Annotated in this window: 129 protein-coding genes (1 of these 129 running past the window's edge); 70 read left to right on the forward strand and 59 right to left on the reverse strand. The window is 61.9% G+C overall.

Annotated elements, in window-relative coordinates:
- Window positions 1-287 precede the first annotated feature (287 nt).
- From rplB to rplP, 5 genes are read left to right on the forward strand one after another with little or no spacing between them, the layout of a single operon-like run.
- Window positions 288-1,130, forward strand: a complete 843-nt coding sequence (rplB, locus tag M3P21_RS13130) for a 50S ribosomal protein L2 (RefSeq protein WP_249710518.1) — start codon at window positions 288-290, stop codon at window positions 1,128-1,130.
- Between the two features lie 3 nt (window positions 1,131-1,133).
- Entirely contained in the window at window positions 1,134-1,412 is a 279-nt protein-coding gene (rpsS, locus tag M3P21_RS13135; RefSeq protein WP_008207545.1) for a 30S ribosomal protein S19, read from the forward strand.
- Between the two features lie 3 nt (window positions 1,413-1,415).
- Window positions 1,416-1,796 carry a 50S ribosomal protein L22 gene (gene rplV / locus M3P21_RS13140; protein ID WP_249710520.1) on the forward strand — a complete coding sequence of 127 codons (381 nt, stop codon included), beginning with the start codon at window positions 1,416-1,418 and terminating at the stop codon, window positions 1,794-1,796.
- Window positions 1,796-2,506, forward strand: coding sequence for a 30S ribosomal protein S3 (gene rpsC / locus M3P21_RS13145; RefSeq protein WP_249710522.1), 711 nt, complete (start codon window positions 1,796-1,798; stop codon window positions 2,504-2,506). Before rplV ends, rpsC begins: the two co-directional genes overlap by 1 nt.
- A 12-nt stretch (window positions 2,507-2,518) precedes the next feature.
- Window positions 2,519-2,932, forward strand: coding sequence for a 50S ribosomal protein L16 (rplP, locus tag M3P21_RS13150; protein WP_249710524.1), 414 nt, complete (start codon window positions 2,519-2,521; stop codon window positions 2,930-2,932).
- A gap of 142 nt (window positions 2,933-3,074) precedes the next feature.
- Here rplP and M3P21_RS13155 read toward each other — a convergent pair whose 3' ends face one another.
- Window positions 3,075-4,766, reverse strand: a complete 1,692-nt coding sequence (locus M3P21_RS13155; protein WP_249710526.1) for an acyl-CoA dehydrogenase family protein — start codon at window positions 4,764-4,766, stop codon at window positions 3,075-3,077.
- A 143-nt stretch (window positions 4,767-4,909) separates the two neighbouring features.
- Between M3P21_RS13155 and M3P21_RS13160 the strand changes: the two genes are divergently transcribed.
- Window positions 4,910-5,677, forward strand: coding sequence for a sulfite exporter TauE/SafE family protein (locus M3P21_RS13160; RefSeq protein ID WP_249710527.1), 768 nt, complete (start codon window positions 4,910-4,912; stop codon window positions 5,675-5,677).
- 4 nt (window positions 5,678-5,681) lie between these two features.
- On the opposite strand, the gene M3P21_RS13165 is transcribed toward M3P21_RS13160, so the two are convergent.
- From M3P21_RS13165 to M3P21_RS13175, 3 genes are all read right to left on the reverse strand, one after another.
- Window positions 5,682-6,236 (reverse strand): hypothetical protein, encoded by a 555-nt coding sequence (locus tag M3P21_RS13165; protein ID WP_249710528.1) that lies wholly within the window; start codon window positions 6,234-6,236, stop codon window positions 5,682-5,684.
- Window positions 6,237-6,260: 24 nt separating this feature from the next.
- Window positions 6,261-6,641: a hypothetical protein gene (locus M3P21_RS13170; RefSeq protein ID WP_249710529.1), complete on the reverse strand. Its 381-nt coding sequence runs from the start codon at window positions 6,639-6,641 to the stop codon at window positions 6,261-6,263.
- A gap of 539 nt (window positions 6,642-7,180) precedes the next feature.
- Window positions 7,181-8,779, reverse strand: coding sequence for a phosphoenolpyruvate carboxykinase (locus M3P21_RS13175; protein ID WP_249710530.1), 1,599 nt, complete (start codon window positions 8,777-8,779; stop codon window positions 7,181-7,183).
- Window positions 8,780-9,117: 338 nt separating this feature from the next.
- On the opposite strand from M3P21_RS13175, the gene M3P21_RS13180 reads away from it, so the two are divergent.
- From M3P21_RS13180 to M3P21_RS13210, 7 genes are read left to right on the forward strand one after another with little or no spacing between them, the layout of a single operon-like run.
- Window positions 9,118-9,822 carry a response regulator transcription factor gene (locus M3P21_RS13180; protein ID WP_249710531.1) on the forward strand — a complete coding sequence of 235 codons (705 nt, stop codon included), beginning with the start codon at window positions 9,118-9,120 and terminating at the stop codon, window positions 9,820-9,822.
- Window positions 9,819-11,564, forward strand: coding sequence for a sensor histidine kinase (locus tag M3P21_RS13185; protein WP_249710532.1), 1,746 nt, complete (start codon window positions 9,819-9,821; stop codon window positions 11,562-11,564). The genes M3P21_RS13180 and M3P21_RS13185 overlap by 4 nt, the downstream gene beginning before the upstream one ends.
- A gap of 4 nt (window positions 11,565-11,568) precedes the next feature.
- Window positions 11,569-12,051 (forward strand): HPr kinase/phosphorylase, encoded by a 483-nt coding sequence (locus tag M3P21_RS13190; RefSeq protein ID WP_249710533.1) that lies wholly within the window; start codon window positions 11,569-11,571, stop codon window positions 12,049-12,051.
- Window positions 12,036-12,932, forward strand: a complete 897-nt coding sequence (gene rapZ / locus M3P21_RS13195) for an RNase adapter RapZ (RefSeq protein ID WP_249710534.1) — start codon at window positions 12,036-12,038, stop codon at window positions 12,930-12,932. Before M3P21_RS13190 ends, rapZ begins: the two co-directional genes overlap by 16 nt.
- Window positions 12,929-13,321 (forward strand): PTS sugar transporter subunit IIA, encoded by a 393-nt coding sequence (locus M3P21_RS13200; protein ID WP_249710536.1) that lies wholly within the window; start codon window positions 12,929-12,931, stop codon window positions 13,319-13,321. The genes rapZ and M3P21_RS13200 overlap by 4 nt, the downstream gene beginning before the upstream one ends.
- A 16-nt stretch (window positions 13,322-13,337) precedes the next feature.
- The gene (locus M3P21_RS13205) at window positions 13,338-13,607 is read left to right on the forward strand and encodes an HPr family phosphocarrier protein (protein ID WP_249710539.1); all 270 of its coding nucleotides are present in this window, start codon (window positions 13,338-13,340) and stop codon (window positions 13,605-13,607) included.
- Between the two features lie 39 nt (window positions 13,608-13,646).
- Complete coding sequence (locus M3P21_RS13210; RefSeq protein WP_249710541.1) at window positions 13,647-14,540, forward strand: lysophospholipid acyltransferase family protein; 894 nt, start codon at window positions 13,647-13,649, stop codon at window positions 14,538-14,540.
- Window positions 14,541-14,673: 133 nt separating this feature from the next.
- On the opposite strand, the gene M3P21_RS13215 is transcribed toward M3P21_RS13210, so the two are convergent.
- Window positions 14,674-15,549: a 3-hydroxybutyryl-CoA dehydrogenase gene (locus M3P21_RS13215; protein WP_249710542.1), complete on the reverse strand. Its 876-nt coding sequence runs from the start codon at window positions 15,547-15,549 to the stop codon at window positions 14,674-14,676.
- Window positions 15,550-15,717: 168 nt separating this feature from the next.
- Here M3P21_RS13215 and M3P21_RS13220 point away from each other — a divergent pair, with 168 nt between their 5' ends.
- Window positions 15,718-16,524, forward strand: a complete 807-nt coding sequence (locus M3P21_RS13220) for a DUF6473 family protein (RefSeq protein ID WP_249710543.1) — start codon at window positions 15,718-15,720, stop codon at window positions 16,522-16,524.
- A gap of 18 nt (window positions 16,525-16,542) precedes the next feature.
- Here M3P21_RS13220 and M3P21_RS13225 read toward each other — a convergent pair whose 3' ends face one another.
- The 7 genes from M3P21_RS13225 to M3P21_RS13255 all read right to left on the reverse strand — a co-directional run bounded on the left by M3P21_RS13225 (window position 16,543) and on the right by M3P21_RS13255 (window position 25,294).
- The gene (locus tag M3P21_RS13225) at window positions 16,543-16,947 is read right to left on the reverse strand and encodes a hypothetical protein (protein ID WP_249710544.1); all 405 of its coding nucleotides are present in this window, start codon (window positions 16,945-16,947) and stop codon (window positions 16,543-16,545) included.
- 10 nt (window positions 16,948-16,957) lie between these two features.
- Window positions 16,958-17,668, reverse strand: a complete 711-nt coding sequence (locus tag M3P21_RS13230; RefSeq protein WP_249710545.1) for a hypothetical protein — start codon at window positions 17,666-17,668, stop codon at window positions 16,958-16,960.
- Complete coding sequence (locus M3P21_RS13235) at window positions 17,638-19,161, reverse strand: caspase family protein (RefSeq protein WP_249710546.1); 1,524 nt, start codon at window positions 19,159-19,161, stop codon at window positions 17,638-17,640. Before M3P21_RS13235 ends, M3P21_RS13230 begins: the two co-directional genes overlap by 31 nt.
- A 146-nt stretch (window positions 19,162-19,307) precedes the next feature.
- Window positions 19,308-20,825, reverse strand: coding sequence for an ABC transporter permease (locus tag M3P21_RS13240; RefSeq protein WP_249710547.1), 1,518 nt, complete (start codon window positions 20,823-20,825; stop codon window positions 19,308-19,310).
- A 12-nt stretch (window positions 20,826-20,837) separates the two neighbouring features.
- The gene (locus tag M3P21_RS13245; RefSeq protein ID WP_249710548.1) at window positions 20,838-21,887 is read right to left on the reverse strand and encodes a quaternary amine ABC transporter ATP-binding protein; all 1,050 of its coding nucleotides are present in this window, start codon (window positions 21,885-21,887) and stop codon (window positions 20,838-20,840) included.
- 73 nt (window positions 21,888-21,960) lie between these two features.
- On the reverse strand, window positions 21,961-22,932 hold the full coding sequence (locus M3P21_RS13250; protein ID WP_249710550.1) for an ABC transporter substrate-binding protein: 972 nt from the start codon (window positions 22,930-22,932) through the stop codon (window positions 21,961-21,963).
- A 34-nt stretch (window positions 22,933-22,966) separates the two neighbouring features.
- Window positions 22,967-25,294 (reverse strand): DUF1989 domain-containing protein, encoded by a 2,328-nt coding sequence (locus M3P21_RS13255; RefSeq protein ID WP_249710552.1) that lies wholly within the window; start codon window positions 25,292-25,294, stop codon window positions 22,967-22,969.
- Window positions 25,295-25,402: 108 nt separating this feature from the next.
- Here M3P21_RS13255 and M3P21_RS13260 point away from each other — a divergent pair, with 108 nt between their 5' ends.
- The 3 genes from M3P21_RS13260 (at window position 25,403) to rplT (ending at window position 27,149) form a co-directional block, all read left to right on the forward strand.
- On the forward strand, window positions 25,403-26,419 hold the full coding sequence (locus tag M3P21_RS13260; RefSeq protein WP_283780965.1) for a LacI family DNA-binding transcriptional regulator: 1,017 nt from the start codon (window positions 25,403-25,405) through the stop codon (window positions 26,417-26,419).
- Between the two features lie 149 nt (window positions 26,420-26,568).
- The gene (rpmI, locus tag M3P21_RS13265) at window positions 26,569-26,769 is read left to right on the forward strand and encodes a 50S ribosomal protein L35 (protein WP_132830341.1); all 201 of its coding nucleotides are present in this window, start codon (window positions 26,569-26,571) and stop codon (window positions 26,767-26,769) included.
- A gap of 14 nt (window positions 26,770-26,783) precedes the next feature.
- Entirely contained in the window at window positions 26,784-27,149 is a 366-nt protein-coding gene (rplT, locus tag M3P21_RS13270) for a 50S ribosomal protein L20 (RefSeq protein WP_249710557.1), read from the forward strand.
- A gap of 87 nt (window positions 27,150-27,236) precedes the next feature.
- Here rplT and M3P21_RS13275 read toward each other — a convergent pair whose 3' ends face one another.
- Complete coding sequence (locus M3P21_RS13275; protein WP_249710559.1) at window positions 27,237-27,782, reverse strand: winged helix-turn-helix transcriptional regulator; 546 nt, start codon at window positions 27,780-27,782, stop codon at window positions 27,237-27,239.
- 39 nt (window positions 27,783-27,821) lie between these two features.
- Between M3P21_RS13275 and M3P21_RS13280 the strand changes: the two genes are divergently transcribed.
- Window positions 27,822-28,199 carry a VOC family protein gene (locus tag M3P21_RS13280; RefSeq protein WP_249710561.1) on the forward strand — a complete coding sequence of 126 codons (378 nt, stop codon included), beginning with the start codon at window positions 27,822-27,824 and terminating at the stop codon, window positions 28,197-28,199.
- 7 nt (window positions 28,200-28,206) lie between these two features.
- On the opposite strand, the gene M3P21_RS13285 is transcribed toward M3P21_RS13280, so the two are convergent.
- Window positions 28,207-29,388 carry a YbfB/YjiJ family MFS transporter gene (locus tag M3P21_RS13285; RefSeq protein ID WP_249710563.1) on the reverse strand — a complete coding sequence of 394 codons (1,182 nt, stop codon included), beginning with the start codon at window positions 29,386-29,388 and terminating at the stop codon, window positions 28,207-28,209.
- Window positions 29,389-29,508: 120 nt separating this feature from the next.
- On the opposite strand from M3P21_RS13285, the gene pheS reads away from it, so the two are divergent.
- From pheS to pheT, 5 genes are all read left to right on the forward strand, one after another.
- Complete coding sequence (gene pheS, locus M3P21_RS13290) at window positions 29,509-30,582, forward strand: phenylalanine--tRNA ligase subunit alpha (protein ID WP_249710564.1); 1,074 nt, start codon at window positions 29,509-29,511, stop codon at window positions 30,580-30,582.
- Complete coding sequence (locus tag M3P21_RS13295) at window positions 30,579-30,974, forward strand: hypothetical protein (protein ID WP_249710565.1); 396 nt, start codon at window positions 30,579-30,581, stop codon at window positions 30,972-30,974. The genes pheS and M3P21_RS13295 overlap by 4 nt, the downstream gene beginning before the upstream one ends.
- A gap of 291 nt (window positions 30,975-31,265) precedes the next feature.
- On the forward strand, window positions 31,266-32,057 hold the full coding sequence (locus M3P21_RS13300) for a CE1 family esterase (RefSeq protein WP_249710566.1): 792 nt from the start codon (window positions 31,266-31,268) through the stop codon (window positions 32,055-32,057).
- A gap of 60 nt (window positions 32,058-32,117) precedes the next feature.
- A complete protein-coding gene (locus tag M3P21_RS13305) occupies window positions 32,118-32,528 on the forward strand; it encodes a cupin domain-containing protein (protein WP_249710567.1) in 411 nt (136 codons plus the stop codon).
- Between the two features lie 81 nt (window positions 32,529-32,609).
- Window positions 32,610-35,006 carry a phenylalanine--tRNA ligase subunit beta gene (gene pheT / locus M3P21_RS13310; RefSeq protein WP_249710568.1) on the forward strand — a complete coding sequence of 799 codons (2,397 nt, stop codon included), beginning with the start codon at window positions 32,610-32,612 and terminating at the stop codon, window positions 35,004-35,006.
- Window positions 35,007-35,059: 53 nt separating this feature from the next.
- Here the strand turns inward: pheT and speB are convergent, their stop codons facing one another.
- The 7 genes from speB to hmgA all read right to left on the reverse strand — a co-directional run bounded on the left by speB (window position 35,060) and on the right by hmgA (window position 42,243).
- Entirely contained in the window at window positions 35,060-36,019 is a 960-nt protein-coding gene (gene speB / locus M3P21_RS13315; RefSeq protein WP_249710569.1) for an agmatinase, read from the reverse strand.
- Between the two features lie 68 nt (window positions 36,020-36,087).
- Window positions 36,088-36,738, reverse strand: coding sequence for a maleylacetoacetate isomerase (gene maiA, locus M3P21_RS13320; RefSeq protein ID WP_249710570.1), 651 nt, complete (start codon window positions 36,736-36,738; stop codon window positions 36,088-36,090).
- Window positions 36,735-36,932: a DUF2783 domain-containing protein gene (locus M3P21_RS13325; protein ID WP_249710571.1), complete on the reverse strand. Its 198-nt coding sequence runs from the start codon at window positions 36,930-36,932 to the stop codon at window positions 36,735-36,737. Before M3P21_RS13325 ends, maiA begins: the two co-directional genes overlap by 4 nt.
- A gap of 4 nt (window positions 36,933-36,936) precedes the next feature.
- Window positions 36,937-38,547 (reverse strand): FAD-dependent oxidoreductase, encoded by a 1,611-nt coding sequence (locus M3P21_RS13330; protein ID WP_249710572.1) that lies wholly within the window; start codon window positions 38,545-38,547, stop codon window positions 36,937-36,939.
- Between the two features lie 90 nt (window positions 38,548-38,637).
- Entirely contained in the window at window positions 38,638-39,588 is a 951-nt protein-coding gene (locus M3P21_RS13335) for an MBL fold metallo-hydrolase (protein ID WP_249710573.1), read from the reverse strand.
- A 10-nt stretch (window positions 39,589-39,598) separates the two neighbouring features.
- Window positions 39,599-40,855 carry a fumarylacetoacetase gene (gene fahA, locus M3P21_RS13340; RefSeq protein WP_249710574.1) on the reverse strand — a complete coding sequence of 419 codons (1,257 nt, stop codon included), beginning with the start codon at window positions 40,853-40,855 and terminating at the stop codon, window positions 39,599-39,601.
- 26 nt (window positions 40,856-40,881) lie between these two features.
- Complete coding sequence (hmgA, locus tag M3P21_RS13345; protein WP_249710575.1) at window positions 40,882-42,243, reverse strand: homogentisate 1,2-dioxygenase; 1,362 nt, start codon at window positions 42,241-42,243, stop codon at window positions 40,882-40,884.
- 71 nt (window positions 42,244-42,314) lie between these two features.
- Here hmgA and M3P21_RS13350 point away from each other — a divergent pair, with 71 nt between their 5' ends.
- Together M3P21_RS13350 and M3P21_RS13355 are read left to right on the forward strand one after the other, a co-directional pair.
- Window positions 42,315-42,755 (forward strand): MarR family winged helix-turn-helix transcriptional regulator, encoded by a 441-nt coding sequence (locus M3P21_RS13350; RefSeq protein WP_249710576.1) that lies wholly within the window; start codon window positions 42,315-42,317, stop codon window positions 42,753-42,755.
- Window positions 42,756-42,821: 66 nt separating this feature from the next.
- On the forward strand, window positions 42,822-44,069 hold the full coding sequence (locus M3P21_RS13355) for an adenylate/guanylate cyclase domain-containing protein (protein WP_308445958.1): 1,248 nt from the start codon (window positions 42,822-42,824) through the stop codon (window positions 44,067-44,069).
- Between the two features lie 6 nt (window positions 44,070-44,075).
- Here the strand turns inward: M3P21_RS13355 and M3P21_RS13360 are convergent, their stop codons facing one another.
- Window positions 44,076-44,885: a division plane positioning ATPase MipZ gene (locus M3P21_RS13360; RefSeq protein WP_249710577.1), complete on the reverse strand. Its 810-nt coding sequence runs from the start codon at window positions 44,883-44,885 to the stop codon at window positions 44,076-44,078.
- Window positions 44,886-45,227: 342 nt separating this feature from the next.
- Between M3P21_RS13360 and M3P21_RS13365 the strand changes: the two genes are divergently transcribed.
- Entirely contained in the window at window positions 45,228-46,667 is a 1,440-nt protein-coding gene (locus tag M3P21_RS13365) for an alanine/glycine:cation symporter family protein (protein ID WP_249710578.1), read from the forward strand.
- 64 nt (window positions 46,668-46,731) lie between these two features.
- Here M3P21_RS13365 and rpmE read toward each other — a convergent pair whose 3' ends face one another.
- The 5 genes from rpmE to trmD all read right to left on the reverse strand — a co-directional run bounded on the left by rpmE (window position 46,732) and on the right by trmD (window position 49,447).
- Window positions 46,732-46,953, reverse strand: coding sequence for a 50S ribosomal protein L31 (rpmE, locus tag M3P21_RS13370; protein WP_249710580.1), 222 nt, complete (start codon window positions 46,951-46,953; stop codon window positions 46,732-46,734).
- 11 nt (window positions 46,954-46,964) lie between these two features.
- The gene (gene rplS, locus M3P21_RS13375) at window positions 46,965-47,348 is read right to left on the reverse strand and encodes a 50S ribosomal protein L19 (protein ID WP_249710583.1); all 384 of its coding nucleotides are present in this window, start codon (window positions 47,346-47,348) and stop codon (window positions 46,965-46,967) included.
- Window positions 47,349-47,620: 272 nt separating this feature from the next.
- The gene (locus M3P21_RS22670) at window positions 47,621-47,953 is read right to left on the reverse strand and encodes a YegP family protein (RefSeq protein ID WP_249710584.1); all 333 of its coding nucleotides are present in this window, start codon (window positions 47,951-47,953) and stop codon (window positions 47,621-47,623) included.
- 131 nt (window positions 47,954-48,084) lie between these two features.
- Window positions 48,085-48,501 (reverse strand): hypothetical protein, encoded by a 417-nt coding sequence (locus M3P21_RS13385; protein WP_249710586.1) that lies wholly within the window; start codon window positions 48,499-48,501, stop codon window positions 48,085-48,087.
- 151 nt (window positions 48,502-48,652) lie between these two features.
- The gene (gene trmD / locus M3P21_RS13390; protein ID WP_249710588.1) at window positions 48,653-49,447 is read right to left on the reverse strand and encodes a tRNA (guanosine(37)-N1)-methyltransferase TrmD; all 795 of its coding nucleotides are present in this window, start codon (window positions 49,445-49,447) and stop codon (window positions 48,653-48,655) included.
- Between the two features lie 56 nt (window positions 49,448-49,503).
- Here trmD and M3P21_RS13395 point away from each other — a divergent pair, with 56 nt between their 5' ends.
- On the forward strand, window positions 49,504-50,532 hold the full coding sequence (locus M3P21_RS13395; RefSeq protein ID WP_249710590.1) for a phosphotransferase family protein: 1,029 nt from the start codon (window positions 49,504-49,506) through the stop codon (window positions 50,530-50,532).
- On the opposite strand, the gene rimM is transcribed toward M3P21_RS13395, so the two are convergent.
- The 9 genes from rimM to ffh form a co-directional block, all read right to left on the reverse strand.
- Window positions 50,524-51,027 (reverse strand): ribosome maturation factor RimM, encoded by a 504-nt coding sequence (gene rimM / locus M3P21_RS13400; protein ID WP_249710591.1) that lies wholly within the window; start codon window positions 51,025-51,027, stop codon window positions 50,524-50,526. The two genes, M3P21_RS13395 and rimM, sit on opposite strands and share 9 nt — an antisense overlap.
- Window positions 51,020-51,169, reverse strand: coding sequence for a hypothetical protein (locus M3P21_RS13405; protein WP_249710592.1), 150 nt, complete (start codon window positions 51,167-51,169; stop codon window positions 51,020-51,022). Before M3P21_RS13405 ends, rimM begins: the two co-directional genes overlap by 8 nt.
- A 6-nt stretch (window positions 51,170-51,175) precedes the next feature.
- Complete coding sequence (bluB, locus tag M3P21_RS13410) at window positions 51,176-51,811, reverse strand: 5,6-dimethylbenzimidazole synthase (protein ID WP_308445960.1); 636 nt, start codon at window positions 51,809-51,811, stop codon at window positions 51,176-51,178.
- Between the two features lie 11 nt (window positions 51,812-51,822).
- Entirely contained in the window at window positions 51,823-52,212 is a 390-nt protein-coding gene (rpsP, locus tag M3P21_RS13415) for a 30S ribosomal protein S16 (RefSeq protein WP_249710593.1), read from the reverse strand.
- Window positions 52,213-52,291: 79 nt separating this feature from the next.
- A complete protein-coding gene (locus tag M3P21_RS13420) occupies window positions 52,292-52,588 on the reverse strand; it encodes a chorismate mutase (protein ID WP_249710594.1) in 297 nt (98 codons plus the stop codon).
- A gap of 40 nt (window positions 52,589-52,628) precedes the next feature.
- A complete protein-coding gene (locus M3P21_RS13425) occupies window positions 52,629-53,207 on the reverse strand; it encodes a GNAT family N-acetyltransferase (RefSeq protein WP_249710595.1) in 579 nt (192 codons plus the stop codon).
- Between the two features lie 103 nt (window positions 53,208-53,310).
- Window positions 53,311-53,838 carry a GNAT family N-acetyltransferase gene (locus M3P21_RS13430; protein WP_249710596.1) on the reverse strand — a complete coding sequence of 176 codons (528 nt, stop codon included), beginning with the start codon at window positions 53,836-53,838 and terminating at the stop codon, window positions 53,311-53,313.
- Window positions 53,835-54,389, reverse strand: a complete 555-nt coding sequence (locus M3P21_RS13435) for a GNAT family N-acetyltransferase (protein ID WP_249710597.1) — start codon at window positions 54,387-54,389, stop codon at window positions 53,835-53,837. Before M3P21_RS13435 ends, M3P21_RS13430 begins: the two co-directional genes overlap by 4 nt.
- Window position 54,390: 1 nt before the next feature.
- Window positions 54,391-55,899 (reverse strand): signal recognition particle protein, encoded by a 1,509-nt coding sequence (gene ffh, locus M3P21_RS13440; RefSeq protein ID WP_249710598.1) that lies wholly within the window; start codon window positions 55,897-55,899, stop codon window positions 54,391-54,393.
- Between the two features lie 264 nt (window positions 55,900-56,163).
- On the opposite strand from ffh, the gene M3P21_RS13445 reads away from it, so the two are divergent.
- The gene (locus M3P21_RS13445) at window positions 56,164-56,694 is read left to right on the forward strand and encodes a prolyl-tRNA synthetase associated domain-containing protein (protein WP_249710600.1); all 531 of its coding nucleotides are present in this window, start codon (window positions 56,164-56,166) and stop codon (window positions 56,692-56,694) included.
- On the opposite strand, the gene M3P21_RS13450 is transcribed toward M3P21_RS13445, so the two are convergent.
- Together M3P21_RS13450 and M3P21_RS13455 are read right to left on the reverse strand one after the other, a co-directional pair.
- Complete coding sequence (locus tag M3P21_RS13450; protein WP_249710602.1) at window positions 56,691-57,446, reverse strand: aspartate/glutamate racemase family protein; 756 nt, start codon at window positions 57,444-57,446, stop codon at window positions 56,691-56,693. The genes M3P21_RS13445 and M3P21_RS13450 overlap by 4 nt on opposite strands.
- Before the next feature lie 101 nt (window positions 57,447-57,547).
- Complete coding sequence (locus M3P21_RS13455) at window positions 57,548-58,129, reverse strand: FMN-dependent NADH-azoreductase (RefSeq protein ID WP_249710604.1); 582 nt, start codon at window positions 58,127-58,129, stop codon at window positions 57,548-57,550.
- 113 nt (window positions 58,130-58,242) lie between these two features.
- On the opposite strand from M3P21_RS13455, the gene M3P21_RS13460 reads away from it, so the two are divergent.
- The 3 genes from M3P21_RS13460 (at window position 58,243) to M3P21_RS13470 (ending at window position 60,404) form a co-directional block, all read left to right on the forward strand.
- A complete protein-coding gene (locus M3P21_RS13460) occupies window positions 58,243-59,121 on the forward strand; it encodes a LysR family transcriptional regulator (RefSeq protein ID WP_249710606.1) in 879 nt (292 codons plus the stop codon).
- Window positions 59,118-60,032: a DMT family transporter gene (locus M3P21_RS13465; protein WP_283780975.1), complete on the forward strand. Its 915-nt coding sequence runs from the start codon at window positions 59,118-59,120 to the stop codon at window positions 60,030-60,032. Before M3P21_RS13460 ends, M3P21_RS13465 begins: the two co-directional genes overlap by 4 nt.
- 63 nt (window positions 60,033-60,095) lie before the next feature.
- Window positions 60,096-60,404 (forward strand): hypothetical protein, encoded by a 309-nt coding sequence (locus M3P21_RS13470; RefSeq protein WP_249710607.1) that lies wholly within the window; start codon window positions 60,096-60,098, stop codon window positions 60,402-60,404.
- On the opposite strand, the gene M3P21_RS13475 is transcribed toward M3P21_RS13470, so the two are convergent.
- Entirely contained in the window at window positions 60,392-60,751 is a 360-nt protein-coding gene (locus M3P21_RS13475; protein ID WP_249710608.1) for an ArsR/SmtB family transcription factor, read from the reverse strand. The genes M3P21_RS13470 and M3P21_RS13475 overlap by 13 nt on opposite strands.
- An 80-nt stretch (window positions 60,752-60,831) precedes the next feature.
- Here M3P21_RS13475 and M3P21_RS13480 point away from each other — a divergent pair, with 80 nt between their 5' ends.
- From M3P21_RS13480 to M3P21_RS13520, 9 genes are all read left to right on the forward strand, one after another.
- A complete protein-coding gene (locus M3P21_RS13480) occupies window positions 60,832-61,725 on the forward strand; it encodes a DMT family transporter (protein WP_249710609.1) in 894 nt (297 codons plus the stop codon).
- A gap of 201 nt (window positions 61,726-61,926) precedes the next feature.
- Entirely contained in the window at window positions 61,927-62,268 is a 342-nt protein-coding gene (locus M3P21_RS13485) for an AtpZ/AtpI family protein (protein ID WP_249710610.1), read from the forward strand.
- A gap of 53 nt (window positions 62,269-62,321) precedes the next feature.
- Complete coding sequence (locus M3P21_RS13490) at window positions 62,322-63,029, forward strand: F0F1 ATP synthase subunit A (RefSeq protein WP_283780976.1); 708 nt, start codon at window positions 62,322-62,324, stop codon at window positions 63,027-63,029.
- A gap of 47 nt (window positions 63,030-63,076) precedes the next feature.
- Complete coding sequence (locus tag M3P21_RS13495; protein ID WP_249710612.1) at window positions 63,077-63,301, forward strand: F0F1 ATP synthase subunit C; 225 nt, start codon at window positions 63,077-63,079, stop codon at window positions 63,299-63,301.
- 90 nt (window positions 63,302-63,391) lie between these two features.
- A complete protein-coding gene (locus M3P21_RS13500; protein WP_249710613.1) occupies window positions 63,392-63,949 on the forward strand; it encodes a F0F1 ATP synthase subunit B' in 558 nt (185 codons plus the stop codon).
- Between the two features lie 5 nt (window positions 63,950-63,954).
- Complete coding sequence (locus tag M3P21_RS13505) at window positions 63,955-64,515, forward strand: F0F1 ATP synthase subunit B (RefSeq protein WP_249710614.1); 561 nt, start codon at window positions 63,955-63,957, stop codon at window positions 64,513-64,515.
- Between the two features lie 128 nt (window positions 64,516-64,643).
- Window positions 64,644-65,579 carry a glycosyltransferase family protein gene (locus M3P21_RS13510; protein WP_249710616.1) on the forward strand — a complete coding sequence of 312 codons (936 nt, stop codon included), beginning with the start codon at window positions 64,644-64,646 and terminating at the stop codon, window positions 65,577-65,579.
- Window positions 65,580-65,704: 125 nt separating this feature from the next.
- On the forward strand, window positions 65,705-66,826 hold the full coding sequence (locus M3P21_RS13515) for a glycosyltransferase (protein ID WP_373320012.1): 1,122 nt from the start codon (window positions 65,705-65,707) through the stop codon (window positions 66,824-66,826).
- Between the two features lie 138 nt (window positions 66,827-66,964).
- The gene (locus M3P21_RS13520; protein WP_249710617.1) at window positions 66,965-67,828 is read left to right on the forward strand and encodes a glycosyltransferase family 2 protein; all 864 of its coding nucleotides are present in this window, start codon (window positions 66,965-66,967) and stop codon (window positions 67,826-67,828) included.
- Window positions 67,829-67,973: 145 nt separating this feature from the next.
- Here M3P21_RS13520 and M3P21_RS13525 read toward each other — a convergent pair whose 3' ends face one another.
- Entirely contained in the window at window positions 67,974-68,744 is a 771-nt protein-coding gene (locus M3P21_RS13525) for an FCD domain-containing protein (RefSeq protein ID WP_249710618.1), read from the reverse strand.
- A gap of 158 nt (window positions 68,745-68,902) precedes the next feature.
- Between M3P21_RS13525 and M3P21_RS13530 the strand changes: the two genes are divergently transcribed.
- The 5 genes from M3P21_RS13530 (at window position 68,903) to M3P21_RS13550 (ending at window position 74,923) form a co-directional block, all read left to right on the forward strand.
- Window positions 68,903-70,111 (forward strand): aminotransferase-like domain-containing protein, encoded by a 1,209-nt coding sequence (locus tag M3P21_RS13530; protein ID WP_249710619.1) that lies wholly within the window; start codon window positions 68,903-68,905, stop codon window positions 70,109-70,111.
- Window positions 70,112-70,158: 47 nt separating this feature from the next.
- Window positions 70,159-70,506, forward strand: coding sequence for a hypothetical protein (locus tag M3P21_RS13535; protein WP_249710620.1), 348 nt, complete (start codon window positions 70,159-70,161; stop codon window positions 70,504-70,506).
- Window positions 70,507-70,628: 122 nt separating this feature from the next.
- On the forward strand, window positions 70,629-74,084 hold the full coding sequence (locus M3P21_RS13540; protein ID WP_249710621.1) for a chromosome segregation SMC family protein: 3,456 nt from the start codon (window positions 70,629-70,631) through the stop codon (window positions 74,082-74,084).
- A gap of 220 nt (window positions 74,085-74,304) precedes the next feature.
- Window positions 74,305-74,508: a hypothetical protein gene (locus tag M3P21_RS13545; protein ID WP_249710622.1), complete on the forward strand. Its 204-nt coding sequence runs from the start codon at window positions 74,305-74,307 to the stop codon at window positions 74,506-74,508.
- A gap of 55 nt (window positions 74,509-74,563) precedes the next feature.
- Entirely contained in the window at window positions 74,564-74,923 is a 360-nt protein-coding gene (locus M3P21_RS13550; RefSeq protein ID WP_249710623.1) for a hypothetical protein, read from the forward strand.
- Here M3P21_RS13550 and M3P21_RS13555 read toward each other — a convergent pair.
- From M3P21_RS13555 to M3P21_RS13565, 3 genes are read right to left on the reverse strand one after another with little or no spacing between them, the layout of a single operon-like run.
- Entirely contained in the window at window positions 74,918-76,087 is a 1,170-nt protein-coding gene (locus M3P21_RS13555; protein WP_249710624.1) for a lytic murein transglycosylase, read from the reverse strand. The two genes, M3P21_RS13550 and M3P21_RS13555, sit on opposite strands and share 6 nt — an antisense overlap.
- 12 nt (window positions 76,088-76,099) lie before the next feature.
- The gene (gene cbiB, locus M3P21_RS13560; protein ID WP_249710626.1) at window positions 76,100-77,020 is read right to left on the reverse strand and encodes an adenosylcobinamide-phosphate synthase CbiB; all 921 of its coding nucleotides are present in this window, start codon (window positions 77,018-77,020) and stop codon (window positions 76,100-76,102) included.
- Entirely contained in the window at window positions 77,017-77,979 is a 963-nt protein-coding gene (locus tag M3P21_RS13565; RefSeq protein WP_373320013.1) for a threonine-phosphate decarboxylase, read from the reverse strand. Before M3P21_RS13565 ends, cbiB begins: the two co-directional genes overlap by 4 nt.
- A 194-nt stretch (window positions 77,980-78,173) precedes the next feature.
- Between M3P21_RS13565 and M3P21_RS13570 the strand changes: the two genes are divergently transcribed.
- The gene (locus tag M3P21_RS13570; RefSeq protein WP_249710629.1) at window positions 78,174-78,536 is read left to right on the forward strand and encodes a response regulator transcription factor; all 363 of its coding nucleotides are present in this window, start codon (window positions 78,174-78,176) and stop codon (window positions 78,534-78,536) included.
- Here the strand turns inward: M3P21_RS13570 and M3P21_RS13575 are convergent.
- On the reverse strand, window positions 78,518-79,507 hold the full coding sequence (locus M3P21_RS13575; RefSeq protein WP_249710630.1) for a glutathione S-transferase family protein: 990 nt from the start codon (window positions 79,505-79,507) through the stop codon (window positions 78,518-78,520). The two genes, M3P21_RS13570 and M3P21_RS13575, sit on opposite strands and share 19 nt — an antisense overlap.
- Before the next feature lie 208 nt (window positions 79,508-79,715).
- On the opposite strand from M3P21_RS13575, the gene M3P21_RS13580 reads away from it, so the two are divergent.
- Complete coding sequence (locus tag M3P21_RS13580) at window positions 79,716-80,066, forward strand: hypothetical protein (protein ID WP_249710631.1); 351 nt, start codon at window positions 79,716-79,718, stop codon at window positions 80,064-80,066.
- Here the strand turns inward: M3P21_RS13580 and M3P21_RS13585 are convergent.
- Together M3P21_RS13585 and M3P21_RS13590 are read right to left on the reverse strand one after the other, a co-directional pair.
- A complete protein-coding gene (locus M3P21_RS13585; RefSeq protein ID WP_249710632.1) occupies window positions 80,063-80,596 on the reverse strand; it encodes a L,D-transpeptidase family protein in 534 nt (177 codons plus the stop codon). The genes M3P21_RS13580 and M3P21_RS13585 overlap by 4 nt on opposite strands.
- Entirely contained in the window at window positions 80,597-81,769 is a 1,173-nt protein-coding gene (locus M3P21_RS13590) for a MalY/PatB family protein (protein WP_249710633.1), read from the reverse strand.
- 95 nt (window positions 81,770-81,864) lie between these two features.
- Between M3P21_RS13590 and def (M3P21_RS13595) the strand changes: the two genes are divergently transcribed.
- The 5 genes from def (M3P21_RS13595) to M3P21_RS13615 are packed head-to-tail and all read left to right on the forward strand — an operon-like array spanning window position 81,865 to window position 84,276.
- A complete protein-coding gene (gene def / locus M3P21_RS13595) occupies window positions 81,865-82,383 on the forward strand; it encodes a peptide deformylase (protein ID WP_249710635.1) in 519 nt (172 codons plus the stop codon).
- Window positions 82,380-82,880, forward strand: coding sequence for a peptide deformylase (def, locus tag M3P21_RS13600; protein WP_249710636.1), 501 nt, complete (start codon window positions 82,380-82,382; stop codon window positions 82,878-82,880). Before def (M3P21_RS13595) ends, def (M3P21_RS13600) begins: the two co-directional genes overlap by 4 nt.
- Complete coding sequence (fmt, locus tag M3P21_RS13605) at window positions 82,880-83,785, forward strand: methionyl-tRNA formyltransferase (protein WP_249710637.1); 906 nt, start codon at window positions 82,880-82,882, stop codon at window positions 83,783-83,785. Before def (M3P21_RS13600) ends, fmt begins: the two co-directional genes overlap by 1 nt.
- 13 nt (window positions 83,786-83,798) lie before the next feature.
- Window positions 83,799-84,035: a hypothetical protein gene (locus M3P21_RS13610; protein ID WP_249710638.1), complete on the forward strand. Its 237-nt coding sequence runs from the start codon at window positions 83,799-83,801 to the stop codon at window positions 84,033-84,035.
- A 1-nt stretch (window position 84,036) separates the two neighbouring features.
- Entirely contained in the window at window positions 84,037-84,276 is a 240-nt protein-coding gene (locus tag M3P21_RS13615) for a GlsB/YeaQ/YmgE family stress response membrane protein (RefSeq protein WP_249710639.1), read from the forward strand.
- Window positions 84,277-84,279: 3 nt separating this feature from the next.
- Here the strand turns inward: M3P21_RS13615 and M3P21_RS13620 are convergent, their stop codons facing one another.
- The 6 genes from M3P21_RS13620 to M3P21_RS13645 form a co-directional block, all read right to left on the reverse strand.
- Window positions 84,280-84,903, reverse strand: a complete 624-nt coding sequence (locus tag M3P21_RS13620) for a trimeric intracellular cation channel family protein (RefSeq protein ID WP_249710640.1) — start codon at window positions 84,901-84,903, stop codon at window positions 84,280-84,282.
- On the reverse strand, window positions 84,900-85,367 hold the full coding sequence (gene rnhA, locus M3P21_RS13625) for a ribonuclease HI (protein WP_249710641.1): 468 nt from the start codon (window positions 85,365-85,367) through the stop codon (window positions 84,900-84,902). The genes M3P21_RS13620 and rnhA overlap by 4 nt, the downstream gene beginning before the upstream one ends.
- Window positions 85,360-85,944, reverse strand: a complete 585-nt coding sequence (locus M3P21_RS13630; RefSeq protein ID WP_249710642.1) for a class I SAM-dependent DNA methyltransferase — start codon at window positions 85,942-85,944, stop codon at window positions 85,360-85,362. The genes rnhA and M3P21_RS13630 overlap by 8 nt, the downstream gene beginning before the upstream one ends.
- On the reverse strand, window positions 85,941-86,393 hold the full coding sequence (locus M3P21_RS13635; RefSeq protein WP_249710644.1) for a DUF3429 domain-containing protein: 453 nt from the start codon (window positions 86,391-86,393) through the stop codon (window positions 85,941-85,943). Before M3P21_RS13635 ends, M3P21_RS13630 begins: the two co-directional genes overlap by 4 nt.
- Window positions 86,390-87,340, reverse strand: a complete 951-nt coding sequence (gene ispH, locus M3P21_RS13640) for a 4-hydroxy-3-methylbut-2-enyl diphosphate reductase (RefSeq protein WP_249710645.1) — start codon at window positions 87,338-87,340, stop codon at window positions 86,390-86,392. Before ispH ends, M3P21_RS13635 begins: the two co-directional genes overlap by 4 nt.
- Window positions 87,341-87,540: 200 nt before the next feature.
- Entirely contained in the window at window positions 87,541-88,113 is a 573-nt protein-coding gene (locus tag M3P21_RS13645; RefSeq protein ID WP_249710646.1) for a LabA-like NYN domain-containing protein, read from the reverse strand.
- A gap of 133 nt (window positions 88,114-88,246) precedes the next feature.
- Here M3P21_RS13645 and folK point away from each other — a divergent pair, with 133 nt between their 5' ends.
- The 15 genes from folK (at window position 88,247) to recO (ending at window position 99,706) form a co-directional block, all read left to right on the forward strand.
- Window positions 88,247-88,816, forward strand: coding sequence for a 2-amino-4-hydroxy-6-hydroxymethyldihydropteridine diphosphokinase (folK, locus tag M3P21_RS13650; RefSeq protein ID WP_249710647.1), 570 nt, complete (start codon window positions 88,247-88,249; stop codon window positions 88,814-88,816).
- A 91-nt stretch (window positions 88,817-88,907) separates the two neighbouring features.
- Window positions 88,908-89,261: a DNA-directed RNA polymerase subunit omega gene (gene rpoZ / locus M3P21_RS13655; protein ID WP_249710648.1), complete on the forward strand. Its 354-nt coding sequence runs from the start codon at window positions 88,908-88,910 to the stop codon at window positions 89,259-89,261.
- Window positions 89,262-89,289: 28 nt separating this feature from the next.
- Window positions 89,290-91,422, forward strand: coding sequence for a RelA/SpoT family protein (locus M3P21_RS13660; protein ID WP_249710649.1), 2,133 nt, complete (start codon window positions 89,290-89,292; stop codon window positions 91,420-91,422).
- Window positions 91,423-91,455: 33 nt separating this feature from the next.
- Window positions 91,456-92,145 carry a DUF2062 domain-containing protein gene (locus M3P21_RS13665; protein WP_249710650.1) on the forward strand — a complete coding sequence of 230 codons (690 nt, stop codon included), beginning with the start codon at window positions 91,456-91,458 and terminating at the stop codon, window positions 92,143-92,145.
- A 1-nt stretch (window position 92,146) separates the two neighbouring features.
- Entirely contained in the window at window positions 92,147-92,893 is a 747-nt protein-coding gene (locus tag M3P21_RS13670; protein WP_249710651.1) for a pyridoxine 5'-phosphate synthase, read from the forward strand.
- Window positions 92,890-93,510, forward strand: coding sequence for a LysE family translocator (locus tag M3P21_RS13675; RefSeq protein ID WP_249710652.1), 621 nt, complete (start codon window positions 92,890-92,892; stop codon window positions 93,508-93,510). The genes M3P21_RS13670 and M3P21_RS13675 overlap by 4 nt, the downstream gene beginning before the upstream one ends.
- A 43-nt stretch (window positions 93,511-93,553) precedes the next feature.
- The gene (locus M3P21_RS13680; protein WP_249710653.1) at window positions 93,554-94,177 is read left to right on the forward strand and encodes a LysE family translocator; all 624 of its coding nucleotides are present in this window, start codon (window positions 93,554-93,556) and stop codon (window positions 94,175-94,177) included.
- Between the two features lie 43 nt (window positions 94,178-94,220).
- The gene (locus tag M3P21_RS13685; protein WP_249710655.1) at window positions 94,221-95,198 is read left to right on the forward strand and encodes an NADPH:quinone reductase; all 978 of its coding nucleotides are present in this window, start codon (window positions 94,221-94,223) and stop codon (window positions 95,196-95,198) included.
- Window position 95,199: 1 nt separating this feature from the next.
- Complete coding sequence (acpS, locus tag M3P21_RS13690) at window positions 95,200-95,643, forward strand: holo-ACP synthase (RefSeq protein ID WP_249710657.1); 444 nt, start codon at window positions 95,200-95,202, stop codon at window positions 95,641-95,643.
- Window positions 95,644-95,673: 30 nt separating this feature from the next.
- Complete coding sequence (gene lepB, locus M3P21_RS13695; RefSeq protein WP_249710659.1) at window positions 95,674-96,510, forward strand: signal peptidase I; 837 nt, start codon at window positions 95,674-95,676, stop codon at window positions 96,508-96,510.
- Entirely contained in the window at window positions 96,507-97,193 is a 687-nt protein-coding gene (gene rnc, locus M3P21_RS13700; RefSeq protein WP_249710661.1) for a ribonuclease III, read from the forward strand. Before lepB ends, rnc begins: the two co-directional genes overlap by 4 nt.
- Entirely contained in the window at window positions 97,190-98,098 is a 909-nt protein-coding gene (gene era, locus M3P21_RS13705) for a GTPase Era (protein ID WP_249710664.1), read from the forward strand. The genes rnc and era overlap by 4 nt, the downstream gene beginning before the upstream one ends.
- Entirely contained in the window at window positions 98,095-98,424 is a 330-nt protein-coding gene (locus M3P21_RS13710; protein WP_249710666.1) for a DUF1491 family protein, read from the forward strand. The genes era and M3P21_RS13710 overlap by 4 nt, the downstream gene beginning before the upstream one ends.
- A 145-nt stretch (window positions 98,425-98,569) precedes the next feature.
- On the forward strand, window positions 98,570-98,893 hold the full coding sequence (locus M3P21_RS13715; protein WP_249710668.1) for a SemiSWEET transporter: 324 nt from the start codon (window positions 98,570-98,572) through the stop codon (window positions 98,891-98,893).
- An 87-nt stretch (window positions 98,894-98,980) separates the two neighbouring features.
- Window positions 98,981-99,706: a DNA repair protein RecO gene (gene recO, locus M3P21_RS13720; RefSeq protein WP_249710669.1), complete on the forward strand. Its 726-nt coding sequence runs from the start codon at window positions 98,981-98,983 to the stop codon at window positions 99,704-99,706.
- On the opposite strand, the gene M3P21_RS13725 is transcribed toward recO, so the two are convergent.
- The 3 genes from M3P21_RS13725 to M3P21_RS13735 all read right to left on the reverse strand — a co-directional run bounded on the left by M3P21_RS13725 (window position 99,690) and on the right by M3P21_RS13735 (window position 101,901).
- Entirely contained in the window at window positions 99,690-100,082 is a 393-nt protein-coding gene (locus tag M3P21_RS13725) for an META domain-containing protein (protein ID WP_249710670.1), read from the reverse strand. The genes recO and M3P21_RS13725 overlap by 17 nt on opposite strands.
- A 131-nt stretch (window positions 100,083-100,213) precedes the next feature.
- Window positions 100,214-101,143 (reverse strand): electron transfer flavoprotein subunit alpha/FixB family protein, encoded by a 930-nt coding sequence (locus M3P21_RS13730; RefSeq protein ID WP_249710671.1) that lies wholly within the window; start codon window positions 101,141-101,143, stop codon window positions 100,214-100,216.
- Window positions 101,143-101,901 carry an electron transfer flavoprotein subunit beta/FixA family protein gene (locus M3P21_RS13735; RefSeq protein WP_249710672.1) on the reverse strand — a complete coding sequence of 253 codons (759 nt, stop codon included), beginning with the start codon at window positions 101,899-101,901 and terminating at the stop codon, window positions 101,143-101,145. Before M3P21_RS13735 ends, M3P21_RS13730 begins: the two co-directional genes overlap by 1 nt.
- 419 nt (window positions 101,902-102,320) lie before the next feature.
- Here M3P21_RS13735 and M3P21_RS13740 point away from each other — a divergent pair, with 419 nt between their 5' ends.
- On the forward strand, window positions 102,321-103,052 hold the full coding sequence (locus M3P21_RS13740) for an ABC transporter permease subunit (RefSeq protein WP_249710673.1): 732 nt from the start codon (window positions 102,321-102,323) through the stop codon (window positions 103,050-103,052).
- 73 nt (window positions 103,053-103,125) lie between these two features.
- Window positions 103,126-103,494, forward strand: coding sequence for a VOC family protein (locus tag M3P21_RS13745; RefSeq protein WP_249710674.1), 369 nt, complete (start codon window positions 103,126-103,128; stop codon window positions 103,492-103,494).
- 83 nt (window positions 103,495-103,577) lie between these two features.
- Here M3P21_RS13745 and M3P21_RS13750 read toward each other — a convergent pair whose 3' ends face one another.
- From M3P21_RS13750 to M3P21_RS13765, 4 genes are all read right to left on the reverse strand, one after another.
- The gene (locus tag M3P21_RS13750) at window positions 103,578-104,150 is read right to left on the reverse strand and encodes a cob(I)yrinic acid a,c-diamide adenosyltransferase (RefSeq protein ID WP_249710675.1); all 573 of its coding nucleotides are present in this window, start codon (window positions 104,148-104,150) and stop codon (window positions 103,578-103,580) included.
- Window positions 104,151-104,154: 4 nt separating this feature from the next.
- Complete coding sequence (locus M3P21_RS13755) at window positions 104,155-104,358, reverse strand: twin transmembrane helix small protein (protein ID WP_249710676.1); 204 nt, start codon at window positions 104,356-104,358, stop codon at window positions 104,155-104,157.
- A gap of 73 nt (window positions 104,359-104,431) precedes the next feature.
- A complete protein-coding gene (locus M3P21_RS13760) occupies window positions 104,432-105,259 on the reverse strand; it encodes an SDR family NAD(P)-dependent oxidoreductase (protein WP_249710677.1) in 828 nt (275 codons plus the stop codon).
- A gap of 68 nt (window positions 105,260-105,327) precedes the next feature.
- Window positions 105,328-105,957 (reverse strand): SH3 domain-containing protein, encoded by a 630-nt coding sequence (locus M3P21_RS13765; protein ID WP_249710678.1) that lies wholly within the window; start codon window positions 105,955-105,957, stop codon window positions 105,328-105,330.
- Window positions 105,958-106,160: 203 nt separating this feature from the next.
- On the opposite strand from M3P21_RS13765, the gene parC reads away from it, so the two are divergent.
- On the forward strand, window positions 106,161-107,951 hold the 5' portion of the coding sequence (parC, locus tag M3P21_RS13770; protein ID WP_249710680.1) for a DNA topoisomerase IV subunit A. It continues 558 nt past the right edge of the window; only the first 1,791 of its 2,349 coding nucleotides appear in the window; the start codon lies at window positions 106,161-106,163; the stop codon falls past the right edge of the window.

The following is a 107,951-nucleotide window of genomic DNA, read 5'->3' on the forward strand; positions in this document are numbered from 1 at the left end:
TAACGGGTCCAGAGCCTAGTCAAGAAGGTATCGATGTGATTGTGTCGCACTTAATTGGGGTGTTCCTATAGACACCCACCCCCAACCCTGCTACGTCCGCGCAATATTGTGGCCTCGGATTCGTTCCGGGGCCTCTGATATTTGTCAAACGGGGACCTTCGGGGCCCTATATCTCAGGCAACCCTAGTAGTGCGTTTCCTTCGGAAACAAGCGGGCGGGGGGCTTTAACATAGCGGGTCCAAAGACAAAAACCTAAGGGCCTGCACGCTAAACGGAAGACAGAAAGCATGGCACTCAAGTCGTATAAGCCGACGACGCCGGGCCAGCGCGGGCTGGTGCTGATCGACCGTTCGGAGCTGTACAAAGGACGTCCCGTCAAATCCCTCACGGAGGGTCTGACGAAATCGGGCGGCCGGAACAACACCGGACGTATCACATCACGTCGTCGCGGCGGTGGCGCAAAACGCCTCTACCGGATCGTTGACTTCAAACGGAACAAATTCGATGTTGCGGCAACCGTAGAACGGATCGAATACGACCCGAACCGGACAGCCTTCATCGCATTGGTCAAATATGACGATGGCGAGCAGGCCTATATCCTCGCTCCTCAGCGTCTGGCCGTTGGTGACAAGGTTGTCGCCAGCCAGAAAGCCGACATCAAGCCGGGCAACGCAATGCCGTTCTCGGGCATGCCGATCGGTACCATCATCCACAACATCGAGATGAAGCCCGGCAAGGGTGGTCAGATCGCGCGTGCCGCAGGCACCTATGCCCAGTTCGTGGGCCGCGACGGTGGCTACGCCCAGATCCGCCTCAGCTCGGGTGAACTGCGCATGGTGCGTCAGGAATGCATGGCCACCGTTGGTGCCGTGTCGAACCCCGACAACTCGAACCAGAACTACGGTAAAGCCGGTCGTATGCGCCACAAGGGCGTGCGCCCGTCGGTCCGTGGTGTTGTCATGAACCCGATCGACCACCCGCATGGTGGTGGTGAAGGCCGGACCTCGGGTGGTCGTCACCCGGTGACCCCATGGGGCAAGCCGACCAAGGGCAAGCGCACTCGCAACAAGAACAAAGCGTCGCAAAAGCTGATCATCCGCTCGCGCCACGCCAAGAAGAAGGGGCGTTAACAGATGTCTCGCTCTGTATGGAAAGGTCCTTTCGTCGACAGCTATGTGCTTAAGAAAGCCGAAGCTGCGCGCGAGTCGGGCCGCAATGAAGTGATCAAGATCTGGTCGCGCCGTTCCACCATTCTGCCCCAGTTCGTGGGTCTGACCTTTGGTGTCTATAACGGTCACAAGCATATCCCCGTCAACGTCTCGGAAGACATGATCGGTCAGAAGTTCGGTGAGTATTCGCCGACCCGGACCTATTATGGCCATGCCGCCGACAAAAAAGCGAAGCGGAAGTAAGTCATGGGCAAGGATAAGAACCCCCGCCGCGTGGCAGACAACGAAGCAATGGCGAAAACCCGCATGCTTCGTACCAGCCCGCAGAAACTGAACCTGGTGGCACAGATGATCCGTGGCAAGAAGGTGGAAAAGGCCCTGACGGACCTGACCTTCTCGAACAAGCGGGTCGCGCAGGATGTGAAGAAATGCCTTCAGTCCGCCATCGCCAACGCCGAAAACAACCACAACCTGGACGTGGACGAATTGATCGTCGCCGAAGCATGGGTTGGCAAGAACCTGGTCCTGAAACGCGGTCGTCCGCGGGCACGTGGCCGGTTCGGCAAGATCATGAAGCCGTTTTCGGAGATCACCATCAAGGTGCGTCAAGTTGAGGAGCAAGCCTAATGGGTCATAAAGTAAATCCGATCGGCATGCGCCTTCAGGTCAACCGTACCTGGGACAGCCGCTGGTACGCCGACACCAAGGACTACGGTGATCTTCTGCTGGAAGATCTGAAAATCCGCGAGTTCATCAAGGATGAGTGCAAGCAGGCGGGCATCGCCCGTGTGATCATCGAACGTCCGCACAAAAAGTGCCGCGTGACGATCCACACCGCGCGTCCGGGTGTCATCATTGGCAAGAAAGGCGCCGATATCGAGGTTCTCCGCAAGAAGATCTCGTCGATGACCGACAGCGAGTTGCACCTGAACATCGTCGAAGTGCGCAAGCCCGAGCTTGACGCGCAGCTGGTTGCCGAGTCCATCGCTCAGCAGCTCGAGCGTCGGGTGTCGTTCCGCCGCGCGATGAAACGGTCGGTTCAGAACGCCATGCGCATGGGCGCCCTGGGTATCCGGGTGAACGTCGCTGGTCGTCTGGGCGGCGCTGAAATCGCACGGACCGAGTGGTATCGCGAAGGCCGCGTGCCTCTGCACACCCTGCGTGCCGACATCGATTACGCACATGCCGAAGCGATGACCCCCTACGGGATCATCGGGATCAAGGTCTGGATCTTCAAAGGTGAGATCATGGAGCACGATCCCCAGGCACGTGACCGTAAAGCACAGGAACTCCAGGACGGCCCTGCACCTCGTGGTGCTGGTGGCGGTCGTCGCTAAGGAGACAATGAGATGCTTCAACCAAAGCGTACTAAATTCCGCAAGATGCACAAAGGCCGGATCAAGGGCGAAGCCAAGGGCGGCTCTGATCTGAACTTTGGGGCCTATGGTCTGAAAGCGCTGCAGCCCGAGCGTGTGACCGCACGTCAGATCGAAGCTGCACGTCGTGCGATGACCCGTCACATGAAACGCCAGGGCCGCGTCTGGATCCGGATCTTCCCGGATACCCCCGTGACCTCGAAACCGACCGAAGTCCGGATGGGTAAAGGTAAAGGTTCCGTGGATTTCTGGGCGGCAAAGGTCAAGCCCGGCCGCGTGATGTTCGAGATCGACGGCGTCGATGACGACATCGCCCGCGAGGCCCTGCGCCTTGCAGCGATGAAACTGCCGATCAAGACCCGCGTCGTGGTTCGCGAAGACTGGTAACGTGTTGGGTGCGCGGCACCCATACTTGACAATCAAACCCCCGCCGGGACACTGGCGGGGGTTTTTTCTTGTTTGCAGGTCGGGACGAAAAAAGGGCCGCATCGTCGATGCAGCCCATATAGCAGAATTGAATTTGAGAAGGTCAGCCCAACAGACGGCGGGCGATGACCTGCGCCTGAATCTCAGCCGCCCCTTCAAAGATGTTCAGGATGCGGGCGTCGCACAACACGCGGCTGATCTTGTATTCCAGCGCAAAGCCGTTGCCGCCGTGGATTTGCAAACCGTTATCCGCCGCCGCCCAGGCCACGCGGGCGCCCAGCAGTTTGGCCATGCCGGCCTCAAGATCGCAGCGGTGGCCGTGGTCTTTTTCCCAGGCCGAGAAATAGGTCAGCTGCCGCGCGATCATGATCTCGACCGCCATCATGGCCAGCTTGGACGATACGCGGGGGAAGTCGATCAGCGACTTGCCGAACTGCTTGCGGTCCTGAGCATATTGCATGGCGATGTCCAGCGCGCATTGCGCCACGCCGATGGCACGGGCGGCAGTCTGAATGCGGGCGGATTCAAACGTCTCCATCAACTGTTTGAAACCTTTGCCCTCTTCGCCGCCCAGCAGGTTCTCGCCCTTGACCTCGAACCCGTCGAAGCCCAACTCGTATTCTTTCATGCCGCGATAGCCCAGAACCTCGATCTCGCCGCCGGTCATGCCGGGGGTGGGGAAGGGCTCGTCGACGCTGCCCGGTGTCTTTTCGGCCAGGAACATGGACAACCCGCGATGGTCCTTGGTGGCCGGATCGGTGCGCGCCAGCAGCGTCATCACATGGGTGCGCGCGGCATGGGTGATCCAGGTCTTGTTGCCGGTGATCTGGTAGTTGCCGTTTTCGTCCTTGACCGCGCGGGTGCGCAGGGAACCCAGGTCGGAACCGGTATTGGGTTCGGTGAAGACAGCGGTCGGCAGGATCTCGGCGCTGGCAATCTTGGGCAGCCAGTTGGCCTTTTGCTCGTCGGTGCCTCCTGCGATGATCAACTCGGCGGCAATTTCGGAACGGGTGCCCAGAGAGCCGACGCCAATATAGCCGCGCGACAGCTCTTCCGAGACCACGCACATCGAGGCTTTGGACAGACCGAAGCCGCCGAACTCTTCGGGGATGGTCAGACCAAAGACGCCCATCTCGGCCAGTTCCTCGATCACTTCGATCGGGATCAGCTCGTCCTTGAGGTGCCACTCATGGGCAAAGGGTTCGACCTTTTCGGCGGCATAGCGGCGGAACTGGTCGCGGATCATCTCAAGTTCTTCGTCCAGCCCGGAGGTGCCGAACATGGCCGAGGCGGTCTGGTCCTGCATCAGCTCAACCAGCCGGGTGCGGGCAGCCTGGGTGTTGCCGGTCTGGGTCAGGGTCATGACCGCATCCGTCATCATGGCGCGCATGTCGTCCTGGCTGAGGCCCAGATCCTGCAGACGCACAACCTCGCCCTGGTTCATCTGGATGCCGCCATAAATCTGCCAGAGGTATTCCCCGAACGCGATCTGGTGGATCAGGTGCTCCAATTCACCGAACTTGCCGTCGCCGTCCAGCTTCTCGGCCCAGCGCTGCATCTGGGTCAGTGACTGGTGATAGGTCGCCAGCCACGCCAGCCCGTGGGCGGCGGTCTGATTGGCTTCGATCAGGCCGGAGGAAACCCGGCCATCGGCGCTGACAGTGGCGCGGACGCGGTCACGTGCCAGTTCGAAAACGGTGTCGACGGGCGCGAGCGCTGCGCGGGTGACCGAAAGGAGGTCGGGGATCAGAACGGTGTTTTGCATCGCGGAAATATCCTGTCCATCATGGGGCATATGTGATTCCTCCTAGCTTCGCACGGTGATATCACTTTGCACGTGCAGCGCAATAAAAATACGCAGAAACCTCAAGAATCGTGCGATAGTTGCGCGACGTTATTTGCAGTGCAGCAAACGGCGGACGTGATATGAGGGGCGGCATGGAGCCGTTTTTTTCGATCTTGTCGCCTTATGAATTCGTGTTGGTTCTGGCTATCGCCATGCTGGCCGGGATGGTCAAGGGCATGGTGGGTTTTGCGATGCCGATGATCTTTGTTTCGGGGCTCAGCACCTTTTTACCGCCCGATTGGGCGCTGGCGGGTCTGATCCTGCCGACGCTTGTGACAAACGGGATGCAAGCGCTGCGGCAGGGGTCCGAGGCCGCGGTCAGGTCGATCCGGCGGTTTCGGGTGTTCCTGCTGGTCGGGCTGGTCTGCCTGCTTGTTACCTCGCAACTGGTAACGCGGATACCTGCATCGATCTTTCTGCTGCTGATCGCGGTTCCGGTTGTTGTTTTTGCCGCGATGCAGCTTTTGGGGGTCCGGTTCAGGTTGAATCGTGCCTCATCGCGCACCGAAGCAGCGGTGGGGGCATTCGCGGGCAGTGTCGGGGGCATGTCGGGTGTCTGGGGGCCGCCGACCGTGGCGTATCTGACCGCGCTTAATACGCCCAAGCGTGACCAGATGCGGATTCAGGGCGTGATCTATGGGTTGGGCGCGGTGGCGCTGGCGCTGGCGCATCTGGGTTCGGGCGTGCTGCGGGCCGAGACCCTGCCGCTGTCGCTGATGCTGATTTTGCCCGCTGTGGCCGGCATGTGGCTGGGTGGGCGGTGGCAGGACCGGATCGATCAGAACATGTTCCGCAAGCTGACCCTGATCGTGCTGCTTGTGGCTGGGCTGAACCTGCTGCGACGCGCGCTGATGGGTTAGGTTGTCAGGCCTTGGGGCTGCGATTGCCGAAGAACCGGAAAAAATATAGAAGTCCCAGCATCAGAAAGAACAGCCCGGCGACATCACCGATCAGAAAGGCAATGTATTCGGCGGTGGCGCTGCCGAACACCATGTTGGTAAGGCCTGAGATCAGCAGTGAGGTCACCACGCCCACCCCCATGATACAGGTCCAGCAGGGGTCTTTGTCGGCGCGCGGGAACAGATCCCAACCGGCGGCCTTCAGGGCGTAAAAAACAACCGGGACCACCGTGACCGCGATGGCGATCGCAGCAAGGCGGCTGGGCATGAACACGTTCAAGCCACCGGCATGAAGAAAGACCAGAAACACGCCGGGCAGAAGGGCGGGGATCGCCCGCCATCCCAACAGCCACGCACTCAGAACGCGGACGCCGTGCGGCAGGAACAGCAGGCTGGCCTGACTGGGATAGGCGGGAAAAAACGCGTTCTGAAGCGGCATCAATATCTGAAACGTCACCAGATAAGCCACAAAATACGCCGTTGAAGCCACCAGTGCTTCGCTCAATCTGGCACGCAACATGAAATGTCCGAGGTTTCCGGGTGATCAGGTCCTGGGTTGGTGGACCAAGTACCGGCCCCGGTTCGAGGCCCGTCCCTGCGACAGGTACCCCTTGTTCACCAGTGATTTGAGCGCCCGGAAGAATGTCGGGCGCGACACCGTTTGCAACAGACTGTGTTCGATCAGCAGGACCGTCCGCACCTCTTCGTCGGATTTCGAGATCTCGCTTGCCGCGTAATAGACATCGCGCTCGACCGGTGAGAGCTCCTGCAGGCCCAGTGATCGCTCCATGCTTTGCAGAAGTTTCCTCAGTTCAGCCAGTTTTGAAATTTCCATCATTGCCTGCGTCGCTACCTGTTCCGAATGAATACTGGTCCGGGCCTGTCGGAATTCCAGCCCGGCGGATTGAAAATCCTCAGGTGTCATATTGACACCACGTGATATTTTCTTAGTGTTTGCATACTTGGGGCTGCCCGTGAGTGAGTGGCGGCAGCCAAAAGCCCTTTTTACTGTGTCGCCCGGTGCAAAGCTGCGCCGGGCTTTTCCGATCATAGCGACAATATGTCCAAAAAGGTCATTGCAGCAATTAAAATGTTACATAACTCGCGCGCATTTCAGGTCCAGTAACACTTGCCGTTGCGTCAACCTGCATCGCGTGGACCTAGGGGCACGTTTTATTCGCTTTCTTCGAATGCAGATTTAATCAAAGCTGAATCCAGATGGGCCGTCAAATTGCGAATCTGCCTGTCGGCATCGAAATGCATCACCCAGCAATTTTGATTGTACTGTCTGCGGCCATTCAGGGCCTTGCCGCTGTACTGCCCGGCCAGCGTGTGTGTCCCCATCGCCGTCCAGGCGACATCCTCGCGCCCTGTCGCAAAAAGGCGTCCGGGTTACCGGACGCCCGTTCCTGAAACAAACCTCGCATATAGGCGAGATCTATCATTGTCGTACCGCCGAACGGGTCAGCTGATCGAGACGGCTTTGACGTCATCGTCGATGAAGGGCAGGTATTGTTCGAAATTGTCGGCAAACATCTGCACCAGTTTGGCGGCCTGCTTGTCGAACGCGGCCTGATCGTCCCAGGTTCGGCGCGGGTCCAGCAGGACCTCGGCCACGCCAGGCGCGGAAACCGGCACGTCAAAGCCAAAATTCGAGTCCTTGCGGAATTCCACCTCGGTCAGCGAGCCGTCGAGCGCTGCGGTCAGCAGGGCACGGGTGGCTCGGATCGGCATGCGTGAACCCACACCATAGGCACCACCGGTCCAGCCGGTGTTGACCAGCCAGCAGGTGGCGCCATGCTGGGCGATCTTTTCGCGCAGCAGGTTGCCATAGACCTCGGGGCGGCGGGGCATGAAGGGGGCGCCGAAACAGGTCGAGAAAGTCGGCTGCGGTTCGGTCACACCCCGCTCGGTTCCGGCCACTTTCGAGGTGAAGCCTGACAGGAAGTGATACATCGCCTGCGCCGGGGTCAGCCGGGCGATCGGCGGCAGCACACCGAAGGCGTCGCAGGTCAGCATGATAATGTTCTTGGGATGTCCGCCCAGGGCGCTGCTGGACGCGTTCGAGATATACTCCAGCGGGTAGGCGCAACGCATGTTTGCGGTCAGCGAGTCGTCGTCGAAATCCAGTTCCTTGGTCTCGGGATCGAACACCATGTTCTCGATCACGGTGCCGAATTTCGAGGTAGTTGCGTAGATCTCGGGCTCGGCCTCGGGGCTCAGGTTAATGGTCTTGGCATAGCAGCCGCCTTCGAAGTTGAAGGTGCCGCGGTCGGACCAGCCATGTTCGTCATCACCGATCAGCGTGCGCCCGGGGTCGGCCGACAGGGTCGTCTTGCCGGTGCCACTCAGGCCGAAGAAGACGGCGGTGTCGACAGGGTTGCCATTGGCGTGGTTGGCCGAGCAGTGCATCGGCATGATGCCTTTTTCCGGCAACATGTAGTTCAGCAGCGTGAAGACCGATTTCTTGTTCTCGCCCGCATATTCTGTGCCGCCGATCAGAATGGTCTTCTTGTCGAAATTCATCGCGATGACGGTTTCCGAGCGGCAATTGTGACGCTCTGGATCGGCCTGGAAGCTGGGGCAGTTGATGACCGTGAAATCAGCCACGAACTCGTTCAGGTCCTCGCGGTCGGGACGGCGCAGCAGGTGGCGGATGAACAGGTTGTGCCAGGCCATCTCGGTGATCATGCGCACATTGATCGAGTGGGCCGGATCAGCGCCGCCGACCAGATCCTGAACGAAATAGTCGCGGCCCTTCATGTGTTCCAGCATGTCGGCATGCAGCGCGTCGAAGCCTTCGGGGGTCATGGCGGCGTTGTTGTCCCACCAGATACCCTCGGCAACGCTGTCGGTCTTGACCACATGCTTGTCCTTGGGCGAGCGGCCGGTGAACTTGCCAGTGGTGACCAGAAAGGCCCCGCCATTGCCCAGCGTGCCTTCGCCGCGCTTGAGCGCTTCTTCGATCAGCGCGGGCTCCATGAAGTTGTAATAGACATTGCCCAGACCCTCGATGCCCTGATCTTCGAGGCGGAATTGCGGGTTAACCCGTCCAGATGTCATTCGTTCAGTCTCCTGTGGTGGCCCGGGGGGCCATGCGAGCGCCTGCGCGCTAAGTGGGCGAATTCACCGGTAGTTTGTCCGGCATGGGCGGTCTTAACACGGGGCTTTGGGGCATGAACAGGTGGCCAGCCCCTAGTTAGCGCAACCAAGTTTGAGTTTAGCGCAACCATCCGGGGCGTGACTTTACGGCACTGCAACATGCGGCTTACGGGACCGCTTTTTTGCAACCCGTCACGTGAAAGGCCTGAGTGATTCGCACTTATTGATTGATTCGGGCCGTCAAAACGGCCATGAAGGTAAGAAAAAAAGGCAATGCAGAGCAGAGTAGGGACAATACCATGTCGAAAATTGCGCTTGTAGATGACGACCGGAACATCCTGACCTCGGTGTCCATGACCCTTGAGGCCGAAGGGTTCGAGGTCGAGACCTACAATGATGGTCAAGCCGCGCTTGATGCGTTCAACAAGAAACTGCCGGATATGGCGGTGCTGGACATCAAGATGCCACGGATGGATGGCATGGACCTGTTGCAGAGGCTACGTCAGAAGTCGCAGATGCCGGTGATCTTTCTGACCTCGAAGGATGATGAGATCGACGAGGTTCTGGGCCTGCGTATGGGCGCGGATGACTATGTGAAAAAACCGTTTTCGCAGCGTCTGCTGGTCGAACGAATCCGCGCGCTGCTGCGCCGTCAGGATGCGATCGCGGGAGACGAGGCGGGCGACGCGCCGGTCGAGGCCAAGGTGATGGAACGCGGTCAGCTGCGGATGGACCCGCTGCGCCACGCGGTCACCTGGAAGGGCAAGGATGTCTCACTGACGGTGACCGAGTTCCTGCTGCTGCAGGCACTGGCACAACGGCCCGGCTTCGTGAAGAGCCGCGATCAGTTGATGGACGTCGCCTATGATGATCAGGTCTATGTGGATGACCGGACCATCGACAGCCATATCAAGCGGCTGCGCAAGAAGATGCGGACGGCGGATAACGATTTCACCGCGATTGAGACGCTTTACGGCATCGGGTACAGATATAACGAAGAATGACCTTCTTGACGACGGTCCGGGTCCCAAGATTGGGGGGCATCGTGGGCGATTCAGGGGCGCCTGAGCCGAAACTCCGTGGCGACATTGTGCTTGGGGATGACTGGGTCACCCCCAATGATGATGTGTCGCAGGAACTGCGCGTCAAACGGTCAAGACGCAGCCTGTTTGCGCTGCGCAGCTCGCCGTTGACGCGCAAGATCATCACCTTCAACCTGCTGGCGCTGATCATTCTGGTCGCCGGTATCCTGTATCTCAACGACTCGCGGAACGGGCTTGTCCAGCAGCGCGCCAGCGCGCTGGTTGGCGAAGCGCAGCTGGTCGCCGACGTGTTCGAGGTCCAACTGCCTGACGGTTTCGCGGTGAATCTGGCCAGCCGGGGCGGGGTCGATGTCGAGGATACCCTGGCCGGGCTCAGCCTGCGTCCGGGGGTTGAGGTGCTGGTGTATGACGCCACTGAGCGGCTGGTGGGTCGCGCCAAGGCTGTTGAACTGTCCCCCGAAGCGCAGGCAAAACAGCAGGGTCAGACAGTGATCAGCGATACGCTGGCGGCGGTCTGGGGATTGGTTTCGTCGGTATTTGCACAGGCGCCCAAAGTGGTCGCCCCCGATGTCGAACTGCAATTGCGCAGGCTGCTGCCTGCGGCGCTGTCACAGGGCACCCGCGTCGACACGTTGATTGATGCGCAGGGCGGGACGGTTGTTGCCGCAGCAACACCGGTTCTGCAGGGCACGACACCGGTGGGTCTGGTGGTAATGCTCAGCCCTGCAGGCGAGATCGACGCGCTGGCACGCCAGGAACGCGAACGCGTGCTGCAGATGTTCTTGGTGGCCTTGCTGGTCTCGATCGGGCTCAGCCTTGTGTTGGCCTCGACCATCGCAAACCCGCTTGCCGATCTGGCCGCAGCGGCGGAATTGGGCCGTGACCGGGATACCCGCAAGATCAACCCCGGGCGCATCCGCATTCCCGATCTGACCGCGCGCCCGGACGAGATCGGGCGGCTCAGCGGCGCGTTGCGCGGCATGGTCGGCGCGCTCTACAGCCGGATTGACAGCAACGAGCAGTTCGCGGCGGATGTGGCGCATGAGATCAAGAACCCGCTGGCCAGCCTGCAATCGGCGGTGGGCACCATGCGCATGATCAAGCGCGAGGATCAGCGTGCCAAACTCCTTGATGTGATTGAACATGACGTTCGGCGATTGGACCGCCTTGTCAGCGACATCTCCAACGCCTCGCGGTTGGATGCCGAACTGGTCAAGGAAGAAGAGCAGGCCTTCGACCTGATGACCATGCTGGGCAATCTGAACCAGTATCTGGGCGAGGATGCCCGCGCCAAGGGCGTCGATTATTTCGTCGACATGCCGTCAGAGCCGATCTTTGTACTGGGGCTTGAGGCGCGGCTGGCGCAGGTTTTCGTGAACCTGATCACCAACGCCATTTCCTTCTGCGACGAAGGTGACGCGATCCGGGTCTGGGCCCGGCATAGATCGAACCGCGTGCTGATCGTGGTCGAGGATACCGGGCCGGGTATTCCCGACGAGGCGCTGAGCAAGATCTTCAAACGATTCTACTCGCAACGCCCCGAAGAGCATTTCGGCAACAATTCCGGTCTCGGGCTGGCGATCTCGAAGCAGATCGTCGAGGCGCATGGCGGTGTGATCTGGGCCGAGAACATCCGCCCGACCGAGGCCGATATCACCTCCGAGCCTCTGGGCGCGCGGTTCGTCGTGGGCCTGCCGGTCTGATCCGGTGTCTGATCCAACCGGTCCAAACGCCCTCGCCCCGTTTGCCGAGGCCTCCCGGGCCAATATCCACGGCAGTTGCGTGGCGATAGGGCGCGCGGCGCTGCTGATCGTCGGGCGGTCGGGCAGCGGCAAATCGGCGCTGGCGCTTGAGATGATTGCGCTTGGCGCGGAACTGGTAGCTGATGACCGTGTCGAGCTGGCACGTGACCGGGCGCGTGTTCTGGCCTCGGCCCCCGAACCGATCGCTGGGGTGATCGAGGCGCGCGGGATCGGTCTGTTGCGCGCCGCTCCGTTTGGCCCTGCGCCGCTCAGCTACATCCTCGATCTTGACCGACCCGAGGCCGCCCGGTTGCCCGCGCAGGTCGAAATGGTCCTGCTGGGATGCCGATTGCCCTTGCTTGGCGCGCCAAATGCACCAAATCTTGCGGCAGCATTAGTACAACTTCTCAAAGCGGGGCGGGTGCCGCCGGAATGGCCGAACAGATGAACGGAAAGCAGCGGATCGTGCTGGTCACCGGCCCGTCGGGTGCCGGGCGCGGTAGCGCCATCAAGGTGCTTGAGGATCTGGGTTATGAGGCGATCGACAACCTGCCGATGCGGTTTCTGAACCGGCTTCTCGACAGCCCGGCAAGCGACCAGCCCATGGCGCTTGGCCTTGACCCGCGCAACCGCGATTTCTCGACTCATGGCTTTCTGGATATGGTCGCGAAACTGTCCCGGACCGAGGGGCTGGATCTTACCACGCTCTATCTCGACTGCAGCGAAGAGGTGCTGCTGCGCCGGTTCTCCGAAACCCGGCGTCGGCATCCGATGTCGGGCGGGGCCAGCCCGCTGGCCGGTGTGCGCCGCGAAACCGAGTTGCTGCGACCGATCCGCGACATCGCCGATACCCTGATCGACACCACCGCGCTCAACGTTCACCAGATGCGTGATGAGGTTGAGAGATGGTTCGCCAAGGGCGAGGGACGGGAGTTGGCGGTTTCGATCGAATCATTCTCCTACAAACGCGGATTGCCGCGCGGGGTGGACATGGTGTTCGATTGCCGCTTCCTGGCCAATCCGCACTGGAACCCGGATTTGCGCAGCCTGGACGGGCGTGACCAGCCGGTTGCCGACTATGTGGCGCAGGACCCGCGCCACGGTCCGTTCTTCGAGCGGGTGCGTGATCTGCTGCTGTTTCTGCTGCCCGCCTATCGCGATGAGGGAAAAACACACCTCTCGGTTGCATTCGGATGTACCGGAGGGCAACACCGCTCGGTCACCTTGGCCGAAGCCATGGCAAAGGTCCTTGCAGAGCACGGCCAGCAGGTGTCAATTAGGCATCGCGAACTGGAACGCCGCAATGCGGGTGAGAGGCAGCAGGATTGATCGGGATCGTGATCGTGGCGCATGGGGGGCTTGCCGGGGAATACCTGGCCGCGACCCAGCATGTGGTCGGCAAACAGCCGGGGCTGGTCGCCGTGGCGATCGAGGCCGATCACGACCGCGACGAAAAGCAGAACGAGATTTGCGCCGCCGCCGATTCCGTGGATACCGGGGATGGCGTTGCTGTGGTGACCGATCTTTTTGGCGGATCGCCCTCCAACTTGAGCCTGCGCGCCTGCACCCCCGCCAACAGGCGCATTCTGTATGGCGCGAATCTCCCCATGCTGATCAAACTGGCAAAGAGCCGCCATTTGCCGATCGCCGACGCGGTGCGGGGCGCGCTTGAGGCCGGGCGCAAGTATATTAACGCGCAGAACGTGACGCTGGATTGAAGACAAATGGAACCGAATGATTCAACGCAACCTTAAGATCGTGAATGAAAAAGGCCTTCACGCGCGGGCTTCTGCCAAGCTCGTGGAGGTGGTAGAAGGGTTTGATGCCACCGCAGAGGTCTCGCGCGACGGGCTTTCCGCCGCCGGTGACAGCATCATGGGTCTTTTGATGTTGGCAGCGTCGCGCGGAACCACTATTGACGTTGAAACGTCCGGCCCCGATGCTGAGGCGTTGGCAGATGCGCTCGAGGCCCTTGTGGCCGACAAGTTCGGAGAAGGGTTCTGAGCGCCGCCGCGATGGCGCAAAGGACAGGAAGACCAGAACGTGGCCGACACCGCGCATAACGACAAGACGGGACTGGTGACGGAGCCCGACACCTCCCAGGGCGAGGTCTATGACCGCCGCACGCTGACCTATGCCAATTCCTTCGACGATCGCTGGACTTCGACTGCGATCCGGGCCATCGAGTGGGTGACCGGCAAGATCACGATCCTGCGCATGGTCAACAAGTTTGAAAAACAGAACGAATATTACCGGGGTCAGAAATTCTGGCGCGGCGCGCTGAATATCATGGGGATCGAGTTGCAGACCCCGTCAGAGCAGATCGCGCGCATTCCCACCGAAGGGCCGGTTGTGGTGGTGGCCAATCATCCGCATGGCATGGTCGACGGCATGATCTTTGCCGACCTGATCGGGCGCGTGCGCCTGGACTATCGCATTCTGACCCGCTCGGTTCTGACCGGCCTGGACGAGGCGGCGACCTCTTTCATGATTCCGGTGCCTTTCCCGCACGACCCCGAAGCGCAGACCAAGATGATGGAAATGCGCGGCAAGGCGATGGCGCATCTGAAAGAAGGCGGCGCGGTGGCGCTGTTCCCTTCCGGCGTTGTGATGTCCTCGGATACGTGGTTCGGCCCTCCGGTTGAACGCGAATGGAGCGTCTTTACCGCCAAGATGATCCGCCGCTCTGGCGCGCGCGTCGTGCCGATCTATTTCCCCGGCTCAAATTCTCGCTGGTATCAGATCGCCAACCGCCTCTCGCCGATCCTGCGGCAGGGCCTGCTGCTGAGCGAGATCGTGCGTTCGTGCAACAAACCGCAGGCGCCGGTGATCGGTGAGCCGCTGAGTGACGAACAGATGCAGCTTCTGGAAGAGAACCCGCGCCAGTTCATGTCCTGGCTGCGCGATCATACGCTGGCCCTGGGCAAGCGCAACTGATCCGCCTTTCATTTGACTGAAAATACCTCGGGGGTGAGCGGCCGCCCGGAAATAGTCCGTGGGACGAATTCAGTCCCGATCGGGTAAAGCTCCGGCAATGAGACGCACGCCAATAAGGGGCCGGCGCCTGGCTCTAGCGTGTCGGCACCGGAGTTTCCCCGCGATAGTCGTAGAATCCGCGCTGCGTTTTGCGCCCCAGCCATCCGGCCTCGACATATTTGGTCAGTAGAGGGCAGGGGCGGTATTTGGTATCGGCCAATCCGTCATGCAACACGTTCATGATCGCCAGGCAGGTATCAAGGCCGATGAAATCCGCCAGTTCCAGCGGCCCCATCGGATGATTGGCGCCCAGCTTCATCGACTGGTCGATCGACTGCACCGAGCCGACGCCCTCATACAGCGTATAGACCGCCTCGTTGATCATCGGCATCAGGATGCGGTTGACGATGAAAGCGGGAAAATCCTCGGCGCTGGCGGCGGTTTTTCCCAGCCGGTCGACCACTTCCTTGCAGGCCTTGAATGTTGGTTCATCGGTGGCAATGCCGCGGATCAGTTCAACCAGTTGCATGATCGGAACAGGGTTCATGAAGTGGAACCCCATGAACCGCTCGGGCCGGTCTGTACCGCTGGCCAGCCGCGTGATCGAGATCGACGAGGTGTTCGAAGTCAGGATCGTGTGCGGCAGCAGATGCGGCTGCAAATCCTCGAAAATCGCCTGTTTGATCGTCTCGCGCTCGGTCGCGGCCTCGATCACCAGATCGGTCGTGCCGATCTCGGGCAGGCTCAGTGTGGTGTGGATACGTCCTAGCGCCGCCTGCATGTCACCTTCGGTGATCTTGCCGCGCGAAGCCTGCCGCGCCATGTTCGCCTCAATCTGCGTGCGCGCGTTGTCCAGCGCGTCCTGGCTGACATCGGACAGGATGACCTCGTACTCGGCCAATGACAGCACATGGGCGATCCCGTTGCCCATCTGACCCGCGCCGATCACTCCAACCTTGCTGATGCTCATGCCGTCTGCCTTTCGCCCGACTCTCGCCCGGACCATATCGGCAATGCCGCCCGGGCGGAAGAGGGCGGGACCATGAGGATTTGCCGCAAATTGGCGCATTAGCCGAATCGCAACTTGTGTGGCTGCACACTACCTACCGGGTGAAGACGAAACACTTTGGTGGGTGATATGAGCTATCAGGTTCCGGGCGCGACGTCGCCCGATGAGATGACGTGTTATTACGGAAATTCCAGGCTGCCCGTACGCGGGCCCAGGCGCGATTTGGATGCGCGCTATGTGGCCTGTCTTGGCGGGACAGAGACTTTTGGCCGGTTTGTAACGGCCCCCTACAGCGAGCTTCTTGAGCGGAAACTCAAGCGCAAGTCGGTCAACCTGGGCGGCGTGAATTGCGGGCTCGACGCCTGGCTTGGCGATCCCGATCTGATCGACATCGCCAAAGGCGCCGAGCTTTGCGTGCTGCAACTGCCCGCCCTGCAGCAGCTTTCGAACCGTTTCTATCGTGTGCATCCGCGCCGCAACGACCGGTTTTTGCGGGCCTCGGACGGGCTGCAGGCGTTGTATCCCGATGTGGATTTTACCGAGTTCCATTTCACCGGGCACCTGATGCGCCACCTGCAGGCGGCGGATGCCGAGCGGTTCGAAACCATAAAGACCGAGTTGGAGCGCGCCTGGCTGAACCGCATGCAGCACCTGATCTCGGTTCTGGACACCAACGTGGTTCTGTTGCGCCTGCAGATAGAGACCGAAGACATGATTGGCGATCCTGCCCCTGTCAGTGCCGGAATGCTGGCCCGGATCGCTCCACAGGCGCAGGCGGTGCTCGACATTCCCGTGCGTCCGGCCGGGCAATCGATGGAACTGGGTGACATGATTTTCGGTACGCTGCAACAACCGGCGGCCGAGCACATGTTGGGGCCTGCCACGCATCAGGTCATCGCTGACAGGCTGACCCGCACCATCCGAGATCTGGACTGAGTGGCGCAGCCCCGCGGCTTAGCCCGAAAGCCGCGCCAGATCTGCGCTCAGCGCCTTGGCGTCGGCAATGCTGCGCTGCAGGGCGGCCAGTTTCTCGGCATCGGTGGACCCGGTCGGGTTGGAATTCAGAACCCGGTCGATGCGCTGTGCCGTGTCCGGGTCTGTCCCGCCCAGCCCGTCGCGTTGTTGTAGGATCTTCAGTTTCAGTTGCGCAAGCTCCGATTCCCGCCCCCGGATCTGTGCCGCAAGCGCATCGTTGCGCGCCTGTGCGCTGGCCACATCCGCCTCGGCAGCGTCAATGCGGTCGTCATAGGCGCCGGTCGCAATGCCCGAGACGCCGTTGAAAAACCCCCCTTCGGCCGGATCGGTGGTGGTCTGGCACCCCGCCAATGCGAGCAGAGGCAGTGAAAGCAATACCCTCATGGTTCCCTCCTCAGATCGCCGTGGCCAGATCATTGGCGATCGCGCGCATCTGCCCGATCTGATTCTGCAGGGCGGCCAGATCGCCGTCGATGGGTGACGCGCTTTGCCCGCGTTTGACGGTCAGACTGCGCGCCTCGGCAAACTCGCCCTGTCGCCTGGTTGCCCCGTCAATGGCAATCTGCATCTGCGCCAGGTTGCCATTGGCTTCGGTGATTTCCTGCTGCATCTGCGTGCCTGAGATCTGCCCGGCCGCCGATTGCGCCTTGAGCGCATCCAACTCGGCCTTTTGCGCTGCCAGCACCTGGTTCATCACGTTGATCGTGGTCTGCATTTCAGCGGCGTTGGCATCCAGGTCCTTCTTGACCTGCCGCAGCCGCGATTCACGCCCGATGTATTTTCGCTGCACGAAGGCCACATAACTCCCGGCGGCGGCACCCGCGCCCAGCCCGATCGAAATCCCGGAACCGATATCATCGCTGCCGCCCAGGCCAAATCCGATGAGCCCCCCGGTCGCGCCCCCTGCCGCAGCCCCCTGTAGCACCGTTTTCTGCAGGGCTGCGGCTTGTTTGGCCAGTTGCTCTTCGGCCTGGCTGTCGCCGGTCTGCACCGCCGCCAGTGTGGTGGATTGCGTGTCGTTCCCGCCATCGCCACAGGCCGACAGGGCCAGCGCCGATGCCAGTACTGTCGCGATCACTCTTGGGGTAACAGGTCTGCCAGCCATTGATAGCTTCCTTTCTTGCTGTCATCAGCCTGAGCGACGTGGGCCAGAAACAGCGCCGCGTCCTCGGTCATGGGGTGTTCGGCCGGTTGCAGGTCCCGGAACCGATCGTCGCCACCCACCCAAGCAATGGTGGCGTCGGGAGGAAAGAACAGGACCGCGCGGTTCAGGACCTCGTCATAATAGCTGCGGCTTTCGTCCAACCGCCGCAGGATGATGCCGCGCGAGCGGTGAATATCATAGACGTCGTTATGGGCTTGCCGCAGCACCGGCAGGGCGTCGGCATTGGTTTCTGCGATCTCGGCGATCTGCGCCAGCGCGTCCTCGGCGATGGCGAGCGTGCGCTCGACACTGCGCAGCGCCACCAGATCGGTGCGCAGCCGTTGCAGGGTCGTGGCCGCCAGAAACATCGAGACCTGCGCCGCATCGCGATAGAGCGCCTCGGCGCTTATGTCGTCGTCGGAGATGTGCCTGCGATACCCGTCCAGCGCCGGGGCCAGATCGCGTTGCACTGCGCGGGCACGCCCGGCATCAATCAGCCCCAGTGCCGCCAGGGCTGCTGCCATCCGCTGCGGGTCTGCCGAAGCGAGAAGCGTTCCCGCCGGGGCTGGACGCACCGTGGGTGCGTTGACCGACAATCTTTCCAGCCGATCATGTGCGATGCTGGCGAACAACCCATTGGGATAGTCGCGCAGATAGGCGTTGAAATCGCCCGGATCGACCGATGAGGCGATGCTGCGCCAGCGGGCCAGCTCGCTGGCGGTGGCGTCATCGGGCGCGTCATCGGGCAGGGCGGGGGCAAAAGCATGTTCGCTCAGCACCGCCTCTTCGACCCAGGGTATCTGCCGCCCGCCGGTCTGCATCACCACCTGCTGGCGCACCCGCCCCAGCATCAGCCGCGTATCGAGGCCGGGCGTTGCGATATGATCGAGCAGCCCGCTTGTGAAAACGCTGTTCTCGCCTGTGCCGTCATAGGCCACATTGCCGGGATCGGTGGCATAGGCGATCAGCAGGCCCGCGCCACCCTTGGCCCGGACCAGCCCCTGTTCCACCAAGCCGCGTTCGGCAAACGGGTTGTTGCGGCAGGCATCCAGCAGCACAATCCCGATCTCCGGCCCCGCGCGCGAGATCGTGTCGCGCACCCGCGCCATGGTGATCGAGCTTTGCCGGAGGGCGGCGACATCGCTGCCAGAGAACTCGGTGCCGATCAGATGGTTCTCACCGCCGATCTGCACCCCGTGCCCGGCATAGAAGAACACTGCCATCTCAGCACCCTCTGCCGCCGCGCCAAAGGCTTTCAGGGCGGTTTCCATGCCTGCGGCATCCTGATCGGTCGTTTTTGCCACGACAAATCCAAGGTCGCGCAGCGCGTGGCCCAGCGCGTCGACATCGTTCGCTGGGTTGCGCAGGCTCATCTCGGGCGTGGCATAGGCAGAGTTGCCGATCAGCAGCGCCACCCGCTTTGCGGCGTGTGCGATGTTGGCTGTGGTCAGCAAAACAAGGCTCAGACAGAGCCATAAGAGTGGGAATTGACGAGATCTCGACCTCATGCGGTGACGTTACCGCACTGGTGAGCGAAGTACAGGTGAATTGATCAAAACGGGTTCACCCGGCGCAACAGAAGCGCGCGCCGGGCAAGACGCTATTTCTTGCCCGCCACGATGCGGTCGAGGATGAGCGCACAGAACAGGATCGCAAGGCCTGCCAGAATGCCCTGCCCGGCGGCAGCGTATTGCAGCGCCTCAAGCACGTCCTCGCCCAGACCCTTGGCCCCGATCAGCGAGGCGACGACAACCATCGCCAGCGACATCAGGATGGTCTGGTTCACGCCCGCCATGATGGTCTTGTGCGCCAGCGGCAAGTCCACGCGCCAGAGCAGATAGCGGGGCGTTGCACCAAAGGCCAACGCTGCTTCGCGCACCGTCTCGGGAACCTGTTGCAGGCCCAGAACAGTGAAGCGGATCACCGGCGGGCTGCCAAAGATCATCGTGGCCACAACTCCCGCTGGCTTGCCGGACCCGATAAAGGCCACCACCGGGATCAGATAGACAAAAGAGGGCATCGACTGCATGAAATCCAGAATGGGTCGCACGATAGCGAAGGCACGCGGGCGGCGAGCACAATAGATGCCCAGCGGAATGCCCAATGTGATCGATATCAGCGCCGCCGCACCCAGCAGCGCGATTGTGGTCATCGCCTTTTCCCAGAAATCCAGCAGACCCAGATAGGCCAATGCCGCGCCGGTGAAGATCGCCACGCGCGCGCCTGCCGACAGGTAGGCCAGCATCACGATTACCAGTGCCACCACCGGCCAGGGGGTGTCGACCAGCACCACTTCGATCCAGTCGAGCAGGGTGCGCATGCCATAGGTCAATCCGTCGAAGAACCCACGCCCGGCGATCTTGGTCCATTCGAACACCGCCTGTACTCCGTCGCCCACGTTCAGCCGCCAGTCGCGATTGGTCGGAAAGGTCTTGAGCACGGCAACCGCATCCGGCTGGGCGAATTTGATCGTGGTCAATACCACCACCGCCGCTGTCAGAGCAGACGAAACGATCAGCCGCGTCTGCGACCAGCCATGCGCGACCGAGTGATCGGAGCGCCAGCGCGCGAACTGCCCTTCGAGCGTCCAATTGGCAAGCGAGGCCGCCAGAAACTTCACCGCCAGCAAAAGCACGACGCCAATGACCAGATAGGTGAGCCCGGTGGAATCCGCACTTTGGGCAGCATCCCGCGCCCCGGCCAACGCGCCCTCGAGTGACTCCGCCGCCCGTTTCAGCGAGTCGAGCGACGCAGCCCCGGATTGTTCCGCTGCCGCAATCTGCTGGCGCCGCAGTTCAAGCGTCTGTTCGATCTGTGCGGCGCGCTCGCGGAAATCGCGGCCCAGATCACCGAACAGGCCCAGCCCGATCTGGATATAGGCCAGCGTTTCCAGCAGCAGGAAACCCAGAAACCACGACCACAAGCCGCGGGCACCGAACCAGATCGGGCCCAGCAAGGCCGCCGCCTTGTTCAGCGTGAAGCGATAGCCCGGGGCCTGCATCATGTAAGAGAAGGTCTGCTGGTAATAGTCCTTGCCGCTGCCCACGAATGTGCTGACCAGCCCGTTCAGGCGGTCGGCGGTTTCCGGTTGGATCTGGGTCTCGTCCACATGTTTCATATCCCGACCTCCTTATGCCTGACTGTCCTGAATGGCGCGGATCAGTCCCGCGCGGTTGATCACGCCGACCGTGTTGCCATTCTGGGTCACCGCCACGACTCCATGCCCATCAACACAGAGGTTCATCAGGTCGGACAGGTCCATTTCCGGATGTGCCTCTTTGGCATCTGCGGGCACATCGCCGTGATGGGCAATAAACTCATCAACGGGTTTCATCACCGAATGGGCAAAGATCATGTTCAGTTTCGAAATCCCTGCCACGAAGTCGGCGACATAGTCGTCGGCGGGGTTGAGAATGATCTCTTCCGGCGTGCCGATCTGCACGATGCGCCCATCCTTCATGATCGCAATGCGGTGGCCGATGCGGATTGCTTCGTCCAGATCATGGGTGATGAACATGGTCGTCTTGTTGAGCTTGTGGCTGAGATCCATGAACTGATCCTGCAACTGTTTGCGGATCAGCGGGTCGAGCGCCGAAAAGGGCTCGTCCATCAGCAGAACCTCGGGGTTCGACGCGATGGCGCGGGCGAGGCCGACGCGTTGCTGCATCCCCCCGGACAGCTCATGGGCGTATTTGTCCTCCCAGCCGCTCAGTTCCACCAGATCCAGTACCCGGTCGGCCTCTTCCCAGCGGCGCGCCTTGCCGGTGCCGCGAATCTCAAGCGGCATCGCTACGTTGTCGCGGACGGTGCGATGCGGCATCAGGCCGAAATTCTGGAACACCATGGCCACACGGCGATTGCGCAGGTCGCGCAGGCCTTCGGCGTTGAGCCCCATCACATCGTCGCCATCCAGATAGATATGGCCAGCGGTCGGTTCCAGCAGGCGATTGACATGGCGCACCAGCGTGGATTTGCCCGAGCCTGACAGGCCCATCACGCAAAAAAGCTCGCCCCGCTCAATCTTGAAACTCGCATCCGCAACGCCCACAACACAGTTGTAGCGATCAAGCACTTCAGCCTTGCTCAGCCCTTCTGCGTGGATGGCCTTCAACGCCTCGGGTGCCCGGTCGCCGAACACTTTCCATACGCCACGCGCATCAATTGCGATATCCGCCGTCATACTGGCCCCGCTGTGGTTTGTGTCTGTTGGTCTTGGATCCCGGCAGCGCACCGCCGGGGTCCGGGCGCTGCGTTCAGTTGGTGGTCAGGCCCAGCCAGCCATCCACGGTGTCGCCATTGTTGCTGATCCACTCGGCCACCACCTCGTCGATCTCGCGGCCTTTGACCACAACCTCGTAGGTCAGTCCGCTGAGCTGGTCCGCATCCATGTCGATACCCGCCAGGAAGGAGGCTGCTGCCGGGTTGCGTTCCTCCAACGATTTGGAATGGGCCACGGTGACGGTCTTGACCGGCTCGCCGGTGCTGACGGTGGACTTGTTGTACCAATCCGCGTCCTGATCGGGCTGCACCATCTTATAAGTGGCCGCGTCATGCTCGGGCTCTTCCAGAATGGTCACGTCATAGAGTGCGTGCACGTAATGCGGGGCATAGCAGTAGAAGGCCGCGCCCTTTTCCTGATCCACCAGATCCTTGAGCCGCGAATAGAATACGGTTTCGTCCTCGGTGGTGGGCGTCAGAAAGGTCTCGATGCCATAGTCGCGCACCCGCACCTTGAACGTGTTGGTCGAGGCCCAGCCCGAGGCGCCAACCCAGACCTCGCCCATGCCATCGCCATTGGAATCGAACAGCTCTTGCGCTGCGGGGGTTGCCAGATCGTAGATCGACTTGATGTTGTGATCCTCGACCATGTAGTTCGGCACGCAGATGCCCGCGCGACCCTCGTAGCTGCCCTCAGACAGCGCTACGGTGGCTTTCTGGTCGACATATTCATCGGTGAAGGAGGATTGGTTGGGTAGCCAGACATCGGGGTGCACATCAATGTCACCGCGCCCGCCATCCATGGCGGCAAAGATCACCGCGTTGGCACCCGGCGCATAGCCCACTTCGCCACCCAGCCTGCTTTCGATCACCTGACCTATGACGCGGCTCATGATCTTGGCGCCGGGCCAGCTTGGCTCACCCACCATGACCTTGTCCTGCGCCAGCGCGCCGGTGGCCCCGGTGGCCAGAACCAGCGTTGCGGCAATTGTCTTGAGGTGTCTCATATCGTCTCTCCTGTTGAGGTTTCTTTCAGCGCCCTCAGGCGCGGGCCCGCTTGCGTTGCGGGTCTATGAAGGGGATGTCCGTGACCGTGCCGGACAGGCGTTTCATCCGACCGTCGAGTTGGCCGATGTCCAGTTCGGTTCCTGAATCCGCGTGCTCTACCGACAGGCGGACCATCGCGATGGCGCATTCCAGCATCGGCGAACGTGTGGCTGAGGTGACGATGCCCACCTGCCTCTCGCCGGCAAAAACCGGCGCGCCATGGGCGGGTATGTCATCGCATCGCAGCTTCAGTCCTTTCAGGACCCGGCGCGGGTCGCGTGCATTGCGCTCCAGCGCCGGTTTGCCCATGAAATCGGCCTTGGTCAGGTCGACGGCAAAGCCCAGCCCGGCCTCGAATGCGTCCACGCCGGGTGCGAATTCGGCGTTGGCGGCGGCAAGCCCGGCCTCGATGCGGATGATGTCCAGCGCTGCCGAACCCATGGGCACGATGCCGAATTCGGCCCCAGCCTGAAACACCGCGTCCCAGATCGCCAGCGCATCACTCTTGGCGCAAAAAATCTCGTATCCCAGCTCTCCGGTATAGCCGGACCGCGACAGCATGAACGGTGCGCCATCGCGGTCGTTCAGCCGCGCCACCGTGACGCCGAACCATTTCAGGTGATCCAGCGATGGTACATGCGGTTGGGTGAAGGCGATCTTGCGCAGCAATTCGCGCGATTTTGGTCCCTGCAATGCCAGATTGGGCAGCGCATTGCGCATCTCATGAATGCGCACCTGTAGCCCTCGCGCGGTGGCGAGTGCATTCAGCGCGCGCCCGCTTTCCTCGCTGCCACAGCACCAGCGAAACAGGTCTGGTCCAAGACGGAACAGGGTGCCATCATCAATGATCGCGCCGCTCTCGTCGCATATCAGCGTGTAAGAGCCGCGCCAGACCGGCAGTTTCGCCACATTGCGCGTGGTTGCCAGTTGCAGCAGTTTCCCGGCATCCGGTCCGATGATGTCGTATTTCCTGAGTCCGCTCATGTCCTGCAGCGTCACCGCCTCGCGGCAGGCCCAGTATTCGCCCAGCGTGCCGTGGCCGGGATAGCTGACCGGTGCCCAGAGGTCGCGCGCAGGGGCAAAATGCTCGGTCAGCGGGGCGAGTCGGTCGTGAAACGCGGATTCCTGACTGATCGACATGGGAGCGTCTTCCTTCTCGCGATAGGCGACCGCGCGCCGGATCGGGGTATCGGGGCGATAGATGCGCACATGCACATCGGTCGGGTTCCAGCCATTGATCGGGTCGATATCGTCGGGGCAGGCGGTCGAAACGCAGACCAGATCCTCAAGCGCGCGCATCGCCACATAATCTCCTGGCCGGGAATGGGATTCGGCGGTCATCAGATGATGGGTCGCCGGGTCGATCCAGGTGTTCCAGAAAAAGTTGATCGCGGGCCAGGCCGACCGTCGCGCCACACCATAAGGAGCAAGCGCATTGGATATGTTGTCCGAGCAGTTCACATGACCGGGAAATCCGCGCTCTTCATACCCGCGCGCAGTGCAGGCCAGCCCAAACGTGTCATGGCGTCCACAAGTGTCCTGAACCACGTTCAGCAGCGGTCGCATTTCGCGGTCAAAGAACTTGTCCATCAGGCCGGGACCCGGAAAAGCTCGGCGCACCATCGACCGTGTAGCGGTGGAATCGATCATCCATTCTTCGCCCCGATCCAGACCATCGGCGCGGAACGCCATGAAATCGGAACATTGCTGTCCTTCCACATCAATTATCTGAAGACCTTCGCCCGCGTTGACCTCATAGGCAAAACCGGTGCCGCGCGGCACGGTAAACTCGTCGCGAACATCCCCCAGAGGGTCTGGCAAAAGCAGGTCGCCGGTTTGCGCAGGCTGATGTGTCACTTTGATGCTGCCGCCGCCATCCCCTTGGATAAGTGCCGATGCATCAGATTGCCGGATAAGCCAGACACTGATCGGCTGGCTGGTCTTGAGAATGAGGGGAGAGGTTTCACCCGTCAGGCAATGGCAGGGCACAGGGCTGTCCCGGTATCCACCATTGGCCGCCAGCCAGCCGAAAAACCGCGCGCTGTCAAACGCGTCGGTGGTCAACCCCTCGCTCGCTGTCAGCGAAAGCGCACCCAGCGCCGAGGAACCCTGCGCGTCGAAAGCCGCCAGATGCAGCGGGGTTTCCGGCGAGAGCCCGTCGATGGATATCAGGTCTCCGGGCCGCGCCTGAATCATGATTGCTTCGCGCGCGGCCAGCATATGTACCTTGGATCGCGCTTGGGTCGGAAAGCCGGGAAATCGGCGTCCGGGTCCGGAAAATCCCACGTTTGAGAAGTCGTGCAGGACGAAGGGGTATGGCATGAAACCCGACATTTGCTGATTTGTAACTAGTTACATAGGTTGATGTAACCAGTTACATGTGTCAAGTTTTTCCGAACCTGAGCCTGAAATGCGAGAAAAATCACCATTATGTCGGACGCTCAGAACAAAAAGCGCGCAAATCTTCGGGACGTTGCAAGATCGGCGGGTGTTTCGGTGGCCACCGTGTCACGCGTTCTGAACGCCCCCGATGCGGTCAGCCCGAAGACGCGCGAAAAGGTCGAAGCTGCCATCCGCACCCTGCGCTTTGTTCCAAGCGCCGCCGCGCGGGCGATCAATTCGGGGCGCACGCGGTTTGTCGGCGCGCTGGTTCCGACGCTCGATAATGCGATCTTTGCCCGATTTCTTGCGGCGCTTGAGCACAAGCTGGCGGAACGCCGACTATCGCTTGTGGTGGCGACCACCCACAATGACCCCGCCATCGAGGCCGAGAAAGCAAAGACGTTGGTCGATATCGGGGCCGAGGGGCTGATCGTATCAGGCATAACTCATGACCCGGCGCTGGACGATCTTATTGAGCGCTGCCAGTTGCCGGCGATCGCAACATCTTACCATGACCCAGACTATCATTTGCCGACAGTGGGTTATGACAACGCAGCGGCAACGGCACTGGCGCTGGATTACCTGGCGGGGCAAGGTCATCGCGACATTGCCGTCGTGCACGGCCCGCTGGCCAACAACGACCGCACCCGCGCGCGTCTGGCCGGGCTGGATCAGGTCGATCGCGCAGTTGCGTTGCAGTTCTTCGAAACCGAGATCGCGATCCCCGGCGGCTGCCGGGCCGCGTCTGCTGTTCTTGCCGCGCACAGGCGGGTCAGCGCGATCCTGTGCTTCTCTGACGTGCTGGCGCTGGGCGTTCTGTTCGAGATGCAGCGCAACGCGGTGCGGGTGCCCGATGATCTGTCGCTTATGGGGATTGACGATCTTGCGGCATCGGCGCATTCCGAACCGGGGCTGACGACGGTGCATCTGCCGGTTTCGCGCATGGGCGAGGCATCTGCAACGGCCATTGCCGGCTGGATTGAAACGAAGGAACGGCCCGCGCCGGTGTTGCTTGCACCTGACCGGATCATTCGTGGCTCGACCGGTGCGGTCGCGTCGGGCTGACCCGACACAGGGGATTTTCGCCGGAAATCCCGAAAAACCCCCTTGCCACTCAGGCCCGAGTTGCGTACATGGCGGCTCTTATCGCGTGGCCGGCCGGAAGTGGCATGCCGAGTCGCGTGCGAACCGAACCCGAAGAACAGGAGACGGAAATGCCCAAGATGAAGACCAAATCGAGCGCCAAGAAGCGCTTCAAGGTAACCGCGACCGGCAAGGTCCTCGGAGGTCAGGCCGGCAAGCGCCATGGCATGATCAAGCGGACCAAGAAGTTCATCCGTGACGCCCGCGGCAATACAACCCTTTCTGCCCCCGACGCCAAGATCGTCAAGGGCTTCATGCCCTACGACCGTTAAGAGGAGATACCAGTATGTCCCGCGTTAAAGGTGGAACCACAACCCACGCCCGCCACAAGAAGATCATCAAGGCCGCCAAAGGTTACTATGGCCGCCGCAAGAGCACCTTCAAGGTGGCAACTCAGGCCGTCGACAAGGCCAACCAATATGCGACCCGCGACCGCAAGAACCGCAAGCGCAATTTCCGCGCGCTGTGGATTCAGCGGATCAACGCCGCCGTTCGCAGCCATGACGAAGCGCTGACCTACAGCCGCTTCATCAACGGTCTGAACCTGGCCGGTATCGAAGTGGACCGCAAGGTTCTGGCCGACTTGGCCGTGCACGAGCCCGACGCATTTGGTGCGATCGTCGCCCAGGCACAGGCTGCTCTGGCCGCCTGATCCGGCACCACGCTACGCAGTTTGCAAAGGCCGCTCCATTCGGGGCGGCCTTTTGCGTTGCATGTACCCTCTGCCGGGACTGAACAGTTAGGGCGCGGCGAGGGTGAGGCCAATGATCTGACTGATCGCAGCCCCTGCATTCACCGTTTGATAAAGCGGGCGCGGGGGGTGTCGGCTGATGTCGATCTCTCTGTCCATCCACTGATGCGACCGGAGATGCTGCAGCGACTGGGCCAAGGCGCGATCTGTGATCGGCATCAGCGCGCCCTTCATTTCACTGAAATACCGGGGACGGTGACCCACTGCCAGAATCGGAACAGACCATGCGCGCCGGAGCAGCGCGCGCTCCTCCTGACCGGGAACCATCGCCCTGATCCGAGAGGCCGTTTCGGCGATTGCGATGCCCTCCTGCGTTAGTCGGAATTCGGGTCTGAGCGGATGCCCGTGGCCCGGATTGCGCTCCAGCAGGCCAAGCGCCTTCAGATGCGCGAGGCTTTGGGCAAAGGCAGTGCGCCCCGCGCCGGTCTGGGTCAGTAACGGGGCCTGTCGGCCGGGCACACCGTCATGCAAGAGGGCAAGTATGCTGAGCGACCAGGCGCGCGAGGTGATCTTGACAAGCAGGTTTATGTCCATAAAGTATATCTACTATATTTTATGGACATAGGAAAGATCATGCCCGTTGCATCGCTTGAACAGACTATAACCCTCGCCATGTCCGTCCGGGACCGTCATGCCAGCGCGGACTGGTATCGCGAGATGCTTGGATTTGACCTGTTGTACCACGCCGATGACGCGGGCTGGAGCGAGCTTGCCACTCTAACCAAAGGTGTGACGCTTGGGCTGGGCGAACAGGCGGAACCGGCACCCGGCAATTCTGTTCCGGTTTTCGGGATCGCGGATATTGACGCCGCGCGCCGGGATCTGGAGGCGGCGGGCGTCAGGTTCGATGGCGACACCGAGGTGATCGAGGGTATGGTCAGCACCGCGACATTCTACGACCCGGACGGCAACGCACTGATGCTGGCCCAGGATCTGACGGGCGGCAACTGAAGGCCCGCTAACGTGCGCCCAGCGGGCGTTGCATCACAGCACAGGCCGCCCCCGCCAACAGCATGGCAGAGGCCACCAGCAACCCATCCCCGATCTGGCCGGTATGATCTCCGATCCAGCCTGCCCCGATGGGGCCCAGAATTTGCGACATGGCAAAAACCACCGTGCAGGCGCTGATCGCCGCGCCCCAATCCGGTTGTGGCAGGTTCTGCCGCACGAAGCTGGTGATCGCGCTGGGCGGCATGAAGAAGGACAATCCGAAAACCAGCGCGGACAAAAGCAAGCCCACCGTGTTGGGCAGCAATACCGGCAGGGCCGAGCCCGCTGCGACAGCCACAAGGATCACCGCCATCGGCAGCCCGGAGGTGAAGCGTGCCAACACTCCGCGCCACAGAAACGGCGAGGCCATCACGCTCACCCCCAGCGCCACCCAGGTTGCTGCGATCAGCGCCGTGCTGATCTGGTGCGACACCATCCAGGCCGACAGGAAGGTCGGGTAGACGATATAGCCCAGCCCGAAAAACCCGTAGCTGATCATCTGCCCCAACATCCGGCGCATTGGTGGCCTGCTGCGCGGCGCATCTTCGGTCGCGGGTGGTCTGATCTGGCCCGCCGCCCAGATCGTCATCGGCACGAAGGCCAGTGCCGCAAACCCCACCAGAAACCACGCCGTATCCCAGGATTGCGGTCCCATCACATCCAGCATCACCGGCAGGACCGCCCCGCATAGCGCCAGGCCCAGACCTCCGCCGCCCCCGAAATACAGCGCGATCGCCAGCGCGTTCCGGCGCGGGCTGTCGGTGAACATCGAGGCCGCCAGCGTGCCTCCGCAAATGAAGGACAGCGCCCCGAACACACCCGCCCCCACGCGGCAGAGCGATTGCGCCGCCAGACTCTCATCCACCCCAGTCAGCGCCAGGCTGACCGCTGTGCCCAGCGTCCCGATGACAAAAAGCCGCCCCGGCGCGACTCGTCGGATCAGCGCCATGGTCGCCACCGCACCCGCCAGATATCCGATCGCGTTGGCGGTGTTCAGCCAGCCGGCCTGCGTATAGCTCCAATGCAGGCTTTCGCGCATCGCCGGCAGGATCAACCCGTAGGAAAACCGCCCGAACCCGTTCGAGATCGCGACGCTCAGCGCAAGTCCAAACAGCACAAGCCAGGGTCTGCTCAGATGAAAGGCGCGCATGTTGGGGTCCCCGGTTCGGTCAGCACACCCTGCAACGCCGAACAGAGCAGCGCAATCCCGCCCCCTTGCTTTCGCGCGCTGCTGTGGTAGCAGGACGCAAGCAGAATTCAGGGGACCGTCATGGACGATCTTAAGGCAAAATATCTCGGTCAGATCGCGGATGCGGGGGATGAGGACGCGCTGGAAGCGATCCGCCTTGCCGCCGTCGGCAAAAAGGGCGAAGTGGCGCTGAAAATGCGCGAACTGGGCAAGATGACCCCTGAGGAACGTCAGGTCGCAGGCCCCGCGCTGAATGCCCTGAAGGACGAGATCAACTCGGCGCTGACCGCCAAGAAAACCGCGCTGGGCGATGCCGCCCTCGATGAGCGTCTGCGCAGCGAATGGCTGGACGTGACCCTGCCAGCGCGCGACCGCCGTCAGGGCTCGATCCACCCGGTCAGCCAGGCCAGCGAGGAACTGACCGCGATTTTCGCCGAGCTTGGCTTCTCGGTGGCCGAAGGCCCCCGGATCGAGACCGACTGGCATAATTTCGACGCGCTCAACATCCCCAGCCACCACCCGGCGCGGGCCGAGATGGATACGTTCTACTTGCATCGGGTCGCGGGCGACAACCGCCCGCCCAACGTGCTGCGCACCCATACCTCGCCGGTGCAGATCCGCTCGATGGAACTGCAGGGCGCACCGATCCGCATCATCTGTCCCGGCGGTGTCTACCGCGCCGATTACGACCAGACCCACACGCCGATGTTCCATCAGGTCGAGGGGTTGGCCATCGACAAGGACATCTCGATGGCGAACCTGAAATGGGTGCTGGAAGAATTCGTGAAAGCCTATTTCGAGGTGGACGGGGTCGAACTGCGCTTCCGCGCCTCGCATTTCCCCTTCACCGAACCCTCGGCCGAAGTCGATATCCGCTGCTCCTGGGAAGGTGGCCAGTTGAAGATCGGCGAGGGTGACGACTGGATGGAGATCCTCGGTTCCGGCATGGTCCACCCCAAGGTGATCGCCGCTGGCGGCATCGACCCCGAGGTCTATCAGGGCTTTGCCTTTGGCATCGGCATCGACCGTCTGGCGATGCTGAAATACGGTATTCCCGATTTGCGGGCCTTCTTCGATTCCGACCTGCGCTGGCTGCGCCACTACGGGTTCGCGGCGCTGGATATGCCGAACCTGCATGGCGGTTTGTCGCGGTGACAGAGTGGGTCATCCCATTTGCCTCTGGGGTGATTGCCGGTCTCGTTAGTGCTTGGGGCGCATACTTCCTTGCACTTCGTCGTGACAAAGAAGAGCGCAGGCGTGAGCGCATTATCTCGCATTTGATAGAAGCCTACAAAAATCTTGAGGATGCCACTGGAAGAAAACCGCTGCCAGAAGAAAAGAAATGGCGGGTCGAATCTTCATTGGGCGCAATTTTCCTTTTCGGCTCCAAGGAAGCGGCGGACGAAGCTAAGCGATTGACAATTGAAGTTGCGGTTGGCTCGGGAGACATGCTTTCGCTGCTGATCATACTTCGACGCGATCTGCGGAACGAGCTTGGTTTGGAGGCCCACGAAGTCGAACCAAATTTCTTGCGATTTGATCCGTGATATAGAACGGAGTGCAAGTTGTGGCGCGGAATCAAGGCCGATAGGCCGCCGCGCCATCGGTCGTTCATTGTGGCGCCATTGGTTCAAGCCCAATGGGCGACACCGCCCGGACGGGCTGGCGATTTGGCTGCCACCAGCGGTTCTTGTAGAAGTTGTACGGGCTTGGCAGGCATAAAGTGCGTTCTTCAACCCGGAGATCGCCATCCTGCGGTCTGGCGATGGCGCGGCTTGGTGCCTTTGCCCACAGGTTTGTGACGTGACATGGTGCGCAGGGCGGATAGGCTCCGCCTCATGATCCGGTTTTTGCTCTGCCTGCTTCTGCTCATCCCGCTCCACGCCGCTGCCAATGGCTGTCAGGGCGAGATCGCCTGTCCTTTGGGCGACCGCTCGTATCATGTGTTGGCGCCTGAGGGGTGGGACGGCCAAACGCCTCTGCCGGTGTTGCTGCACTTCCACGGCTGGGCGCGGCAGGGGGATATCGTGGTGGGCCACCCTCGTATCGCGGGCGCGACCAAAACGCGCGGCGTGCTGCTGGTCGCCCCCAATGGCCACCGCAAGACATGGGATTTCTGGACCTCTGAGACCGAGGATGTGGGCTTTGCCAATGACGTCCTCGCGGATGTGGCCAAGCACTATCCAATCGACCCTGACCGCATTTATGTCTCAGGCTATTCCTACGGCTCGGCGATGGCGTGGCGCTACGTGTGCGAATCCGGCGATGGTGTCGCTGCCCTGCTGGCCGTCGCAGGCTCCATCCGCCAGACCGAGGACTGCACACAGGCCCCGCACGAAGTACGCCATGCGCATGGGCTGAAAGATCGGGTGATGGATTTCCCCATGGGCCCGGACGGGGATACCACCTATCCGGTGGCGCTCTGGCGGGCGAAGCTGGGGTGCCATGAGGCCAGCCCGCAAGGCGATTGGAGCGTTGTGCCCTTCCTGACCCTGTCCCGCACCACTTGGGCTGATTGCGACGCCGGGACAGTGACGCTGGACTTGCATCCGGGCGGGCATTTCATTCCCCATGGCTGGATCGGCTGGCAGTTGGATGAGTTGGCCGGGCGGGTCCCGACCTATCCCTGAGTTTGACTTCTGCCACGACCCAGGGCCAACTGCGCTCGCATCCCAAAAGGGCAGGGGTCTATGAAACGCATCCTTATCGCTGGCGCTCTGGCGCTGACCGCTGGGCAGGCGGTCGCCAAGGACAGCTATCCTCCGCTGGAGCTGCTGTTGCAAACCGACAAGACGGTGGTTGGTGAACCGCTGGCCTATCCGCCGGGACAGGCCGAGATCACCATGGCGATCATCACGATGATGCCGGGTCAGAAGACACCCGCGCATCGGCATGGCGCGCCGTTGGCGGGCTACATCCTGGAAGGTGAGATCACCGTGGATTATGGCGCGGCGGGCATTCGCACCTATCTCACTGGCGACGCGCTGGTCGAAGCAATGGGCACAGATCATGTCGGCACCAATACCGGCGACGGGATTGTGCGCATTCTTACCGTCTTTGCGGGCGCGCAAGGCACCGCAAACACCATCCTTGACGAGTAGCCCCGCGCAGCCCTTCCACCGGCGGGATTTATCCGTTACACGGCGCTGCGACAGGACCAATCAACCGGCGGATCACGACCAATGAAATTCACGCTTTCCTGGCTCAAGGACCATCTGGAGACCGACGCTTCGGTCGAGGAAATTACTGAAGCTCTGACCGATCTCGGGCTCGAGGTCGAAGATTTGGTCAACCCCGCCGACCGGCTCAAGGATTTCAAGCTTGGCTATGTGACCCATGCCGAGAAACACCCCGACGCCGACAAGCTGCGGGTGTGCAAGGTCGACACGGACGAGGGTGAGTTGCAGATCATCTGCGGTGCGCCCAATGCGCGCGAAGGCATCACCGTCGTGGTCTGCAAGCCGGGTATGTATATTCCCGGCCTCGATCTGACGATCTCTGTGGGCAAGATTCGCGGTGTCGAGAGCTTTGGCATGATGGCCTCAGAGCGCGAGTTGGAACTGAGCGACGAGCATGACGGCATCATCGAACTGCCCTCGGGCGCGGTGGGTGACAGGTTCGTGGATTGGCTGGCCGAGAATGACCCCGCCAAGGTTGATCCGATTATTGAGATTGCGATCACGCCGAACCGGCAGGACGCGCTGGGCGTGGTCGGCATCGCCCGCGATCTGGCGGCGCGTGGACTTGGCACGCTCAAACCCCGCGATATCGCACCGGTGCCGGGGGATTTCGAAAGCCCGATCAAGGTCACCATCGACGACGATACGCAGGATGGCTGCCCGCTGTTCACCGGTCGTGTGATCCGGGGGGTAAAAAACGGCCCCAGCCCGCAATGGCTGCAGGATCAGCTGAAGGCCATCGGTTTGCGCCCGATTTCGGCGCTGGTCGATATCACCAACTACATGACCTTCGATCACAACCGCCCGCTGCACGTCTTTGACGCTGACAAGGTGTCCGGCAATCTGCGGGTCCACCGCGCCAAGGGTGGCGAGACGCTGCGGGCGCTGGACGAGAAAGACTATACGCTTGCGCCCGGCATGATGGTGATCTCGGACGACAATGGCCCCGAAAGCATCGCCGGTATCATGGGCGGTGAGGGGACCGGCTGCACCGAAGAGACAGTGAATGTCTTTCTCGAAAGCGCCTATTGGAACCATGTGCAGATCGCGCTGGCGGGTCGGGCGCTCAAGATCAACTCGGATGCGCGCTATCGGTTCGAACGCGGCGTCGATCCCGAATTCACCCTGCCGGGTCTGGAACAGGCCACGCAGATGATCCTGGATATTTGCGGCGGCGAGGCCTCGGAGGTGGTGATCGCGGGCGACGTGCCCGATCATTCCCGCGCCTACAAGCTGGATACCGAACGGGTGCAGTCGCTGGTGGGCATGGAAATCCCCGAGGCCGAGCAGCGCCAGACCCTGACAGCGCTGGGCTTCCGGCTGGAGGGCGACATGGCCCATGTGCCCAGTTGGCGCCCCGATGTGCTGGGCGAGGCCGATCTAGTCGAGGAGGTGGCCCGTATCGCCTCGCTCACCAAATTGCAGGGCAAACCGCTGCCACGTGTGACCGAGGGTCTGCCGAAACCGGTGATGACCCCGAAACAACGCCGCGAGGCGATGGCGCGGCGCACCTGCGCGGCGCTGGGCTACAATGAATGCGTGACTTACACCTTCATTGATCAGGCCTCGGCGGCGCTGTTTGGTGGTGGCGATGAGGTGACGATGCTGGAAAACCCGATCTCGTCAGAGATGAGCCATATGCGCCCCTCGCTGCTGCCCGGCCTGCTGCAGGCCGCCGCGCGCAATCAGGCGCGCGGCTTTAGCGATCTGGCCCTGTTCGAGGTTGGCCCGACCTTCCATGACGGCGAGCCGGGCGCGCAAAGCACGCTGATCACCGGCCTGCTGGTCGGCCGTACCGGCCCCAAGGACGTGCAGGGTTCTGCGCGCGACGTCGACGTGTTCGACATCAAGGGTGACGCCGAGGCGGTTCTGGCCGCCATCGGTGCCCCCGCAAAGGTGCAGATCCTGCGCGGCGCGGACACATGGTGGCATCCGGGTCGCCACGGCAAGATCTGCCTTGGCCCCAAAAAGGTGCTCGGCGTCTTTGGCGAGCTGCATCCGCGCATTCTGCGGGCGATGGATGTGAAAGGCCCGGCGATGGGTTTCACCATCTGGCCCGATCAGGTGCCGATGCCGCGCAAATCGGGCGCGACCCGCTCGGCGCTGGAACTGCGCGATCTGCAAGCGGTCGAACGCGATTTTGCCTTTGTGGTCGATGCCGAGGTCGAGGCGCTGACTCTGGTCAACGCCGCTGCGGGTGCCGACAAGACGCTAATTGAGGGCGTGCGGGTCTTCGACGAATTCATCGGAGGCAGCCTGGGTGAGGGCAAGAAGTCCCTCGCCATCACCGTGCGCCTGCAGCCGACCGAAAAGACGCTGAAAGAGAACGACATCGAGGCGGTTAGCGCCAAGATTGTCGAGAAGGTGACCAAAGCAACGGGTGGCGTGCTGCGCGGCTAACGGCGCGTTCACGTGGTTCCTGCCAGGCGGTCTGATCCCGCCTGGCGGCGCATTCAGGCATTGCGCCGATGCAGCACCCGCCCGATTGTGTTCATCAGCAGTTGCGCGGCCAGCGTCGAAGTGCTGCCGGAATGGTCATAATCCGGCGCAACCTCGACCAGGTCGATGCCAACGACCTCACCACGCCTCGTCAACCCGTCTATGAGTTCCAGCACTTCGTAGTACAGGAAACCGCCATGGCTTGGGGTGCCGGTGCCGGGGGCAATTGAGGGGTCGAACGCGTCGATGTCAACGCTCAGGTAATACCGCGCGCCTTGCGGAATCCGGTCCAGCATGGCTTCGGTTCCCATGCGGCGGACATGGCGGACGGATTGAATGTCCGATCCCATGGCGCGGGCGGCCTCATAGCCATCTTTTGCGGTTGAGGAAACGTTTCGAATGCCGATCTGGCTCAGGCCGGAAACATAGGGTTTCTCCGCGGCCCGGCGCATCGGGTTGCCGTGGCCGAAGCGAACCCCGTGCCTTTCATCGACGAAATCGAGATGGGCGTCGATCTGTACCACATGGATCGGGTCCTGTTCGGCAAACGCATTGATGCAGGGAATGTTGACCGAGTGATCGCCACCCAGCACGACTGGCAAGGCGCCTGCCTCGAGGATCTTGCGCACGCCGTATTCGATATTGGCGTGGCTTTGCATCGTATCGGTATGCACGATATCGGCATCGCCGATATCGACGATCGAAACCTTGGCCGGATCGAGATAGGTAATGTCGTCCTCGAAATCATATGCGCCAGCATGACCGAAGGAAAACAGCGTGGATGCCTCGCGGATGGCGCGTGGCCCCATGCGCGCACCGGACCGCCACTGGCATCCGAAATCAAACGGTGCACCGAGGATGGCCGCATCGGCCTCGATCGACTCCCAGTCTGCGACATAAGGATATTTTCCAAAGGTGCAGATGCCCACAAAAGGCAGGTTGAGTCGCCCGCCTTCATACCCATGTTTCGCCATGTCGCACCTCCGGTTCCGTCCATTCCGTTCAGTAAGATTGGACGGGTTCCATCTGTCTAGCGCAAAGTTCAGGTCGGTCGGTCCGCTGGTGCAGGTGCGTTCGGGTAGGCGGCGGCAAAGGCCGGGTGGGCGCTGCAGGTCTTTTCGACTGACAGGACTCGCGGCAGATCGGAGGTTTCGACCTTCCACCGGTGTGCATTGTACAGTTGCGGCATCAGGCAGATATCGGCAAGGCCGGGGGTCGCGCCGCAGCAAAAGGGGGTCTGGTCAAACCCGGCCAGAAGCGCCTCGAACGCCAGCAGGCCGGGACGGATGAAATGTTGCATCCACGCATCCGGCATATTCTCGGCTTCACCTGAAAGCGCCTTGGCCTGTGCGGCCACCGAGAGATTGCAGACCGGGTGGATATCAACCGCGATTGCATAAGCGAGCGCTTGTACCTGCGCCCGTTTGGCGGCGTCTTCGGGTAACAGGCCAAGATGCCGGGTTCGGTCGAGGTAGTCGAGAATGGCCAGCGATTGGGTCAGTTTCAGATCGTCGATTTCCAGCACCGGTACAAAGCCCTGCGGATTGCGCGCCAGATGCGCCGCGCCGCGCTGCTCGCCCTTGACCAGATCGACAGGCACCGCACGATAGGTGATCCCGGCCAGGTTCAGGGCGATGCGCACCCGGTAGCTGGCCGATGATCGCCAGTAATCGTAAAGGATCGCCTCGCTCATATGGACCCGAACGCAGCCGCCTGCAGTGCCTGCTGCAGCACCTTCTGGTCACCGATGTGATTGGCCAGGACCAGAACCAGCCGCGCGTTCAGCGCGTCGCTGGCGGCTTTGTCGAGGCCCTCGTGGGTCTCCAGCAGGTCGGCGTAGAAATCATCGGCCTTGTCGAAATTCGGTGTCAGGATCAGATCGGACATGGTCTTACTCCTTGCCTGTGGCGCGACGGATCGCGCTGCGGAACAGGGCGTCGTCATAGCTGGGGCGGCGTGCGGCCACATATTGATCGGGCCGGATCAGGTAGACCGCGCTGTCATTGCTGCCCAGAAGCCGTGCTTTCAGCTGCATGCTGGGGTCATCCTTGAAGGACAGCGCCAGCCGGGTCACGGTGATACCGTCCTCTTCGATGACATCCGGCGCCTCCGCGTCGATGGTCAGCAGAGTGAACCCGTCGCCCAGTTTCGACAGCAAGAATTCATCGCCCAGCGGCGCGTCGGGGCAGGGCGCGCCGGGGCGTGCCCGCTCGGGGCCGTCCAGCGCATCCGCCGAATTGAGCGGCGAGCCCTCATAGATCGTCGGCGTCGACAGGCGACCGGAATTCACCAGCGGTCGGGCAAAATCGTAATGCTCGCTCAGATCCAGCACTGCGTCGCGGAACAGTCGCGAGGTTTCGGATTTGGGCGTGATGAAATCGGTCGACCTTGTGGAGTTCAGGATGTTTTCATCCGCGCCCTGCATCCGTTCGGTGTCATAGCTGTCCAGCAGGCTGTCGGGCGCTGTGCCGTCGATCACCAGCTTCAGCTTCCAACTCAGGTTGTCGGTATCCTGAATGCCCGAGTTTGCACCGCGCGCGCCAAAGGGCGACACCTGATGCGCGCTGTCACCGGCAAAGATCACCCGGCCGTGGCGGAACTGCTCCATCCGGCGACACTGGAAGGTATAGATGCTGACCCATTCCAGTTCGAAATTCACATCCTCGCCCAACATCGCCTTGAGCCTCGGAATGACGTTCTCGGGGCGTTGCTCGCGTTCCTTGTCGATGTCCCAGCCCAGTTGCAGGTCGATGCGCCAGACATTGTCCGGCTGCTGGTGCAGCAGCGCCGATTGCCCCTTGTTGAACGGGGGATCGAACCAGAACCAGCGCTCGGTCGGGAAATCCGCCTCCATCACCACGTCGGCGATCAGGAAGTTGTCCTCGAACACCCGGCCTACGAAATCCATGCCCAGCATGGCGCGGGTCGAGGACCCCGCCCCGTCGCATGCGATCAGCCAGTCGGCCTCGATATTGTAGGAGCCTTCGGGCGTGTCGATCTCAAGCGTCACATGCTCGGGATGGGTACCGATGGCCGAGACCTTGTTGCGGCCCCTGATCTCGATCTTTGCGCCTTCGCCCTGCAGCGCGCGAATGCGGTCTACCAGATATTCCTCAATGTAATATTGCTGCAGGTTGATGAAGGCGGGGTGTTCGTGGCCCTCTTCGTCTTGCAGGTCGAATTCGTAAACCTTCCGGTCATCGAAAAAAACCTTGCCCCGGTTCCACAACACGCCCTTGTCAACCATCGGCCTGCCGCAGCCCAGCCGGTCGGCGATCTCAAGCGTGCGTTTGGAAAAACAGATGGCGCGCGAGCCGAAGCTGACCTTGTCATTGTCGTCCAGCACGACAACCTCGATCCCCTGCTGCGCCAGATCGATCGCGGCGGCAAGGCCAACGGGGCCCGCGCCGATCACCACCACCTGATGCCGAACCGGAGCGGGCGTGCCCTGATCGGGGCTGTGCTCGTAGGCATAGAGCGGCGTTTCAAAGATCTTGTTCATGGGTCTCCTCCCCATTGACGCGGTTTCGCAGCAGCTTGGCACCGATTTTCGTCCGCCAAAACGATCTGGATCAAGGTCGCGCCGGATTTCCTATCCCTGCAGCGCCTCCCACATGTCCAGGTCTCGCTGGGCAGTCCAAATGCGCGGCGTGTCGATGCCGCGCGCCTCGTCATAGGCGCGGGCGACGTTGAAGGGCAGGCAGTGTTCGTAGATCGCGTAATCGGCGAATTTCGGATCGCATTCGGCGCGCACCGCGTCCCAGGCCTCTTTCAGCGTGCCGTTTCGCGCCGCCACACGCGCGGCGGGGCGGTAAGTGCTGGCGACAAAATCGCGGGTGTTCTCGATGGCGGCGTTCACCATCTCCTTGCCGACCAGCGCGTTGCCGCGTCCCGGTGCGATAGCGCCCACGTCAAACCATTTGATCGCGTCCAGCGTATCGCCCCAGTCGCCGAAATGCCCGTCGCCGCAATAGCAGGCCGAGTGATATTCGACGATATCGCCGGTGAACATCACGTTCTGATCCGGCACATGGATGACGATATCGCCCGCCGTGTGGGCGCGGCCCAGATGCATCAGGTCGATCCGGCGGTTGCCCAGATAGACGGTCATCGTGTCGCTGAAGGTGGTGGTGGGCCAGGTCAGGCCCGGAATGCTCTCATGCCCTTCGAACAGGCGCGGGAAGCGTTGGAATTCGCTGTCCCAATCCTCCTGCCCGCGTTCCACGACCATGGCGCGGGCCATGTCCGACATCAGGATCTGTTGCGCCCCGAATGCGCTGGCGCCCAGCACGCGGACGGCGTGGTAATGGGTCAGCGCCACATGGGTGATCGGTTTGTCGGTGACGGAACGCACGCAGTCGATCACCTTATGTGCAAGGCGCGGGGTCGCCTGCGCCTCGACGATCATCACGCTGTCATCGCCGACGATCACGCCGGAATTCGGATCGCCCTCGGCGGTGAAGGCATAAAGACCCTCGCCCACTTCGGTGAAGGAAATCTCTTTCTCGCTCATGTCTCCCTGGGACGCGAATGCCTTGGCCATGATGTTATCCTTACCGTTCGTAGGGGGTTTCAAGTGCAGGCAGAACCGTTCCGACACAATCGCCGAACCCGATCACATAGCCATCGCCCTGTGCCGCGCCTTTCAGCGTCAGCGTATCGCCATCCTCGATGAAACTGCGTGTCTCGCCACTTTCAAGCGTCAAGGGCTCTTTGCCACCCCAACTCAGTTCCAGCAATGAGCCGCGCTCGGGTTTGGTCGGGCCCGAGATAGTGCCCGACCCCAGCAGGTCACCGGCATGCATCGGGCAGCCCGACGTGGTGTGATGGGCCAGTTGCTGGGCAGCGGAATAATACATCTCGGTATAGTTGGTGCTGGCGATGGTGCTGGCGGGCTGGCCCTCGGGGGCCATCGTGACCTCAAGCTCGATATCATAGAGCATCGGGCCGCAATCTTTCAGGTGATCCAGCAACGCGACCTCGCGTGCTGGGGTGTCGCGGCGAAACGGCTCCAGCGCGGCTTTGGTCACGATCCAGGGCGAGATCGAGGTGGCGGTCGCCTTGGCCTGGAACGGCCCGAGCGGTTGGTATTCCCAGGCCTGAATGTCGCGCGCCGACCAGTCGTTCAGCAGGACATAGCCAAAGATGTGATCATCGGCCTCCTGCACCGTGATGGGCCCGTCCGAGGGTGTGCCGACGATGGCCCCCATCTCAAGCTCAAGGTCAAAACGCGCGCAGGGCGCAAACCGGGGCTGGGTGTCGTTGGGCCCTTTGAGTTGCCCCCAGGGGCGACGGATCTCTGTGCCGGAGACCACAACCGAGGAGGCGCGACCGTTATAGCCGATCGGGATATGCAGCCAGTTGGGCGGCAAGGCATTTTCCACGCCGCGAAACATCGTGCCCACATTGGTTGCGTGGTGACGGCCGGCATAGAAATCGGTGTATTCGCTGACCGCAAAGGGCATATGCAGTTGCGCGGCTGCCATCGGGGCCAGATATGGCTCGACCGTGTCGCGTTCCGCCGCGCCCTCTGCCAACAGGGCGACCAGCCGCGCGCGCAGGGCGGCCCAGACGGCGGGGCCTTCCTCCATCAGCGGGTTCCAGAACGGCATGTCAAAGAGCGCATAATCGGCCAGTGCGATCAGGCCGCTTTCCTCGGCTGCCGTCACATCAAGGATCATGTCACCAATGGCAACGCCACAGCGGGGTGTTTCAGCCCCGATGGAAAATACCCCATAGGGCAGGTTGTTCAGGGGAAACGGGTTGCCAGCGGTGTTGGCCGAAGCAACCCAGGATGTCATCAGGGGCATTCTGTCTCCAAGCGTTGGGTTTGCGCTTATTTCTTACCGGGTGTCCCGTCGAATTTCTTTTCGATATCACCCCAGCAGTCAATGTAGTCATCCTGCAGCGGCGCCTCATTGGCGGCAAAAGCCGTCAGGTGCTGCGGGAAACGGGTTTCGAACATGAAGGACATGGTGTTGTCGAGCTTGTCCGGACCCAGATTGGCGTTTGAGGCTTTCTCGAACGCTTCCCGGTCCGGCCCGTGCGGCAACATCATGTTGTGCAGGCTGGTGCCGCCTGGGACGAAGCCCTGCGGTTTGGCGTCGTACTGGCCGTATATGTTGCCCATCAACTCCGACATGATGTTCTTGTGATACCAGGGCGGGCGGAATGTGTCCTCCATCACCATCCAGCGTTCGCGGAACAGCACGAAATCGATATTGGCGGTGCCCGGCACACCCGACGGCGCGGTCAGCACGGTAAAGATCGACGGATCCGGGTGGTCGAACAGGATGGCACCGATCGGGCAATAGTTGCGCAGGTCGTATTTCACTGGCGCATAGTTGCCGTGCCAGGCGACCACATCCAGCGGGCTTTGGTCGATCTTGGTCTCATGGAACTGGCCGCACCATTTGATGGTGACCGTCGAGGAGGTCTCGCGATCCTCGAAGGCCGCAACAGGTGTCTTGAAATCACGCCGGTTGGCCATGCAATTGGCCCCGATCGGGCCGCGCCCAGGCAGTTCGAATTTCTGGCCGTAGTTTTCGCAGACAAAGCCGCGCGCTGGGCCTTCCAGCACCTCGACCCGGTAGAGCAAACCGCGCGGGATGATGGCAATTTCCTTGGGTTCCAGATCGATGATCCCAAGCTCGGTGCACAGGCGAAGGCGGCCTTCCTGCGGGACGATCAGCAATTCGCTGTCGGCGGAGAAGAAATAGCTGTCCACCATCGACTCGGTGACCAGATAGATATGACACGCCATCCCCACCTGCGTGTTCACGTCACCGGCAGTGGTCATGGTGCGCATGCCGGTCAGCCAGGTCAGGCCCTCATCGGTATGGGGCACCGGGTCCCAGCGGTACTGGCCCAGCGAGATCACATCATCCAGCACGTGCGGCGCTGATTTCCAATAGGGCAGGTCGATCTTTTCATAGCGATGCGAATGCTTCACCGACGGGCGGATGCGATAGCACCATGTGCGCTCGTTCTGATGGCTGGGTGCGGTGAAGGCGGTGCCGCTGAGCTGTTCGCCATAGAGCCCATAGTTACATTTTTGCGGGCTGTTCATGCCCTGCGGCAGCGCGCCGGGCAGAGCCTCGGTTTCAAAGTCATTGCCGAAGCCGGGCATATAACCCTCGGTGGTGCCTGTCGGGCTGTCGGCTTGGGTAAAGCGATGTGGCGCGATTGGACGATTCATGGCTTCTCCTCCGGTTGCTGCTTGTGGAATATTAGTTGTTTTTGTAACTAACAAGGCAAGGAGACGCGAAAATGGCAAAAAATGATGCGTTCGATTTGCAGAATTTCCTGCCCTACCTGCTCAATCAGGCGGCCGAGCAGAGCTCGTTGGAGTTTCAGCGCATCTACAAGGACCGCTATGGTCTGCTGCGCACCGAATGGCGGGTGATGTTTCACCTGGGCATGTATGGCGAGATGACCGCCAAGCAGATCGGCGAGCGGGCCATGACGCACAAGACCAAGATCAGCCGCGCGGTGTCCCGGTTGGCGCAGCGGCGCTATCTCAGCCGGACACGCAGTGAAAACGACCGCCGTGCCGAGGTTCTGGCGCTGACACCGTCCGGGCAGAATGTGTATCAGGAATTGCGAGGGATCGCCGAGGCGTATGACGCCCGGCTCGACCGCCGGTTTTCGCGCGGCGAGGGGGCGTTGCTGCGGATGATGTTGCGGCGTCTTGCCGGACTCGATGATTGATCTGGCAATATGCGCCTTGCGTGCTCATGTGACATACTGCACGCACTGCTTTACCGGAGACCTCAATTGACCCTGACAACGCCCACCGCACAAAGCGCGGACACCCGACAGGCCAGTTTGACCGCGTGGCTGTTGCAGCGGGGGCAGGTCGGAGAAGAGCAGCAACAACTGCTGGAAGGTTATTGCCGCCTCTTGCTGGACCTGGGCGTTCCGTTGTTGCGGCTGCACGTGGCGCAAAGTGCCTTTCACCCTAAATATGGCGGTATCGGCTTTGACTGGCTGCGCAACGAGGGCATGTCGCGCCAGACTTACGAACACAACCCGACACCCCGCGATGACTGGTTGAAGAGTCCGCTCTATTACCTTTTGTCTTCGGGCGAAGGCGAAATACGCGAACGGGTGCCGCAGGATGACGCCCCGGCGCGATTCCCGATATTGAACGACCTGAAGGCGCTTGGGGCGACCGATTATTTCGCTGCCGCTGTGCAATTGGAGGAACATGATCCCGGTCAGCCTGTTGACCCCAACAATGCACCCGAAGGCGTTCTGATCTCATGGGTGAGCGATGCGCGGACCGGGTTTTCGGACGCGGATATCGACTTGATCCGGGCAGGGTTGCCCGCGCTTGTGCTGGCGCTGAAATCCGCCGCGAACCGGCGGATCGCCGAGGATCTGATGCAGGTCTATCTGGGGCGGGACGCAGGCAGGCGCGTTCTGTCCGGCGAAATCCAGCGCGGCTCGTTGCAGACGATAGACGCGGTTTTGCTCTATTTCGATCTGCAAGGGTTCACGAAACTGTCCGAACAAATCCCCGGGGATGATCTGATTGCCATGCTGAACGCCTATTTTGGGGTTGCCGTGCAGGGCGTTCACGCCTTTGACGGCTCGATCCTGAAATTCATGGGCGACGGCATGATGGCGATGTTCAATCTGAACACGGCGGCCAGTTCTGCGGCGGCGGGTCTGGACGCGGTGGCGCAATTGCGGCGTGCTCTGGTTGAGCTGCAGTCAGAGCGGGCTGCTGTGGGGCTCACCAACACGGGCGTCACATTCGCGCTGCATGCTGGCGAAATTCTCTATGGCAATATCGGCGCTGAAAACCGGCTGGATTTCACCGTGATTGGGCCTGCCGTCAATTTGACGGCGCGGCTTTCAGGCATGCATCGTGCGGTGGGTCAGGATGTAATTGTATCCGATGCGGTCCGGCGGGCTGCGGGCCAGACCGAACATGATCTGATCAGCCTCGGGCGCTACATGCTGCGCGGCGTGTCCGAGCCGCAGGAGCTGTTCACCATCTATGGCGGGGAAGGTTGAGAGGGATCAGAAGTCGATCTCGACGCCCGGCAGGCTGAGGGCTTTCATCATGTCGCGCAACTCCTGCCGGGCTGCGACGTTCGAGATGTTGAGCTGCTTGACCCCGATATCCTTGAGGTCCAGCAGGGTCAGGCCGCGCGGGAACAACTCGCGGAAGATAACCCGCTCGGAAAAGCCCGGCGCGATGCGAAAGCCGATCCGGTCGGACAGCATCTTGAGCGCGCGTTCCATCTTTTCCTTGTTGACCATGCGCTGGGTGCCGACGCGGTTGCGCAACACGACCCAGTCGATCGGTTTCAGCCCGGCTTGCGCGCGCAACTGGCGGGCATTCCAGACCATCTCGGAATAGACCGAAGGACCGACGATGGCCTCGCCGGATGAATCCGTGCGGGCCAGCAGATCGAAATCAATGAAGCTGTCATTGAGCGGCGTGACCAGCGTGTCGGCCAGCGAATGCGCAACCTGACTGAGCCGTGTGTGCGAGCCGGGGCAATCGATCAGGATATAATCGCTGTCGGTTTCCAGTGAGCCGACGGCAGCGGACAGGCGGTGGTCATAGATGTTCTCGCCCGGCTTAAGCGTCTGCGGATCGATCTCGGGCAGGTCGTGGTTGACCGGGCCGGGCAGGTCGATCTCGGCATCGCGCAGGAAACTGCGACGGTTCTCGAAATAGCGCCCCAGGCTGCGCTGGCGCAGGTCAAGATCCAGCGTGTTGACCTTGTATCCCATCCGCGCAAGGGCCGTGGCCACATGCATCGAAACCGTGGATTTCCCCGCGCCGCCCTTTTCGTTCCCGACGACAATGATATGTGCCATGCCTGTCTGTCCCACATTCCGCGCGATTGTCTCCGCGCTGTTGGGGCCCACTATATGTTGTGTGCCTTGCAAAGGGAAGCGGTGTTGCACCTGTTTGCATTGCCAAAGTTGCCTGACGAACAGCCAAGACTCTCGGCCTGCAAATGGGGGAGCCGCGCGGCAGTGATCCGCTCCACAGCCAGAGCGATACAAAAGTTTTTACAATTCTCGCAAAGCTGGTAACCTCCTGACCTTACAAGACATTGAACTTCAGTGCCGGGCGGTTTGGATCTGGACCGACGTGTTCCCCGCATCGCCCCATCAGCGCGCAATGCGTGCGTTCCGCCCGAGAGGAGACGCTTCGTGTCGATTTTTCATTCAATCTTCGGACTGATCGGTGATCTGACCTGGGGCTTTGCTCTGATCCCGATGCTTGTGGTGTTTGGTGTGTTCATCACCCTGATGACCCGTTTCGTGCAGCTAGAGTATTTCACCCGCATGTTCCGCGTGTTGTCGGGCAAGAACAAACCCGGCGATCCCAATGCGATTTCGGCGCGCGAGGCGCTGCTGTTGTCGGTTGGGGGTCGCGTCGGCGGTGGCAATATCGCGGGCGTCGCTGTGGCGATCAGCCTTGGCGGGCCGGGTGCGGTGTTCTGGATGTGGGCGATTGCGCTGTTGGGCATGGCCACCAGTCTGGTGGAATGCTCGCTGGCGCAGCTTTACAAGCAGAGGCAGCCGGACGGGATGTTCCGGGGTGGCCCGGCGCGCAGCATAATCCACGGGCTGGGTGGCGAGTACCGCTGGCTGGCGCTGGTTTATTCGGTCTGCCTGATCGCGTCCTTTGCGTTTGGCTTCAACGCGTTTCAGGGCAATACCGTGGCCGGAGCGGTGCAGGACAGCATGGGGATCGACCGGCTCTGGACCGGGCTGCTGTTGGCGGGGGTTTCGGGATTTATCGTCTTTGGCGGTATTCACCGGATCACCAAGGTTGCCGATGTGGTGGTTCCGATCATGGCGGTGGCTTATATCGCGATGGCGCTGGTGGTGATCCTGCTCAATATCGGCGAGGTTCCAGGCGTGATCGTCTCGATTGTGGCCAATGCGTTCGGCATCGAAGAGGCGGTCAGCGGTGGCATGGGCGCGGCGCTGGCGCAGGGCTTGCAGCGCGGACTGTTTTCCAACGAGGCGGGGCTGGGCTCGGCCCCGAACGTGGCGGCGACGGCGGATGTGCGGCATCCGATCAGCCAGGGCATCACCCAGTCGTTTTCGGTATTCATCGACACGATCTTCATCTGTAGCTGCACCGCTTTTGTGGTGTTGCTGGGCGATGTCTATGTCCCGGGCGCCGAAGGGGTGGACGGCATTGCGCTGACCCAGCAATCGCTGGTGTCGCATCTGGGGACATGGTCGCAATACCTGTTGTCCTTCATGCTGCTGCTCTTTGCCTTCAGTTCGATCATCTACAACTATTATCTTGGCGAGAATGCGCTGAGCTTCATCACCAAGGCGCGCAACGCGCTTCCCATTCTGCGGGTCGGCGTTGTCCTGGTGGTGCTGTTGGGGGCGATTGCACCCGGTGCCACGGCGGTCTTTTTCTTTTCGGACCCGCTGATGGGGCTGTTGGCGGTGGTCAATCTGGTTGCGTTGATGATGCTGATGCCCATCGCGCTGCGGCTGCTCGGAGATTTCCGCAAGCAATTGAATGCCGGGGTGGACCGGCCCGTCTTCGACCCTGAGGCATTTGCCGATCTCGATATCGACCGCACCGCATGGTCCAATGCACAGGGCGCGGACGGGGATTGACCTGAGCAAAACAAAAAGGGCCGCCCCGAAGGGCGACCCTGATACCAGAAAAGGCAATGAGCGTTTAGAAGCCCAGGCCTTCGTATTTCTTCTTGAACTTCGACACGCGGCCGCCGGCATCCATCAGGCGGGTGTTGCCACCGGTCCAGGCCGGGTGCACCGAGGGGTCGATATCCAGCGCCATCTGGTCGCCTTCCTTGCCCCAGGTCGAGCGCATCTGCACAACCGTGCCGTCGGTCATTTTGACGTCGATCACGTGATAATCGGGATGGGTGTCTTTTTTCATGGGTCCGCTCCTTACGCCTGGGCGCCAGCCTTGGGCTTGTAGTGGGTGTCTTCTGCGATACGGGCGGATTTACCGCGGCGCGCGCGCAGATAGTACAGTTTGGCGCGACGGACGCGGCCACGGCGAACAACAGTGATGCTGTCGATATTGGTCGAGAACAGCGGGAACACACGTTCCACGCCTTCGCCAAAGGAAATCTTGCGAACGGTGAACGAACCGGCAATGCCATTGCCGTTCTTGCGGCTGATGCAGACGCCTTCGTAGTTCTGCACACGGCTCCGCGTACCTTCGGTCACCTTGTAGCCGACGCGAATGGTGTCGCCGGGTTTGAAATCGGGAATGTCCTTCCCAAGAGCGGAGATCTGCTCCGCTTCAAGCTGTGCGATCAGGTCCATCTGATCTACTCCTATCTGCTCGTGGTTGATCCACGAAGGTGGTGTCGCCTCAGAGCTCTTGGTCTTCACCGGGTCCGCCAAAGCGCCCGCCAGAGATCAGGTCGTCATTTCTTCGGTTTTCGGATCTGCGGCCTTTGACCTGTCGAAGAAACAGGCAACCCAATAAATCCAAGCCGGGCGACTCATCTCTGAGCCCCGGCCAGCGGTGTATAAGAGCAGATGCGCCACAGATCAAGGGGCCAAGATCATGGCGAGGCCCCTTGAGAGGCGGTTCAGGTCTGGTCGTCGGTCGCGGCGTCAGGCGCGTTCTTCTTGACCGACTCGATGCCATTGTCGCGACCCGAGGCGCTGGCATAGCTCTGCGAGGTGCCGATCACCTGACCGTTGCTGGCCTTGAGATTGAACATATGCTTGCCAGCGGCGGTTTCCTTGCGCTCATACCGCGCATCATCACCGGCGTTATCCTTGACCGACTTGATGCCGTTTTCAGCGCTGGCCTTCTGTTTGTAGCCTTCGCTGGCCAGAATGTTCTCGCCATTGCCCGCTTTCAGTCGAAAGCGGAATTCACCGGATTTGTCAGTGTAGAGTTCAAATTTTGCAGCCACGGCTTCCCTGTCCCTCGGTTATTTGTGTGGGCTGAGCTTACACAGCGGTGGCGATCTGCGGCAACAGGTGATTTCGGCTTGGCCGAGCGCGCGCATCTGGCGCGAGTCCGGCCTTACCAATGGCGTGGTTCTCAGAACGAATTTGCCGCCGTCTGCTGCAATCCGCTGCCGACCAGCTGATCCAGAATGACACGCCGCTGCTCGGGCGAGCCGACGTTGAGTTGCTGCAACTCGGTTGCGGTAAGTTCGCGCCGTTCGAAGCCGCGCCGCGACAGGCAGCGGTCGATGCCGTTATATTCGCCGCGGGTTCGGATGTCCTGTTCATTTGCGGCAACGGCGACGACACCGATAAGTCCGGCCAGAACAAACCCACCGGCGTAACTTCCCACGACGGTGTTCTGTCCCGATTTTGGCGCGGTCGGTGCGCAAGCCTGAAAGGCGGCGCGCGCGCTATCGAGGTTTTGACCCGGCTGATAGGGCACAGAAGGTCCCGGCAACTGGCTACAAGCCGACAGCAGCGTGACCGCAGCCAAAGCTATCCGTTTCATGGAAGAGTCCCCAAAAATCTATTTCCGTACAAGCAGCAGACGACTCATCTTTAACGGGTAAAATCGTTCAAAAAGATGGCACGAGGATTAATCGCCAGAATTTTTTGGATGCGAGGCGTCAAGTTGGGCAAAACGAGGTCTTGGGGCTGCGTCAGCCGTCGTCATCGGACAGTTTGCGCCACAGATCCGGGCGACGGCTCCGGGTGATTTCCGCGCTCATCTCCCGCCGCCATTGGGCCACCTTTCCGTGATGGCCGGACATCAGCACATCGGGGATCGTGCGGCCCTTCCATTCGGCGGGGCGGGTGTATTGCGGATGTTCCAGCAGGCCCGAGGAAAAGCTCTCTTCCTCGGTCGAGGCCTGGTTGCCCAGCACGCCGGGGATCAGCCGGACGGTGGCGTCGATCAGCGCTTGCGCCGCGATCTCGCCGCCGGTCATCACGAAATCGCCCAGCGACACCTCCTGGATGCCGTAATGCTCCAGCACCCGTTCATCGACACCTTCGAAGCGGCCACAAAGCAGGGTGACCCCGTCGGCGCGGGCCAGCGACTGCATCATCTGCTGATCCATCGGTCGCCCACGCGGACTGAGGTAGATCATCGGCCAGTTGCCCCTGACGCCCGCCATCGTGTGTTCGATCGCCTCACCCAGCACATCCGGGCGTAGCACCATTCCCGCGCCGCCACCCGCAGGGGTATCATCAACATTGCGGTGCTTGCCGACGCCAAACTGGCGCAGATCGACGGTTTCCAACTGCCACAGCCCCTCTTGCAGGGCCTTGCCGGTCAGGCTTTCGCCCAGCACACCGGGAAAGGCGCTGGGAAAGAGTGTGATGATCTTGGCTTTCCACACGCCATGCAGGTCTGGCGTGGCGGACATGAGTTCTTGGGGCCGCACTGTCGGGCGAATCGCCTTGCGGCCATGAGATTTGCTTGGCGCTGTCATGGGGTGCTTGTAAAACATACCCAAGCCTAAGCAACCATAAGCATATTGAGGCGGCAGTGACACAGATTGAAATCAACCGGCCCCGCGTGGCCGGCCCTTCCCTGTTGGAGGACGAGGCGGTCGCGTTGTGGCGCGATGTGGCGGCGGAAATAGGCTGGCCCGTGCAGCCGGTTTCAATGCGGTCGCTCAAGCTGGATTCCACCCGGTCGATTGCGGTTGCCAAAGTCACCGGGCCAAATGCAAAAGCGGTTGTTCTGAAGGGTGAATTCGGTCGGTTTCGCCCTGACCGGCTGGCACGTGATCTGGAGGCGCTGGAGCGCGCCCGCACTGTGCTCGCCCCTTGCCCGGATCTCGCCGTACCCGAGATATTGTGGAGCGATCCGGCGCGCGGCGTGTCGATCCAGTCTTTTGTGCCCGGCGATAGCGGTCGCAAGGCGCTGGCCTGGGCCCGTTTTGGTCTTGGAGATCGCAGCGCGATCCTGCGCCGGTGCGGACGCTATGCCGCAGCCTTGCATCGGGGCGGAGTGGATCAGGTTGGCGGTTTCCGGCCCGGTCGCTTTCTGGGCCGGGTTTCGGAACGCGCTGCAAAGGTTCGGCAAGGCGTGCTGGCGGTGCCAAAACCCAGGCGGTTCCTCGGCCTCTGTGCCTATCTGCATCGCGCCGGGCGCCGCTGCCGGAGCGCCCCGGCCCAGCATTGCCGCACCCATGGCGATTTCCATCTGCTCAACCTGATCGTTGCCGATGACAGGCTGACCGCGATTGACTTTCGCAGTCGGAGCCAGGGCTATGGCTATACCGATCTGGCCCGGTTCTGGCTGAATGCCGGAGAGGCGTTCGATCCGCAGGACAAGGAAGCGTTGGGGTTTGCGGGCCTGCCTCTTGCCGATCTGCAGGCGCTGGAAGAGGGCTATGGGCACCGCGCCCATGAGGACCCGGTCTTTGTGTTTCTCTTCGCCCACCAGATGTATACGGAATGGAGCAAACTGGCCGGAACCGGTGGCAAGCTGCGACCTGATCAGCGCCAGCAGCTCATCCGGCTGACCGCGCGATTGGATGCTCTGCTGGCGGCCGAGGCCTTAGAATAACCCGTCCGGCGGGTCGGCCACGATGCGGCCTTGCACCAGATCAACGGTTGGAACAATCGCAAGGGTGAAGGGCAGCAGCACGGTGGTCTTCAAGCCGGGGCCATGGATTTCCAGAAGGTCTGCCGCGCCGTGGTTCATTACCGATTTCACCCGCCCCAACAGGTTGCCGCCAGTGTCAAAGACTTCGAGCCCGATCAGGTCGGCATGGTAGTATTCGTCATCGGGCAGCGACGGCAGTTGGTCGCGCCGGGCAAACAGGCGCAGGCCGCGTGCGGCATCTGCCTGTTCTTTGGTTTCAACCCCACCCAGCCTTGCGGCAAAGCCGTTCTTGATGGCCCGCGTCAGGGTCAGTGAATAGCTGGTTTCGCCGGCCTCGTCGGAGAGCGGCGAATAGGTTTCGATATCTTCCGGGATCGCACAGAAACTCTTGAGGCGCACTTCGCCCCGCACCCCGAACGAGCCGGAAATGGCCCCAACACAGATCAGATCACTCATTCGGCTGCCCCGTCTCAAGACATAAACCATCACGCCAGTCGCCACGGTCCTCGCAAGCCCTGTGCTGGTTGTTGCGCTCATAAAGAACACCGGCCACGAAGGCGACCATCAAAAGCAGCGGCAGGCGTATCAATCCGAACATGGGCCCTCAGCGTGTTTCAAGCAGGGGCGCGGTGTTGCGGGTTTCCCACCCGGCGCGCTCCAGCTCTGGGCTGTCAGATACCTCTTCAGGCCAGCCGATGCAAAAATAGCCGATCAGGCTCCAGCCTTCGGGCACGTTCAGGTCGCGACAAAGCCGCCCGGGATCGAGGATCGAGACCCAGCCCAGCCCCAGCCCCTCGGCCCGTAGGGTCAGCCAGAACAAAGTGATCGCGCAGGCCACCGAATAGCGGCGCATTTCGGGCATGGTGCCCGCGCCCAACCCGCGTCCTTTGCTGGTGGTATCATCGCAGAACACGGCCATCTGCACCGGAGCGTCCTGCATGCCGGACAGCTTCAGCTTGCTATAGGCGGCGGTGTCTGCGCCGGAATAGCCCGCCAGCGCGGCGATATTGGCGGCCCGGAAATTGTCCAGCGCGGCGGCGCGGGCATCCACGCTTTCGATGCGCAGGATGCGCCAGGGTTCCGACAGCCCCACCGAAGGGGCCGTCGAAAACGCAGAGAGGCAGCGCGTCAGCACTGCCTCGTCCACCGGGTCGGTGCGGAACCGGCGCACATCGCGCTGGAGCCGCATCAACAGGTCAAGCTGCGTGCGGAAATCCTCGCTGAAACTCAGATCCCGCACGGTCGCTTTCCTTACTCTTCAGCAGCAGCTTCTTCTGCCGGTGCAGCAGCTGCTTCGGCGGCTTCAGCAGCCTTGGCGGCTTTCTCTTCTGCACGTTCCTGGGCTTTCTTGCCCGGTGCACCCTTCTTGGGGTTGCTGCGCTCGGCTTTGTCGCGGGTGCCGGCAGCTTCCAGCATGCGCGCGATCCGGTCGGTGGGCTGAGCGCCCTGGTCCAGCCAGTACTGAACGCGCTCGACGTTCATCTTCACGCGCTCTTCGCTGTCTTTGGGCAGCAGCGGGTTGTAGGTGCCCAGTTTCTCGATGAAACGGCCATCGCGCGGCATACGGCTGTCAGCGGCCACGATGCGGTAGAAGGGGCGTTTTTTCGAGCCACCACGGGCCAGACGGATCTTCATTGCCATTGTGTTTTCTCCTTTGAATGGCGGACACACCGTTTGGTGTGTGTTTTGGATGCGATGGGAGGCCCCATCCTGCGTTTGGTTATTCCTGTTGTTTCTTGTGGTGCCGGATCACTTCCTGAATGATGAAATTCAGAAAGGCCCGGGCAAAGTCGGGGTCAAGGTCGGCTTCTTCGGCCAATTGTTCGAGGCGTGCGATCTGTGCCGCTTCGCGGTTGGGATCGGACGGGGGCAGGTCGTGCTGCGCCTTGAGGCGGCCCACGGCCTGCGTGTGCTTGAACCGCTCGCCCAGCGTGTAGACGAGGATCGCATCGAGGCGGTCGATGCTTTCGCGGTGTTCCTTTAGCAGTTCCGCGGCGCGGCTGACGGGATCAGTCACGGGAAGATCCTTTCGCAGTGTCGGGCTGTTTGGTGTCGCATCAGGCTGCCTCCGGTTTCGGATGGCGGTAGACGATCGAAGGGGCGGGGTCGCCCGCATAAGCCAATTCGCCATCGGCAAAGGCGCCGATACGTTCGGCCAATGCGATGGATCGGTCATTGCTCGCGTCGATATAGCTGACCAGCGAGGGCAGGCGCATATGGTCGAACCCATAGGCGCGGGCGGCTTCCGCTGCTTCGCTGGCATATCCGTGGCCCTCGGCCTCTTCGGTCAGCATGAAGCCCAGCTCCGGCTCTTCGTCACCGGGCTCGAAGCCCAGCAGAACAAAGCCCAGCAGCGTGCCGTCCTGCCGCGATGTGACGGTCCACAGCCCGTGACCGCGCAACAGCCACCCCGCGACCATGTTGGAGAAGTCATGCCAGGCCTCGGCCCGCGTCGCATGGCCCAAATGCGCCCCACGCGGGCTGAGCGCGATCTCGGCATAGGCGCGGAAATCTTCGATATGCGGCGCGCGCAACACCAGCCGACGGGTTTCCAGCACGGGAATCCGGTCTGCCAGCTGCCGCGCCTGCATCGCGCAGGAGCCTTTGACGGGCAGTTCACACATCATCAGGGTCATACTGCACCCCCGTTCGCATCTGCTGCGGGCAGATCGTTCATGATCTGCGCGCGCAGATTCAAGCGGCCAGTCTCAAGCGAGGGGATGGCAATGCGGTTCTGCATCATTGTGCCACACCGGTCTTTGGCTGGTGACGATAGGCGTCGCAATTTTCCAGCGGGATATCCGCGCCCGGATCAAGTTGTGCGCCCAGCCGTTCGGCCAGCACGCGCGAGCGGTGGTTGGCGGCGTCGATAAAGCTGACGACACTGGCCCAACCCAGATCGCTGAACAGATGGGTCAGCACGGCCTGACAGGCTTCGCGCGCGAGTCCCTGGCCTTCGAATTCAGGACCGACCACCAGCCAAGACAATTCGGGTTCCGGAAATTCGGCGGGATGATAGGGGCCTGCCATACCGATCATGGCCATATCCGGCTTGCGATAGACCGAGAACAAGCCATAGCCACGCAACGCCCATTGCCCGGCATAGAGCGTCAATTTGCGCCAAGCCTCATCATCCGTCATCGGGCCGCCATAGAACCGACTGTGATCGGATTTCAGGAACCCGAACATCGGCGCGACATCCTCGGGGGACGGGCCGCGCAGGATCAGGCGGTCGGTTTCCAGAATGCGGGGGCGCAGATCGCTCATGCGTAAGCCTCCATTCCGCCGTTTTCAATCTGATCGGGGGACAGGTGGCGCCAGACCTGCATTTCACCGAAAACGGGATGTTGGATTGGGGCCTCCGGGGTTGCGCCCATCCGCTTCGCCACTGCGGCTGAACGGATGTTGTCTGACATCATGCAGCTAACCACCGTGTCCCATCCCAGAACATCATAGGCATAGGTGCGGCTGACCAGAGCGGCCTCCAGCGCGATGCCACGCCCTTCTGCGGCATCAAAGACCGACCAGGCGATTTCAGGCTCTGGCCAGTCTTCGCGAAAGAACAGGCAAACCACGCCCAGCGGTGCGTCTGTCGTGGCGTCAGCGACCATCCAGCGCCCGTAACCGCGCAGATGCCATTGTCCGATTAGTCCCGACATCCGGTCGAAGGCTTGCGTGCGCGAATATGGCCCGCCCACACCCACCGAACGTGGCGAGGCGCAGAACGCCGCATAGGCGTCGAGGTCCGACAGGCGCGGGGCCCGCAGGGTCAGACGCTCGGTTTCCAGCGTGGGGATATGGAGGGTGGTTCCGGTCACGTCACTTCTTCTTGCCGAACCCGCTCAGGCCGGGGGGCAGACCCATGCCGCTACCCATACCAGGCATACCGCCGGGCATCTTGCCGCCCATCGCCTTGGCCGCCTGTTCCAGCGCCTTGGGGTCCATGCCCTGCGCCATGTCCTCGGGCGAGGGGCCGCCTTTGCCGAACATGCCCTTCATGGCCTGTTTCAGCATCTTGCCTTTGCCCATCTTGCCCATTTTCTTCATCATATCCGACATCTGCCGGTGCATCTTGAGCAGCTTGTTGATGTCGCTGACTTCCATGCCCGAACCCGCCGCGATCCGTTTCTTGCGGCTGGCCTGCAACAGCTGCGGATTGGCGCGTTCCTTTTTGGTCATCGACTGGATCACCGCGATCTGCTGGCGCAGCAACTTGTCGTCCAACCCGGCGGCGTCCATCTGTTTGGACATCTTGCCCATGCCCGGCATCATGCCCATGACGCCCTGCATGCCGCCCATCTGGATCATCTGTTCCAGCTGCATCTTCAGGTCGTTCATGTTGAACTGACCCTTCATCATGCGCTTCATCATGCGCTCGGTCTGTTCGACCTCGAGCGTTTCCTGCGCCTTTTCGACCAGCGCCACAATGTCGCCCATGCCCAGGATACGGCCCGCGATCCGGTCTGGCTCGAAGGTTTCGAGCGCGTCCATCTTTTCGCCCAGACCAACAAAGCGGATGGGTTTGCCTGTGACCGCGCGCATGCTGAGCGCCGCGCCGCCGCGCCCGTCGCCATCCATCCGGGTCAGGACCACGCCCGAGATGCCGATCTTGGCGTCGAATTCCTCGGCCACCTCAACGGCGACCTGACCGGTCAGACCATCGACCACCAGCAGGGTTTCACGCGGAGAGACCACGTCGCGGACATCCTCGACCTCCTGCATCAACACTTCGTCGATCTGAAGGCGACCGGCGGTGTCGAGCATATAGACGTCATAGCCGCCCAAGGCAGCCTGCTGCTTGGCGCGTTTGGCGATATCGACCGGTTTCTGACCCGGAACGATGGGCAATGTGTCGACGCCGATCTGATTGCCCAGAACCGCCAGCTGGTCCATCGCCGCCGGGCGATAGACGTCGAGTGAGGCCATCAGGACCTTCTTGCCCTCTTTGTCTTTCAACCGCTTGGCAAGCTTGCCGGTGGTGGTGGTCTTACCGCCGCCCTGCAGGCCGACCATCAGGATCGGTGCGGGTGGGCTGTCGATTTTCAGCGCGCCGGGGTCTTCTTCGCCGCGCAGCACATCGACCAGCGCGTCATGCACGATCTTGACGACCTGCTGGCCCGGCGTGACCGATTTGGTCACCGCCTGCCCGGTGGCTTTGTCCTGCACCTTTTTGACGAATTCACGCGCCACGGGCAGCGAAACATCCGCCTCAAGCAGGGCGACGCGCACCTCGCGCAGGGCGGCCTTCACATCCTCTTCGGACAGAGCGCCCTGTTTGGTCAGCCGGTCAAAGACGCCTGAGAGGCGTTCGGATAGATTTTCAAACATGCCTCGGCCTCCTTAGCCGGTTATCGCGTGGCGCTTCCCAGTTAAGAAGCACCGGTTAAATACACAATTGCCCCCACGGGCGAAACTCGCTGGTGGGGGGCGATCCCTTTGATGAAAGGGACCGGAAGGTTTGACGCTTCCGGATGTTTGGAGGGGCGATACTGGAGATGCTCCTCGTTGTCAACTCAGACACGGGGCTACAGGGCGCTCTTGCCTCTGCGGCCATTTCGTTTCAAGAGCGACATGTCGTCAAAGGAGTATATCATGGACGCCTCATCCACCTTTCAGGACAGCTTGCCGGTCTCATCCGATGCGCTTTTGGCTCAACTGGATGAATGGGGTTTGACCTACCGATTGCATGAACATGTGCCGCTGCGCACCGTGGAGGATGCCAAATCGGTTGAGGGCGATCTACTGGTGCCCGGTGAGGCGGCGCTGCGGATCAAGAACCTCTATTTGCGCGACCGCAAGAAGCGGAACTATCTGGTGACGCTGCAACAGGACCGGGCCATCGAACTCAAGGCGTTGGGCGCAGAGCTGGGGGTCGGCAATCTGTCTTTCGGCTCAGCTGACCGGCTGATGGAGAATCTCGGCATCCGCCCCGGTGCTGTCAGCCCGTTGGCGATGATCACCGGCGTCGGGACCGGCGTGCGGTTTTTTCTGGATCGCGCCGCGCAAGAGGCGGATGTGATCAACATGCACCCGCTGGTCAATGACCGGACTGTTGCCATGCCGCGCGCCGATGTGATGGCGTTCTTTGAGCGCGTGGGGTGCGAGGTCAACTGGCTGCCTTAACCGGTGGCCAACTCCTCCTCCAACGCCAGATCCAGCGCAGCCGCCACATGGGCGGCGGAGGGGTTCACGAAGAGGTGCCCGTCGGCCTCAAAACTCACATCGTCCAGATGATCGGGCCAGGCCAGCGGTAATTCCGTGCAGGCCAGCAGGATCGCTGTTCCGGGTTTGGCGTGGCGATTGCAAAAGCGCAGCAGGCGCTGGCGGGCGGTAACTGATGCGCCGCCATAGAACTCCTCGTCGATCATCGCCTGCATCTCGGCAATCTCGGGATCGGGGAGAGGCGCGTTGGCCGCGATCCCTTGCGTGGACAGCGTTTGCGCATAGTCGCGCGCCTGCATCGTGACACTGGTGCCCAGCACCAGCGCCGATTGCGCGCCGGTGGCTGCGGTGGCCAGAGCCGCGGCGTCGAATATGCTGAGGATCGGGATGGTTACGCCTTTGCGGATCGCGTGCAGCCTTGCATGCGGCGTATTGCTGGCGATCAGCGCGAAGTCGCAGCCCGCGCGTTCCAGATTGCGCAGCGCTTCGCGAAAGACCGCGTCGAACCTGGCCCAGCTTGCCTCGTCTCCGGGCGTGCCGCGCAGGGCGCGGGTTTTGGCCTGGGTGACGGATTCGACGCTCATGGGTGGCACTGGCAGGGGCGATCCCGCGCCGCGTGCAGCAAAGAACCGGCCCGCGCCCTGACAGAGGGCCCGGTAATAATCCACGGTGGAGGCCCATCCGACGCCGCCAACGATCCCGATCTTTTTCATGACGCATCCTTTCCAAGCCGCCCGTCATGGACCTTGGTACTTGACGGGGCGGATTTCCAGTCGAAACCCGCCCCGTCGCGCCGTGAGTGGTAGCGGGGAGGTCAGGCGGCGAGTGTGTCGATCGCGCGATAGGCACTTGCCAGCGCGGCTTCGGGATTGATGGCCATCTGATCGGCCGCGACGATGGCCACATCGGTGATCCCGATGAAGCCGAGAACGTGGCGGGCATAGGTGGTGGCAAAGTCGATGTCGGATCCAACTTCTGTGCCGCCCGAGGCAACGGCCAGCACCGCGCGCTTGCCGTTGAGCAGGCCAATCGGGCCGTCTTGGGTGTGTCTGAAGGTCAGGCCGACCCGGGCGACCAGGTCGAGCCAGGCCTTGAAGGCGGCGGGCACCGAGAAGTTATAGATCGGCAGCCCGATCACAATGGTGTCGGCGCGTTGCAATTCATCGACCAGCGCGTCCGACAGCGACAGCACATCGCGCTGAACCGGGTCACGATCCTCGGCAGGGGTGAAATTTGCGTCGATCCAGTTTTCCGTGATCAGCGGCAGCGGTGCCGACAGATCGCGGCGGATGATCCGGTCGGCACCAAGGGTGCGGACGATCCGGTCGGAGAGCTCACGGGATGTGGACTCCGTCAGGCGGGCGGAGGCGTCGATATGCAGGATGGTCTGGGGCATGTGTCTGGCCTTTGGCATGAGATTGGATATGAGGACTAGATTGGGCATTGCAAATTCGAACGCAACTGTGGAAAATCAACAGGCATTGTTGGAATTTGCACATAGGCGCGAATATGGATAACTGGGACGAGGTGCGGACGGCCTATCAGGTCGCGCGGATGGGAACGGTGAGCGGCGCGGCTGAGGTGCTGGGCGTCCACCATGCGACAGTGATCCGTCATATCGACGCGATCGAGGCGCGGTTGGGTGTCAAACTGTTCCAACGCCACGCGCGCGGCTACACGCCCACCGAAGCGGGCGACGACCTGCTACGTGTGGCGCAGGCCACCGATGATCAGTTCAGCCAGCTGGTCGGCCGTCTGAAAGGCCAGGGCGACGATGTCTCGGGTGAGCTGGTGGTGACCTCGCTTGCGTCGCTGGCCCCGATGCTGGTGCCGACGCTGACCCGGTTCCAGCAGGCCCATCCGGGACTGATCGTGCGCTATCTGACCGGCGACCGGCTGTTTCGGCTGGAATATGGCGAGGCGCATGTGGCAATTCGCGCCGGAACCGCACCGGATCAGCCAGACAATGTAGTGCAGCCATTCATTAGTCAGGATATCGGGCTCTACGCCAGCAAGGGATATATCGCGCGCCACGGCAAACCGGGCGGCATCGCGGATTTTGCGCAGCATTTCTTTGTTGCCAACGATGATGAAAACAGCCGCGCGCCGTTTTCGCGTTGGCTGCGCGAACATACCACGAGTGACAGGATCTCGTTTCGCTGCACCAATGGCTTCACCATGCAAGAGGCCGTGATGGCCGGGGCCGGTATCGGTTTCATGGCCCGGTGGGAGGCAGCGCGCCACCCCGATCTGGTTGAGGTGATGGACCCGCTGCCGGACTGGGCGGGCAAGCTGTGGCTGGTCACCCATGTCGACCTGCACCGCACGACCAAAGTGCAGGCCTTTCTGACCTTCCTCAAATCAGAGGCCGCCGATTGGTGCCCCTGAGTCAAGCGCAGCGCGGCCATCTGGCGATGCTCACCTTCTCGGCGCTGGTCGCGGGCAGCTTCTCGCTGGGGGCGCAGATCGCCAATGAGATTGACCCGGCCGCGCTGAACGCGGTCCGGTTCGCCATTGCAACTGTTCTGATCGGGGTGCTTGTCTGGCGCTTGGGCGGATTGACGCGTGCAGCGGCGCAGGCGCCGTGGCGCTATGTGGTGCTTGGCGGCTTGATGGCGATCTATTTCGTGCTGATGTTCGAAGGCCTCAAGACCGCCAGGCCGGTCAGCGCGGCGGCGGTCTTTACCCTGACGCCGGTGATCTCGGGCGTCGTCGGGTGGCTGTTGCTGCGTCAGATCACGACCCCAAGGATGGCGCTGGCGCTGGCGATTGGAGGCGCGGGCGCGCTTTGGGTCATCTTCCGCGCCGATCTGCGCGCCCTGCTGGGTTTTGATATCGGTCGTGGCGAGATCATCTACTTCTGGGGCTGTATCGCGCATGCGATCTATACGCCGATGATCCGCAAGCTGAACCGGGGTGAGCCAGCGATGGTGTTCACCTTCGGCATGCTGATCGCGGCGACGATCTTGCTGTTTCTCGTGGCATGGTCTGACCTACGGGCGATGGATTGGCAGGCTGTGCGCCCCTTTGCGTGGTGGACGATCCTGTACTTGGCGGTGTTTTCGACCGGGACAAGCTTTGTCCTGACCCAATATGCCGCGCTGCGCCTGCCGGCGACCAAAGTCATGGCTTATACCTATCTGACGCCTAGCTGGGTTCTGCTGTGGGAACTGGCCCAGGGCCGCGGCGCGCCGCCGCTGCTGGTGCTGGGCGGAGTCGCTTTGACCGTTGTCGCGCTGCTGCTGCTTCTGAAAGACGAAGAGCCTGCACAGATCATCCAGCGGCAGACGCCAGAATAGGGGTTCGCCCCTGCAACGCTTCATGCAAGGGTGGCGACGGAATGACCAACAAAGGGCCGAGCGATGCGGATTGAGATACCAGGTCTGATGCTGGGCTTTGCCATGTTGGCGGCCTGCGCGGATGCGTCGCAAGATGCCAGTAGCGAGCATGCCAGCTTGCAGGACAGCTGCGAGGCGATGGTGGCAGCCAAGATCGATGTGCCGCCCAGCGAGGTCAGGGCCGTCTCGACGCAGAAGGTGCCGCATGGCACGCTGATCACGGTCGAGGTGACTGACGTTGCGGCACCTTGGGTATGCGGCGCCGATCCGAGCGGAGTAATCCTCGGCGTTGAATACAGCGCGCCGGGTTCCGCATTCGGTCAGGTGGATTGAGGGCCGCCGGGGCCGTCCCTGTCCGACTGTGTCAGCTCGCGTTCCAGAAACCGCTCGAAGGCGTCCAGATTGACCGGCTCGAACTGGCCGAACCCCTGCATCCAGACCGAGGCCGCGCGCATCGCGTCCGGCTCCAGCTTGCACCATTTCACCCGTCCGCGCTTTTCCTGCGCGATCAGCCCGGCGCGGGTCAGGATCCCGAGATGCTTCGAGATCGCCGCCAGCGACATCTCGAACGGCTCGGCAACGTCACTCACCGCCATGTCATCCTCCAGCAGCATGGCGAGGATGGCGCGGCGGGTCGGGTCGGCAAGCGCCGAGAAGACGGTGTCGAGCGGGTCGGACATGGCCCCTTCCTACTGCGGGTAAAGCGGTTTGACAAATCGCGCCGCTGCGCCACTCTGCCCGGTGGGAGAGAGGGGCGAACATGTCTCTGAAATACTGGATCGTGATCTTTGTCCTCGGCATCGGCTGGGGCATGTCGTTCATGTTCAACGCCATCCTGCTGCGCGAGCTTGGACCGCTGTCTGTCTCGATGGGCCGGGTTGGTTTGGGCGCGCTGGGCTGCTGGATCTATGTGATCGGGGCACGCAAACCGGTGCGGCTGAGCTGGCGGCGTGCACTGGCGTTGCTGGGATTTGGCGCGCTCAGCTATGCAGCGCCTTTTGCGTTCTACGCGCTGGGGCAGCAGCATATCGCGTCAGGCGTGGCGGGGATCGTCAATGCAACCACCCCGGCCTTCACGGTGATCGTGTCGCATTTCTGGCCCGGTAGCGAACGCGCGACCCTGCAAAAAACTCTGGGCGTGATCTGCGGATTTGCGGGCATCGTGCTGTTGTCGCTGCCGGTACTGGGCCGAGGCGCCTCGTCCGAGTTCTGGGCGATCCTGCTGACGGTCTGCGCGCCGATCTGCTACGCCTTCTCGGTCAATATCGCGCGGGCATTCCGGGACATGCAGCCGGTGGTGCTGGTGGCGCTGGCGCTGACCGGCGCGACTCTCGCCATCGCACCTCTGGCGCTCTGGGTCGAAGGCATCCCGGTCATCACTAGGGTTGAGACCTGGGCTTCGCTGGCCTTCATCGGCTTTGTGCTGACTTCGGCCTCGTTCATTGCCTTCTACTGGGCACTGCCCAAGGTGGGGCCGACCAATATCTCGACGGTCACCTTCATTGCGCCGATCTCGGCGCTATTGCTGGGGACCTGGGTGCTGAGTGAGCGGTTCTTGCCCGAGCATCTGCTGGGCATGGCGGCGATTTTCTTGGGACTGCTCCTGATCGATGGGCGCCTCATTCGCTGGCTTGCCCGCTTGGGTCGGGCCTAAAATCAACCAAAAGGTTGAATATGCCAATGGGTGACAACGCCGGGTTCCGGGGTGCGCGCCGGGTAAGAAACGTGACGTGGCGCCCAATTAATTGTGTTTAATAACAATGTCTTGATGTCGAAAAGGGTGCGTCATATCGGTCGTTGACTCTCGGCCCGTCGCCCCTTAGCACCATGACCAAGACGACAAGGGGCAAAACCGTTGACCGAAGACGACCAAAAGCAGCGAATGTCGCAGCTTGAGGCCCGGCTCACAGCGGCGAAAAAGGTGCAGGAACCTGCGCCCCGAACCGACAAGGACTTTTCCCAGGGCGAGTTGGCCTGGCGGATGGTCATCGAATTGACGGCCGGCATCGTGATCGGCTTTGGCATCGGATACGGGTTGGATTACCTGCTGGGAACCATCCCGATTTTCCTGGTGCTGTTTACACTGTTGGGCTTCGCGGGTGGCATCAAGACGATGATGCGCAGCGCGCATGAGGTTCAGGACAAGAAAATGGCCGCCGAGCAAGGCAAAGCGGCTGAAAAAGACGAGAGGGACTAGACGTGGCAAGCGACGCACACGGCGCAGAAGAGGGTGGCCTGGTTTTCCACCCGATGGATCAGTTCATCGTAAAGCCGCTTTTTGGCGATGGTGCGGTTGCCTGGTACACCCCCACCAACATGACCTTGTGGTTGGGTTTTGCCATTCTCGCCGTGATCGCAGTTCTGGTGCTGAGCACTTCCAAACGCGCCATCGTGCCCGGTCGCGGTCAGTCTGTCGCGGAACTGGCTTATGGCTTCATCTACAAGATGGTCGAGGATATCTGCGGCAAGGAAGGGGTGAAATTCTTCCCCTATATCATGACCCTGTTCATGTTCATCGTCTGCGCGAACTTCCTTGGCATGTTGCCGACCGCCTTCACGCCCACCTCGCATTTCGCCGTGACGGCCGTGCTGGCGCTGATGGTGTTCTTCACCGTGACCATTCTGGGCTTTGTCCTTAACGGAACCGCGTTTCTGGGTCTGTTCTGGGTCGCCAGCGCACCGCTGGCGCTGCGCCCGGTTCTGGCGATCATCGAGCTGATTTCCTACTTCGTCCGCCCCGTCAGCCACTCCATTCGTCTGGCAGGCAACGTGATGGCGGGCCACGCGGTGATCAAGGTGTTTGCGGGCTTTGCCGCCATCGCCGTGATCTCGCCGGTTTCCGTTCTGGCAATCACCGCGATGTATGGCCTCGAGGTGCTGGTGTCCTTCATCCAGGCCTATGTCTTTACCATTCTGACCTGTGTGTATCTGAAAGATGCGCTGCATCCGTCGCACTAAGGTCCGATACTCAAACTCGAAACTTCCAAATCGTAAGGAGAACTCTCATGGAAGGCGAACTCTCGCACATCGGCGCAGGCCTGGCAGCAATCGGTTCCGGCGCAGCCGCTATCGGTGTGGGCAACGTGGCAGGCAGCTTCCTGTCCGGCGCTCTGCGCAACCCTTCGGCAGCCGCCAGCCAGACCGCGACCCTGTTCATCGGTATCGCGTTTGCAGAAGCACTGGGCATCTTTGCATTCCTGGTCGCCCTGCTGCTGATGTTCGCCGTCTAAGACCCCGCGAAACACATATCCTTACGGCCGGGCAGGGCGCGACAATCGCGATACTGCCCGGTGTAAGTTCACGTTTCCTCGGAGTACGACATGGCAACTCAGACCCAAGACGCAAGCCACGGCGCGAGCGATGCGGCACATGCCGCAGCTGACAGCGCTCCGGGCATGCCGCAGCTGGCGTTCGAAACATTTCCCAACCAGATTTTCTGGCTGCTGGTCACGCTTGTCGTGATCTACATGATCCTGTCGCGCGTGGCGCTTCCGCGGATCGCAGCAATCCTGGCCGAGCGTCAGGGGACCATCACCAACGATCTGGCAGCCGCCGAAGATCTCAAGGCCAAGGCCGTCGAGGCGGAAGAGGCGTATAACAAGGCGCTGGCCGATGCCCGTGCCGAGGCACAACGCATCGCCGCTGAAGCCCGGGCCGAGATTCAGGTCGGTCTGGACGAGGCAATCGCCAAGGCAGACGCCGAGATTGCCGCCAAGGCCGCCGAGTCGGAAAAGGCCATTGCCGAAATCCGCGCCGGTGCGATTGAAAGCATTCAGGCCGTCGCCACCGATACGGCGGGCGAACTGGTCACCGCATTGGGTGGCAAGGCAGATGCCAAGGCTGTCTCCGGTGCCGTTCAGACCCGGATGAAAGGATAAGCGCCATGCGCAAACTCATCGCTCTTGTCCTGACCGCTGGCGTTGCCAGCCCCGCATTCGCCGCAAGCGGGCCGTTTGTCTCGCTGGGCAACACCGACTTTGTCGTGTTGCTGGCCTTCCTCGTCTTCATTGGCGTGCTGTTCTATTTCAAGGTTCCGTCCCTGATCGGCGGTGCCCTGGACACCCGCGCCGAAGGCATCCAGTCGGAACTGGATGAGGCCCGTGCCCTGCGCGAAGAGGCTCAGACATTGCTGGCCTCGTACGAGCGCAAGCACAAAGAGGTTCAGGGCAAGGCGGATGCCATCGTAGCCGCTGCCAAAGAAGATGCCTCGCTGGCGGCTGAACAGGCCAAGGCAGATCTGGAAAGCTCCATCGCGCGCCGTCTGGCGACCGCGCAGGACCAGATCGCATCGGCCCAGGCTTCGGCTGTGAAAGAGGTTCGCGATCAGGCGATCTCGGTTGCGGTTGCGGCCGCAAGCGAAGTGATCGCCAAGCAGATGACCGCTGCAGAGGCCAACAAGCTGATCGACAACGCCATCGCGGATGTTGGTGCAAAGCTGCACTAACGCGGTTTTTTAGGTATCGCAGGAAATAATGCCCGCCCGTAGACATACGGGCGGGCATTTATGATAAGGCAGGCAGGCAACCGGAGTGGCGCTGCGGATCAACGTTTCGAGTGGTTTGGAATGGTCTAATGGAAGAGACAATGTCGGTATTTTCTGATCCAGCTCCGATTTGCCTGTTTGCATTCAACCGCCCGCAGCATACAAAACGTACACTCGACGCTCTGGCGGCGTCCCCGCTTGCACCCACCACAGAGCTGATCGCCTATATTGATGGTCCCCGGACACCGGAAGAGACCAGCTTAGTCGACGAAGTTGCCGAGATCATCGGAAAACAAACTGGTTTTGCAGCCGTCACGGTGCGTAGACGCGCCGCGAATGCAGGGCTGGCGACATCGATCCAGGAGGGTGTCACCGCGACCATGCAGGCCAGGGGAAGGGCAATCGTTGTCGAAGATGACATCGTGACGTCGCCTGCTTTTCTGACCTACATGAACATTGCGCTGGACCGCTACGAAAACGACAAAAGGGTATGGCACATCGCCGGCTATAACGAGGATCTGCCGGCGCTCCGGGATCGGCCCGGCGCGGTGTTCTGGCGATTCATGAGTTGCTGGGGTTGGGCAAGCTGGGCGGACAGGTGGCAGCATTTCGAACGCGATCCCAAAAAACTGGTCACCGAATTCTCATCCGACGACATTCATCGCTTCAACCTGGACGGGGCCGAGAATTTCTGGAGCCAGGTGCTGGGAAATGTGCGCGGGGAAATCCGAACCTGGGCGGTGTTCTGGTACGCGACGATTTTCAGAAACGGCGGCCTGTGCCTGTCGCCCTATCCATCTTACGCCGAGAACATTGGCTTGGACGGATCGGGCACGCATTGCGGGCCCATGGATATGGTGCGCGATAGGGTACTCAATCAGGACATGACTCCGGAGTTCCCGGATGAAGTCCGGGAAAACCCCGTGGCGCTGCAGGAACTCCGGGTGCATTTCGGCTACAAGCCTCACAAACTGATAAGATTGTGGCGCAAGATTGTGAAGGCAAAGAGGAGACTGCAGAAGTGACCGCTGGCACCATGAGGGACGAGTTTAGCGTCAATCACATCAGCCACAGCAGTGTCGGCGGCGGTGCGGCGACTGCAGCGCACCGGCTACATTCCGCGTTGCTTTCATTGGGTCTGAATTCCCGGATGACCGTTTCCAACAAAACCGATGAAGAGAGGATCTCGACGGTCTCGCCGCACAAAACCTGGCGCCGCTACCTGCAGCGAAAGTGGTCAAAGCACCTGAGCAAGACCTATGCGACAAAGCAGTTCAACGGCCTGTCCTCGCTGGGCTGTGTCACCTCAGGCCTCGGGGAAAAACTGAACCTGCAACCCCGTCAGATCATCAATCTGCATTGGATCAATTACGACATGCTCTCGGTCGCCGAGATCGGCGCATTGCAGCATCCGGTGGTCTGGACGTTGCATGACATGTGGCCGTTTTCGGGGGCCGAGCACATCAGCGAGTTGCACGGGTGGCGTGACGGGTATGCGTCAGTCGAGCATAGGGAGTTTGATTTGAATCGTTGGGTCTGGCAAAAGAAGGCCGAACATTGGAAGCGGCCATTCCAGATCGTCTGCCCCAGCCATTGGCTGGCCGATTGTGTGCGGCAAAGCGCTTTGATGCGGGACTGGCCTGTCACCGTGATCCCGAATCCGATTGATACCGATTTCTGGAAACCCGTCGACAAGGTTCAAGCCCGTGCCGAGCTGTCCTTGCCACAGGACGCGCCATTGGTGCTGTTTGGCGCGGTGCGCGCAACGGATGACCCGAACAAGGGGTTTGCGCATCTTGTCGCAGCTATGAACCGGGTCCATTCCGAGATTCCCGAAGTGCAGGCGGTTGTGTTTGGCAGCGACAAGGTCGATGCCGAATTTCCCTACCCGGTGCATTTCATGGGGCGGGTAAGCGACAATCGCCTTTTGAACCGAATTTATTCGGCTGCGGATGTTTTTGCCCTGCCGTCACGGCGGGAGGTGCTGGGGTATACGGGGATGGAGGCCATGTGCAGCGGTGTACCGGTCGCAGCGTTCAAAGTGGGTGGATTGCCCGATCTTGTCCCCGATCCCGAACTCGGCCATCTGGCGCGCCCTTTTGACGAAGCCGATCTGGCGCGCGGTATCATCGAGATCCTGAACAGCCGGAACACCGATTTCGCCCGGCAACGGACGACGAAGCTTCGTGCGCATGTCGCGGCGAAGTTCGGATCACAGGTTGTTGCCGAACAGTATCGAAGAATTTATGAACAGGTCTGGCAAGCCCTCTGATCGTATTGCCGGGCGTGTCGCTGCCCGCGCTTGGGTTTTGCCAATCGTGGACTGATCGCGACGCGGGTGTATCTTTGACCTGTGCCGGTCGGCAGCCATCGTTCGATGGGATGATCGGGAAAATCTGATGAGATAGGAATGGAAATGACATTGCCCAAGATAAGCCTGGTCATACCGAACTTGAATTGCGCCGGGTTTATTGAGGACACGATCAAATCGGTTCTGGATCAATCTTATCCAAACCTCGAGCTTATCCTTTCAGATGGCGGCAGCACGGACGGATCGCTCGATATTGTAGCACGCTATCGCGACGCGTTTGCGCACATTATTTCCGGTCCTGATACGGGGCAGGCCAATGCGGTGAACAAGGGGTTCGCTCTGGCGACCGGAGACGTCATGGGATGGATCAACTCAGATGATGTGCTGATGCCCGGTGGGCTTGGAATTGTCGGATCGCTGTTTGCACTCAACCCGGATCTGCCTTGGCTGACCGGTAAAATGACCAGCATTGATGAAAACGGTCAGGTTCTGAACAGCCATCGCCCCAGACCGGTTTCGCATGCCCGCTTTCTGGCCGGCGATTATCAATGGATTCAACAGGAATCGACTTATTGGCGGCGCGCGCTTTGGGACCGCACCGGTGGCGGGTTGGACGAGTCTCTGAGACTGGCAGTGGACGGCGAGCTTTGGCTACGCTTCTCACGTCACGCCGGTCTGGTTCCCGTGCATGAACAGATCGGCGCCTTCCGGTTTCGCAAGGGGCAGCGCTCGGAAGCGATGGATGCCTATCACGCTGAGATGCTGCAGGTGATCGACCGGGAGCGGCAGCAAGATGTTGGCACTGATGACCTGACACGGCAGATACTGGAGGCCCCCTTATCCTTGCGGTCCAGAAAGGAAGCGGATCTCACTTTTCCCAACTTGCGTCGCCACGATCCCAAATCGTTGAAACGACCTCAGTTGTGGAGGCATAAGCTAAGGCGGCGTTTGCACGGTGTTTGATTGGGGTTCGTCCCAATTGCACCGACCGGGTATTTGGGCGAAACCAGTTGGCAAACCTAAACCGATGAGATCGCGACTGCGATGGCCTCACACCTGGATTCGCGAAAAAAGGCGGCTGACAGGCTTGTAACATGTCCGGCCTGGCTCAGCCCCGCCTGGCCTCATGCTCCAGCTTCTGTCGGGCAATGGCCTCGTTGCGGTCGGCCTTTCTCTGATCGGACAGGCATTGTTCGACATAGCTCAGATGCGCCTCGACGGCAGCGCGGGCCGTGCCGGGGTCGCGTGCCTGCAAGGCGGCGTTGATCGCCCGGTGTTGATCCAGCAACGCGCTGCGGGTGGTGCGCTGGCGGAACATGATCTGTCGGTTGTAAAAAACACCCTGGCGCAGCAGGTCGAACATCGACCGCATCATGTGCAGCATGACAACGTTATGGCTGGCCTCGATAATCGCCATGTGGAATTGCGCATCTAGCTTTGCCTCGGCCTCGGCGTCGCATGTCTCCTGCGCGGTCTCCATCTTGTCGAACACCGTCTGGATCACCTTCAGATCGCTGTCCGACCCCAGCCGCGCGGCGCGCTCCGCCGCCAGCCCCTCCAGATCGCGCCGGAAGGCGAGATAGTCGAAGACCGCCTCGTCATGGGTGGCGAACAGCCGCGTCAGCGCCGGGGAAAAGGCCGATCCCAGAACCTCGGCCACGTAGATGCCCGATCCGGCCCTGCTGGTCAGCAGGCCCATCTCCTGCAGCTCCGCCACCGCTTCGCGCAGCGACGGGCGTGAAACGCCCAGCCGCTCGGACAATTCGCGCTCGGCAGGCAGGCGCTCTCCGGGCCGCAGGATGCCGCGCAGGATCAGCAGCTCGATTTGACGCACCACAGAGGTCGAGAGCTTTTCGGGGTGAACTTTTTGAAACGGCATCGGCATCTCGGCTCAAATTGGTCAATCGACATGACCACATCCCGAAGGTCATCGCAAGCGTGGTGGGTCACGAAAACCTGTAACAATAGGTCAGCATTGTTGACTTTATGTTCAGCCCTGCTCAAATTCCCCACTGCAGAGGAAAGGACGAGGGAGCGATGGTCGAGCATATGATGGCCAGCCGAATGGCCGGGATGAAAGCATCCGAGATCAGGGAATTGCTGAAACTGCTGGATCAGCCCGGCATCATCTCTTTTGCGGGCGGCATCCCCGATCCCGCCCTGTTTCCCGCCGCAGACTTTGCCGAGGCAACAGCCGAGGCGCTGAGCGACGCAAACTGCGCGCAGGCTCTGCAATATTCTGTCAGCGAGGGGTACCTGCCCTTGCGCCGTTGGATCGCACGGCACATGGCCGGGCTGGGCATCGCGTGCGCGCCGGATCAGGTGATGATCACCTCGGGCTCGCAGCAGGCGCTCGACTATCTGGGCAAGATGTTCCTGTCGCCGGGCGACACTGCCCTTGTCGGCTGGCCCACCTATCTGGGCGCGCTGGCGGCGTTCAACGCTTATGAGCCGCATTACGAACAGCTGAATCTGAATGGCAACCGAGCGGCGGAGGATTACCGGGCAGCGGCGCAGGCGGCGGGCGGGCAGGTCAAGTTCGCCTATCTCTCGGCCGATTTCGCCAATCCCACCGGGGAAACCGTCGACCGGGCCGGACGTGAGCGGCTGCTGAAGCTGGCCGACGCGCTCGATTGTCCGATCCTAGAGGATGCCGCCTATCAGGCGCTGCGCTATGATGGCGTGCCGGTGCCGCCAATCCTGGCGCTGGAACTGGCGCAAAAGGGCGACCTGGATGCCTGCCGCACGATCTATTGCGGGAGTTTCTCGAAAACGCTCTCTCCGGGGTTGCGGCTGGGATGGGTCGTCGCGGCGCGGCCGGTTATCTCGAAGCTGGTGCTGCTGAAGCAGGCCTCGGACCTGCATACTGCGACACTGAACCAGATGGTGGTCTGTGCCGTGGCCGAGCGCGCCTTTTACAGCCATGTGGCCCGCCTGCGCGATATTTATGGGCGGCGGCGCGACCGTATGCTGGCGGCGCTGGCGGAACATATGCCAGAGGGCGTGACCTGGACACGGCCCGAAGGCGGCATGTTCATCTGGGTCACGCTGCCGCCGCATCTGGATGGTGCCACCCTGCTGGCGCAGGCGATCGACACCGCCAGACTGGCCTTTGTGCCGGGGCAGGCCTTCTTTGCCGATGGCAGCGGCGGCAACACCCTGCGGCTGGCGTTTTCCTGCGCCGATGAGGCGGCGACCGACGAGGGTATCCGCCGTCTGGGCGTGCTGCTGCACACACAGATCTGATGGCGGGACTCATCCTTTGTTAACCGCGATCATGCGAGCTTGCCAACATGTGGCGTTCCCTATTGCCTTTCGCGCTCGCGGCCTGCAGCACCGCCAGCCCCGAGTTTCGTGGCGCTCCGGTTACCCGGGTCGATGTTGGTGGCAGCGTCTTTGATGTGCGCGTGCGTGGCAGTCTGGCCGAAGCGGTGCGCCGCAACCCGCAATATGCCCCGCGCCTCGGTCCAATCGGACCGCGTGCGGGCGCCGCAATGGCGCGGGTTTCGGGGTGCGAGGTTGTCGGGGTTCTGGGCGATCAGGCAGTGATGACCGGCGTGCTGGATTGCGACCGCAGGCCGAAAGACTGGGCCATGCCAGCCGTCGCGGGGCCGGGCGAAGGGTCAGGCAGGGGCAGATAGGCCCTGATGCCCAGATGTTGTGGATAACTGCGCCAACGCGCCCATATAGGGCGTCTGCTCCGTTGACTTGCGGTGTTTGCGGGCGCAGTCTCGGATGAGACAGGAATCACGAAAGCCCGCAATTGCGCTTCACGAAACTCAGATTGACCGGCTTCAAGAGCTTTGTGGACCCGACCGATCTGGTGATCGCGGACGGGTTGACCGGCGTTGTCGGTCCCAACGGGTGTGGCAAGTCCAACCTGCTTGAAGCGCTGCGCTGGGTGATGGGCGAAAACCGCCCCAAGGCAATGCGCGGCGGCGGGATGGAGGATGTGATCTTTGCCGGGGCCGCGACCCGGCCCGCCCGCAACTTCGCCGAGGTGTCGCTGCTGCTCGACAATGGCGAACGGCTTGCGCCTGCGGGGTTCAACGATAGCGACAATCTGGAAATCGTGCGCCGGATCACCCGCGATGTGGGCAGTGCCTATAAGGCCAACAACAAGGATGTGCGCGCCCGCGATATCCAGATGTTGTTTGCCGATGCCTCGACCGGGGCGCATTCGCCCGCGTTGGTCCGGCAGGGGCAGATCTCGGAGCTGATCAACGCCAAACCCAAGGCGCGGCGCCGTATTCTCGAAGAGGCGGCGGGCATCTCGGGGCTGTATCAGCGGCGGCATGAGGCCGAACTGAAGCTGAAAGGCACCGAGACCAACCTGACCCGCGTCGACGATGTGCTGGAACAACTGGCCGCGCAGCTGGCGCAACTGGCCCGGCAGGCCCGGCAGGCGGCGCGCTATCGCGAGATCGGTGAACAGCTGCGGCAGGCCGAGGGCATGCTGCTCTACCGGCGCTGGAAAGAGGCCGATGTGGCCCGCCTGACCGCCGAGGATGTGCTGCGTGACCGCACCACCGAGGCGGCCCGGGCCGAGGCTGCGGCCCGGCAGGCGGAAAAGACCCGTGCCGCCACCGAAGAGGCCCTGCCATCCCTGCGCGAGGAGGAAGCCATCGCGGCCGCAGTGCTGCAACGGCTGATCGTGGAACGCGGCGCGCTGGACGATCAGGAGGCCCGCGCGCGCCAGACGGTCGAGACCCTGACTGCCCGTGTTACCCAGCTAGGCCATGACATCGAACGCGAAGCGGGTTTGAACAAGGATGCGGGCGAAACCATCGAGCGCCTTGAATGGGAGGCGCGCGAACTTGCCAAGGCGGGCGAGGGGCATGACGAGCGGCTTGCCGAAGCGGCGGAAGCCGCCAGCGAGGCGGCGCAGGTCTTGCAGCAGCGCGAGGATCATCTCTCGCAGGTGACCGAGGATGTGGCGCGCCTGGCCGCCCGCCACCAATCCGCACAGCGGCTGGTCCAGGATGGCCGCAAGACTTTGGCTCGCTCCGAAGGCGAAGAGACCAAGGCGCGCGCCGCGATGGAAGAGGCCGACCGCGCAGTGGCGCAGGCCGAAGAGGATTTCGATACCGCCCAACAGGCACAGGAAGAGGCGAGCGAAGCCGCCGAGGCCGCCGAAGAGGCGCTGGCCGCTGCTGATGAGCTGCGCAACGAGACGCAATCGCGCGAGGCCGAAGCCCGCGCGCAGCGCTCCGAAGCCGAAGGCGAGGCCGGGGCGATCCGGGCCGAAACCGCCGCTTTGGCCAAGCTGGTGGAACGCGACACTGCCGAGGGTGGGCAGGTTTTGGACCTGATGCGGGTGGCCGCAGGCTATGAAAAGGCGCTGGGGGCAGCCCTGGCGGATGACCTGCGCGCGCCGATGGCCGATGATGATGGCCCCTCGGGCTGGGTTCAGATCGCGCGCTACGACGCGGATCAACCCCTGCCGGACGGGGCCGAACCGCTGGCGCTGCATGTCTCGGGCCCCGACCGGCTGACCCGGCGCATCGGGCAGATCGGGCTGGTCGACAGCGAAGACGCAGCACGCTTGCAGCCCTTGCTGAAACCGGGACAACGGCTGGTCAGCCGTAGCGGTGACCTCTGGCGTTGGGACGGGTTCCGCGCCTGGGCTGAGGATGCGCCAAGCGCGGCTGCCTTGCGGCTGGAGCAGCTCAACCGGCTTGAGACGCTGAAACAGGAACTCAGCCGGGTCGAGGCGCAGGCGGATGGCGCCCGCGCCGCCCACGAGGCGCTGTCGCGGCAACTGGGTGAGGTGACCGAGGCCGACCGCCGCGCCCGCGATGCCCGCCGGGCTGCTGACCAACGCGTCGCCGAAGCCGCCCGCGCGCTGAGCCGGGCAGAGGCGGAACGCAATCTGTCGCAGGGCCGGTTGGAAACCCTGAGCCTTGCGGTGAACCGCCACAAAGAAGACGCGATGGCCGCCCGCGCCAGCCTGAAAGAGGCCGAGGCCGGGCTGATCGATCTGGGCGATCTCGACACGGCGCGCGGCCATGTCGAGGATATCAAGCACACGGTCGAAGCAGCGCGGATCACCATGCTGACCCACCGCTCCAGCCATGACGAAGCCCGGCGCGAAGGCGAGGCGCGGACCCGGCGGTCGCAAGAGGTAACCAAGGATATCAGCGGCTGGCGGCACCGGCTGGACACCGCCGAAAAGCGGATTGCGGAACTGGCCGAACGCAAGGTGGGCTCTGAAGAGGAGCTGAGTGAGGCGATGGCGGTCCCCGCTGAAATCGCAGAAGCCCGCGAGGAGTTGAGCGAACAGATCAGCACTGCCGAGGCCCGCAAAGCCACCGCCGGTGACGCGCTGGCCAGCGCCGAAACCGCGCAGCGCGAGGCGATGATCGCCGAACGCGACGCCGAACGACTGGCCTCTGAGGCGCGCGAGGCGCGCGCTGCGGCGGAGGCCCGTACCGAGGCCGCGCGCGAGACAGTGAGCGCCGCCGCCGAGCGTATCGCCGAGGACCAGCAGCTGACCCCGAACCAGTTGCTCAACCAGTTGGATGCCGATCCCGACCGCATGCCCGATGCCGACACGCTCGAGGCCGAGGTCAACCGCCACAAGCGCCAGCGCGACGCCATGGGCGCGGTCAACCTGCGCGCCGAAGAAGACGCCCGCGAGGTGCAGGAAGAACATGACACCCTGCACTCCGAAAAGGCAGATCTGGAAGAGGCGGTGAAGACCCTGCGCAGCGGCATCGCCAGCCTCAACCGTGAAGGCCGCGAACGGCTGCTCACCGCGTTCGAGCAGGTGAATTCCAATTTCTCGATGTTGTTCAAGCACCTTTTTGGCGGTGGCGAGGCCAATCTGGTCATGGTCGAAAGCGACGACCCGCTGGATGCCGGGCTTGAGATCATGTGCCAGCCGCCGGGCAAGAAACTGTCGACGCTCAGCCTGCTGTCGGGTGGTGAACAGACATTGACCGCCATGGCGCTGATCTTTGCGGTTTTCCTGGCCAACCCGGCGCCGATCTGCGTGCTCGACGAGGTTGATGCACCGCTGGACGATGCCAACGTAACCCGTTTCTGCGACCTGCTGGACGAGATGTGCCGGCAGACAGAAACCCGCTTCCTGATCATCACCCACCATGCGGTGACGATGGCGCGGATGGACCGGCTGTTCGGCGTCACCATGCAGGAACAGGGCGTCAGCCAACTGGTTTCGGTTGACCTCAAGAAGGCCGAGGCGATGGTGGCCTGATCGCCCCGGATTCGCATTTTCGGCGGATTTCTGCTAATATGCCCATATGCTCCGATTTTTTATTGTGTTTGTTCTTGTGGTTTCCGCCGGGGCGATTCGTGCCGATGAGGTGAATTTGGGCAAAGTGGGTTGGTCCGGCTATGGCACTCATTTCAGGATGTTTTCTGACCGAAAGCCAAAAGTGTTGCGGCCCGCAACCCGCCGTCGCAGGGCGGCCAGGGTGCCAAATACGTTTTATGACAGGCTTAAGGGCGGCCTTTCGATGGGCGTATTCAAGCTGCGCCGCGAGGGCGATTTGTGCCTGAGCTTTCGCAAGACTTTCAGCCGCTGCGATCTGGCACTGACCGAGGATCGGCTGATCCTGTTCAACCGGCGCAGCAACGGACGGTTGCCGATGCGGATTCAACTGGGGCTCAGCCGATAGCGGGCTCACCGCAACGTGACTCCCTTTGCGGCGCCGGGCAGGTCATGATGCCGGGATGATACGCCTTGTCGTTCCCTTGCTGGTTCTGGGTCTGCCCGTGTGGGCGGCGGACTGGAGTCTGAGGCCGGGCGAAGAGCCGTTATCCAAAGCCGAGCTTGAGGCGTTCGAGGGTCGCACGCTGACCTTCTACGACAACGGGCAATCCAGATATTCCGCCGAAGGTGCCTATTCCTATACCTATGCCGGTGGAGGCACCGCCTTTGGTACCTACCGAATTGCCGAAGATGGCAGCATTTGCACCGCTTTCGACCACGGGTTCAATCGCTGCGACCTGTTCGTGCATTGGGGCGGACGGCTGATCCTGATCGACGAAAAAGGCGAGCGTTTTCCGGTCCGACCCGAAGAGGGGTCATAGCTGGCGTAGTAGCGCGGGTGTTGGCCAGGCATCGGCGGGCAGCCCCAGCCGCTGCTGTTCGGTCTGCACCGCCGCTCGCGTGCGCGCGCCCAGAATGCCGTCCACCTCGCCCACATCATAGCCGCGCTCTTGTAGTTTGGCCTGTAGTTGTTTCATCTGCGCGCCATTGAGCCCGGTCTCTGGCGTGCCCGACTGATAGACCGGCGCGCCCTCAAGCTGGGTGGCGAAATAGGCGGCGGTCAGAACATAGACAAAGCTCTGGTTCCATTCGAAATAAACGTTGAAATTCGGATAGGCGATAAAGGCCGGCCCCTTGTGCCCCTGCGGCAGGATGATCGTCGCCTGCATGTCACCTGCGGCCAGATCGCCCTCGCGCGCGGCCACACCCATGGCCTGCCATTCCGCGACGCTGCGCGGTTTCGAGGCACCGGTCAGCAACCAGTCCAGCGTGTCGGGCACCACCACTTCCTGCAGCCAGGGCTCATTCGCGCGCCACCCCATATGTTCCAGCATCTTGGCGCCGGACACCAGCGCATCGGGGGCCGAGCTTGCAAGTTCGACCTTGCCGCTGTCATCGGCATCCACGCCGTTGACCAGAATGTCGCGCGGCAGCATCTGCACCATGCCAATCTCGCCCGCCCAGGCACCTTTGGTGCGGTCAGGGTCGAAATCGCCGCGCGCATGCAATTCCATCGCGGCAAAGATTTGCGGGCGGAACAGTTCCGGGCGGCGGCAGTCATGGGCCAGCGTCACCAGCGCGTTGCGGGTGTTGAAATCACCCTGATAGCCGCCGTAATCGGTCTCGAACGCCCAGAAGGCCAGCAGAACCCCCCGGTTCACGCCATATTCCGCCTCGATCCGGTCAAAGACATCGCTGTATTTTTCTTCCATCGCCGCGCCCCGGTCGACGCGGTTCTGCGAGATCAGGCGGTTGGAGAAATTGATGAAGGGTTTCTGAAACACACCCTGCGCACGATCAGCCCGCAGAACCTTGGGGTCCTGCCGCACTGTCTTGAAGAACGCATCAACCGTCTCGGGGTCAAGACCGGCGGTGGTGGCTTCGCTTTTCAGCGTGTCCACGAAGGTACCGAAATCGCCGCCGCATTGCGCCAGCGCCGGAGAGGCCCCCAGCAGGGCAAGGCCCAGGACAGTCGCTCTGATCATTCTTGTCTCCTCTTACCTCAGCAGCGAGATTACGATTCCAAACATGACAAGACCAAGCGCCAATGCCCAGACCTGCCAGAGAATTTCCACCGCGCGCGCGATCTCTTGCGCGCCGATCTGTTTGCGGGCGCTCTCGTTCACCCAGGCCAGATGCCGAATCTGGCCGTGATAGCTGCGCGGACCGGCCAGCGCGACACCCAGCGCGCGCGCCATTGCCGCCTCGGGCCAGCCCGCGTTGGGCGAGACATGCCGCCGCGCGTCCTTCACGATATCGCGCCACTGCGATTGCCGGTTCGCCAGCAGCGCGATCATCAGGCCGGTCAGCCGCGCGGGCACCTGGTTGAGCAGATCGTCCAGCCGGGCGGCAGCCCAGCCGAACTGTTCATATTTCTCGTTGCGATAGCCGATCATGCTGTCGGCAGTGTTGACCGCTTTGTATAGCAGCAGGCCGGGAAGCCCGCCCAGCAGGAACCAGAAAGCAGGCGCGATCACCCCATCCGACAGGTTTTCCGAGGCGCTCTCGATGGCGGCGCGGGCAACCTGTGGCCCGTCCATCTCGCCGGTGTCGCGCGAGACGATGCGCGCGACGGTGCTGCGGGCCTCGGGCAGAGACAGGCGCAAGGCCTTTGCCACATCGCTTACGTGCTGGACCAGTGATTTCTGGGCCAGCAACACCGCGCAGCACAGGATTTCAACAACAGGCCCCAGCGCCGACAGGCCCCAGCCAATCAGCCAGGCCCCAAGTGCAAGCACCGTGGTGGCCGCCACGCCCTTGAGCCGTTTGTGTGCACCGCTGTTCAGGCGCTGGTCCAGAAACCGGACGCCATCGCCCAGCAGCACCGCCGGATGCCGCAGCCGCGACCAGAGCCAGCCCGGCTCGCCCAAAGCGGCGTCCAGCAGCATCGCGCAGGCCAGCAGGGCAGCGGTGTTCATAGCGCCGCCTCCAACCGCTCCCACCCCGATGCGGGGGGCAGGCCAAGGCGCAGGTAATGCGGCGAATAGGGAAAGATGCGGCTCCAGATATGCGCTTTGGCCAATCGCTGCTGCCAGGTGGCGGCGTCGTTGACCCGGTAAAGACGGAACAGCGATGTGCCGCCCTCCAGTTCAGCGCCGGCGCGGGTCAGCAGCCGGTCCAGCCGCGCGGCGTCGCGGGTCAGTCGCGCCCGCGTCTGTGTGGCCCAGTCGGTGTCGCGCAAGGCTTGCGCGCCCGTTCGCAACGCTGGACCCGAAACAGCCCAGGGACCGGCCAGATCGGCAAGGCGGTCAATGATCTCGGGTTCCGCGATGGCAAAGCCGAGGCGCAGACCGGCAAGCCCCCAGAACTTGCCAAAGCTTTTCAGGATGATGGTGCCGGGCTGATCCGCCAGATGCACGAGGCTGCGCGACGGCATCACGTCGCAGAAGCTTTCGTCAATGACGCTCAAAGGTGTGGATGCGTCCCCTTCCGTCCAGACCCGCCCGTCGGGGTTGTTGGGGTGCACGAGCACGCGGGCCTCGGACGGGCCCGACCCTGTGACCTGCCAGCCTTGCGCGGCAAAGGCCGCAGCGTGCTCGTTATAGGTGGGCGTCGTGATCTGAACCCGGCCCGCCGGGGCCAGCGCGGGCAGCCGCGCGATCAGGGCCGAGGCTCCGGGAGCGGGCAGCAGGCGGGCATCGCCCGGTATCTGCCAGAATTGACGCGCGGCGGCCTCAAGTTCAGCAAAGGCGGCATGGTCGGGAAGGGCTGTCCAATCCTCGGGCGAAAATGCGGGCAGGGGGTAGGGTTCGGGGTTGATACCGGTCGACAGGTCCAGCCAGCCCGCGCGGGTTCCGCCATGGGCCGCGATGGCTGCATCAATCCCGCCGCCGTGGTCCCGGGGTGCTCTGGAGTGGGTTGGTGACATTTGATCCATTTGTGCAATCAAGCCGGAGATGAGACAGCATTCCCCACCGTTTCAAGCGGAAATCCGCCTGTGACACAAGCGCGAAGGGCGTTCCAAGCCTCACTCAGAGACCCGTTAAGAGTTTGTTAAGCAAATGACCACATGACCAAAGGAGGGGAGTGGTGCCACCAGAACTGCCCTAGCGCCGGCACCCGTAGTTTGAGATGAAGGTTTTGATTGTTGAAAGCAACCCGGGTCTGGGTTTGCTCTGGCAGCGCCACCTGCGGCGGCAGGGCGCTGAGGTCACGCTGGTGCCGTCACAAGAGTCGGCGATTTTGGCGCTCTACCGTGATGTGTTTGACATCATCGTTCTGGATCTTGTGCTGGAAGAGGGCAGCGCCCTGGCGGTTGCCGATTTCGCCAGTTACCGCCGTCCCGAGGCGCGGGTGATCTTTGTGACCAACACCACGTTCTTTTCCGACGGTTCGGTCTTTGCGCACAGCCCGAACGCCTGCGCTTTCCTGCAAAGCGAGATGCCGCCAGAGGATCTGGCGGCCATGGTCGAGCATTACGCGGCGGGCCGCTGATTGCGCCCATGCGGTGCGTCATAATCCAGAACCGGATTGGTCGGAATGATCCGGTGCGGATTGATGCTGTCATGGCTGTAGTGATAGTGGCGCACGATATGATCCATGTTCACCGTCTGCGCCACGCCCGTCCATTGATACAGCTCGCGCGTATAAGCCCAGAGATTGGGGTAATCCACCAGCCGGTTGCGGTTGCATTTGAAATGCAGGTGATAGACCGGATCGAAGCGGATCAGCGTGGTGAAGAGCCGCCAGTCAGCCTCGGTCAGGTGATCGCCCATCAGGTAGCGGTTGCGCGAAAGGTGGTCCTCAAGCCAGTCGAGACTGTCGAAGAGCGGGCCGATCGCTGCATCGTAGGCTGCCTGTGTCGTGGCAAATCCGGACTTATAGACGCCATTGTTGATGCTGTCGTAGATGCGGGCATTCACCTCTTCGATTGCGTCACGCATTTCCTCGGGCCAGAAATCAAGCGTGTTTCCGGTTAGCCCGTCGAATGCTGAATTGAACATACGGATGATCTCGGAGCTTTCGTTCGAGACGATGGTCTCGCGCTCCTTGTCCCAGAGGATCGGCACGGTGACGCGTCCGCTAAAGCTGGGGTCAGCCCTGGTATAGACCTGATGCGCGTGGGTCAGCCCATAAAGCGTGTCGCCTGTCGCGCCGTGCGCATCCGTCTCAAAGGTCCAGCCCTGACCCAGCATGTCGGGATGCACCACCGAGACCGAAATGTGATCGGCCAACCCTTTGAGTTGCCTGAATATCAGGGTCCTGTGCGCCCAGGGGCAGGCCATGCTGACATAGAGGTGGTAGCGACCGGATTGGGCCGGAAAACCGGCCTCGCCCGAGGGGCCGGGGCTGCCATCGGGTGTGATCCAGTTGCGGAACTTTGCCTCGCTGCGCTTGAACGCGCCGCCTGTTGCCTTGGTGTCATACCACTGGTCGTGCCACACGCCGTCGATCAAAAGACCCATCTCGCTCTCCATTCCTGTGTTGTCCCAAACCTAGTCCCGAAGCGCGGTCTTGCCCAATGCCATCGGCGCGCAGCCCCCCTGCACCCATGCACAGGCGATGAGGATTTGACGCAACGTGAACCCGATTTAACGCGGCCGTCATAAAATCTCAGCTTGATATATCCATATCCAGCGGCAGGATGAATCGGGCTGGAGTGAGGGGGGTCACATGAGCACTTATATGTCGAAAGAGATTCGCGACGGGCTTGAGGCTGCGCGGATTGCAGGGATGAAAAAGGCCAGCCGCCTGCGGGTGGAGGCAGGATCGGAGTATTTTCCGATACTGGGCCTGTGGCGCACCGGGTTTTCGGTCGAGGCCGCCGCCACGCCGATGCTGCGCGGTTTGGTCGATCTGTATGACGGGGCGAACCATCTCTACCAATGCCTTATCGTGGCGTCGGAAGAAGAGGGTGGTGAAATGCGCTATGAGTTCAAGCGCAGCACGGCAGCAAGCGACAGCGCTCCGCTGGATTTCTACCGCGCGCCGGATGCGCCGATTGCACTGCTCGGCAAAGATTAGGGTCTGATTTCCACCGGCGTCCCAATGGGAACCACGCGCCAGAGCGTGTCCATCTCGGCATTGGAAACGGCGATGCACCCTGCGGTCCAGTCACCGGGCAGGGTCAGGACGGACAGCCCGTTGGGCTGACCATGGATGAAGATATCACCACCGGGATCGACGCCTTGCGCCTTGGCGCGGGCGATATCCTCGGGGCGGGGATAGTCCAGCCCAAGCGAGAGGTGAAACGCGCTTTGCGGATTGCGGCGGTTGATGGTGAAGTGGCCTTCGGGCGTTTTGCCATCGCCTTCGATCTGTTTGTCGCCACCGGGTTCGAACCCCAATGCGATCTCGGCCTGAAAGACCACAACGCCATCCGCCGTTGCACTCAGACGGCGTGCGGATTTTTCGATGAGGATATGGCCAACCCGTTCGACCGATGGGACCATGTCCGGCGTGGGTGCAGGCGGGCCGTAGCGATCCCAGAGAACGAACAGCCCGCCAACCGCAAGAAGCAGGAGCGCGCCGCGCAACAAGGCCCGGCGCAGCATCTATTGCAGGTCGCGGAAGGCGTGCTGCATCCTGCGGCCAGCCTCTTCGACACGGGCGTGCTGGGTGGCCAGATTGAAGCGCTGGAAGGTCTCGCCGCCGGTGCCGAAACCGGGGCCGGGCGAGACGGCGATTTTCGCCTCGTCGCGAATGCGCGCAGCCACGTCCGCAGGCGGCATCCCGGTACCCGAGAAATCGACCCAGGCCAGATAGGTGGATTGCAGCGGCAGCGACCGCACACCGGGGATCGCATTGACGGCAGCATCAAAGGTCCGGCGGTTAGCGTCCAGATGCGCGATTTGCGCATCGACCCATTCCGCGCCCTCGGGCGAATAGGCGGCAGTGATCATGTGTATGCCCAAGGCGCTGGGAGAATAATCCAGCGTGGCCAGCCGATGGTTCATCGCCGCCCTCAGCTCCGGATCGGGAATGATCATGTTGCCGGTACGTTGACCGGCGATGTTGAAGGTCTTGGAGGCCGCCGTCAGATAGACCATCCGGTTGCGATGCTCGGGCGCGGCGATGTCCATCGGCACAAAGCTGTGGCCTGTATAGACCAGATCGTGGTGGATCTCGTCCGACACCAGGATCAGATCGTTGCGGGCGGCAAATGCGGCCAGCTCGCGCAGTTCTTCCGTCGTCCAGACCCGGCCCGAGGGGTTCTGCGGCGAACAGAAGATCAGCATGGATTCGTCCCCGGTCAGACGGCTCTGCGCATCGTCGAGGTCCAGATTGTAGGTGTCGCCATCGCGCGTCAGCGGACATTCGACCACGCGCCGACCCGCTTTGTTAATCTTATGCGCAAACTCGTGATAAACGGGCGAGAAGATCACCACGCCGTCGCCCGGCTTGGTCCAGACATCCAGCGCCAGCGCGATGCCGTTGCCCAGGCCTTGGGTGGTCAGCACCCAATCGGTGTCGATGTCCCAGTTGTGGCGGGTCTTCATCCACCATTGCACCGATTGCAGGTAGTCCGGGTAGACCCAGGAATAGCCAAATACGCCATGCTCGGCCGCTTCGCGGACCACATCGATCACGCAAGGCGCAGTGGGGAAATCGGAATCGGCGGTCCACATCGCCAGCCCGTCCTCGGGCGAAACGCCGAACCCCCGCTCCATCTTGTCCCATTTGGTGCTGAACGTGCCGCGGCGGTCGTTGAGTGTGTTGAAATCCATGAGGTCGTCCCTTGAGTGTCACAGGCAAGCTAACGACAATCGGCCCGCGTTCAAGAGGCGTTGCGGCGGCGCGGGCAATCGCCTAAATCAACCCCATGTTACGCAATATCCTGATCCACCCCGATCCCCGCCTGAAAAAGGTCTGCACGCCGGTTTCCGACCTGTCCGATGCGCTGCGCAAACTGGCCGATGACATGCTGGAGACGATGTATGACGCGCCGGGCATCGGTCTGGCCGCGCCGCAGATCGGGGTTCTTGAGCGGCTGATCGTTCTGGACTGCATCAAGGAAGAGGGCGAGACACCGCGCCCGCTGGTGATGTTCAACCCGCAGGTGCTGGCCGCGTCCGAGGATACCAACATCTACGAAGAGGGCTGCCTGTCGATCCCCGAACAATTCGCCGAGGTGACGCGCCCCAAGGTGGTCGACGTGGAATGGATCGACCGTGACGGCAACCCGCAGAGCGAGACCTTCGACGGGCTCTGGGCGACCTGTGTGCAGCATGAGATCGACCATCTGAACGGCAAGCTGTTCATCGACTATCTCAAGCCGCTGAAACGCCAGATGATCACCCGCAAGATGCAGAAACTGAAACGCGAGCGGGCACGGGCATGAGTGTCCGACCCTGTTTGCCCTGGCCCGACAAGCGTCTGCGCAGCCGGGCCGATGAGGTGAGCGAGATCACTGACGAAATCCGCGCGATCTGGGAAGACATGATCGACACGATGGAGGCGATGCCCGGCGTCGGCCTTGCTGCGCCGCAGATCGGGGTGATGCTGCGGCTGGTGGTGGTCGATGGCTCGACCGAGCGGGGCCGGGCGGTACGACTGGCCAATCCCGAAATCCTCCACAGTTCGATCGAGTTGCGCGAACATGAAGAGGCCAGTCCGAACCTGACCGGTGTCTCGGCCAAGATCAAACGCCCGCGCGCGGTGACGGTGCGGTTCCTGAATGATCAGGGGGTGATCGACCGGCGCGACTTTTTCGGGATTGAGGCGACCTCGGTGCAGCATCAGATCGACCATCTGAACGGGCGGATGTATTTCGACCATCTCAGCAAGGTCAAACGCGACATGTTGCTGCGCAAGGCGCGGAAGCTGGGGCAGGGCTGATGCGGATCATCTTCATGGGAACGCCGGATTTCTCGGTGCCGGTGCTGGAGGCGCTGGTCGAGGCCGGGCATGAGATCGCTGCCATCTACTGCCAGCCGCCCCGGCCCGCCGGGCGCGGCAAGAAAGACCGCCCGACGCCCGTCCACGCCCGCGCCGAGGCGCTGGGGCTTGAGGTACGCCATCCGATCTCGCTCAAATCCGCCGAAGAGCAGGCCGCATTTGCCGCCCTCAACGCCGATGTGGCGGTGGTGGTGGCCTATGGCCTGATCCTGCCGCAAGCCATTCTGGACGCACCCGCGCGCGGATGCCTCAACATCCATGCCAGCCTGCTGCCGCGCTGGCGCGGCGCGGCCCCCATTCACCGCGCCATCATGGCAGGCGATGCGCAGACCGGGATCTGCATCATGCAGATGGAAGCGGGGTTGGATACCGGCCCGGTTCTGCTGCGTCAGACCACCGGGATTGGCGCGTCCGAGACCACCGGCGCGCTGCATGATCGGCTGTCTGATTTGGGTGCGGGCTTGATCGTTAAGGCGCTGGAGCGGCTCGACCAGCTGACACCCGAACCGCAGCCCGATGCGGGCGTCACCTATGCCAGCAAGATCGACAAGGGTGAGGCCAAGGTCGACTGGACCCGCCCCGCCGCCGAGATCGACCGCCAGATTCGCGGGCTGGCCCCGTTTCCGGGCGCCTGGACCGAGATTGGCGGTGACCGTGTGAAACTGCTCGGATCGGATCTGGCCGACGGGCAGGGCGCTCCGGGCGAGGTTCTGGACGACGCTTTGACGGTGGCGTGCGGCGAGGGTGCGGTAGCCCTTACGCGCTTGCAACGGGCGGGCAAGGGCGCGCAGGATGGCGAAACGTTTCTGCGCGGCTGGCCGGTCCCGGCGGGAACAATGCTCTGAGGAGGGTACGCCGATGTTCTTGGTTCTGTTCGGAACCGTCGTGATTGCCGGAATCGTGGGGTACCTGTCTGAAAAGACCGGTTTCACCCATAACGGCTATCTGCAATCGATCATCATCTGCGTGGGCGGGGCGTTCCTGTTCTATTTCGTGCGCATCATGTTCGGGTTCGGCTTTGGCTCACCGGGGATGAACGCGATCCTGTCCTCAATCGGCGCATTGATTATCGTGCCCACCCATTGGAGGAAATGAGGTGGCGGTGGTGGTGCTGATCGTGGTGGGCGCGGCGGCGGGGTTTCTGGCCACGCGTTTGATGCGGATCGAGGCCGATATCGCGACCACAATGTTCATCGGCATCGTGGGCGCGCTGATCGGCGGGTTTGTCCTGCGTTTTCTGACCACGGTCATGGGTGCTCTGGCCGGGTTTGTCGGCGCGGTGCTGGGCGCGCTGCTGGTGATCTGGCTCTGGCAGGCCTGGCGCAACCGGCGCTGAACTCTAGTTGCGCGGCGGGCGCGATTTGTAGACCGGCAATTGCCATCCGAACAGCAGCGATCCGGCGCGCAGCCCCCAGCAGGTGGCGGCACAGGCGGCCAGAACCACGATCTCGGGCAGGTCCTGAAAACTCGCCAGAACCGCAACAGAGGCCCCGGCAAAGGCGCAAGAGACGTAGAGCTGGACCTGTTTCAGCACCAGCGGCAATTCATCATTCACCACGTCGCGCATCAACCCGCCAAGGCATCCGGTGATCATGCCCATCAGCACGACAATCATCGGCGGCTGTCCCAGTTCCAGCGCAACGCCCGCACCGGCGGCCACGGCGATGGAGAGTGCGAAACTGTCCAGCCAGACCAGCCAGTTATATCTGCTTTCGACCAGATGTGCGGTGAAGAAGACCAGCACCGCCGCGCTTGTAGCGATCAGGATATAGGTGGGGTTCGCGACCCAGAAGACCGGGTGGCGGTCAAGCAGCACGTCGCGCACCGTGCCACCGCCCACCGCCGTCAGACTGGCCATGAAGGCAAAGCCCACCAGATCAAGCTGCGCCCGGCTCGCCACCAGCGCGCCGGTCAGCGCAAAGATCAGCACCGAGCCATAGTCCAGTAGCGACAGCAGCGTCATGCGCTGGCTTTTCCGGGTTTGAACGGCTTCATCCCGGCGCGCGCCAACTCGTCCGCGCGCTCGTTCTCGGGGTGGCCTGCATGGCCTTTGACCCATTCCCAGGTCACGTCATGATGGCGCTGCGCCTCGTCCAGCCTTTGCCAGAGCTCGACATTCTTGACCGGTTTCTTGCTGGCGGTCTTCCATCCATTGCGCTTCCAGCCGTGGATCCAGCTGGTGACTCCGTTTTTCACATAAGCGCTGTCGGTCACGACGGTGATTCTCGAGGCGCGTTCCAGCGTCTCAAGCGCCGATATTGCGGCCAGCAACTCCATCCGGTTGTTGGTGGTCAGGGCCTCGCCGCCTTTCAGTTCGCGCTCCTTGACCACGGCGTCGCCCTGCATCGCCTGCATCAATACGCCCCAGCCGCCGGGGCCGGGATTGCCGGAACAGGCGCCATCGGTATAGGCAAACAGCTCAGCCATGGGCACGCACCACGATCCAGTCGGCCATTTGCCCATCCAACCCGGCAGAGGTCCCGAAATGCTGGTCGATCAAGGTGAATCCGGCTTCGATCATGCGGTCCTCAAGCTCGTCTTGTGTGTAGTAGGTATAATAGCGGCCCAACCTGTCGAGACCGGCGCCTGTGCCCAGCTTCATCCCGATATGGAACAGCCCGCCCGGTTTCAGTGCCTTGTTGATCGCGGCCAGATGGGCGGAAAAAGCATCGCGGGTCGCATGCAGCAGGCTGAAATTGGCCCAGACCCCGTCATAGAAGTCGCTGCCCTGCAATTGCTCGAACGTGGCGAGTTTCGCGGTAACGCCGGGATGGGAATTGGCAAGCGCCACCATCTCGGTCGAGCCGTCCAGCGCATCGACCATATGGCCCGCTTTGGCCATGGCCGCCGCCGCGTCACCGGGTCCGCAGCCCAGATCAAGCACAGAAGCCCCTTGCGGCAGGCGTGCGATGAAATCGTCCAGCAAGGGGTCGCTGGAATCACTGGTCAGATCAGCGTATTCGCCGGCTTTTTCATCATAGATACGCAATGTGTCATCGCTCACAGGAACACTCCTACAGACAGGCAGGCAATCACGATCACCGTCAGCAGCATACGCAGTCGCATCCACCATTGCGGTGTCAGACCCCAAGCTGAAAAGGCGGCATCAAGGATCAGCAGCCCGGCAAAGCCGAAGATCAGGTTCATTCCGGCACTGACCGGCCCGCCACCGGTCATGAAAAACGCCCAGAGCGCGGGCAGGACCGACAGAGCATAGCCGGTTGCCGCGCGGCTGCCCGATGTCTTGGTGGCAAAGCCCCACAACACGCCGGACATGAAGCTGAGGATTACCGAGCCATAGAACAGCTGCACATAAGGCCCGACGAAACGCGGCCCCAGATGCGATGCGCCCCAGGCCTGCAGCCCGCCATTCAGATATGTGGCAGCACCCCAGACAAAAGGGATCAGACCGGCAAGGCCCAGTAGCAGAGGCGCGGTCGGAATGCGGTTCATGCCGGGACGCGCAGAACGCGGGGCACTTTGAATTCCACATTCTCGACGGCGGTTTCGACCATCTCGACCGTCACGTCATAGCGGGCACGGAAGGCGTCGATCACCTCATTGACCAGCAGTTCCGGGGCCGAGGCGCCCGCGGTGATCCCGACCGAGGTGATCCCCTCCAGCGCGCGCCAGTCGATATGGTCGGCGCGCTGCACCAGTTGGGCATAGGCACAGCCCGCTTTGGCGGCGACTTCGACCAGACGCCGCGAATTGGACGAGTTCGGTGCCCCCACAACCAGCAGCGCGTCTACTTTCGGGGCGACCTCTTTGACGGCTTCCTGACGGTTGGTGGTGGCGTAGCAGATGTCTTCCTTGTGCGGTCCCACGATCAGCGGGAAACGCGCCTGCAGGGCGGCAACAATGTCGCGCGTGTCATCCACCGACAGCGTCGTCTGGGTCACATAGGCCAGCCTGCCGGGATCGCGGACCGCGACTTGCGACACGTCCTCGACCGTTTCGACCAGCAGCACGTCGCCTTCGGGCAATTGCCCCATCGTGCCGATGGTTTCGGGGTGGCCCTTGTGGCCGATCATGATCATCTGCAATCCGCTATCGGCGTGGCGCTGCGCCTCGATATGCACTTTCGAGACAAGCGGGCAGGTCGCATCCACATAGATCAGTTCGCGCCGTTCGGCCTCGGCTGGCACCGCCTTGGGCACGCCATGGGCCGAGAAGATCACCGGGCGGTCATCGGGGCAGTCTTCCAGTTCTTCGACGAACACCGCGCCTTTGGCTTTCAGGCCGTCCACCACGAATTTGTTGTGCACGATCTCGTGGCGTACATAGACCGGCGCGCCCCATTTCTCGATCGCCATCTCGACGATCTTGATGGCCCGGTCGACACCGGCGCAAAACCCGCGCGGCGCGGCCAGATAGAGGGTCAGGGGTGGGTGTGTCATCGCGGCATCTCCTTGCCGGGGAGAGGTAAGGCTTTCGGTGGGGTTGGTCCAGCGCTTCGCGCGCATTGCGGCGGGTTTGTCACGAATCTGACATGACCAACTGGTATCTGGGCGGTATTTCCAGCACCTAACAATAGTGAAAGCGCGGTCCGGGGTGGTCCGGCCGCGCCTTTACTTTGCATTCTGGGTGACCCGTCGGGTCAGCTTGTGGCCGCGACCACGTTCCGGCTTTCCGCGGGCATCTCGCGCGGAGGGCGGCCGATGACGTCCTTCAGCTCTTCGAGCTCGATGAAGTTGTCGGCCTGGCGGCGCAGCTCGTCCGAGATCATCGGCGGCTGGCTGCGGATGGTCGAGACCACCGAGACGCGCACGCCCTGACGTTGCAGGCTGGCCACCAGTGGGCGGAAATCCCCATCGCCCGAAAACAGCACGATATGATCGACACGCGGTGCCAGTTCCATGGCATCGACGGTCAGTTCGATATCCATGTTGCCCTTGACCTTCCGACGCCCCATGCTGTCGGTGTATTCCTTGGCTGGCTTGGTCACCATGGTGAAGCCGTTATAGTGCAGCCAGTCGACCAACGGCCGTATCGGTGAGTATTCGTCATTCTCAAGCAGCGCGGTGTAATAAAACGCACGCAATAGCTTGCCCCGCCGCATGAATTCCTGGCGCAGCAATTTGTAGTCGATGTCAAAGCCCAAGGCTTTGGCCGCCGCATACAAATTGGACCCATCGATGAACAGCGCCAGCCGTTCGTCCTTGTAAAACATAATTGTTCCTTCCGGTGTGTATCATCGCGCCAAATATTCCCGTGAGTGATCAAATGCGGCGGAATGATGGGCTTAAATGTAAGACAACTGTCATATATAGCAAGTAGAGCAGACATTAATTCCGAGGCCAAATGTGACCGAAAACCGGTCAATTTCAGCCGTCGCGCTGGGCGCGAACCTGAAATTCCATAAAAACCCACCACAGCTTACCCTGGGTAATGCCATCGAGGCTCTCGCAAGCGGGGGTGTGGTGATTCGCGCCGTAAGCCGTTTTTTCGCCACCCCGTGCTTTCCCGCAGGTGCGGGTCCGGATTACGTGAATGCGGCCATTCTGGTTGAGGCAGCGGATACGCCGCAGGCGTTGCTGCGTCGTCTGCATGTGGTCGAGGCACAGTTCGGGCGTGAGCGGGTGCAGCGCTGGGGGATGCGGACATTGGATCTGGATCTGGTTCTGGCCGGTGACCGGGTCGAGCCGGATCTTGGGGTTTTTCGGTCCTGGAACGCGTTGGAACCGCAGGAACAGGCGCGCAACGCGCCGGATCGGCTGATATTGCCGCATCCGCGTCTGCAGGACCGCGCGTTTGTGCTGGTTCCGCTGGCCGATATTGCGCCGGATTGGCGCCATCCGGTGCTGGGACAGAAAGTGTCCGAGATGCTGGCGGCGCTGCCTGATCAGGAGCGCGCCGCTGTGGTGCCGATCTGACCGCAAGCACGCCCCATTTCCCGCTTGTCAACTGTTCATTTAGCGCTTAGATACAGCGCTTCTGACTTGGGTTGCACTGTGGAGGCCTCTGATGGCGCGCGTTACGGTTGAAGACTGCGTAGACAAAGTACCGAACCGGTTCGAGCTGGTGATGCTTGCGGCACACCGGGCGCGTGAGATTTCCGCCGGGGCGGGAATCACCGTGGACCGCGACAACGACAAGAACCCCGTCGTGTCCCTGCGCGAGATTGCCGACGAGACCCAAAGCGCCGACGAGCTGCGCGAGCGTCTGATCGAAAGCAACCAGACCCAGATCGAAGTCGATGAGCCGGAAGACGATCAGATGGCTCTGCTGATGGGTGCCGAAACCGACAAGCCCGCCGAAGACGACATGTCCGAGGAAAAGCTGCTGCGCGCGCTGATGGAGGCCCAGGGTCAGGGCTGAACCTGCCGCCTGAAAGGATGCGGACCGGATGATTTCATCTGATGACCTGATTGCGCTGGTCCGCAACTACAATCCCAAAACCAATGCCGACCGGATCGCCACCGCCTATGAATTCGGTGGCGAGATGCATGAAGGGCAGGTCCGCCACTCGGGCGAGCCCTATTTTTCGCACCCCGTTGCCGTTGCCGCCATCCTGACCGAACAGCGGCTGGATGACGCGACCATCATCACCGCGCTCCTGCACGACACGATCGAGGACACCAAGGCCAATTACGGCCAGGTGGCCGACCTGTTCGGCGATGAGGTCGCCAAGCTGGTCGATGGGGTCACCAAGCTGACCAATCTGCAACTGACCAGTCTTGAGACCAAGCAGGCCGAGAATTTCCGCAAGCTGTTCATGGCCATGTCCAAGGATCTGCGGGTGATTCTGGTCAAGCTGGCCGACCGGCTGCACAACATGCGCACGATCAAGGCGATGCGGCCCGAGAAACAGGTGGTCAAGGCACGCGAGACGATGGACATCTTCGCGCCGCTCGCGGGCCGCATGGGCATGCAATGGATGCGCGAAGAGCTGGAGGATCTGGCCTTTCGCGTACTCAACCCCGAAGGCCGCCAGTCGATCATCCGTCGCTTCATTATGCTGCAGCGTGAAACCGGCGATGTGATTCACCGCATCACCGGCGACATGCGCCATGAGTTGGAGAAGGCCGGGATCGAGGCCGAGGTGTTTGGTCGCGCCAAGAAACCTTACTCGATCTGGCGCAAGATGCAGGAAAAGGAACAGGGGTTTTCCCGCCTCTCGGACATTTACGGATTCCGCATCATCACCGGCTCGGAAGAGGATTGCTATCGCACGCTGGGCGCGATCCACCAGCGCTGGCGCGCGGTGCCGGGACGGTTCAAGGATTACATCAGCCAGCCGAAATCCAACGGCTACCGCTCGATCCACACCACCGTGTCGGGCCGTGACGGCAAACGGGTCGAGGTGCAGATCCGCACCCGCCAGATGCATGATGTGGCCGAAACCGGCGTGGCGGCGCATTGGTCCTATCGCGATGGCGTACGCTCGGAAAACCCGTTTGCGGTGGACCCGGCGAAATGGATTGCCAACCTGACCGAACAGTTCGACAGCGAAGAGGATCACGAGGATTTCCTCGAGGCGGTGAAGCTCGAGATGTATTCCGACCAGGTGTTCTGCTTCACCCCCAAGGGGGATGTGGTGAAACTGCCGCGCGGGGCCACGCCGATCGACTTTGCCTATGCGATCCATACCCGCATCGGCCATGCCTGCGTGGGGGCCAAGGTGGACGGCATCCGTGTGCCGCTCTGGACCCGGCTCAAGAATGGGCAATCGGTCGATATCATCACCGCCGAGGGGCAGACGCCGCAGGTCAGCTGGCTTGAGATTGCGGTGACCGGCAAGGCCCGCACCGCGATCCGCCGGGCGCTGCGCGAGGTCGACCGCGAACGGTTCATCAAGCTGGGGCACGAATTGGCGCGGTCCGCGTTCGAACATGTGGGCCGCAAGGTGACCGACAAGGTTCTGGACACCGCGGCACGGCATCTGCGTTTCAAGGACCGTGGCGAGTTGCTGGCGCGGCTGGGCAGCGCGGAACTGACCGGGCATGAACTGGTGCAGTCGGTCTATCCCGATCTGGCCCCCGACGAGGGCGATGCGATTTCTCCCCGGCGCGCGGTGATCGGTCTGGAACCGGGGCAGAGCTTTGAGCGTGCACCCTGCTGCCAGCCACTGCCGGGCGAGCGCATCCTCGGCATCACCTATCGTGGCAAGGGCGTGGTCGTGCATGCCATTGATTGCGAACGCCTGAGCGAATTCGAGGACCAGCCCGAGCGCTGGGTCGATCTGCACTGGCATTCCGGCACCCATCCGGCGGTCTACGGGGCGGGGCTGGATCTGACGATCGGCAATGATGCAGGCGTGCTGGGGCGAATTTGCACATTGATCGGCGAGAAAAAGGCCAATATTTCAAACCTTGAATTTCTGGACCGCAAACCGGACTTTTACCGATTGATGATCAGTGTCGAAATCAGGGATCTGGAACAACTGCATTCCCTGATGCTGATGCTGGAGGCCGAAAGCGATGTCGCTTCGGTCGAACGCTATCGGGAAAAGGCCCGAAAACGGGCCGAGGCGGTATAAGGCCCGGACGGGCAAGGGAAAGGACGACACAGCGTGGTGTTCAAGCGCCGAGATCGCCGATCGCCCGTTCAGGTCGTCTCGGAGTTTCTGTATCCGCGCGGCGGATGGACCCGTGCGTTTCACTACGTCAAACACCGGGTGCGGCGGCTGCCGGATTCGCCCGAACGCATCGCGCGCGGGATCGGCGCGGGGGTGTTTGCCTCGTTCACGCCGTTTTACGGGCTGCATTTTGTGGTTGCGGCCCTTGGCGCGCGTTTGATCAACGGCAATTTCCTGGCCTCGCTTAGCGGGACGTTCTTTGGAAACCCGCTGACCTATGTGCCGATTGGGGTCATCTCGCTTCAGAGTGGGCATTTCATACTGGGCACGAAATACAAGGAACGCGTCAGCAATTCCCTGCTTGAGAAATTCGCCGATGCGGGCCGCGACCTGTGGCAGAACTTCCTCGCCATGTTCAGCGACCGTCAGGCACATTGGCACGGGCTTGAGGTCTTTTATGACGAGATATTCTTTCCCTACATGATCGGTTGCGTTGTTCCCGGGCTGATTTTCGGGGTGGTCTGTTATTATCTCTCGGTGCCGCTGATCCGCGCCTACCAACAGCGCCGCCGCGCCAAGATCAAAGCCAAGTTCGAAGCGATCCGTAAAAAGGCCGAAGCAGAGGGTGACGTCGCGCCGCAATCACGGCTAGTGTCCCCGGGAACATCGAAAAAAGGCGACTGACATGTCTGACACTCATCTGCGGCTCGGCGTGAATATCGACCATGTGGCCACCGTGCGGAACGCGCGTGGCGGGGCCTATCCTGATCCTTTGCGCGCCGCGAAACTGGCCGAAGAGGCCGGCGCCGATGGCATCACCGCACACCTGCGCGAAGATCGCCGCCACATCTCGGATGCCGATATCGACGGGCTGATGGAAGTCCTGTCCGTGCCACTGAATTTCGAGATGGCAGCCACCGACGAGATGCAGAAAATCGCCCTGCGCCACAAGCCGCACGCGGTCTGCATCGTCCCCGAAAAGCGCGAGGAGCGCACCACCGAAGGTGGGCTGGAAGTGGCGCGCGAGGAAAACAAGCTGGCCCATTTCATAGCGCCCCTGCGTGACGTCGGCTGCCGCGTGTCGATCTTTATCGCCGCCGACCGGCGCCAGATTGAGGCCGCCCACCGGATCGGGGCAGAGGTGATCGAGCTGCATACCGGGGCCTATTGCGACGCCCATGCCGAAGGCCGCCCCAATGATGCCGCGCGCGAGTTGGAAGCGCTGCGCGAGATGTCTGCCTTTGCCCATTCGTTGGGATTGGAGGTCCACGCAGGCCACGGCCTGACCTACGACACGGTGCAACCTGTTGCGGCCTTCCCCGAGGTGCGCGAATTGAATATCGGCCACTTTCTGATCGGCGAGTCGATCTTTCTGGGCCTCACTCCGGCGATTTCCGAGATGCGCCGCCTGATGGACGAGGCGCGGGCGTGATCGACCTGACATCCCTTGCCGTCACCGCGTTTGCCTTCTTTGTTGTCGCCGTCTCGCCCGGACCGGCAAATATCTCAAACGCTGCTGTTGCGATGAGCTTTGGTCGCAGAACCAGTCTTGTCTACGGTGCGGGGTTGTCCTGCGGTCTGGTTTTCTGGGGGTTGGTCGCGGCCAGCGGCATGGGTGCAGTTCTGCAAAGCTCACTCTATGTCCTGATGGTGCTCAAACTGCTTGGCGGCCTCTACCTGCTGTGGCTGGCCTGGCAATCGGGGCGCTCTGCAATGCGGCGGGATGCAGGCAAGGTGTCGCTGCCGAAAAAGGGCCGATGGTTTTGGCGCGGGCTGATCCTTAACCTGTCTAATCCCAAATCGGTCATCGCATGGATGGCGGCTTTGTCCGTTGGTCTTGGTCCGGATGACGGATTGGCGTCGGTCGCAGCCGCGACAGTGGTCTGCATTGCTGTGGGATTCATCAACAATGCCCTCTATTCGCTGTTGTTTTCGGTTAGCGGGATGATGACTGGCTACCGCAGGTTCCGACGTTGGATCGACGGTGTCGTTGCCGGATTGTTCGCGATTGCCGGTCTGGGCCTGATCAAATCGGCGTTTGCCAGATGAGGCGTCGCAGCAAAAACCTTCGCCCAATGGATGAGGCACCTGCATGATCACGCCCGCTTTCGTCGCCATCTGGTGTGCCTGGCTGATGGCTGGCGGCTCTCCGGGTCCGGCCACGATGGGCATTGCGGGAACCGCGATGAACGAAGGTCGCCGCGCTGGCCTGGTCTTTGCGCTGGGCATCTGTGCAGGCTCCGCCACATGGGGCATCGCTGCTGCGCTGGGCTTGTCGGCGATCATGCTGGCCAATGTCTGGGTGTTCGAGGTGATCCGCTATGTCGGGGTGGCCTATCTGGGCTGGCTGGCGCTGAAAGCGCTGCGCCGGGCGATGAGCTCGGACGAGGTGGCGATGGGCAATCCGGTCACCGGAACGCTGCCTGCCATCTTCGCCAAGGGCGCAGCCATCCACCTGACCAACCCCAAGGCGATCCTCAGCTGGGGCTCGATCTATGCCATCGTCGCGCCCAACGATGCCAGTCTCGCGATGCTTCTGGGCTATTTCGGCCTGCTTTATGCGGGGTCCCTGCTGATCTTCATAGGCTATGCGTTCCTGTTCTCGTCAGCCCGCATGGTCCGCGCTTATCGCCGTGCCCGCCGTTGGTTCGACTTCGCCTTTGCGGGGTTCTTCGGGGTGGCCAGCTATAAAATTCTGACGGTGCGCCTGTCATGATCGCAGCGATCGCAAGGCGCGCCTTGATTCAAGAGGCAACATCATGAAAGCAGTGACCTATCGCAGCTTTGGCGCGGCTGCTGACGTGCTGCAACTTGTCGATCTGCCTGATCCCGTTGCCGGGCCGGGCGAGGTGCTGGTACGGGTGCGCGCGACCGGGATCAACCCATCGGATGTCAAGCTGCGCGGAGGTGCGCGCCCCGGTGCGGTCATGCAGTTCCCAACCGTCGTGCCGCATTCCGATGGCGCGGGCGTGATCGAAGCGGTTGGCGCAGGGGTCGACCCGGCCCGGATCGGCGAGCGGGTCTGGATCTGGAACGGTCAGTGGCAGCGCGCTTTCGGGACCGGGGCGGAATATGTCGCTCTCCCCTCCGAGCAGGCCGTGTTCCTGCCGGACACCACCGGTTTTGCCGAGGGCGCCTGTTTCGGGATACCTGCGATGACGGCGTGGTATGCACTTTATCGGGACGGCCCGATTGACGGTCAGTCGGTTCTTGTCACCGGAGGTGCCGGAACGGTCGGACGCTATGCCTGCCAGATGGCAGCTCTGGGTGGGGCGCGGGTGATCACGACGGTCAGCTCTGACGCAAAGGCCGCGCATTCCGGTGCAAGTGAATGGGTCAATTACCGCACCCAGAACGTGACTGAGGCGGTGATGGACATGACCGCAGGCGCGGGTGTCGACCGGATTGTCGAGGTGGATTTTGCCGCCAATCAGCGGGCCTCGCTGGCGTTGATCCGACCGGGCGGCACGATCGCAAGCTATGCCTCCGCCTCGCGCATGCAGCCAGAGCTCGATTTCTACGGTTTCATGTTCAAGGACATCCGCCTGCATATGCTGATCGTCTACCAACTGTCTGGCGCGGTGCGCCGCGCGGGCGAGGCACAGCTCACCCAATGGCTGCAAAAGAACGCGCTGAGCCACGCCGTGGTGCCTGCCGGGGGGCTTTCGGATGTTGCCGCCGGGCATGAAATGGTCGAGGCCGGGCAAAAGCTGGGCACCGTGGTTCTGGAGGTGTGATGTGATTCTGGGCATCGGTACGGACCTTGCGAATATCGAGCGCATCCAGGGCACATTGGACCGGTTCGGTGACCGGTTCCGCAACCGTGTCTTCACCGAGATCGAACAGCGCAAAGCCGAGCACCGCGCCGACACCGCAGGCACCTACGCCAAGCGATGGGCCGCAAAAGAGGCGTGCTCCAAGGCGCTGGGCACCGGGTTGCGCATGGGCATCGCATGGAAGGACATGGCGGTCAGCAATCTCGGGACCGGCCAGCCGGTGATGCAGGTGACCGGCTGGGCCGCCGAGAGATTGCGCGAAATGACGCCCGCCGGGCACGAGGCGATCATCCATGTCACATTGACCGACGACCACCCCTGGGCGCAGGCCTTTGTGGTGATCGAGGCGCGGGCGCTGGACGGTGAGGGCACGCCCTTGACTTACCCCGGCCCGCCCCGCATGTAGCGCGCGATCAGTTAGAAATCGGAGAGCAGTATGGCCGCCGAAGCCAAAACCGGAAATGCCGTCTGGGAGACGATCAAGACCGTCGTCTTTGCCCTGCTCTTTGCCGGGATTTTCCGGACGCTGTTCTTTCAGCCATTCTGGATTCCGTCGGGGTCGATGAAAGAGACGCTGCTGATCGGTGATTTCCTGTTCGTGAACAAGATGGCCTATGGCTATTCCTACGCCTCCTGTCCGAACCTGCTGATGCCCGGGATCGGCATCAATATCGATGCCCAGAACATCTGCGGCTTCCTCGACGGCGACAACACCCGCGTGTGGGCCGGCGAGCCGAAACAGGGCGATGTGGCAGTGTTTCGACACCCGACCACGGGCCGTGACTTCATCAAGCGCCTGATCGGAATGCCGGGCGATCGTATTCAGGTGCGGCAGGGCGTTCTGCACATCAACGGTACCGCCGTCGGCCTGAAACCCGATGGCGAGTTCGAGGAAACCTACGCGCCGCAAGGGCCGCAGGGCCTGCGCCCGCGCTGCGAAAACGGCCCCGTCGGGCTGGGCGGCATCTGCACCAAATCGCGCTTCATCGAAACGCTGCCCAATGGCGTGTCCTACACGATCCTGAATATCGGCAATCAATCTTCCGACAATACCGGTGTCTATACGGTGCCCGAGGGGCATTATTTCTTCATGGGCGACAACCGCGACAATTCCAGCGACTCGCGGCTGCCGGTCTCTGCGGGTGGCGTTGGCTTCGTGCCTTATGAGAACCTGATCGGGCGCGCCGATCGGGTCATGTTCTCGTCCGCTGGGCGCTCGATGCTGTATTTCTGGACCTGGCGCAGCGACCGTTTCTTCAAGAGGATCGATTGAAACTCTCGGCAGACCTGATCGCGTTTCAGGCGCGGATTGGCCATGAGTTCTCCCGGCCGGACCTGCTGGTGCGCGCGCTGACCCATGGCTCGATCTCGTCACCCACGCGCAGCGACAACCAGCGGCTGGAGTTTCTGGGCGACCGGGTGCTGGGGCTGGTGATGGCCACCGCGTTGCTGGACGAAGACAAGACCGCCACCGAGGGCCAGCTGGCACCGCGTTTCAACGCGCTGGTGCGCAAGGAAGCCTGTGCCGATGTCGCCCGCCAGATTGATCTGGGCGCGGTGCTGAAACTGGGCCGCTCCGAGATGAAGTCCGGCGGCCGCCGCAAACAGGCGCTGCTGGGCGACGCGATGGAGGCGGTGATCGCCGCCGTTTACAAGGATGCCGGTTTCGAGGCCGCCCGCGACGTGATCCTGCGGCTGTGGGGGGATCGCATCCACAAGGTCGAGGCGGATGCCCGCGACGCCAAAACCGCGTTGCAGGAATGGGCGCAGGCCCGCCGCCAGACCCCACCTTCTTATGTGGAAATCGCCCGTTCCGGCCCCGATCATGCCCCCGTCTTTACCATCGCCGCGCGGCTGCAGGACGGAACCGAGGAACAGGCCACCGCCGGGTCGAAACGGCAGGCCGAACAGATGGCCGCAAAAACCCTGCTGGACAGGTTGGAGCAAAACCAATGACAACACGCGCCGGATTCATCGCCCTGATCGGAGAGCCCAACGCAGGCAAATCCACCCTGCTGAACCGTATGGTGGGGGCCAAGGTCTCGATCGTGACCCACAAGGTGCAGACCACCCGCGCGCGCATCCGTGGCGTAGCCATGGAAGGCGAGGCGCAGCTTGTCTTCGTCGACACGCCGGGCCTGTTCAAACCGCGCCGTCGGCTGGATCGCGCCATGGTGGCCGCGGCCTGGGGCGGGGCGGCGGATGCCGATATCGTCGTGCTGATGGTCGAGGCGCATCGCGGCGTCACCGAAGGGGTTGAGCGCATCCTCGAAGGTCTGGAAGAGATCGGCCAGGGTCGCAAGATCGCGCTGGCGATCAACAAGATCGACAAGGTGCAGCCCGGCCATCTGCTGGAACTCGCCAAGGACCTGAACGCGCGCTACGGCTTTGCCGAAACCTTCATGATCTCGGCTGAACGTGGCCACGGAGTGGAGGATCTGCGCAAATGGCTGGCCGACGAGCTGCCCGAGGGCCCCTGGCTCTATCCCGAAGACCAGATCGCCGACCTGCCCATGCGCATGATCGCCGCCGAGATGACGCGTGAAAAACTGACCCTGCGCCTGCATCAGGAACTGCCCTATCAGATGACCGTCGAAACCGAGAGCTGGCAGGAGCGCAAGGACGGATCGGCGCGGGTCGATCAGATCATCTATGTGGTGCGTGACGGGCATAAGGGCATCGTGCTGGGCAAAGGGGGCGAGACCATCAAGGCGGTCAGCCAGGCGGCGCGTGCCGAACTGGAAGAGTTTCTGGACCGCAAGGTGCATCTGTTCCTGCAGGTGAAGGTGCGGCCAAACTGGCTGGAGGAATCCGAGCGTTATTCCGAGATGGGTCTGGATTTCAAAGACGGCAATACATGACCCGGCTGACGGCCGATTTCTGGGTCCACGCCTATCTGGCGCGGCTGCGATTTCAGGAAATCCCGGCCTTTGTCGTGGCCCATGGCGACGACACAGCAGGCGCGGTTCTGGTCAAGCTCAACACGCTGGACGGTCAGGCCACGGCCTTTCAGCGCAGCTTCGACCTGATGACGGGAGACCGCAAATGGGTCGAGTTATCCTCTGGTCCCGAAATGGAGGTGGACGCCGCCATCCAACGCCAGCGCAGCTTCGACCCCGACCTCTGGGTGATCGAGATCGAGGATCGTCAAGGGCGGCATCTGCTGGGCGAAGAGGGATTGGAGTAGGTCATCCAAGGTCCCGGTCAGATTCGGCTCAAGACCCTGCTGTCAAATCTTGGTCAGGCGCATCAACACACCTATATAGACCGCGCATGAAATCTGCGGCTGCGGCCCCAACAGCCGGCCCAACGCAACCAACGGAGGTCATTCCTTGGCTGAAACATTTGGTCAGAAATTCATAAGGTCAAACCTCGGTCGTGTGATGAAGCACTTCGAGGGATTTATGGTGTTTGTCGGCGTCGTTGGCCCGTTCGCCACGCTGCCACAACTTGCCAAGCTTTACCTTACCCATTCACAGCACGCCTCTGGCCAGTCTCTTGTGACGTGGTCGCTCTATGCGGCGTTGTCGTTGCTTTGGTTTGCCTATGGTCTGATGGTCAAGAAGCTGCCAATTTACGTAGGCAACGGCATCTCGATGGTTCTCAACCTGCTGATGGTCGTCGGTATCCTGATCCATGCAGGTGTTACGTTCTAAGTCGTCCTGCCGCGCTCTGACTTGCAGTGACCTCGACATTGCGCTCTTGTGCACGGATCGGACCATCCCGACAAGATTGGACCCGCCTTGGACTGGCGTGATCACGGCATACTCCTAAGCTCTCGCCGGCACGGTGAAACGGCGGCGATCATCGAGGTCTTTACCGAAGGCCACGGGCGTCATGCCGGTGTGGTGCGCGGTGGGACCAGCCGCAAGATCGCCCCGATCCTGCAACCGGGCGCACAGTTGGACGTGCTCTGGCGGGCGCGGCTTGAGGAACATATCGGCAGCTTTCAGGTCGAACCCCTGCGATCCCGCGCGGCGGCGGCGTTCTCGGGGCGGCTGGCGCTGGCCGGGCTGAACACGGTTGTGGCCTTGCTGTCCTTCTGCCTGCCTGAGCGGGAGCCGCACCCGACGATCTACCGGCAGACCGAACAGTTGTTGGATCTGCTGGGGCAGGACGAGGTCTGGCCACTGGCTTATCTGCGCTGGGAACTGGCGCTGCTGGATGAGTTGGGCTTCGGTCTTGATCTCAGCGTCTGCGCCGTGACCGGTGCGCGAGAGAGGCTGATCTATGTCTCGCCCAAATCGGGCCGCGCGGTGACCGCAGCGGGGGCCGGGGACTGGGCCGACCGGATGTTGCCGCTGCCTCCTTGCCTGCGCGGTGAAGGTCCTGCACCGGACAACGAGATCGCGCAGGCCTTTGCGACCACGGGACATTTCCTTGAAAACCATCTGGCGCGCGGGCTGGGGCACAAACCGCTGCCCGAGGCGCGCGCGCGCTTCATCGAGACGTTCACTCGCCGGATTTGAACACCATCTCATAGCCCTGTTCGTTGCGCAGGACCAGCACGTCGCCCGACACTTCGGATTGGGTCATCGCCATCAGCGCGGCAAAATAGGCGCCCTCGGCCTCGAGTTCAGGGCACACCATCCGGGTAGCGCTCAGGTCGGTCACTTCGAACCAGGGATAGGGTGCCTCCATCGTGCCGCTATAGCTGTTGCAGGGGGCTTTGCCCGCGATCTGGCCCGCCTCGGGAAAGCTCAGGGTGGTCGATGCCGCTGCGGGCTCTCCGGCGATGCTTTCCAGAACCCAGGTCTCGTTACCTGCACCATAGGCGGCAACGCTTTCGTCGGATTGGCAAGTGCCGAGGGCAATCAATGGTGTGAACAGAAACAGGCGCAGCATCGCATCCTCCTTGAGCCGGTCTCGGGGTAAGCGCCCTCGCCGTTCAGCGCAAGGGCACAACGAAAAAGGCCCGCCGGATCGGCGGGCCTTGGAGTGTATTGCGCAGGAAGCGGTCTTGTCCCGCTACCCGTTTAACCCAGTTTTTCGGTCAGTTCCGGCACGGCCTGGAACAGGTCGGCAACCAGTCCGAAATCCGCAACCTGGAAGATCGGTGCTTCTTCGTCCTTGTTGATCGCAACGATGATCTTGCTGTCCTTCATACCGGCCAGGTGCTGGATCGCGCCCGAGATGCCAACGGCAACATACAGGTCAGGGGCAACAACCTTGCCGGTCTGACCCACCTGCCAGTCGTTCGGGGCATAGCCCGAGTCGACCGCCGCACGCGAAGCACCAACAGCCGCGCCCAGCTTGTCGGCCAGGGTCTCGATCAGTTTGAAGTCGTCTTCGGACCCAACGCCACGGCCACCCGACACAACAACGCCCGCCGAGGTCAGCTCGGGGCGGTCGCTTTCGGCAACCTTGTCCTCAACCCAGGAGCTGAGGCCTGGATCAGCGGCTGCCGACACGGTCTCGACCGATGCGGAACCACCTTCACCGGCGGCGTCAAATGTCGACGTCCGGATGGTGATGACTTTCTTGGCGTCGTTCGACTTGACGGTCTGAACCGCGTTGCCCGCGTAGATCGGACGCTCGAAGGTCGAGCCGTCGACCACACCGGACGCGTCCGAGATGATCATCGAATCCAGCAGCGCAGCAACGCGCGGCATCACGTTCTTGGCGTCGGTGGTGGCGGGGGCAACGATATGCTCATAGCCATCGGCCAGGCTGACGATCAGCGCGGCGGTGGCTTCGGCCAGGCGGTGACCCAGCGAGGCATCCTCGGCGACCAGCACCTTGGAGACACCGTCGATCTTGGCGGCGGCGTCGCCTGCGGCGGCGGCAGAGGCACCAGCGGCCAAAACGGTCACGTCACCCAGTTGCTTTGCAGCGGTCACGGCCTTGGCGGTTGCGTCCAGACCCAGTTCGCCATTGGTGACTTCGGCAAGAAGAAGTACAGCCATTACACAGCCCCCGCTTCTTTGAGTTTCTCTACCAGCTCGTCAACCGAGCCGACGATGATGCCTGCTGCACGTGCGGCGGGCTCTTCGGTCTTGACGATTTCCAGACGCGGAGTAACGTCGACGCCGTAATCGGCGGCAGTTTTCTCGTCCAGCGGCTTTTTCTTCGCCTTCATGATGTTGGGCAGCGAGGCATAGCGCGGCTCGTTCAGGCGCAGGTCAACGGTCACGATGGTCGGCATCTTGACGCTGATGGTCTGCAGGCCGCCGTCCACCTCGCGGGTGATCTTGGCGCTGTCGCCGTCGATGTCCAGCTCAGAGGCAAAGGTGCCCTGCGACCAGCCCAGCAGGGCCGACAGCATCTGACCGGTGGCGTTCATGTCGTTGTCGATGGACTGTTTGCCGGCCAGAACGATGCCGGGCTGCTCTTCCTCGACCACTTTGGCCAGGATCTTGGCAACCGCCAGCGGCTCGATGTCCTGATGGACGTCGTCAGCAGCGATAACCAGAATGGCGCGGTCGGCCCCCATGGCCAGCGCGGTGCGCAGGGTTTCCTGCGCCTGCTTGACGCCGATCGAAACGGCGACGACCTCATCGGCCTTGCCTGCTTCCTTGAGACGGATCGCTTCCTCGACCGCGATTTCGTCGAAGGGGTTCATCGACATCTTCACGTTGGCGAGATCGACACCGCTACCGTCCGCTTTCACGCGGACCTTCACATTATAGTCAATCACGCGTTTGACAGGCACGAGTACCTTCATTTGCGTCATTCTCCTCACAGATTTGTCGAGCCGTGCGTCGACTCGACCTTTGTTCTCTTGGGCTAGATAGCGGGTAGAGACATCGGAAAACAGGTTAAAATCGTCACATTGGCAATAAACGACGTCGGGTTTTTTCGTTTTCGGTTTGAAGGTCAGTCTGTTGCCCGATCAAGGCAGGATTTTCCCTTGCCCCGAACTGGTTCGCGCAGGCGGATCGCGATCCGTTTGTCAGCGTGAATCGGAAGCAAAAGCTGTCGCATCCTGCAGGCACCTGAACGCTTGCGGTGCAGGGTCAGCCTTGCGATACCGGGGGCAACCCTGCGGTGCTGCACCTTGCCCGCCAATCCATTTGTGGACGTCTTCCTTTGCCCGGAAACCGCCTTTTCGACCATGCGATCCTTCTGGCGGGTGTTGTTGTCATGACTGGCCCAGTTGGTCTTTTGATCTGGGAATTGATGGCCGGGTTTGATCCTGCGGCGCTGTGGTCGCTTTTTGCGGATATCTGGCGCGGCGGGCGTAGCGGCACCGGCATCGGGGCCGGGGCGATGATGCGGAATTCGATGATCCTGGCGCTGGGGGTTGCGGTTGTGAAATGCACGATCTCGCTGCTGGCTGCCTATGCGCTGGTGTTTTTTCGACTGCCGCGTAGCGGGCTCATCTACGGTGTGATCCTGGTGCCTATGTTCTTTCCCATCGAGACCCGTATCCTGCCCACATTCGCCGTCACAAGCGATCTGGGGCTGTTGAATTCCTATGCCGGAATGATTCTGCCGATCACCGCCAGCGGGCTGGGTGTTCTGGTCTTTCACCAGTTTCTGCGGCAAGTTCCGGGCGAGTTGATCGAGGCCGCGCAGCTCGACGGGGCCGGGCCGCTGCGTGTTCTGTTCGATATCATTCTGCCGCTCTCGTTGCCGATGATGATGGCGCTTTTTGCGATCCTTTTTGTGCTGGGCTGGAACCAGTATGTCTGGCCGATCATGATCACCACCACGAGCCAGGATCATGACACATTGGTTCGTGGCATGGCCTATGCGGGCTTTGGCGGACAGGCGGGCATGGCGCTTGCGCTGTTGTCGTTGCTGCCGCCTGCGCTTGTGGTGATCGTGTTGCAGCGCTGGCTGATGCGGGGCCTGACCACAGGTATCCACTAAGGCGCTGGCGGTCCCAATCGGGCGCGTTATCCGTTAGAGTGAATTCTACGATGATCCGGTAACGGAGGTAATCATGGAAAAAGTGCTTGGTTTCGGCGGATTCTTCTTCCGCTCTGACGACCCCAAGGGGCTGGCGCGGTGGTATCGGGATCTGCTCGGCATCGATCTGGTGCCAGACGACTATGACACCCCATGCTGGCAGCAACAGGCTGGCGCGACCGTATTTGCCCCGTTCGACAAGGTCACCGAATATTTCGGGAACTCCGAAAAGCAGTTCATGCTGAATTTCCGGGTCCGCGATCTGGACGCGATGATCGCGCAGTTGCAGGCTTCAGGGATCGAGGTGCGCCGGGATCCGGATTCACCCTACCCGAATGGCAGCTTTGCCTGGCTCAACGACCCCGAGGGCAATCCGATCGAGTTATGGGAACCTGCGGAGTAGGGGCTTGGGTGCAGGTAGATTGGCCCGGGGCTCCGCCCTTCCGGTCGCCGGGTCCTCCACCGGAGGCCCCGCCGCTGGCAGAATCAGCGGTTCGCGCCCGGAACCCACAAAACATCGTCCTTGCCACCATTATTGGCCTGCCGCGCGGCCACGAAGAACCAGTCGCTGAGGCGGTTGAGATATGTCACGGCGGCCTCGTTGATCGGCTCATGACTGGCAAGCTCGACGGCCATCCGCTCGGCGCGGCGCGACACAGTGCGGCAGACATGCAGGCTGGCGGCCAGGCGCGATCCCCCGGGCAGAATGAAACTGCGCAGCGGCTCCAGATCGGCGTTCATCATGTCGATCTCGCCCTCAAGCCGTTCGGTCTGCGTGGCGCTCATACGCAGGGGCGGGTATTCGGCATCGGCATCCTTGTCCATGTCGGGACGGCACAGGTCGGCACCCAGATCAAACAGATCGTTCTGGATATGTGACAGGGCCTCATCCAGCGCGCCTTCGGCATCCAGCCGCGCGACGCCGACGAAGGAATTCAGCTCATCCACCGTGCCATAGGCCGCCACGCGCCCCGAGAATTTGTCGACCCGGTCGCCATTGCCAAGGGCGGTCTGGCCGCCATCGCCGGTGCGGGTGTAGATCTTGTTGAGAACGACCATCGCCTCAGCCCCCCTGATTTCGCAGATACACGTAAAGCACCACAAGGCAGACGGCGATAAACTGGAACAGCAGCCGCAGCCGCATCATCTTGTTGCCATGTTTGGCGTTGAACTCGCCACCTTTGGCGAAGCCGCCGATCCCGAGCATCAGAACGACGACAACCGCCGCCATTGCCAGCCCCAGTATGCCCAGTAACAGACTGTCCATGCCGCCCTCACATATTCCATGTTCTGCCCCTTCACCTAGCGGGTCGGGGCGAAAAAGCGAACCGGTTTTTACATTACATCTGCGACAGGATGCGGTCGCTGGCCCGTGTCGACAGAATGCGGCGGAGGATCGCAGCGAAATAAGTGGGTGTTGTCACATAATACCGCGCGCGCGGGCGTTTGGCCTCAGCCGCATGGGCCAGCTTGGCGGTCACTGCCGAGGCTGGCAGTTCGAACCTGTCCTTGCCGGTGCCCTCGTAAAGGCGCTTGAGTAGGGTATCCTCATATTGCTGTTTCAGCGCCGAGGCTTCCCAGTTGATGAACCGCTCGAAGACCGGGATCGCCTTTTCGCGGATTTTTGAGGTGACCGGGCCGGGCTCGATCAGGATCACGTCGATGCCCGATCCGCGCAGTTCGAGGCGCAGCGTGTCGCTCAAGCCTTCCAGCGCGTATTTCGTGGCCACATAGGCGCCGCGCCACTTGAAGGCGACAAGTCCCAGCACCGAGGAATTCTGGATGATCCGGCCATGCCCCTGCGCCCGCATGACGGGAACCACACGGCGCGTCAACTCATGCCAGCCAAAGAAGTTGCTTTCGAAGATATAGCGCAGACCGTCGGTCGGCACGTCCTCAACCGCACCGGGAAGGCCGTGCGCGCCGTTGTTGAACACCACGTCCAGCGTTCCGCCTGTCGCGGTCAGAACCTCCGCCAACCCCGAGGCGATGCTATCAGTGTCGGCATAGTCGATTCTGGGGCTGTCGAAGCCCTGCGCGCGCAGCCGGTCGCAGTCGCGCTGGTTGCGGCATGAGGCAAAAACATGCCAGCCCCGCGCACGCATGCCGTGTGCCGCATCAAGTCCGATGCCCGAAGAACACCCTGTGATCAGAATGGTTTTCCGCATGTCGCCTCTTGCCCGTACCCGAGGTCTCTATGACCGCAGAGCGGGATTGGCGCAATGCGCTGTCAAGTTCAGTTTGCGTTTTTGCTGACCAGTGATGCCGCAATCCAACCAATCTGCCGTTCGGGCAGAACCCGCAGCCGCAGCCAGCCGGTACCCGAGCTATCCAGCACCTCGACCTGGTGGCCGATATTCAGGCGGGTGATCACCGGATAGATTGTGCCGGGGCCGTCGCGCATGTTGACGCGGGTGCCGGTGATTTCGCGAATGTCGCGCTGAGGTTCGGCAAGCGTCGTTGCGAGCGGCTGCTCTGGCGCCTGCGCATCCGTCACGGTCTCGGCGGACAGCAGACCCTCTTGCAGAGAGGCCAGCGTGACCGTGTCTTCGGCCGGGGTCTGGAACAGGCTGTCAGAGCCACTGATGACGTTGACCTGCGCCAGTCGGGTCAGCGCGTCCGACGCCTCGGGCTCGGGTGTCGTGGGTTGGACAGGCCGGGTGGTGGGCTGCGGTTCGATAACCGGTTCCGAAACAAGCTCTGGCGCAGAGGAGGCGATCCTGACGGGTGGTGTTTCGGCGCTTGGGGCTTGCGCCACCGGTTCGGGCTTTGGTCCGCGCACACCGCGCGGTTCGAAATCCGCGCCGCCACTGAGTTCATAAAAGGCAAAGCCCATGAAAGCAAAAGATACAATAACCAAGCGCATGGCGCGCCTCCCCGTACTAAATAAACAACTGGAATCAGCAGCAGACTTAACTTCCCCACCCTACCATAACCGGGCTTTGGAGTCGAAATACCGGGGAGGATTCGCGGACTGGTCCCCATAAGCTGTGGAAAACCCGCCGGGTGCTGTGGGAAAACACATACGCTCGCTTTACGCCCGGCGCTTGGCGGCGTATCACATCATATATGAGCGATACGATCGACGACCCCAACATGAAGTTGCCCGAACCCGGTTCCGAAGTGGCCGAACCGCTGCGCCGCGCCATTGGCGAGCGCTATCTGACCTATGCGCTGTCCACTATCATGCACCGGGCGCTGCCCGATGCGCGCGACGGGCTAAAGCCGGTGCATCGGCGCATATTGTTCGCGATGCGGGAACTGCGGCTGAACGCAACGGGCGGATTCCGCAAGTCGGCCAAGATCTCGGGCGACGTGATGGGCAACTATCACCCGCATGGCGACGCCGCGATCTATGATGCGATGGCGCGTCTGGCGCAGGACTTCAACGTGCGCTACCCGCTGGTCGACGGGCAGGGCAATTTCGGCAATATCGACGGTGATAACCCGGCGGCTTCGCGATATACCGAGGCGCGGATGACCATCGTGGCCGAGGCGCTGCTGGAAGGTCTGAACGAGGATGCGGTTGATTTCCGGGAAAACTACGATGGCACGCTCACCGAACCAGTGGTGCTGCCAGCGCAATTCCCCAACCTGCTGGCCAACGGATCAAGCGGGATCGCGGTGGGGATGGCCACCAACATCCCGCCCCACAATATTGCCGAGCTTTGCGACGCCTGCCTGCATCTGATCAAGACGCCCGACGCGCGCGACGACACGCTGCTGAACTACGTGCCGGGCCCCGATTTCCCCACCGGTGGCATCATTGTTGAGCCGCCCGAGAACATCGCGCAAGCCTATCGCACCGGGCGCGGCAGCTTCCGGCTGCGCTGCAAATACGAGGTCGAGGATCTGGGTCGCGGCCAGTGGCAGATTGTGGTCACCGAAATCCCTTATCAGGTCCAGAAATCCAAGCTGATCGAAAAGATCGCCGAGGTGATCCAGACCAAGAAAATCCCGATCCTCGGGGATGTGCGTGACGAAAGCGCCGATGACATCCGCCTGATCCTCGAACCGCGGTCCAAGAATGTGGACCCCGAGGTGCTGATGAACATGCTCTACCGCAACTCGGACCTCGAGGTGCGGTTCTCGCTCAACATGAATGTGTTGATCGACGGGGTCACGCCCAAGGTCTGCTCGATGAAAGAGGTGCTGCGCGCCTTCCTCGATCACCGGCAAGAGGTGCTGCTGCGCCGCTCGCGCTATCGGTTGGGCAAGATCGATCATCGGCTGGAAGTGCTGGAAGGCTTCATCGTTGCCTTCCTCAATCTGGACCGGGTGATCGACATCATCCGCTATGACGACGACCCCAAGGCGGCGCTGATGCGCGAGGATTGGGGCAAGGATCATGTCCGCGCCACCGACGAGAGTGACTATGTCTCGCCGCCGCTTGGTGAGGGCGAACTGAGTGAGGTTCAGGTCGATGCCATCCTCAACATGCGCCTGCGCAGCTTGCGGCGTCTGGAAGAGATGGAACTGATCCGCGAACGCGACGCCTTGATGGAGGAACGCGCCGGGATCGAGGATTTGCTCGACAGCACCGATCTGCAATGGGCCCGCATCGCCGAACAGCTGCGCGAGACCCGCAAGACCTTTGGCAAGGACTATGAGGGCGGCGCCCGCCGCACCCGCTTTGCCGAGGCGGGCGAGGTTGAAGAGGTGCCGCTTGAGGCGATGATCGACCGCGAGCCGATCACGGTTGTGTGCTCGCAGATGGGCTGGGTCCGGGCGATGACCGGCCATATCGATCTGAAACGCGAATTGAAGTTCAAGGATGGCGACGGCCCGCGCTTTATCTTCCACGCCGAAACCACCGACCGGTTGCTGGTTTTCGCCAGCAACGGGCGGTTCTATACGGTG

The sequence above is a fragment of the Ruegeria spongiae genome, from assembly GCF_023502395.1.
GTDB lineage: Bacteria > Pseudomonadota > Alphaproteobacteria > Rhodobacterales > Rhodobacteraceae > Ruegeria_C > Ruegeria_C spongiae.

Excerpts from the sequence above, each read along its gene's own strand:
- rplB (WP_249710518.1), top strand. The coding sequence starts at position 288 with ATGGCACTCAAGTCGTATAAGCCGACGACGCCGGGCCAGCGCGGGCTG.
- rpsS (WP_008207545.1), top strand. The coding sequence starts at position 1,134 with ATGTCTCGCTCTGTATGGAAAGGTCCTTTCGTCGACAGCTATGTGCTT.
- rplV (WP_249710520.1), top strand. The coding sequence starts at position 1,416 with ATGGGCAAGGATAAGAACCCCCGCCGCGTGGCAGACAACGAAGCAATG.
- rpsC (WP_249710522.1), top strand. The coding sequence starts at position 1,796 with ATGGGTCATAAAGTAAATCCGATCGGCATGCGCCTTCAGGTCAACCGT.
- rplP (WP_249710524.1), top strand. The coding sequence starts at position 2,519 with ATGCTTCAACCAAAGCGTACTAAATTCCGCAAGATGCACAAAGGCCGG.
- M3P21_RS13155 (WP_249710526.1), bottom strand. The coding sequence starts at position 4,766 with ATGCCCCATGATGGACAGGATATTTCCGCGATGCAAAACACCGTTCTG.
- M3P21_RS13160 (WP_249710527.1), top strand. The coding sequence starts at position 4,910 with ATGGAGCCGTTTTTTTCGATCTTGTCGCCTTATGAATTCGTGTTGGTT.
- M3P21_RS13165 (WP_249710528.1), bottom strand. The coding sequence starts at position 6,236 with ATGTTGCGTGCCAGATTGAGCGAAGCACTGGTGGCTTCAACGGCGTAT.
- M3P21_RS13170 (WP_249710529.1), bottom strand. The coding sequence starts at position 6,641 with ATGACACCTGAGGATTTTCAATCCGCCGGGCTGGAATTCCGACAGGCC.
- M3P21_RS13175 (WP_249710530.1), bottom strand. The coding sequence starts at position 8,779 with ATGACATCTGGACGGGTTAACCCGCAATTCCGCCTCGAAGATCAGGGC.
- M3P21_RS13180 (WP_249710531.1), top strand. The coding sequence starts at position 9,118 with ATGTCGAAAATTGCGCTTGTAGATGACGACCGGAACATCCTGACCTCG.
- M3P21_RS13185 (WP_249710532.1), top strand. The coding sequence starts at position 9,819 with ATGACCTTCTTGACGACGGTCCGGGTCCCAAGATTGGGGGGCATCGTG.
- rapZ (WP_249710534.1), top strand. The coding sequence starts at position 12,036 with ATGGCCGAACAGATGAACGGAAAGCAGCGGATCGTGCTGGTCACCGGC.
- M3P21_RS13205 (WP_249710539.1), top strand. The coding sequence starts at position 13,338 with ATGATTCAACGCAACCTTAAGATCGTGAATGAAAAAGGCCTTCACGCG.
- M3P21_RS13215 (WP_249710542.1), bottom strand. The coding sequence starts at position 15,549 with ATGAGCATCAGCAAGGTTGGAGTGATCGGCGCGGGTCAGATGGGCAAC.
- M3P21_RS13220 (WP_249710543.1), top strand. The coding sequence starts at position 15,718 with ATGAGCTATCAGGTTCCGGGCGCGACGTCGCCCGATGAGATGACGTGT.
- M3P21_RS13225 (WP_249710544.1), bottom strand. The coding sequence starts at position 16,947 with ATGAGGGTATTGCTTTCACTGCCTCTGCTCGCATTGGCGGGGTGCCAG.
- M3P21_RS13230 (WP_249710545.1), bottom strand. The coding sequence starts at position 17,668 with ATGGCTGGCAGACCTGTTACCCCAAGAGTGATCGCGACAGTACTGGCA.
- M3P21_RS13240 (WP_249710547.1), bottom strand. The coding sequence starts at position 20,825 with ATGAAACATGTGGACGAGACCCAGATCCAACCGGAAACCGCCGACCGC.
- M3P21_RS13245 (WP_249710548.1), bottom strand. The coding sequence starts at position 21,887 with ATGACGGCGGATATCGCAATTGATGCGCGTGGCGTATGGAAAGTGTTC.
- M3P21_RS13250 (WP_249710550.1), bottom strand. The coding sequence starts at position 22,932 with ATGAGACACCTCAAGACAATTGCCGCAACGCTGGTTCTGGCCACCGGG.
- M3P21_RS13255 (WP_249710552.1), bottom strand. The coding sequence starts at position 25,294 with ATGCCATACCCCTTCGTCCTGCACGACTTCTCAAACGTGGGATTTTCC.
- M3P21_RS13260 (WP_283780965.1), top strand. The coding sequence starts at position 25,403 with ATGTCGGACGCTCAGAACAAAAAGCGCGCAAATCTTCGGGACGTTGCA.
- rpmI (WP_132830341.1), top strand. The coding sequence starts at position 26,569 with ATGCCCAAGATGAAGACCAAATCGAGCGCCAAGAAGCGCTTCAAGGTA.
- rplT (WP_249710557.1), top strand. The coding sequence starts at position 26,784 with ATGTCCCGCGTTAAAGGTGGAACCACAACCCACGCCCGCCACAAGAAG.
- M3P21_RS13275 (WP_249710559.1), bottom strand. The coding sequence starts at position 27,782 with ATGGACATAAACCTGCTTGTCAAGATCACCTCGCGCGCCTGGTCGCTC.
- M3P21_RS13280 (WP_249710561.1), top strand. The coding sequence starts at position 27,822 with ATGCCCGTTGCATCGCTTGAACAGACTATAACCCTCGCCATGTCCGTC.
- M3P21_RS13285 (WP_249710563.1), bottom strand. The coding sequence starts at position 29,388 with ATGCGCGCCTTTCATCTGAGCAGACCCTGGCTTGTGCTGTTTGGACTT.
- pheS (WP_249710564.1), top strand. The coding sequence starts at position 29,509 with ATGGACGATCTTAAGGCAAAATATCTCGGTCAGATCGCGGATGCGGGG.
- M3P21_RS13300 (WP_249710566.1), top strand. The coding sequence starts at position 31,266 with ATGATCCGGTTTTTGCTCTGCCTGCTTCTGCTCATCCCGCTCCACGCC.
- M3P21_RS13305 (WP_249710567.1), top strand. The coding sequence starts at position 32,118 with ATGAAACGCATCCTTATCGCTGGCGCTCTGGCGCTGACCGCTGGGCAG.
- pheT (WP_249710568.1), top strand. The coding sequence starts at position 32,610 with ATGAAATTCACGCTTTCCTGGCTCAAGGACCATCTGGAGACCGACGCT.
- speB (WP_249710569.1), bottom strand. The coding sequence starts at position 36,019 with ATGGCGAAACATGGGTATGAAGGCGGGCGACTCAACCTGCCTTTTGTG.
- maiA (WP_249710570.1), bottom strand. The coding sequence starts at position 36,738 with ATGAGCGAGGCGATCCTTTACGATTACTGGCGATCATCGGCCAGCTAC.
- M3P21_RS13325 (WP_249710571.1), bottom strand. The coding sequence starts at position 36,932 with ATGTCCGATCTGATCCTGACACCGAATTTCGACAAGGCCGATGATTTC.
- M3P21_RS13330 (WP_249710572.1), bottom strand. The coding sequence starts at position 38,547 with ATGAACAAGATCTTTGAAACGCCGCTCTATGCCTACGAGCACAGCCCC.
- M3P21_RS13335 (WP_249710573.1), bottom strand. The coding sequence starts at position 39,588 with ATGGCCAAGGCATTCGCGTCCCAGGGAGACATGAGCGAGAAAGAGATT.
- fahA (WP_249710574.1), bottom strand. The coding sequence starts at position 40,855 with ATGCCCCTGATGACATCCTGGGTTGCTTCGGCCAACACCGCTGGCAAC.
- hmgA (WP_249710575.1), bottom strand. The coding sequence starts at position 42,243 with ATGAATCGTCCAATCGCGCCACATCGCTTTACCCAAGCCGACAGCCCG.
- M3P21_RS13350 (WP_249710576.1), top strand. The coding sequence starts at position 42,315 with ATGGCAAAAAATGATGCGTTCGATTTGCAGAATTTCCTGCCCTACCTG.
- M3P21_RS13360 (WP_249710577.1), bottom strand. The coding sequence starts at position 44,885 with ATGGCACATATCATTGTCGTCGGGAACGAAAAGGGCGGCGCGGGGAAA.
- rpmE (WP_249710580.1), bottom strand. The coding sequence starts at position 46,953 with ATGAAAAAAGACACCCATCCCGATTATCACGTGATCGACGTCAAAATG.
- rplS (WP_249710583.1), bottom strand. The coding sequence starts at position 47,348 with ATGGACCTGATCGCACAGCTTGAAGCGGAGCAGATCTCCGCTCTTGGG.
- M3P21_RS13385 (WP_249710586.1), bottom strand. The coding sequence starts at position 48,501 with ATGAAACGGATAGCTTTGGCTGCGGTCACGCTGCTGTCGGCTTGTAGC.
- trmD (WP_249710588.1), bottom strand. The coding sequence starts at position 49,447 with ATGACAGCGCCAAGCAAATCTCATGGCCGCAAGGCGATTCGCCCGACA.
- rimM (WP_249710591.1), bottom strand. The coding sequence starts at position 51,027 with ATGAGTGATCTGATCTGTGTTGGGGCCATTTCCGGCTCGTTCGGGGTG.
- M3P21_RS13405 (WP_249710592.1), bottom strand. The coding sequence starts at position 51,169 with ATGTTCGGATTGATACGCCTGCCGCTGCTTTTGATGGTCGCCTTCGTG.
- rpsP (WP_249710593.1), bottom strand. The coding sequence starts at position 52,212 with ATGGCAATGAAGATCCGTCTGGCCCGTGGTGGCTCGAAAAAACGCCCC.
- M3P21_RS13425 (WP_249710595.1), bottom strand. The coding sequence starts at position 53,207 with ATGACCCTGATGATGTGTGAACTGCCCGTCAAAGGCTCCTGCGCGATG.
- M3P21_RS13430 (WP_249710596.1), bottom strand. The coding sequence starts at position 53,838 with ATGAGCGATCTGCGCCCCCGCATTCTGGAAACCGACCGCCTGATCCTG.
- ffh (WP_249710598.1), bottom strand. The coding sequence starts at position 55,899 with ATGTTTGAAAATCTATCCGAACGCCTCTCAGGCGTCTTTGACCGGCTG.
- M3P21_RS13445 (WP_249710600.1), top strand. The coding sequence starts at position 56,164 with ATGGACGCCTCATCCACCTTTCAGGACAGCTTGCCGGTCTCATCCGAT.
- M3P21_RS13450 (WP_249710602.1), bottom strand. The coding sequence starts at position 57,446 with ATGAAAAAGATCGGGATCGTTGGCGGCGTCGGATGGGCCTCCACCGTG.
- M3P21_RS13455 (WP_249710604.1), bottom strand. The coding sequence starts at position 58,129 with ATGCCCCAGACCATCCTGCATATCGACGCCTCCGCCCGCCTGACGGAG.
- M3P21_RS13460 (WP_249710606.1), top strand. The coding sequence starts at position 58,243 with ATGGATAACTGGGACGAGGTGCGGACGGCCTATCAGGTCGCGCGGATG.
- M3P21_RS13470 (WP_249710607.1), top strand. The coding sequence starts at position 60,096 with ATGCGGATTGAGATACCAGGTCTGATGCTGGGCTTTGCCATGTTGGCG.
- M3P21_RS13475 (WP_249710608.1), bottom strand. The coding sequence starts at position 60,751 with ATGTCCGACCCGCTCGACACCGTCTTCTCGGCGCTTGCCGACCCGACC.
- M3P21_RS13480 (WP_249710609.1), top strand. The coding sequence starts at position 60,832 with ATGTCTCTGAAATACTGGATCGTGATCTTTGTCCTCGGCATCGGCTGG.
- M3P21_RS13490 (WP_283780976.1), top strand. The coding sequence starts at position 62,322 with ATGGATCAGTTCATCGTAAAGCCGCTTTTTGGCGATGGTGCGGTTGCC.
- M3P21_RS13495 (WP_249710612.1), top strand. The coding sequence starts at position 63,077 with ATGGAAGGCGAACTCTCGCACATCGGCGCAGGCCTGGCAGCAATCGGT.
- M3P21_RS13500 (WP_249710613.1), top strand. The coding sequence starts at position 63,392 with ATGGCAACTCAGACCCAAGACGCAAGCCACGGCGCGAGCGATGCGGCA.
- M3P21_RS13505 (WP_249710614.1), top strand. The coding sequence starts at position 63,955 with ATGCGCAAACTCATCGCTCTTGTCCTGACCGCTGGCGTTGCCAGCCCC.
- M3P21_RS13510 (WP_249710616.1), top strand. The coding sequence starts at position 64,644 with ATGGAAGAGACAATGTCGGTATTTTCTGATCCAGCTCCGATTTGCCTG.
- M3P21_RS13515 (WP_373320012.1), top strand. The coding sequence starts at position 65,705 with ATGACCGTTTCCAACAAAACCGATGAAGAGAGGATCTCGACGGTCTCG.
- M3P21_RS13520 (WP_249710617.1), top strand. The coding sequence starts at position 66,965 with ATGGAAATGACATTGCCCAAGATAAGCCTGGTCATACCGAACTTGAAT.
- M3P21_RS13525 (WP_249710618.1), bottom strand. The coding sequence starts at position 68,744 with ATGCCGTTTCAAAAAGTTCACCCCGAAAAGCTCTCGACCTCTGTGGTG.
- M3P21_RS13530 (WP_249710619.1), top strand. The coding sequence starts at position 68,903 with ATGGTCGAGCATATGATGGCCAGCCGAATGGCCGGGATGAAAGCATCC.
- M3P21_RS13535 (WP_249710620.1), top strand. The coding sequence starts at position 70,159 with ATGTGGCGTTCCCTATTGCCTTTCGCGCTCGCGGCCTGCAGCACCGCC.
- M3P21_RS13550 (WP_249710623.1), top strand. The coding sequence starts at position 74,564 with ATGATACGCCTTGTCGTTCCCTTGCTGGTTCTGGGTCTGCCCGTGTGG.
- M3P21_RS13555 (WP_249710624.1), bottom strand. The coding sequence starts at position 76,087 with ATGATCAGAGCGACTGTCCTGGGCCTTGCCCTGCTGGGGGCCTCTCCG.
- cbiB (WP_249710626.1), bottom strand. The coding sequence starts at position 77,020 with ATGAACACCGCTGCCCTGCTGGCCTGCGCGATGCTGCTGGACGCCGCT.
- M3P21_RS13565 (WP_373320013.1), bottom strand. The coding sequence starts at position 77,979 with ATGGATCAAATGTCACCAACCCACTCCAGAGCACCCCGGGACCACGGC.
- M3P21_RS13570 (WP_249710629.1), top strand. The coding sequence starts at position 78,174 with ATGAAGGTTTTGATTGTTGAAAGCAACCCGGGTCTGGGTTTGCTCTGG.
- M3P21_RS13575 (WP_249710630.1), bottom strand. The coding sequence starts at position 79,507 with ATGGGTCTTTTGATCGACGGCGTGTGGCACGACCAGTGGTATGACACC.
- M3P21_RS13580 (WP_249710631.1), top strand. The coding sequence starts at position 79,716 with ATGAGCACTTATATGTCGAAAGAGATTCGCGACGGGCTTGAGGCTGCG.
- M3P21_RS13585 (WP_249710632.1), bottom strand. The coding sequence starts at position 80,596 with ATGCTGCGCCGGGCCTTGTTGCGCGGCGCGCTCCTGCTTCTTGCGGTT.
- M3P21_RS13590 (WP_249710633.1), bottom strand. The coding sequence starts at position 81,769 with ATGGATTTCAACACACTCAACGACCGCCGCGGCACGTTCAGCACCAAA.
- def (WP_249710635.1), top strand. The coding sequence starts at position 81,865 with ATGTTACGCAATATCCTGATCCACCCCGATCCCCGCCTGAAAAAGGTC.
- def (WP_249710636.1), top strand. The coding sequence starts at position 82,380 with ATGAGTGTCCGACCCTGTTTGCCCTGGCCCGACAAGCGTCTGCGCAGC.
- fmt (WP_249710637.1), top strand. The coding sequence starts at position 82,880 with ATGCGGATCATCTTCATGGGAACGCCGGATTTCTCGGTGCCGGTGCTG.
- M3P21_RS13610 (WP_249710638.1), top strand. The coding sequence starts at position 83,799 with ATGTTCTTGGTTCTGTTCGGAACCGTCGTGATTGCCGGAATCGTGGGG.
- M3P21_RS13620 (WP_249710640.1), bottom strand. The coding sequence starts at position 84,903 with ATGACGCTGCTGTCGCTACTGGACTATGGCTCGGTGCTGATCTTTGCG.
- rnhA (WP_249710641.1), bottom strand. The coding sequence starts at position 85,367 with ATGGCTGAGCTGTTTGCCTATACCGATGGCGCCTGTTCCGGCAATCCC.
- M3P21_RS13635 (WP_249710644.1), bottom strand. The coding sequence starts at position 86,393 with ATGAACCGCATTCCGACCGCGCCTCTGCTACTGGGCCTTGCCGGTCTG.
- ispH (WP_249710645.1), bottom strand. The coding sequence starts at position 87,340 with ATGACACACCCACCCCTGACCCTCTATCTGGCCGCGCCGCGCGGGTTT.
- M3P21_RS13645 (WP_249710646.1), bottom strand. The coding sequence starts at position 88,113 with ATGTTTTACAAGGACGAACGGCTGGCGCTGTTCATCGATGGGTCCAAT.
- rpoZ (WP_249710648.1), top strand. The coding sequence starts at position 88,908 with ATGGCGCGCGTTACGGTTGAAGACTGCGTAGACAAAGTACCGAACCGG.
- M3P21_RS13660 (WP_249710649.1), top strand. The coding sequence starts at position 89,290 with ATGATTTCATCTGATGACCTGATTGCGCTGGTCCGCAACTACAATCCC.
- M3P21_RS13670 (WP_249710651.1), top strand. The coding sequence starts at position 92,147 with ATGTCTGACACTCATCTGCGGCTCGGCGTGAATATCGACCATGTGGCC.
- M3P21_RS13680 (WP_249710653.1), top strand. The coding sequence starts at position 93,554 with ATGATCACGCCCGCTTTCGTCGCCATCTGGTGTGCCTGGCTGATGGCT.
- M3P21_RS13685 (WP_249710655.1), top strand. The coding sequence starts at position 94,221 with ATGAAAGCAGTGACCTATCGCAGCTTTGGCGCGGCTGCTGACGTGCTG.
- lepB (WP_249710659.1), top strand. The coding sequence starts at position 95,674 with ATGGCCGCCGAAGCCAAAACCGGAAATGCCGTCTGGGAGACGATCAAG.
- era (WP_249710664.1), top strand. The coding sequence starts at position 97,190 with ATGACAACACGCGCCGGATTCATCGCCCTGATCGGAGAGCCCAACGCA.
- M3P21_RS13710 (WP_249710666.1), top strand. The coding sequence starts at position 98,095 with ATGACCCGGCTGACGGCCGATTTCTGGGTCCACGCCTATCTGGCGCGG.
- M3P21_RS13725 (WP_249710670.1), bottom strand. The coding sequence starts at position 100,082 with ATGCTGCGCCTGTTTCTGTTCACACCATTGATTGCCCTCGGCACTTGC.
- M3P21_RS13730 (WP_249710671.1), bottom strand. The coding sequence starts at position 101,143 with ATGGCTGTACTTCTTCTTGCCGAAGTCACCAATGGCGAACTGGGTCTG.
- M3P21_RS13735 (WP_249710672.1), bottom strand. The coding sequence starts at position 101,901 with ATGAAGGTACTCGTGCCTGTCAAACGCGTGATTGACTATAATGTGAAG.
- M3P21_RS13740 (WP_249710673.1), top strand. The coding sequence starts at position 102,321 with ATGACTGGCCCAGTTGGTCTTTTGATCTGGGAATTGATGGCCGGGTTT.
- M3P21_RS13745 (WP_249710674.1), top strand. The coding sequence starts at position 103,126 with ATGGAAAAAGTGCTTGGTTTCGGCGGATTCTTCTTCCGCTCTGACGAC.
- M3P21_RS13750 (WP_249710675.1), bottom strand. The coding sequence starts at position 104,150 with ATGGTCGTTCTCAACAAGATCTACACCCGCACCGGCGATGGCGGCCAG.
- M3P21_RS13755 (WP_249710676.1), bottom strand. The coding sequence starts at position 104,358 with ATGGACAGTCTGTTACTGGGCATACTGGGGCTGGCAATGGCGGCGGTT.
- M3P21_RS13760 (WP_249710677.1), bottom strand. The coding sequence starts at position 105,259 with ATGCGGAAAACCATTCTGATCACAGGGTGTTCTTCGGGCATCGGACTT.
- M3P21_RS13765 (WP_249710678.1), bottom strand. The coding sequence starts at position 105,957 with ATGCGCTTGGTTATTGTATCTTTTGCTTTCATGGGCTTTGCCTTTTAT.